The 110,917-nt window shown below is 39.5% G+C and carries 83 protein-coding genes, 4 tRNA genes and 1 pseudogene; 39 read left to right on the top strand and 49 right to left on the bottom strand.

The window, feature by feature from the left end; translation table 11 throughout:
• Positions 1 to 420 precede the first annotated feature (420 nt).
• Together V6260_RS13385 and V6260_RS13380 are read right to left on the bottom strand one after the other, a co-directional pair.
• Positions 421 to 1,737 carry a sensor histidine kinase gene (locus tag V6260_RS13385; RefSeq protein WP_341594651.1) on the bottom strand — a complete coding sequence of 439 codons (1,317 nt, stop codon included), beginning with the start codon at positions 1,735 to 1,737 and terminating at the stop codon, positions 421 to 423.
• 2 nt (positions 1,738 to 1,739) lie between these two features.
• Entirely contained in the window at positions 1,740 to 3,158 is a 1,419-nt protein-coding gene (locus V6260_RS13380) for a sigma-54 dependent transcriptional regulator (RefSeq protein WP_341594650.1), read from the bottom strand.
• Between the two features lie 224 nt (positions 3,159 to 3,382).
• Here V6260_RS13380 and V6260_RS13375 point away from each other — a divergent pair, with 224 nt between their 5' ends.
• From V6260_RS13375 to V6260_RS13365, 3 genes are all read left to right on the top strand, one after another.
• Positions 3,383 to 4,636, top strand: a complete 1,254-nt coding sequence (locus V6260_RS13375; protein ID WP_341594649.1) for an efflux RND transporter periplasmic adaptor subunit — start codon at positions 3,383 to 3,385, stop codon at positions 4,634 to 4,636.
• A gap of 11 nt (positions 4,637 to 4,647) precedes the next feature.
• Positions 4,648 to 5,364, top strand: a complete 717-nt coding sequence (locus V6260_RS13370; RefSeq protein WP_341594648.1) for an ABC transporter ATP-binding protein — start codon at positions 4,648 to 4,650, stop codon at positions 5,362 to 5,364.
• A 200-nt stretch (positions 5,365 to 5,564) separates the two neighbouring features.
• Positions 5,565 to 7,961, top strand: a complete 2,397-nt coding sequence (locus tag V6260_RS13365) for an ABC transporter permease (protein WP_341594647.1) — start codon at positions 5,565 to 5,567, stop codon at positions 7,959 to 7,961.
• Positions 7,962 to 8,054: 93 nt separating this feature from the next.
• Here the strand turns inward: V6260_RS13365 and V6260_RS13360 are convergent, their stop codons facing one another.
• On the bottom strand, positions 8,055 to 8,582 hold the full coding sequence (locus V6260_RS13360) for a sugar O-acetyltransferase (RefSeq protein WP_341594646.1): 528 nt from the start codon (positions 8,580 to 8,582) through the stop codon (positions 8,055 to 8,057).
• Positions 8,583 to 8,720: 138 nt separating this feature from the next.
• Here V6260_RS13360 and V6260_RS13355 point away from each other — a divergent pair, with 138 nt between their 5' ends.
• From V6260_RS13355 to V6260_RS13340, 4 genes are all read left to right on the top strand, one after another.
• Entirely contained in the window at positions 8,721 to 9,485 is a 765-nt protein-coding gene (locus tag V6260_RS13355; protein ID WP_341594645.1) for a DeoR/GlpR family DNA-binding transcription regulator, read from the top strand.
• Between the two features lie 38 nt (positions 9,486 to 9,523).
• Positions 9,524 to 11,344 (top strand): glutamine--fructose-6-phosphate transaminase (isomerizing), encoded by a 1,821-nt coding sequence (glmS, locus tag V6260_RS13350; protein ID WP_341594644.1) that lies wholly within the window; start codon positions 9,524 to 9,526, stop codon positions 11,342 to 11,344.
• Between the two features lie 198 nt (positions 11,345 to 11,542).
• On the top strand, positions 11,543 to 12,925 hold the full coding sequence (locus V6260_RS13345; protein ID WP_341594643.1) for a KAP family P-loop NTPase fold protein: 1,383 nt from the start codon (positions 11,543 to 11,545) through the stop codon (positions 12,923 to 12,925).
• 187 nt (positions 12,926 to 13,112) lie between these two features.
• Entirely contained in the window at positions 13,113 to 14,408 is a 1,296-nt protein-coding gene (locus V6260_RS13340) for a DEAD/DEAH box helicase (protein WP_341594642.1), read from the top strand.
• A 100-nt stretch (positions 14,409 to 14,508) separates the two neighbouring features.
• Here V6260_RS13340 and V6260_RS13335 read toward each other — a convergent pair whose 3' ends face one another.
• The 3 genes from V6260_RS13335 to V6260_RS13325 form a co-directional block, all read right to left on the bottom strand.
• Entirely contained in the window at positions 14,509 to 17,727 is a 3,219-nt protein-coding gene (locus V6260_RS13335; protein WP_341594641.1) for a S41 family peptidase, read from the bottom strand.
• A 156-nt stretch (positions 17,728 to 17,883) separates the two neighbouring features.
• On the bottom strand, positions 17,884 to 19,281 hold the full coding sequence (locus V6260_RS13330; protein WP_341594640.1) for a 5-methyltetrahydrofolate--homocysteine methyltransferase: 1,398 nt from the start codon (positions 19,279 to 19,281) through the stop codon (positions 17,884 to 17,886).
• 32 nt (positions 19,282 to 19,313) lie between these two features.
• A complete protein-coding gene (locus V6260_RS13325) occupies positions 19,314 to 21,719 on the bottom strand; it encodes a TonB-dependent receptor (protein WP_341594639.1) in 2,406 nt (801 codons plus the stop codon).
• Positions 21,720 to 21,860: 141 nt separating this feature from the next.
• Here V6260_RS13325 and V6260_RS13320 point away from each other — a divergent pair, with 141 nt between their 5' ends.
• Both V6260_RS13320 and V6260_RS13315 read left to right on the top strand, forming a co-directional pair.
• On the top strand, positions 21,861 to 22,277 hold the full coding sequence (locus tag V6260_RS13320; protein ID WP_138540492.1) for a MerC domain-containing protein: 417 nt from the start codon (positions 21,861 to 21,863) through the stop codon (positions 22,275 to 22,277).
• Positions 22,278 to 22,679: 402 nt separating this feature from the next.
• Positions 22,680 to 23,531: an alpha/beta hydrolase gene (locus V6260_RS13315; RefSeq protein ID WP_341594638.1), complete on the top strand. Its 852-nt coding sequence runs from the start codon at positions 22,680 to 22,682 to the stop codon at positions 23,529 to 23,531.
• A gap of 66 nt (positions 23,532 to 23,597) precedes the next feature.
• Here V6260_RS13315 and V6260_RS13310 read toward each other — a convergent pair whose 3' ends face one another.
• The 5 genes and pseudogenes from V6260_RS13310 to V6260_RS13290 all read right to left on the bottom strand — a co-directional run bounded on the left by V6260_RS13310 (position 23,598) and on the right by V6260_RS13290 (position 26,435).
• On the bottom strand, positions 23,598 to 23,846 hold the full coding sequence (locus tag V6260_RS13310; RefSeq protein WP_002963088.1) for a DUF3297 family protein: 249 nt from the start codon (positions 23,844 to 23,846) through the stop codon (positions 23,598 to 23,600).
• A 440-nt stretch (positions 23,847 to 24,286) separates the two neighbouring features.
• Positions 24,287 to 24,496, bottom strand: a complete 210-nt coding sequence (locus V6260_RS13305) for a cold-shock protein (RefSeq protein ID WP_182672130.1) — start codon at positions 24,494 to 24,496, stop codon at positions 24,287 to 24,289.
• A 185-nt stretch (positions 24,497 to 24,681) separates the two neighbouring features.
• Positions 24,682 to 24,891, bottom strand: a complete 210-nt coding sequence (locus V6260_RS13300) for a cold-shock protein (protein ID WP_024595869.1) — start codon at positions 24,889 to 24,891, stop codon at positions 24,682 to 24,684.
• A 424-nt stretch (positions 24,892 to 25,315) separates the two neighbouring features.
• A pseudogene (locus tag V6260_RS13295) lies at positions 25,316 to 25,432 on the bottom strand (putative sulfate exporter family transporter); the annotation flags it as partial.
• A 253-nt stretch (positions 25,433 to 25,685) separates the two neighbouring features.
• The gene (locus V6260_RS13290) at positions 25,686 to 26,435 is read right to left on the bottom strand and encodes a GntR family transcriptional regulator (RefSeq protein WP_341594637.1); all 750 of its coding nucleotides are present in this window, start codon (positions 26,433 to 26,435) and stop codon (positions 25,686 to 25,688) included.
• Between the two features lie 568 nt (positions 26,436 to 27,003).
• Between V6260_RS13290 and V6260_RS13285 the strand changes: the two genes are divergently transcribed.
• The 4 genes from V6260_RS13285 (at position 27,004) to V6260_RS13270 (ending at position 33,458) form a co-directional block, all read left to right on the top strand.
• Positions 27,004 to 28,593 carry an alkaline phosphatase gene (locus V6260_RS13285; RefSeq protein WP_341594636.1) on the top strand — a complete coding sequence of 530 codons (1,590 nt, stop codon included), beginning with the start codon at positions 27,004 to 27,006 and terminating at the stop codon, positions 28,591 to 28,593.
• Between the two features lie 11 nt (positions 28,594 to 28,604).
• The gene (locus V6260_RS13280) at positions 28,605 to 30,395 is read left to right on the top strand and encodes an alkaline phosphatase (RefSeq protein WP_341594635.1); all 1,791 of its coding nucleotides are present in this window, start codon (positions 28,605 to 28,607) and stop codon (positions 30,393 to 30,395) included.
• A gap of 125 nt (positions 30,396 to 30,520) precedes the next feature.
• A complete protein-coding gene (locus tag V6260_RS13275; RefSeq protein ID WP_341594634.1) occupies positions 30,521 to 31,234 on the top strand; it encodes a hypothetical protein in 714 nt (237 codons plus the stop codon).
• Positions 31,235 to 31,520: 286 nt separating this feature from the next.
• Complete coding sequence (locus tag V6260_RS13270) at positions 31,521 to 33,458, top strand: AAA family ATPase (RefSeq protein ID WP_149605341.1); 1,938 nt, start codon at positions 31,521 to 31,523, stop codon at positions 33,456 to 33,458.
• Between the two features lie 131 nt (positions 33,459 to 33,589).
• On the opposite strand, the gene V6260_RS13265 is transcribed toward V6260_RS13270, so the two are convergent.
• From V6260_RS13265 to V6260_RS13225, 9 genes are all read right to left on the bottom strand, one after another.
• Complete coding sequence (locus V6260_RS13265) at positions 33,590 to 35,479, bottom strand: monovalent cation:proton antiporter-2 (CPA2) family protein (RefSeq protein ID WP_341594633.1); 1,890 nt, start codon at positions 35,477 to 35,479, stop codon at positions 33,590 to 33,592.
• A gap of 92 nt (positions 35,480 to 35,571) precedes the next feature.
• A complete protein-coding gene (locus V6260_RS13260) occupies positions 35,572 to 36,465 on the bottom strand; it encodes a hypothetical protein (RefSeq protein WP_341594632.1) in 894 nt (297 codons plus the stop codon).
• A 204-nt stretch (positions 36,466 to 36,669) separates the two neighbouring features.
• Positions 36,670 to 39,201, bottom strand: a complete 2,532-nt coding sequence (locus V6260_RS13255) for a TonB-dependent receptor (RefSeq protein ID WP_341594631.1) — start codon at positions 39,199 to 39,201, stop codon at positions 36,670 to 36,672.
• A gap of 272 nt (positions 39,202 to 39,473) precedes the next feature.
• Positions 39,474 to 40,319, bottom strand: a complete 846-nt coding sequence (locus V6260_RS13250; protein ID WP_341594630.1) for a DUF4198 domain-containing protein — start codon at positions 40,317 to 40,319, stop codon at positions 39,474 to 39,476.
• Between the two features lie 34 nt (positions 40,320 to 40,353).
• A complete protein-coding gene (locus V6260_RS13245; RefSeq protein WP_341594629.1) occupies positions 40,354 to 40,863 on the bottom strand; it encodes a DUF2271 domain-containing protein in 510 nt (169 codons plus the stop codon).
• Complete coding sequence (locus V6260_RS13240) at positions 40,863 to 41,495, bottom strand: PepSY-associated TM helix domain-containing protein (protein WP_341594628.1); 633 nt, start codon at positions 41,493 to 41,495, stop codon at positions 40,863 to 40,865. The genes V6260_RS13245 and V6260_RS13240 overlap by 1 nt, the downstream gene beginning before the upstream one ends.
• Positions 41,496 to 41,619: 124 nt before the next feature.
• A complete protein-coding gene (locus tag V6260_RS13235) occupies positions 41,620 to 42,018 on the bottom strand; it encodes a YbaN family protein (RefSeq protein WP_341594627.1) in 399 nt (132 codons plus the stop codon).
• Positions 42,019 to 42,146: 128 nt separating this feature from the next.
• Positions 42,147 to 43,463, bottom strand: coding sequence for a porin (locus V6260_RS13230; RefSeq protein ID WP_341594626.1), 1,317 nt, complete (start codon positions 43,461 to 43,463; stop codon positions 42,147 to 42,149).
• A gap of 99 nt (positions 43,464 to 43,562) precedes the next feature.
• Complete coding sequence (locus V6260_RS13225) at positions 43,563 to 44,045, bottom strand: MarR family winged helix-turn-helix transcriptional regulator (RefSeq protein WP_341594625.1); 483 nt, start codon at positions 44,043 to 44,045, stop codon at positions 43,563 to 43,565.
• 427 nt (positions 44,046 to 44,472) lie between these two features.
• Between V6260_RS13225 and V6260_RS13220 the strand changes: the two genes are divergently transcribed.
• From V6260_RS13220 to V6260_RS13210, 3 genes are read left to right on the top strand one after another with little or no spacing between them, the layout of a single operon-like run.
• Positions 44,473 to 45,321 (top strand): D-hexose-6-phosphate mutarotase, encoded by an 849-nt coding sequence (locus tag V6260_RS13220; protein WP_341594624.1) that lies wholly within the window; start codon positions 44,473 to 44,475, stop codon positions 45,319 to 45,321.
• A 28-nt stretch (positions 45,322 to 45,349) separates the two neighbouring features.
• A complete protein-coding gene (locus V6260_RS13215) occupies positions 45,350 to 45,883 on the top strand; it encodes a PH domain-containing protein (RefSeq protein ID WP_341594623.1) in 534 nt (177 codons plus the stop codon).
• Positions 45,876 to 47,423: a PH domain-containing protein gene (locus V6260_RS13210; RefSeq protein WP_341594622.1), complete on the top strand. Its 1,548-nt coding sequence runs from the start codon at positions 45,876 to 45,878 to the stop codon at positions 47,421 to 47,423. The genes V6260_RS13215 and V6260_RS13210 overlap by 8 nt, the downstream gene beginning before the upstream one ends.
• Positions 47,424 to 47,705: 282 nt before the next feature.
• Here V6260_RS13210 and V6260_RS13205 read toward each other — a convergent pair whose 3' ends face one another.
• Complete coding sequence (locus V6260_RS13205; RefSeq protein ID WP_341594621.1) at positions 47,706 to 48,839, bottom strand: PepSY-associated TM helix domain-containing protein; 1,134 nt, start codon at positions 48,837 to 48,839, stop codon at positions 47,706 to 47,708.
• Between the two features lie 289 nt (positions 48,840 to 49,128).
• Here V6260_RS13205 and V6260_RS13200 point away from each other — a divergent pair, with 289 nt between their 5' ends.
• Together V6260_RS13200 and V6260_RS13195 are read left to right on the top strand one after the other, a co-directional pair.
• Entirely contained in the window at positions 49,129 to 49,743 is a 615-nt protein-coding gene (locus V6260_RS13200) for a SemiSWEET family transporter (RefSeq protein ID WP_341594653.1), read from the top strand.
• A 72-nt stretch (positions 49,744 to 49,815) separates the two neighbouring features.
• Complete coding sequence (locus V6260_RS13195) at positions 49,816 to 50,604, top strand: PhzF family phenazine biosynthesis protein (RefSeq protein ID WP_341594620.1); 789 nt, start codon at positions 49,816 to 49,818, stop codon at positions 50,602 to 50,604.
• 7 nt (positions 50,605 to 50,611) lie between these two features.
• On the opposite strand, the gene V6260_RS13190 is transcribed toward V6260_RS13195, so the two are convergent.
• From V6260_RS13190 to V6260_RS13165, 6 genes are all read right to left on the bottom strand, one after another.
• Positions 50,612 to 51,859, bottom strand: a complete 1,248-nt coding sequence (locus tag V6260_RS13190; RefSeq protein WP_341594619.1) for a HAMP domain-containing sensor histidine kinase — start codon at positions 51,857 to 51,859, stop codon at positions 50,612 to 50,614.
• Complete coding sequence (locus V6260_RS13185; RefSeq protein ID WP_341594618.1) at positions 51,852 to 53,201, bottom strand: sigma-54 dependent transcriptional regulator; 1,350 nt, start codon at positions 53,199 to 53,201, stop codon at positions 51,852 to 51,854. Before V6260_RS13185 ends, V6260_RS13190 begins: the two co-directional genes overlap by 8 nt.
• Before the next feature lie 11 nt (positions 53,202 to 53,212).
• Positions 53,213 to 55,717 carry an ABC transporter permease gene (locus tag V6260_RS13180; RefSeq protein WP_341594617.1) on the bottom strand — a complete coding sequence of 835 codons (2,505 nt, stop codon included), beginning with the start codon at positions 55,715 to 55,717 and terminating at the stop codon, positions 53,213 to 53,215.
• Positions 55,714 to 56,406, bottom strand: a complete 693-nt coding sequence (locus V6260_RS13175; protein WP_341594616.1) for an ABC transporter ATP-binding protein — start codon at positions 56,404 to 56,406, stop codon at positions 55,714 to 55,716. Before V6260_RS13175 ends, V6260_RS13180 begins: the two co-directional genes overlap by 4 nt.
• An 11-nt stretch (positions 56,407 to 56,417) precedes the next feature.
• Positions 56,418 to 57,674, bottom strand: a complete 1,257-nt coding sequence (locus V6260_RS13170) for an HlyD family secretion protein (RefSeq protein ID WP_341594615.1) — start codon at positions 57,672 to 57,674, stop codon at positions 56,418 to 56,420.
• 463 nt (positions 57,675 to 58,137) lie between these two features.
• Positions 58,138 to 60,645 (bottom strand): zinc-dependent metalloprotease, encoded by a 2,508-nt coding sequence (locus V6260_RS13165; RefSeq protein WP_341594614.1) that lies wholly within the window; start codon positions 60,643 to 60,645, stop codon positions 58,138 to 58,140.
• A gap of 288 nt (positions 60,646 to 60,933) precedes the next feature.
• Here V6260_RS13165 and V6260_RS13160 point away from each other — a divergent pair, with 288 nt between their 5' ends.
• The 5 genes from V6260_RS13160 to V6260_RS13140 all read left to right on the top strand — a co-directional run bounded on the left by V6260_RS13160 (position 60,934) and on the right by V6260_RS13140 (position 68,655).
• Positions 60,934 to 62,112, top strand: a complete 1,179-nt coding sequence (locus V6260_RS13160) for an efflux RND transporter periplasmic adaptor subunit (RefSeq protein WP_341594613.1) — start codon at positions 60,934 to 60,936, stop codon at positions 62,110 to 62,112.
• Between the two features lie 12 nt (positions 62,113 to 62,124).
• Positions 62,125 to 65,247 carry an efflux RND transporter permease subunit gene (locus tag V6260_RS13155; protein ID WP_341594612.1) on the top strand — a complete coding sequence of 1,041 codons (3,123 nt, stop codon included), beginning with the start codon at positions 62,125 to 62,127 and terminating at the stop codon, positions 65,245 to 65,247.
• A gap of 200 nt (positions 65,248 to 65,447) precedes the next feature.
• A complete protein-coding gene (locus V6260_RS13150) occupies positions 65,448 to 66,017 on the top strand; it encodes a chitin-binding protein (RefSeq protein WP_341594611.1) in 570 nt (189 codons plus the stop codon).
• A gap of 105 nt (positions 66,018 to 66,122) precedes the next feature.
• Positions 66,123 to 68,198 carry a S9 family peptidase gene (locus tag V6260_RS13145; protein WP_341594610.1) on the top strand — a complete coding sequence of 692 codons (2,076 nt, stop codon included), beginning with the start codon at positions 66,123 to 66,125 and terminating at the stop codon, positions 68,196 to 68,198.
• 58 nt (positions 68,199 to 68,256) lie between these two features.
• Positions 68,257 to 68,655, top strand: coding sequence for a hypothetical protein (locus V6260_RS13140; protein ID WP_341594609.1), 399 nt, complete (start codon positions 68,257 to 68,259; stop codon positions 68,653 to 68,655).
• A 22-nt stretch (positions 68,656 to 68,677) separates the two neighbouring features.
• Here the strand turns inward: V6260_RS13140 and V6260_RS13135 are convergent, their stop codons facing one another.
• Positions 68,678 to 69,430 (bottom strand): LytR/AlgR family response regulator transcription factor, encoded by a 753-nt coding sequence (locus tag V6260_RS13135; protein ID WP_341594608.1) that lies wholly within the window; start codon positions 69,428 to 69,430, stop codon positions 68,678 to 68,680.
• Between the two features lie 239 nt (positions 69,431 to 69,669).
• On the opposite strand from V6260_RS13135, the gene V6260_RS13130 reads away from it, so the two are divergent.
• Positions 69,670 to 72,609, top strand: coding sequence for a TonB-dependent receptor domain-containing protein (locus V6260_RS13130; RefSeq protein ID WP_341594607.1), 2,940 nt, complete (start codon positions 69,670 to 69,672; stop codon positions 72,607 to 72,609).
• A 601-nt stretch (positions 72,610 to 73,210) separates the two neighbouring features.
• Here the strand turns inward: V6260_RS13130 and V6260_RS13125 are convergent.
• Positions 73,211 to 73,684 (bottom strand): Dps family protein, encoded by a 474-nt coding sequence (locus V6260_RS13125; RefSeq protein ID WP_211001556.1) that lies wholly within the window; start codon positions 73,682 to 73,684, stop codon positions 73,211 to 73,213.
• Between the two features lie 335 nt (positions 73,685 to 74,019).
• On the opposite strand from V6260_RS13125, the gene V6260_RS13120 reads away from it, so the two are divergent.
• Positions 74,020 to 74,229 carry a hypothetical protein gene (locus V6260_RS13120; protein WP_341594606.1) on the top strand — a complete coding sequence of 70 codons (210 nt, stop codon included), beginning with the start codon at positions 74,020 to 74,022 and terminating at the stop codon, positions 74,227 to 74,229.
• Here V6260_RS13120 and V6260_RS13115 read toward each other — a convergent pair.
• Both V6260_RS13115 and V6260_RS13110 read right to left on the bottom strand, forming a co-directional pair.
• Complete coding sequence (locus V6260_RS13115) at positions 74,226 to 74,831, bottom strand: alpha/beta fold hydrolase (protein ID WP_341594605.1); 606 nt, start codon at positions 74,829 to 74,831, stop codon at positions 74,226 to 74,228. The two genes, V6260_RS13120 and V6260_RS13115, sit on opposite strands and share 4 nt — an antisense overlap.
• A 195-nt stretch (positions 74,832 to 75,026) precedes the next feature.
• Positions 75,027 to 75,563 (bottom strand): YaeQ family protein, encoded by a 537-nt coding sequence (locus tag V6260_RS13110; protein ID WP_341594604.1) that lies wholly within the window; start codon positions 75,561 to 75,563, stop codon positions 75,027 to 75,029.
• A gap of 91 nt (positions 75,564 to 75,654) precedes the next feature.
• Here V6260_RS13110 and ylqF point away from each other — a divergent pair, with 91 nt between their 5' ends.
• On the top strand, positions 75,655 to 76,599 hold the full coding sequence (gene ylqF / locus V6260_RS13105) for a ribosome biogenesis GTPase YlqF (protein ID WP_341594603.1): 945 nt from the start codon (positions 75,655 to 75,657) through the stop codon (positions 76,597 to 76,599).
• A gap of 634 nt (positions 76,600 to 77,233) precedes the next feature.
• On the opposite strand, the gene V6260_RS13100 is transcribed toward ylqF, so the two are convergent.
• Positions 77,234 to 78,346, bottom strand: coding sequence for a DUF547 domain-containing protein (locus V6260_RS13100; protein ID WP_341594602.1), 1,113 nt, complete (start codon positions 78,344 to 78,346; stop codon positions 77,234 to 77,236).
• A gap of 817 nt (positions 78,347 to 79,163) precedes the next feature.
• On the opposite strand from V6260_RS13100, the gene fusA reads away from it, so the two are divergent.
• The gene (gene fusA, locus V6260_RS13095; RefSeq protein WP_341594601.1) at positions 79,164 to 81,248 is read left to right on the top strand and encodes an elongation factor G; all 2,085 of its coding nucleotides are present in this window, start codon (positions 79,164 to 79,166) and stop codon (positions 81,246 to 81,248) included.
• Between the two features lie 223 nt (positions 81,249 to 81,471).
• Here the strand turns inward: fusA and mdoH are convergent, their stop codons facing one another.
• The 13 genes from mdoH to V6260_RS13030 all read right to left on the bottom strand — a co-directional run bounded on the left by mdoH (position 81,472) and on the right by V6260_RS13030 (position 95,078).
• Positions 81,472 to 83,433, bottom strand: coding sequence for a glucans biosynthesis glucosyltransferase MdoH (gene mdoH / locus V6260_RS13090; RefSeq protein ID WP_341594600.1), 1,962 nt, complete (start codon positions 83,431 to 83,433; stop codon positions 81,472 to 81,474).
• On the bottom strand, positions 83,405 to 85,024 hold the full coding sequence (locus V6260_RS13085; protein WP_341594599.1) for a glucan biosynthesis protein G: 1,620 nt from the start codon (positions 85,022 to 85,024) through the stop codon (positions 83,405 to 83,407). Before V6260_RS13085 ends, mdoH begins: the two co-directional genes overlap by 29 nt.
• 305 nt (positions 85,025 to 85,329) lie before the next feature.
• Positions 85,330 to 86,343: a porphobilinogen synthase gene (gene hemB, locus V6260_RS13080; protein WP_341594598.1), complete on the bottom strand. Its 1,014-nt coding sequence runs from the start codon at positions 86,341 to 86,343 to the stop codon at positions 85,330 to 85,332.
• 12 nt (positions 86,344 to 86,355) lie between these two features.
• Positions 86,356 to 88,209, bottom strand: a complete 1,854-nt coding sequence (locus V6260_RS13075; protein WP_341594597.1) for a diguanylate cyclase — start codon at positions 88,207 to 88,209, stop codon at positions 86,356 to 86,358.
• Complete coding sequence (locus V6260_RS13070) at positions 88,209 to 88,994, bottom strand: TatD family hydrolase (protein ID WP_341594596.1); 786 nt, start codon at positions 88,992 to 88,994, stop codon at positions 88,209 to 88,211. The genes V6260_RS13075 and V6260_RS13070 overlap by 1 nt, the downstream gene beginning before the upstream one ends.
• On the bottom strand, positions 88,994 to 89,491 hold the full coding sequence (locus V6260_RS13065; RefSeq protein ID WP_341594595.1) for a hypothetical protein: 498 nt from the start codon (positions 89,489 to 89,491) through the stop codon (positions 88,994 to 88,996). Before V6260_RS13065 ends, V6260_RS13070 begins: the two co-directional genes overlap by 1 nt.
• A gap of 1 nt (position 89,492) precedes the next feature.
• Entirely contained in the window at positions 89,493 to 90,233 is a 741-nt protein-coding gene (gene tatC, locus V6260_RS13060) for a twin-arginine translocase subunit TatC (RefSeq protein WP_341594594.1), read from the bottom strand.
• 48 nt (positions 90,234 to 90,281) lie between these two features.
• Positions 90,282 to 90,614 carry a Sec-independent protein translocase protein TatB gene (gene tatB / locus V6260_RS13055; protein ID WP_024597077.1) on the bottom strand — a complete coding sequence of 111 codons (333 nt, stop codon included), beginning with the start codon at positions 90,612 to 90,614 and terminating at the stop codon, positions 90,282 to 90,284.
• A 5-nt stretch (positions 90,615 to 90,619) separates the two neighbouring features.
• Positions 90,620 to 90,868: a Sec-independent protein translocase subunit TatA gene (tatA, locus tag V6260_RS13050; protein ID WP_341594593.1), complete on the bottom strand. Its 249-nt coding sequence runs from the start codon at positions 90,866 to 90,868 to the stop codon at positions 90,620 to 90,622.
• A gap of 78 nt (positions 90,869 to 90,946) precedes the next feature.
• Positions 90,947 to 92,548 carry a ubiquinone biosynthesis regulatory protein kinase UbiB gene (ubiB, locus tag V6260_RS13045; RefSeq protein WP_341594592.1) on the bottom strand — a complete coding sequence of 534 codons (1,602 nt, stop codon included), beginning with the start codon at positions 92,546 to 92,548 and terminating at the stop codon, positions 90,947 to 90,949.
• A gap of 9 nt (positions 92,549 to 92,557) precedes the next feature.
• Positions 92,558 to 93,241, bottom strand: a complete 684-nt coding sequence (locus V6260_RS13040; RefSeq protein ID WP_341594591.1) for a ubiquinone biosynthesis accessory factor UbiJ — start codon at positions 93,239 to 93,241, stop codon at positions 92,558 to 92,560.
• 11 nt (positions 93,242 to 93,252) lie between these two features.
• Complete coding sequence (ubiE, locus tag V6260_RS13035; RefSeq protein WP_024597074.1) at positions 93,253 to 94,008, bottom strand: bifunctional demethylmenaquinone methyltransferase/2-methoxy-6-polyprenyl-1,4-benzoquinol methylase UbiE; 756 nt, start codon at positions 94,006 to 94,008, stop codon at positions 93,253 to 93,255.
• Positions 94,009 to 94,091: 83 nt separating this feature from the next.
• The gene (locus V6260_RS13030) at positions 94,092 to 95,078 is read right to left on the bottom strand and encodes a GGDEF domain-containing protein (RefSeq protein WP_341594652.1); all 987 of its coding nucleotides are present in this window, start codon (positions 95,076 to 95,078) and stop codon (positions 94,092 to 94,094) included.
• A gap of 352 nt (positions 95,079 to 95,430) precedes the next feature.
• Between V6260_RS13030 and V6260_RS13025 the strand changes: the two genes are divergently transcribed.
• The 4 genes from V6260_RS13025 (at position 95,431) to V6260_RS13010 (ending at position 101,207) form a co-directional block, all read left to right on the top strand.
• The gene (locus V6260_RS13025) at positions 95,431 to 97,209 is read left to right on the top strand and encodes a DUF885 domain-containing protein (protein ID WP_341594590.1); all 1,779 of its coding nucleotides are present in this window, start codon (positions 95,431 to 95,433) and stop codon (positions 97,207 to 97,209) included.
• Positions 97,210 to 97,383: 174 nt separating this feature from the next.
• Positions 97,384 to 98,865: an FMN-binding glutamate synthase family protein gene (locus V6260_RS13020; protein ID WP_341594589.1), complete on the top strand. Its 1,482-nt coding sequence runs from the start codon at positions 97,384 to 97,386 to the stop codon at positions 98,863 to 98,865.
• A gap of 77 nt (positions 98,866 to 98,942) precedes the next feature.
• Complete coding sequence (locus V6260_RS13015; protein ID WP_341594588.1) at positions 98,943 to 99,716, top strand: amidohydrolase; 774 nt, start codon at positions 98,943 to 98,945, stop codon at positions 99,714 to 99,716.
• A 75-nt stretch (positions 99,717 to 99,791) separates the two neighbouring features.
• Positions 99,792 to 101,207 carry a mannose-1-phosphate guanylyltransferase/mannose-6-phosphate isomerase gene (locus tag V6260_RS13010; protein ID WP_341594587.1) on the top strand — a complete coding sequence of 472 codons (1,416 nt, stop codon included), beginning with the start codon at positions 99,792 to 99,794 and terminating at the stop codon, positions 101,205 to 101,207.
• Between the two features lie 30 nt (positions 101,208 to 101,237).
• Here the strand turns inward: V6260_RS13010 and V6260_RS13005 are convergent, their stop codons facing one another.
• The 3 genes from V6260_RS13005 to V6260_RS12995 form a co-directional block, all read right to left on the bottom strand.
• Positions 101,238 to 103,394, bottom strand: coding sequence for a response regulator (locus V6260_RS13005; protein ID WP_341594586.1), 2,157 nt, complete (start codon positions 103,392 to 103,394; stop codon positions 101,238 to 101,240).
• 120 nt (positions 103,395 to 103,514) lie between these two features.
• Entirely contained in the window at positions 103,515 to 104,171 is a 657-nt protein-coding gene (locus V6260_RS13000) for a helix-turn-helix transcriptional regulator (protein WP_341594585.1), read from the bottom strand.
• Positions 104,172 to 104,389: 218 nt separating this feature from the next.
• Entirely contained in the window at positions 104,390 to 104,761 is a 372-nt protein-coding gene (locus V6260_RS12995; RefSeq protein WP_341594584.1) for a histidine triad nucleotide-binding protein, read from the bottom strand.
• 92 nt (positions 104,762 to 104,853) lie between these two features.
• Here V6260_RS12995 and V6260_RS12990 point away from each other — a divergent pair, with 92 nt between their 5' ends.
• Positions 104,854 to 105,453 (top strand): DUF2057 domain-containing protein, encoded by a 600-nt coding sequence (locus V6260_RS12990; RefSeq protein WP_341594583.1) that lies wholly within the window; start codon positions 104,854 to 104,856, stop codon positions 105,451 to 105,453.
• A 49-nt stretch (positions 105,454 to 105,502) separates the two neighbouring features.
• On the opposite strand, the gene V6260_RS12985 is transcribed toward V6260_RS12990, so the two are convergent.
• Positions 105,503 to 107,344 (bottom strand): M1 family metallopeptidase, encoded by a 1,842-nt coding sequence (locus V6260_RS12985; RefSeq protein ID WP_341594582.1) that lies wholly within the window; start codon positions 107,342 to 107,344, stop codon positions 105,503 to 105,505.
• A 143-nt stretch (positions 107,345 to 107,487) separates the two neighbouring features.
• Here V6260_RS12985 and murB point away from each other — a divergent pair, with 143 nt between their 5' ends.
• From murB to V6260_RS12950, 7 genes are all read left to right on the top strand, one after another.
• A complete protein-coding gene (murB, locus tag V6260_RS12980) occupies positions 107,488 to 108,498 on the top strand; it encodes a UDP-N-acetylmuramate dehydrogenase (protein ID WP_341594581.1) in 1,011 nt (336 codons plus the stop codon).
• Positions 108,495 to 109,487 carry a bifunctional biotin--[acetyl-CoA-carboxylase] ligase/biotin operon repressor BirA gene (birA, locus tag V6260_RS12975; protein ID WP_341594580.1) on the top strand — a complete coding sequence of 331 codons (993 nt, stop codon included), beginning with the start codon at positions 108,495 to 108,497 and terminating at the stop codon, positions 109,485 to 109,487. The genes murB and birA overlap by 4 nt, the downstream gene beginning before the upstream one ends.
• Entirely contained in the window at positions 109,484 to 110,203 is a 720-nt protein-coding gene (locus V6260_RS12970) for a type III pantothenate kinase (RefSeq protein ID WP_341594579.1), read from the top strand. Before birA ends, V6260_RS12970 begins: the two co-directional genes overlap by 4 nt.
• 117 nt (positions 110,204 to 110,320) lie before the next feature.
• A tRNA-Thr gene (locus V6260_RS12965) sits at positions 110,321 to 110,396 on the top strand.
• Between the two features lie 40 nt (positions 110,397 to 110,436).
• Positions 110,437 to 110,521: transfer RNA gene (locus V6260_RS12960), tRNA-Tyr, on the top strand.
• Between the two features lie 44 nt (positions 110,522 to 110,565).
• Positions 110,566 to 110,640: transfer RNA gene (locus V6260_RS12955), tRNA-Gly, on the top strand.
• An 11-nt stretch (positions 110,641 to 110,651) separates the two neighbouring features.
• A tRNA-Thr gene (locus tag V6260_RS12950) sits at positions 110,652 to 110,727 on the top strand.
• The last annotated feature ends 190 nt before the right edge of the window (positions 110,728 to 110,917 follow it).

The following is a 110,917-nucleotide window of genomic DNA, read 5'->3' as shown; positions in this document are numbered from 1 at the left end:
GAAAAGTGAAAATAAAAGCTGTAGCCAAGACCCCATACCGAACTCAGTAGTGAAACAAAACAGCTCGAAGGCGAGCCCCGCACAAGGCCGCCCCGACGCAACGATAGTGTAGCATTTGCACTGTGGCTCTCCACCGCAGTGGGAACTACGACATTATTAGCTACGGATTTACTTAATTAAGTGAGCTATTTTAAGGTAAGAAAATCGTGTCGATAACATGACAAAATTTCGTTCTTTAGTTGTTATGACTAATTGCTCCGCATTGTTCTACCTCTTGTATCCTCACGGCCGTAAATCAGAAGTTTTTAACGCACTTAGCTAATCCTTTAAAGTGATTCAGTATCATTCCAGATGGTATAAACAGATAAAAAATGAAAGTATAAATGCGACCTCACACAATCAAAAATGGGCATGGTCAATTTAACCAAACACACACCTAAAGCATGCGCCTTGTGGCTTTTGTATATAAATTAAATCGCCGCCATGGTTTAGCATTATTTGCCTTGATAGGCTCAAACCAATGCCAGAGCCTTGTTGCTTGGTGGTAAAAAATGGCACGAAGATCATATCTATCACATGTTCGCTAATGCCCGGGCCGTTGTCGCTAATTTCTATATAGAGTTGTTGGCTAGTATTTTGCGCCAAGCTGATTTCAATAATTGGTTCAATGGCACTCTTAGCTGCGTATTTTTGACTAGCCTTTAGAACCTCAAGGGCATTTTTTATTAAGTTTACTAATACCTGTTCTATTTGGCTGCCATCGAGCATTACTAACTGCTGACTTTTAATCGACTGTTCAATATGGGTGTGTTGAACGCGTGCTTGTTGTTGATGCAAAGCGACAATGCGCGTTAGCATATCGGCTAAATTTTCGGGTGCTAAATTAGGTTTGGGTAAGCTGCTAACTTGGCGAAAACGGGCTATAAAGTCGCCTAAATGAGCTGTTCTTGATGCTAGTGTGTTTAGCGCAAGTTGTAAGTCTTGTTTATCTTCATTATCGATAAAACACAGTTCTTGTGGCATCAAATTGCTGCAGGTATCAGCCAGTGATGATAGCGGTGTTATTGAGTTAGCAATTTCGTGGGTGAGCACTTTAGTTAAGCGCTTATACGCTTGTTGTTCTTTTAGCTGTAGTTGATTATGAATTGATTGCAAACTGATAACTCGACGTACTTTACCTTGTATTTCGGCAATACTAAGTTGAATTGAGAGGGTATCGTGCTGCTCGCCATTTTGCCAATAAGTGGTGCTGCGGATATTATTACTGGCGTTTAAAATTAATTCACCAATAGCGCCTAGTTCACGTAAATTTTGACAGCTTTTACCAAGTAGCCTACTGACGGCTGGGTTTGATTCGATCACTTTGCCATTGTCATCACATACTAAAACAGCTAAATCAACGTGAATAAGTAACGCTTGTAAAAACTGCGCTTGTTGTTCAGCATTAAAACGGGCTGTTTGCATTTGTGTTTTTACTTGTTCAAATTGCTTAAGCATAGGGTGTTGTTGGCCAAGTCCTAAGGTGCTGTCGCCATTGGCTAAAGCACGGATCACCATTTCAACTTGTTTTTGTTGACGTTTAAAAAGCGCAAAAATATGCGTTATTAACGCCACCACGGCTAAAACTATTAATAATGATGTGGCTGAAAAGCCATGCGTTTGTAATACATAGCTAAGTAGTGCACTGGCACTTATAAGTGCGATAATATTAAATAAAAGTAATAAATTAGCACGCATGATCACAGCCCATACTTTTCAAGGCGGCGATACATCGCACCACGGGTTAAACCAAGCGCTTTGGCTGCATGACTCACATTACCTTGGTGATGTTTAAGTGCTGCGCGAACTGTGCGTTGTTCGAGTATGTCTAAATCAAAAGTGTCGTACTGTAGCGGATTGTTTATATCCTCTGTACTTTGACTCGCAGAATGAGTGCTAAGTGCGGTTGTATTACCCACAACTGAGCTTATATCGAGGGTGTCGTCTTCAGTTAAAATAACGGCGCGTTCGATTGCGTGGGCAAGCTCGCGTACATTGCCCGGCCATGAGTATTGGCAAAGTGAAATCATATCACTTTGAGCAATCGTTAAATTACGCTTATATTTTTTTGAAAAGTACTGAAGGTAGTAATCGGCTAATAATGGAATATCATCACTACGCTCACGTAATGCCGGTAGACGAATTTCAACAGTGTTTATTCGATATAACAAGTCTTGACGAAAACGACCTTCGCTCACAGCTTGATCAAGGTTGTCGTTCGTGGCGCAAATTAGGCGAATATCAATATCCACAGCTTTGCTGCCGCCAACAGGTGTTATTTGCCTATTTTGTAGCGCCGCCAGTAATTTTGCTTGCTGCTCTAGAGGTAAATTACCCAGCTCGTCTAAAAATAAACTACCGCCTTGGGCAAGTTCAAACTTACCAATACGATCGGCTTTTGCATCGGTAAACGCGCCTTTTTTATGGCCAAATAATTCACTTTCAAATAAATTATGCGCTATTGCGCCCATATCTAAACTCATAAAGGTTTGGCTGTGACGCATACTTGCTTGATGAATGGCATGTGCGGCGAGCTCTTTGCCTGTACCACTTTCACCAGTGATCAAAATGTTTGCCTCAGTTTGCGCCGCTTTTTCTATCGTATTGAATACTTGTTGCATTGCTGCGCTTTGCCCTAAAAAATCAAATGATGGCGTATTTAAGGCTTGATTTAACCCTTGCTTTTGACGCGTTAACTTACCCACTTGTTGTTTGTCTTTGGCATGAGAAAAAGCAGCGGCCACTGCGCCCCGTAATTGCTCGTTTTGCCAAGGTTTGGCAATAAAGTCAGATGCTCCCGCTTTAATTGCGTCTACTGCGAGTTGAATATCACCATAGGCCGTCATCAGTAAAACCACAATGTTGGGGTCTTGATCGATAATTTTTTTGAGCCAATAAAAACCTTCTTTGCCGCTTATTGAGTCTTGAGTAAAGTTCATATCAAGCAATATAACGTCAATGGGTTGCTCCATTTTGCGTTGCTCGTTAATGATGCCTTCAATATCAAATGGATTATCTGTGGTTTTAACGCTTTGGTAATGTTGTTTGAGTAATAACCGTGCAGCAATAAGAATATCTGGGTTGTCATCAACAATTAAAAGAGAGCCTGTATGTTTCATGATTTTTATTTTTATAGAGTTTTATTTAGCCTAAAACAAAAAAGGGACAGTGTCCATAAATGGACGTTTATAAAATAAAAAAGTGTTCTATTATCGGACACCTTCGACACTGGGTTACTTTTTTATAATGTTAAGCCATTGAATTTTAATGTTAAAAAATGTTGGCATGCTGATTGTAATAACTATCGGTAATTAGTTAATAAACCTGTATTAAGGTAGCTGGCATGGATAAAAAAATAGAACGCTCATTTACTCAAAAGTATTTAAAAAAATTTACTTTTGCAGCACTTACTTTAGGTGTTGCTGCGGCTGCATACGGTTTTACGCAAAGCAGTGATACAGGTCGTAGCCAAAATATAGAGCGCAGCAGCTTAACCGTTAGCACAGTGAAACAAGGTGCATTTAAAGATGCCTTAAGCCTACGCGGTCAAGTAGTGCCAAAAACCAGTATTTACCTTGATACTATTGCAGGCGGTCAAGTAGAAGAGCGCTTAGTAGAACAAGGTGAATATGTTGAAAAAGGCCAGCCGCTAGTGCGCTTAAGCAACACTAATTTACAACTTGATGTAATGAGCCGTGAAGCGCAAGTAACAGAGCAACTTAATTTTTTACGTAATACGCAAATGGCTATGGAAACCAGCCGATTAAACTTACGCCGCGACTTATTAGAAATCGAGTTAAAAATAACCCACCTAACACGCCGTTTAAAACAAACCAAACCTTTAGTAGAAAGTGGTGTATTGGCGCAAGACCAACTAGCAGAGCTTGAAGAAGACTTACACTATTATCATGCACGTAAAGAGCTTACTCTTGAGCGCCAAAAGCAAGAAAATTCAATTCGTGAGGTACAAGTTACACAACTTTCTGATAGCGCTAATATGCTTGAAAATAATCTTAAATTTGCGCGCCGAAATCTCGATAACTTATTAATTAAAGCGCCGGTATCGGGTTATTTAAGTGAGCTGGATGTTGAAATTGGTGAATCTAAACAAAGTGGTGCACGCTTGGGGCAAATAGATATTCCGAATGAATATAAATTAGTGGCACGCCTTGATGAATTTTACTTAAACCAGGTTCAGCGCGACATGACCGTAATGATTGAGCTTGAAAGCGGCATAGTAAATGCCAAAGTAAACAAAATTGATAGTCGCGTTCAACAGTCGCAATTTCAGATTGAAGTGGACTTACCAAGTAATACCAAAAGTATTAAACGCGGGCAAAGTATTGATGTTGAGTTAATGCTTGGGGATGAAAAAAACAATGCCTTACTACTTAAACGCGGCGCCTTTTTTACAAGCTCCGGCGGTAACTGGGTGTATGTTATTGAACAAGGTAACGATAAAGCACTGCGCCGTGATATTCGCTTAGGCAAAAAGAATCAAAACTATTTTGAAGTGCTCGAAGGGTTAAAAGCAGGAGATCAAGTAATTACCTCCAGCTACAGCAATTTTGATAAAGCACAGCAATTACAATTTTAAGGATAATAATAATGATCAAATTAACTAATTTAAGCCGTGTATTTCGTACTCAAGATGTTGAAACAACAGCGCTAAGCAATATTAACTTAACAGTAAACGAAGGTGACTTTTTAGCGATAATGGGGCCTTCTGGCTGTGGTAAATCAACTTTGCTGTCTATTTTAGGTATGTTGGATTCACCAAGTGCAGGTAGCTTTGATTTTGCTGGAACAGACATCGCAGGCTATAGCGAAAAGCAATTGTCAGAGCTTCGTAAAGCATCAATTGGTTTTGTATTTCAAAGCTTTAATTTGATTGATGAGTTAACAGTATTTGAAAACGTAGAGCTGCCATTGCAGTACCAAAAAATATCAAAAAGTGAGCGAAAAGAGCGCGTTGAAGCTATTTTAAAACGCGTAGGTATTGATCACCGCGGTGAGCATTTACCACAGCAACTATCGGGTGGTCAGCAGCAACGTGTAGCTGTAGCGCGAGCTTTGGTGATTAACCCTAAACTCATTTTAGCCGATGAGCCAACAGGTAATCTCGACTCTAAAAACGGTGATGAAGTGATGGCTATGCTTCGTGAGTTAAACCGCGAAGGCACTACGGTTATTATGGTTACCCACTCAGAGAAAGAAGGTAATTACGCTGATCGCTTAGTGCGCTTACTTGATGGCCAAGTGATGGTTGATAAAGCGAATTTACAGCAACAATCATCAAGTGTTGCGGATGCTGTTGTTGCGTAATGCACGTTTACTATCGTTACTTTTTACAGCATGTTCCAGTGCAATTGATAAGATCTAGTGCAGCAATCTTATTTATTACACTGAGTGTTTTTGCGCTCAAACATGATCTGTCTTATGTATATCTCAATGATATGGTGAGTGATTTTTTGACTTGCCAACTGTTTTTATTCTAACCCTTTGGGGTAAGAAGGAATTTGATAATGTTTAAAAATTATATCATGACCGCAATGCGCTCATTTAAGCAGCAAAAACAACACTTTTTGCTCAATGTACTTGGTTTAAGTATTGGTTTAGCTGCGGCTATTTTAGTGGCTATGTTTGCCTTTAATGAAGCTTCTTATGACAAGCAGCAACCCAATGCTGAACGCGTGTATCGTGTTAATCAGTATTTTACATCCTTGGGGGTTGGCGGGCCGATGACCAACAAAGACCTTATGAATACATTTAAAGACATGGCTGAAATTGAAGACATACTATCATTAGAACCTAGTCCGCCAGGTGCTGAATTTGTTCGTGATGATGTGGGTTATAAATTAGAAAGTATTATATCGGCAAGCAGCAATATAGCTGACTTTGTGAATATTGACTTAGTTGCAGGCGACTTAGTCAAAGTACTTAGCGCACCAAATATGATCGCATTGAGTGAGCAGTATGCAATACGTATTTTTGGCCGCACCGACATCATTGGTGAAACTTTAATACAAGGTAATAAACGTTGGCAGATTGGGGCGGTATTTGCTGATTTACCTGAAAATACGCACTTCTTTTTTCAAGGGTTAATTAAAGAGTTACCAGCCAATACTGAATATCAAAACATGAATAGTGCCTCTTATATTCGAGTAAAGCCAGGTACTGATGTTGAAAAGTTGGCAGAAACTATTGAGCAACGCTACATGAAAATTGCTTACGAAAACCCGAATTTAGCAAAAATGACATTACATCCGCTAACGTCTATTCATTTAACTTCCAATTCTAACTATGAAATGAAAAAGAATGGCTCGCTTTCAACGCTGCGTATTTGTATTGGTTTGAGTGTTTTATTGGTGCTGCTAGCGGCCTTTAATTTTATTAATATGAGTATTGCGCAATCGGCAAAGCGTGCCAAAGAAGTCGGCGTTCGCAAAGCGCTGGGTGCGAGTAAGTTACAAATTGTTTGCCAGTTTTTGGTAGAATCATTACTTATCACCATTATTGCGGCACTAATAGCATGTATGTTGGTTGAATTACTAACGCCGGCTTTTAATCAATTGGTCGATAGACAGTTATCCCTTAATTATGACTCTACGTTAGGTGCTGCAATTGCTGTTGTTGTATTGTTAATCGGCTTGCTTGCCGGTATTTACCCTGCCATGTTTATGTCGGCTTTTAGTGCAAAACGAGTACTCAGTGGTGATATGCAGCGCGGCCGCACAGCCATCGCAGTTAGAAAAGGTTTGTTAGTTGTACAATCAGCGTTATCGGTTGGCCTAATTATTGGCGCTTTATTACTGCAACAGCAGTTGGCTTATTTACAATCACTACCAGTTGGCTACACCAAAGAAAGTAAATTGATTATCAGTGATATATCAGCCGCAGATATATTACACAACAATAATACAGCATTACTAAATCGTATTAACGCGATTGATGGCGTAAACAAAGCAAGCGTTATGGATATTGATGTAACAGGCTCATATAACTCGTCTCGCACATTTACGGCCGACAACGGTCAATTTACCAAACAAAGTTTACCCATTATTGGCGCAGGTAACGACATAGCCAAAACATTGGGCCTAACATTGGTCGCTGGCCGAGATTTTAGTGCAAAAATGGCTGCTGATTGGTTTAAAGAGGTTAGCGAAACTAAAGCAACTGCCTCAGCCATATTAACTGAGTCGCTAGTAAAACAAGCCGGTTATACAACACCAAGTGATGCAATTGGCAGTACGTGGCGTGCCAGTGCAGGCAAAGGCCAAGATTTAATATTAACTGTTGTTGGTGTGGTTAAAAATATTAAAGTGGGTAGTGTTAAAGACGCACAACCTTCTACCATCTTAATTTGTGGCTACACCAGCAGTTGGGCAGGTCGCATTATTGTTGACATGGACGCTTCTAAAATACTGCCAATTAAAGCGAAGCTTTCAGGTATTTTAGAAGACACTCTAGCAATTCGCGACCCACAAATAGATATATTGAGCGAAAACTACCGTGCGCTTTATCGTAATGACGAACGTGCCACTGAGTTTGTGACTTTATTCTCTGGCTTAGCTGTATTTTTAGCGTGTATGGGAACCTTTGGCCTAGCATCATTTTCAGTATTACGTCGTCAAAAAGAAATCGCTGTTCGCAAAGTGCTTGGCGCATCACGCATCAGCATTATGAACTTAATCGCAAAAGAATTTTTGATTTTAGTTGCCGTAAGTGTCGCAATCGCTTTTCCACTAACTTATTGGTTGGTGGGCAATTGGCTAGCTAATTTCAATGAGCGTGTTGATCAAGCGCTGTGGGTTTATTTAATTGCAGCCCTTAGTGTTGCTGCTATTACTTGGCTTACAGTTGCCAGCCTCGCCTTTAAAGCCGCCAGTACAAGGCCTTCGCTTACTTTACGTTATGAGTAACAGCTAGAATAACCTCCCAACCAAGGCCTATTACTTCTTTATAGGCCTTTATCTATTTTTGTCGCCATAAATGACGACCTACAATATATGCAATTAAATATCTTTAATTTTCACCGTAGGATTACCAGCCACAACTGTGTTTGCAGCAATATCTTTAGTGACGACAGATCCTGCGCCGACAACAGCATTATTACCAATTGTTACACCCGCTAAAATAATAACGCCCGCGCCAATCCACACGTTATTACCTACTGTGATGGGTGCCGCAAAGTTTTGTTTATTGAGTCGCTGTGTAGGGTTAACAGCATGGGATACTGCTAACAGTTGAACATTTGGCCCGATTAAACAGTCGCTGCCAATATTGATAGCTGCTTCATTTATAGGCGCGTCTAACACAGTGCAATTAATATTTATAAAAGTACGATCACCAATAGTAATTTGATTACCATAATCACAATGAAACCCTGACTCTATAATTACCCCTTCACCGCATTGTAAAAACAATTCTTTAATACGTTTTAAGTTACCTTTACTCGGGCTTTTATTGAATAGGCGGCAGGTGTCGCCAGTTTGTTTGCGCAGCGCTAAATATTCTTTGTTTAAACTAGTAAATACTTGCATGTGGTTTCTTTTAAAATAAAGCTTATGGCATTCTACCTTTATTATTATTTGATTAAAGCTGCTTTAATTTCCTTCATTCACTTGTCATTTAACTTGTTTCGTTTAAAATCTGATAACTTTCGAAACGAAACTTAATTTATGACTAAACGAAACACACAGCAGCGCCGCCATAATATATTGGCTCAGGTTAATGAGTTAGGTGAAGTGGCTGTTGAAAAGCTTGCTGAGCAGTTTCAAACATCTGAAGTAACCATTCGTAAAGATTTAACCGCGCTTGAAAAAAGTGGCCTGTTACTGCGCCGTTACGGTGGTGCTATTGCGCTGCCTAAAGAAATTGTGAGTGACGAAATAGATTCAAAGCGTAAAGTCGCTATCGCAAAAGCTGCCGCAACGCTTATAAAAGATCATAACCGCATTATTATTGATAGCGGGCGTACTACTGCTGCAATGATCCCTGAGCTTGCAAATAAACGCGGGTTAGTTGTTATGACCAATGCCATTAAAGTCGCCAGTCGTTTATTAGCACTCGAGAACGAGCCAACACTTTTGATGACCGGTGGGACGTGGGATCCACATTCTGAGTCGTTTCAGGGGCAAGTTGCTGAAAACGTATTATGCTCTTATGACTTTGATCAGCTATTTATTGGTGCTGACGGCATAGACGTAAAGCGCGGTACGACTACCTTTAATGAGTTAGTTGGTTTGAGCCAAGTAATGGCAAAAGCCGCTCGTGAAGTAATCGTTATGGTTGAATCAGATAAGATTGGCCGAAAAATACCAAATTTAGAATTACCGTGGAAAATAGTAACCACTTTAATAACCGATACTGGCTTAGCAGATGATAAACGCAAAGCAATTGAGGCGTGTGGTGTAAAACTAATTTGCGCAGAGATTATGGAATAGCTACTTAGTAGCAAGCATTTAAAATTAATGGAGACACTATGTGTGGAATAGTTGGGGCAGTTGCAGAACGTCCAGTAAACAAAATTTTAGTTGAAGGCCTTAAACGTCTTGAATACCGTGGTTATGACTCAGCAGGCGTAGCATTGCTTGATGGCAACGCACTTAATACTGTTAAAGCAGTAGGTAAAGTAGTAAACGTAGAAGCTGCACTTGAAAAAGCAGGCGTTAGCGGTCATACAGGTATTGCACACACACGCTGGGCAACTCACGGTAGTGTTACTGAAGAAAACGCACACCCGCATGTATCAAACAACCAGTTAGCACTTGTGCATAACGGTATAATTGAAAACCACGCAAGCCTGCGCGCATCGCTTAAAGAAGAAGGTTACGAGTTCCTATCTGAAACCGATACCGAAGTAATGGTGCACTTAATTCATAAGCTTCGTAAGCAGCACACTACTTTACTTGCTGCAGTACAGGCAGCTGTTAAGCAATTTGAAGGTGCGTTTGGCACGGTTGTATTTGATAAAGACAACGACAACGAAATTATCGTAGCACGTTCAGGTAGCCCTCTTGTTATTGGTTTAGGCCTTGGTGAAAACTTTATTGCCTCTGATCAGTTAGCACTATTACCAGTTACTCGTAGCTTCATCTTTTTAGAAGAAGGTGATGTAGCGCGTATTACTCGCGACACAGTAGAAATTTTTGATGAAAATGGCAACGCTGTAGAACGTGAAGTGATTGAATCAAACATCACCCAAGATGCCTCAGGTAAAGGCGACTACCGCCACTACATGCTAAAAGAAATTTACGAGCAGCCACTTGCAGTACGTAATACCCTTGAAGGACGTTTAAACGACGACCGCGTAGCAATAGATGCCTTTGGCGACAGCGCTCAGCAAATATTTAAAGACGTAAAACACGTACAAATTATCGCCTGTGGTACGTCATACCATTCAGGTATGGTTGCCCGTTATTGGCTTGAGCAATTTGCAGGCGTTAGCTGTAATGTAGAAATCGCCTCTGAGTTCCGTTACCGTCAGTCGTTTGTTCATGAAAATAGCTTACTTGTGACTATTTCACAATCGGGTGAAACAGCCGATACGCTAGCTGCTTTACGCTTAGCTAAAGAGCAAGGTTACATGGCATCAATGACCATTTGTAACGTACCTGGCTCATCGCTTGTACGCGAATCAGACCTAGCGTTTATGACCAAAGCGGGCGCTGAAATTGGCGTAGCTTCTACTAAAGCGTTTACTACACAATTAGTTGGTTTGTTAATGCTTACTGCGTCTATCGCTCAAGAAAAAGGCCTTGATCAAAGTGCCATTGTAAATGCTATAAAAGTACTTCCAGCTAAGTTAGAAGAAACATTGCTACTAGCTGATGGCATTGCAGACCTTGCAGAAGAGTTTGCCGACAAGCACCACTCACTGTTTTTAGGCCGTGGTTCGCAATACCCAATTGCAATGGAAGGTGCGCTTAAGCTCAAAGAGATTTCGTACATTCACGCAGAAGCCTACGCAGCGGGCGAGCTAAAACACGGCCCATTAGCACTTATTGATGCCGACATGCCAATTATTGTTGTAGCACCAAATAACGAATTGCTAGAAAAGCTTAAATCAAATGTAGAAGAAGTACGCGCACGTGGCGGCATTATTTACGTATTCGCAGATAAAGATTCACACTTTGAGTCAGACGACACAATGCGTGTAATTAACGTAAACCATACTGACGATATTATTGCGCCAATTGTTTATACACTGCCATTACAGTTACTGTCGTACTACGTAGCGGTAATTAAAGGCACTGACGTTGACCAACCACGTAACTTAGCTAAATCGGTTACTGTTGAGTAAAATTAATAGGTTGGTAATTACCTGTTAAAGATAAAAAGGCGCTTAATGCGCCTTTTTTTGTGAATAATTTTAGCCGTGTTTTATTACTGCAAGGCACTTAAATTAAATAACAGTGAAAATAACTTCGTTTGAATACAAAGTTTCGTAATCAATGTCTTCATGGCAATATAGCTATAAACAAAATCAGGAACTCTGAAAATGACACCATGGAATGATGATAAGTTAAATAGAAAAGAAGACGCGGAGTATCTAACTGCCTATTTACTCAATAGGTTTACAATAAAAAAAGAAGAACCTTTTGTTTTAAATATTGATGCAGAGTGGGGGTTTGGTAAAACCTATTTTCTTACAAATTGGCGAAGTGATTTAAAATCAAAAGAGTGCGAAGTCGTTTATTTTAATGCTTGGGAGAAGGACTTTACAGATAACCCTTTGCTTGGTTTTATTTCTGCAATCGATAAAGAGTTAAAACCTTTTTTTAGTAAAAAGGCCAACGCAATCCAAAAAAATAAATGGAATAAATTCAAGCTTGCTGCCGCTCCATTACTTTTATCTTTTATAGCAAAAAAATTGACGGGCTATTCTCTCGCTCAAATAAACGAATTAATTGAGAGTGATGATGAGGAGGATAAAGCTTCTAATATAGATAAAAAAGATACAAATAAATTAGTTGAAGGGTTAACAACTCAAGCAACAAATATTGCGTTAGAACATCAAGAAAGCATAGAAAATAGTATTATTACTTTTAAGGCTAATTTAGGGGAGATCGCGAAAAAGGCTGGTAAGGATACAAAGCCAATTTTCATATTCGTAGATGAGTTAGACAGATGTAGACCTAGTTATGCCATTGAACTACTAGAGACAATTAAACATCTATTTCAAATACCACGCGTTTATTTTGTTGTTGCTACTGCATCCGAGCAATTAAGTCATTCAATAAAGGCTATTTATGGTAATGATTTTGAATCTAAAAAGTACCTAAATAGATTTTTCGATCAAATTTATCATCTACCACCGCCAAATCGCTTGTCTTACTCTGAGTACTTATGGAAAACAGAGCTTGTTAATGATGATAAGTTAATTGCTGTGCATAAAAATGGTAATGCTTATTTGCTGGCTCAAACCGCTATTTTATGTGATGCGGGTTTACGAGATATTGAACAAGCCGTTAAGGTTTTACAAGCTATTCAGCTAACAACTGAAGAAAGGATATATACGTTACCGTTAGTATTTTTAGCTATTCTAAAAATAAGTAAGCCAGAATTATATAAAATTATGATACCAATGTGGAAAGATAAATTTCGAACTAACTCTAGTTCCAGTCAAAATTGGAATATTTTTATTGAAAAAATGAATAATTCAGAATCGAATTTGGACTCAAAGAAAGCTTTTGAAGGTAAAATTATTAGTATTATAAGCAAGTTACTAGGAAAAACTGGAACAAAATCCTCAGAAATTCAAAGAGGTACAGCGGGGCTTGGCGATATGATCCTACATGACTTTAGCTATAACCAAAATCGACAGTTTTCGATATTACATTACCCTGAGTTAGTTGAGCGTGCAGGTCGTTTTATATCTTAAATAAAGGGGGAAACTCCCTTTTCGTATTAATGAGCAAAAATAATCAGAGCTAAAGTATACTTAGAGCTTGTAGCTCGAATCGCGTAGCTGTTACCTATAAAACATTTAAATCACTAATCCCTACTTAATAAGCGCTAAATACGCTAAAATTACAGGCTACTTTTTTAGCAATGAGCCCTTAATATTCATGACCTCAGCAACAAGCCCTAGTACCTTTAACTATCTTGGCCTTATTCCAGAGCTACAAGCTCGTTTAACCGATTTGGAATACAGCCAACCTACGCCAATTCAAGCTAAGGCGATTCCAAGTGTACTGGCTGGTAGCGATTTAATTGCGGGGGCAAATACTGGCTCAGGTAAAACAGCAACCTTTGCTTTGCCTATGCTACAAACGCTATTTTTAGCGCAAGGTGCTAATAAAGCGCCGAGCAAAGGCAACTTTGTCACAGGGCTTATTTTGGTACCTACTCGTGAGCTTGCAACGCAGGTGGCCGATAGCGTTAAATCGTATTCTGCTAACTTTAATGGCGCAATTAAAACGGTAGCAGTATTTGGTGGTGTGTCGGTTAATACACAAATGCAGGCACTGCGTGGTGGCGCCGATATTATTGTAGCAACACCTGGGCGTTTGCTCGATTTAATCTCAAGTAACGCGATTAAGCTCGATAATGTAACTACACTTGTGCTTGACGAAGCCGACCGCATGCTAAGCCTTGGTTTTACCGAAGAACTGGCTAATTTGTTGGCGCTAATGCCTGCTAAAAAGCAAACTATGTTGTTTTCAGCGACCTTCCCAGAGCAAGTCACACAATTAACGCAAGAGCTATTAACTAACCCTGTTGAAATACAAGTTCAAAGCAAAGACGAAAGTACCTTAGTACAGCGCGTATTTACGGTTAATAAAGGCGAAAAAACTACGGTTTTAGCGCATTTAATTAAAGCGCATAAATGGCGCCAAGCACTTATTTTTGTAAACGCTAAAAAAGACTGTGAGCACTTAGCAGGTAAGCTTGAAAAGCGTGGTATTAACGCACAAGTGTTCCACGGTGATAAAGGCCAAAGTGAGCGTACTCGCGTAATTGAAAAATTTAAAGCTGGCGAAATAGAAGTACTTATTGCCACTGATATTGCAGCCCGTGGTTTAGATATTGCCAAACTGCCTGTTGTTATTAACTTTAACTTACCGCGCAGCCCCGCTGATTACATGCACCGTATTGGCCGAAGCGGTCGTGCCGGTGAAGTTGGCTTAGCGTTATCACTGATTGATTATGAAGACTTTCATCACTTTAAAATAATCGAGAAGAAAAACAAACTACGCTTAGAGCGCGAGGAAGTAACCGGTTTTGCGGTAAACCAAGCGAACCTTGATGCGGCCCTTGCGCTTAAAAACGACAAGCCAATGGCAAAGCCAGAAGGCACAGGTAAGAAAAAGAAGAAAAAAGCCGATGTTGAAGATGTGTGGAGTGGCTGGAAAAAAAGATAAGCCTTAATACTATATAAGTCATTAAACTCGAGTTATTAAAAAACCCTGCAAATTTGCAGGGTTTTTTTGTTGGCTCTAGTTTATTTTGTTATGCAACAAATTAAAACTTAGATGGTGCTGGTGGCACTACTAAAGGTTGCTTAGGGTTTGCTTTAAGCTCTTTTAATAACTCTTGTACTGCACGCTCTATTGATGGATCTTGGCCTTTATAAATAAGTTCTGGGCGGTCAACCACTTTAATATCAGGTGCAACGCCTTCGTTTTCTATAATCCAGTTACCTTGGGTATCTAAAATACGGAATGTAGCCGCAATGACTTGCCCGCCATCTACAAGGCTTGGGTTACCAGAAATACCAATTAAGCCACCCCAGGTACGCGTACCAATTAACTTACCTAAACCTGCTTGGCGGAAGTAGTAAGGAATTGCATCACCGCCTGAGCTTGAATAGCCGTTAATTAGCATTGCTTTAGGACCGTCGTGCGAGAACTGTGGTGTTTTAGTCGGCTCGGTACCTCGGCGTTTCCAATAGTTAAGTGGTTTACGCGCAAGCCAGGTGATCATGTGCTCAGGAATAAAGCCACCACCGTTGTATCGGTCATCAATAATCATGGCATCTTTGGTGGTTTGCGGCATGTAGTTTTTAAACATGGCGCGGTTACCTTCATACGCGGTATTTGGCAGGTGTACGTAGCCAATGCGGCCATTTGATAACTTATTAACGTAGGCTGCACGCGAGTTAACCCAATCTAAATAACGTAGGCCTTGCTCACTGGCGACCGGTTTTACAGTTACTTGCCACGCGCCTTTACTGCGCGGTTTGTTGTTTATTACCAGCTCTACTTGCTCGCCTTGGGTGTTTTCAAGGAGTTCGTAAAAGTTAGCAACGTCTTTAACCGAGCGGCCATTTACCGCAATAATGTAATCGCCGTTATGGGCTTTTACGCCAGTGGTCCCCAGTGGTGAGCGAAAATCGTCATGCCAGTTTTCACCTTTGAAGATTTGCTCTATTTTTACGTAACCCGATGGATCGCTTGCAAGCTTAGCACCTAGTAAACCGTGGTTTTTACGCTCGGCTTTTGGCATATCGCCCGATTGCACGTAAATATGGCCCGAGTTAATTTCGCCGGCAATTTCACTCAGTACATAATCAAGGTCGCTACGGTGGCTAATGGCATCAGCCAGAGGTTGGTATTTAGCTAAAATAGCATCCCAATCTTGACCGTGGTGGTTTTCGTCGTAGAACCAGTCACGCAGTGTGCGCCAACCTTCTACGTACATTTGTTGCCACTCAGCTTGCGGGTTAATTTTAAGTGTCATTTTACTTAAATCGAGCTTATTAGCGTTTAGGTCTTGCTTTGGTTTAGGCTCAATTAAGCTGTAACCGCTACTTGTGTGTACAAGCAGATGTTTGCTGTTGCTCGATATAGTGTAATTACTAACGCCTTTAGCGACTGTTTCTAGCTCGCTATCGTGCTCGGTGCCTATAAGTTGTAAACCACCATTGGCAAGCATCAGTACGCCGCCTTTTACTGCGGTTAAACCACGGTAATTGCCCGCTGGTGCATTAAGTGCGGTAACACGCTGCATAAAGTCGCTGCTTTGCAGTGCGTTTTTAACTTTTTTATCGTCTTCTTTTTCGTCGTCATCGTCTTTTACAATCGTGGTTTCGTCACTTTGTAAGGCGATAAGCGGTTTAACGCTGTCGTTTACTGCGGCCGCATAAATACGGGTGGCGCGGTTAAACATGTAGTCAAATTCGTAGCTGCTAAACGCAAGGTTAAAGTCGCGCTCAGAGCTAAAGTAAAGGTATTGACCATCTGGCGAAAAGGTTGGGTTTTGCTCATTACTCATCTCGTCTGTTAGGCGTGTTACCTTTTCTTTTTTAAGGTTGTAGTGCCATAGTGAGGCATAACGGTTTTCGTTATTTTTAACATACACAATGTCTTGGCTGTTAGGCGACCACGTATATTGAGTAATACCGTCTTCGTCGTAAATGCCGGTATCAATTTTATGTTGCTTGCCCGATTTTGCATCTAACCACCACAGAGTGTGGTTTTTATCTGCAAACAACAGCTTAGTGCTATCGGGTGACCAAATAGGCGTAAAACGCCAAATAGTGCCATTACTAGTAAGTTGCTTAATGGCATTATTTTTACTGCGATCTTTTAAGTAAATTTCGTACTCGCCGCTTTCATCGCTCATGTAAGCAATGTAACGCCCATTTGGCGACCAGCTTGCGTCTATTTCGCGGCTTTTTTGAGTGTATGATAAGTTACGTGTAGGCCCTTGTTTAACAGGTACACTAAATAGCTCGCCACGGGCTGTAAATACAGCACGTTTGCCATCGTGAGAAATCGACATAGAATCAATAAAGTCGCTCACATTTTTGCTGTAAGGCATGGCGTATTGGCGTACGCCTGCAATGTTAATGCTCAGCTTTGCGCTTTTTTGTGTTTTTGCGTCAAAGCGATATAAGTAACCGCCGTTTTCATACACAACCGCATTAGGGCCCGCTGATGGCCAAAGTACGTCAAAGTTTTTATAATTAGTGAGCTTTTTAGGCTCACTGCCTTTGCGGTATTGGTAAAGGTTTAATGTGTAATTACGATCAGATACAAAATAAATGTTGTCGCCAACCCAGGTCGGTTGCTGGTCGGTTGCACGGTTAGTAGTAAGTTGCTCTGAGGTGTTATTTTCTAAATCGTAAATCCATACGTCTTGCGCACGGCCGCCACGGGTGCGTTTCCAAGTACGAAACTCACGGTCAATGGGCGTATAAACATACTTGCTACCATCTGGCGAGAGCATACCGCCGCCAGTTTCTGGAATAGCTAAAGGTTGCTCAAGACCACCGTCGGCTGGGACCATATAAGGGCGGCCCATTCTTTTGCCCCACGGTGTACGGTTTGCTCTAAACACCACATTTTTGCCATCGGCTGTCCAATCTAAAACGCGGTAATCAAAGCCACCACGCGGTGGCATTGGGCCAACATCGTTATAGTAGGTAAGTTGCTTAAGACCTGAGCCGTCGCTGTTAATTACATAAATTTGGCGGCTGCCGTTATATTCGGCTGAAAATGCAATGCGTTTACCGTCAGGAGAAAATTTAGGAAAGGTTTCAAAACCAATATGATCGGTTAAACGTTTACTTGCGCCTGTTTGCGTATCAGCAATATAAATATCGCCGCTGTAAACAAAGGTCACGTTTTGGTTATGAATATCCGGAAAGCGCAGTAAGCGTGTGTCTTTAGTTTCATAAGCAGATACACCCGGTGCGATAACCGCAGCCAAGAGTGCTAAGGTTGTTATTTTTTTCATGGGATTACATCCTATATTAAAAGCGGTTACATCATAACAATCAGGTTATAAATAGCGATGCACTTGTGATAAAAGGTCTGTTACAAAATGTGAATAAAAAAGGTTGGCATTAAGCGGCCAACCTTTATGTAAATGCTCTTTATTTAGCGCATAAAATTAATGGTCGTGGTCATCTTCAACCTCAGCAATACCTAACCATGTTAAGCCTGCTGGTGGAAAAGTTAACTCTAGTTCACCTTCAACTTCTAAGTCTTCAAGGTGTACTTGCACAACATGCTGAGCAATAGGGTCAGCAACATAAGCAAACTCACCATTTTGAGCCACCGTCATGCTAAAGCTCATACCTTCAGGCATGGTTGATACATCTTGTTCGGTAATATCAACTTGGCCTGCAAGTTCCCAGTGCATTTCGCCATCATGGTCATGCCCCGTAAGTACATTTAAAAAGCCTAAGCTGTCGAGCACTAAAAAGTGTTCACCACTGGCTGAGAAAGAATAAGATACAGCACTTGCGCCATCGGCTAGTTGCCATTCTACTTCTTCCATTTCGGCATTTTCAGGATGGATACTCAGTAATACTGAGCCACTGCCATCGTGTCCTGCGGCAATACCAAAAATAGTGTCGCTATTTTCGTAGCCATATAAAGTACCAATGCGTTCAGTGCCTACCGCTTCTATATTTGCTACTTTTTGTGCTTCGTATACATCACCTTGCTGGTGAGCTATTAGCACACCATCACCACAACCAAATACAACATAGTCGTGATTTTGTGCTGCACCGTGTAAATCAGGGCACGTAACTTCTAAGGTCTGTTCTAGCTCGTATTCACCATCATGAAAGTGATAAACACCTACTTGATCTGGCAGTACTTTAGCAACCGATGTGTTATCTGCATCGTCGCGACGAATAGTTGATAGCAAATGCTCTCCTCGTGGCTCTGCTACACCGTGCATATTTATATCGTAGCTAATACCAGGGAGTGTTGGCGTTGCGTTAGTGATATCGCTATCAGTTAATACTTCAACCGAAGCTGGCGCACCTGAATCTGCATCGCCATCGTAAAATATGGCTAATTGCCCGTCGTGTGTCATTAAGTGTGTAGGGCGGCTGCCACTTGTTAGCTCGTAGCTACTAAATGCAGGGCCTTGCTCGTAATCATGCAAGTGCTCACCGTGATCTTCGCGCCACATACCGCCGTCTATAAACCCTAGGTAATCTTGAGTTCGGTTTGTAATTACAGCGTAACGAAAGTCAGGCGAAGCCGACAACGTATTTGACTCATCGTTTAATACAAACGTATCAAGCAGTGCGTTATCGTCTAAATCAAAAAAGCTCGCTTCGTTGCTATCCCCAGCCAGTACGGCAAGTCTGCCAAGTGAGCTTATAGTAAAGCCGTCGTCATGGTCGTGATCATCATCATCGTCGTGATCGTGTTCATCTTCTACAACAATAGGATCTTGTTCCACAATGTTGGTTTCTGCATCACCACAAGCTGTAATAAATGTAGTACTAATTGCCAGTGCAATAAGCTTTAATTGATATAGTTTTTTCATGTTTATTTCCTTTAATTATAATTTTTTAACGCTTAAAAATAACCGCGAATACCTAGCGCAAAACTACGTCCTGGACGTGGCGCTATATCTTTTACAAACGAGCTGTGCACGCGTGCCTCTGTATCTGTTAAGTTGGTACCTCGCAGGTACACAGACATATCTTGGTTTAATACTGAAAGGTCATAAGATATGCTTGCATCAACCAATGTGTAACCGTCTGTGGCTGTTTCTTGTGGGGCTGTGCGGTCTTGCTTTTGATAGCGAGTAACGTGAATATGCGCACTTAATTTATCTGTTTGATAGCTTAGCTCGCTGCCAAAACGAAGCGGTGGAGTACGGGGTAAATCGCCGCCGTCTTTAAGGCGTGCACGAACGTAATCTGAGAATAAATCGACTTTAAATTCATCGGTTAATTGCCACGCAATTTGCGCTTCAAACCCGTGTAAAATTACGTCGTCTGTTTTAAATAAATAAACCGGCAGTTCTGATGAATGGTCGTGTTCGTCAGCCCCTTCTTCTTCATCGCCATGGTCGTGGCCACTTTCGGCGAATAAACCGGTGTCTATTTGGTAATAGTAATTATCTACTTGGTTGTAAAAGGCATTTAAAATAAAGCCAACATCACCTTGGGTTTTACGCAGGGTTAAATCGATATTATTGGCTGTTTCCAAATCAATTGCTTGATCAGATAAACCCAAATGGCCGTCTTCATCTAAATCAAATAGTGCACCTACTTCGTAAGTGCCAGTACCAATGTGTGGCCCAAACGATAACAATTCAGAGGCAGAAGGCGCACGTTCAGAGCGCGATACAGAAAGGCCTAAGTTATAGTTAGGTGTAAAATCCCATACTACGCCTGCCGATAAACTGATTGGTGTAAATTCATGCTCTACGTCAAATACGCGCGTAATTTCTGCACTTTCTTCGTGATCATGTTCGTCGGCTTCTTCTGTTTCATCGTGTGCGTGAGCGTCAATATTTGGCAGTAATACGTCGCCTGCTTCAATGGTTACACGCTCTATGCGCCCACCTAACTGCACTAAAAAATCACCAAAGTGTCTTTCTTCCATTAGTGCTACAGCAAAGCTTTCGGTTTCTGATGGAGGCGTAAAGGCCTCTTCACCTTGTGCTTCAATATCGCTTTGTTTGTAATGAAAGCTAATGCCGCCATTCCACTCGTTAAATTGGTTATGTAGTAGGTCTATGCGTAATTCATTTGTTTCGTTTTTAAAAGTAGTGCCTACAGCGCCACCTTCAATTTCAGCGTGTTCGTAGTCGGTGTGGCCAACGCGCAGGTTTACTTTGTTTAACCATTTATTATCTAGGTTGTACTCACCTAATAATTGCACCTTAGTTTGTTCTAAATCAGCAAATACGCTTTCTTCTTCGTCGCTGTGTTCTTCCTCTTCTTCCTCGCCGTGCGTATGGCCTGGAATGCCGTATTGACGATTAAATTGCTCTACTGCTAAGCCAATAAAGCCGTTATCCATTAAAGAGCTAGCGCCAACAGTAAAACCATCAGACTCTTCATTACTGTTTTCAACAGTGTAATCGCCACTATGGCTTTCACCATCGCTATCTATATCGGCAGCTACAGGCACCTCGTAGTCGTCGGCCTCACGCCAAAATGCATCGGCGTAAAAAGCCACCGAGTCTGTGCCTGTGGTGGCATTAAACGAGGCTACTTTTTGGTTATCTACCGAGTTATGTTCTACGTTCCACTCGCCGCGTGTTGTGCTGTCGGTTGGTACACGACTATCTACCACATTTACTACACCACCAATCGCTCCGCTGCCATAAAACAGTGTTGCTGGGCCGCGTAATACTTCAATTTGTTGTGCGGTAGAGGCTTCTGATGCAACAGAGTGATCGGGGCCAACGCGCGACACATCGCTTACATCAAGGCCATTTTGAGTTATGAGTACACGCGGGCCGCTTAAACCACGAATAATTGGTGTGCTGGCTACTTTACCGTGAAAGTTGGTATTAACACCTGGGAGTTTTTCAAGGCTGTCGCCAAGGGTTGCAGCTTGTTGACGTCTTAGTTGTTCGCCAGATAAAACACTAACAGGTGATGCCGATTCCATTGCCGACATATGAATAGGGGTTGCTTCAATATCAATAACTTCAATAGGCGAGCGCTTTAAATTAAAAGTAACCGATTGGTTTTCATCATTCGTTATTGTTATATCGCGATGAAGGTGCGCATAGCCAGGGGCTACAACGTGAAGTTCTTTTAAGCCATTGTTTAGCTCTGCTATGACAAATTTACCGTTTTCGTCGGTGGTGACTTTAAGGTCTGAGCCTTCAACTTCTATGGTTGCATTGGTAACTATTTTACCTTGATTGTTTAAAACAACGCCTTCAATTGTGGATGCCAGCACACTTGCTGGTAATAAAGCTGCGATGAGAACAGCTAATTGTGATCTAGGTTTCATTTGACTACCTTGTTAGATGTTATATTATATCAATTATGCGAGAAATGTTATAATGTATCAATAGTAATTAACTGTTGTTACTAAAATGTCTCCTTAAAGGTAACGCTTTTGAGTAGAGGCACTAATTTAGTAGAGGAAATAATGAAGTCGAGTCAAAGTGTTATGGATCGTATGGCGATTGGGTTATCGTTAATGTGTACAGTACATTGTTTTGCAACCCCGGTTATTTTAGCGCTATTGCCAAGCTTTGCTGTACTGCAAATAGATAGTGAACAATTTCATTTATGGATTCTTGCAGCGGTATTACCCACCAGTTTATTAGCACTGAGCTTAGGCTGTAAAAAGCATAAGCGTAAACGTTATATGGCCTGCGGCGTTATTGGGCTGTCTTTTATGATATGTGCGGTATTGCTAGGCCATGAAATAGCCGAAAAAGCGCTAACCTTAATAGGCTCAGCGTTTATTGCTGTGGCTCATTGGTTTAATTACCAACAATGCCTTAAACAAAATGACGATAATTGCCCGTGTTCAGGCGATGAATCTGATCAGGTAGCTTAGCGGTGTTAGTGCTACAAACAACTAACGTGTAGCACTTTAAATTAATACCCTAGTGTTTAAATTTTTTAATAGCTTAAAGTAATAAGTGGGTTAAAGTAGTCATCCAATATTGGTTTATTATGCTTGGCTTAGGTTAGGGCGTGCTGATCTTTGCGGATTGAAATTTGTTCAATCTAGGGGCGATTAAATCGCGGCGCGAGGTTTGTAACCTAGTGGGCTAAGTAAAAACCGAGTAACAAAGAGTTTATCGCCCCTAGGCAGAACCCGAAGGGCAGCGCATGTTTGGCATTTATGCTGCGTTATCGCCTATTTATGGGGAGTAACCACACTTCATAAGCTCTGCCTTGCCTAAAAACCAAACATGCTGCTGCAAATTCAACCATCAAGGATCAACACGCCCTAATGAATACTGCTTTAAAATCCCTGCTGTTACTTTGCGCTTTAATGTGTTTTAAATTAAGCGCAAATACCCCGTACCAAATCCCTAGAAGCAGCGTTATTGAGCTCACTGAGCCCGTGACCAATCGGGTATACCCTGTTTTTATTCAGCTTCCTAAGTCATATAAAAAGCACCCTGAAAAAATATATCCAGTTATTTATTTAACCGACGCGCCGTATACGTTTCCTATTGTGGCGGGTGCTACACGGTTTCCTATGAATAGCGGTAAAATGCAGGAGGCTATTATTGTGGCCATTAGCTACGAAAAAGGCTCCAAAGGGTCTAATAGCCGAATTAGAGACTACACACCAAACAAGGCTCAAAGCTGGAAAAAACAAACCGGTAACGCTCAAAACCATGCGCTGTTTTTAAAAAATACGGTACTGCCATACATAGAAAATACCTACCGAGCAAGTAGCACACATAAAACCTATATAGGTAACTCTTTAGGCGGGTTATTTGGCGCCACTATTTTATTTACGATGCCCGATTTATTTAACAATTATATTATTGGCAGCCCATCAGTTTGGTTTAATAACAATGCGATTTTAGCGCTTCAAGCACATAAACCTAAAGTGCCTACTAAGGTTTATATATCGGTGGGGGCAAAGGAAACCCCAAGCTTTGGTGAAGGGCAAAATATGGTGGAAGGAGCAAAGCAATTAACGCAAAAAATTAATGAACTTAGCAGTGACAATATTGAATTAAAAAGTGTTGTTATTGAAGGGGCGAGTCATGCAACTGCCTTTCCTACTACAGCAATACAAGGGCTTGATTGGGTGTTGGGTAAAGCTAAACTTAGTACAATTAAATGATTATTAACAAGCACAAAAAAAGCGACTGCCCAATAAGGCGTCGCTTTTTTAGTAAGTCGTATTAGCTTACTTATAAAAGGCTTCAACAGTGCCTTTTCTTGTAAGTAAAAGCGGTTGTCCGCGACGATCAAGCCCTTTTGGAGATGCAAACTTTATCCAACCTTCGCTGATGCAGTATTCTTCAACATCAAAACGCTCTTTGCCGTTGAACGTGATACCAATATCGTGTTCAAAAACTTCTTCCACATGATGTGGGCTGCGTGGATTAATAGAAAGGCGATCTGGTAAAGCAGGTTTTGCGGTAGTGTCGTTCATGGTCATATTCTATATTGAATGAAGTATGCGCTATTGTAGGCAATACAAAGCTTTCGCTCAAGAGAGATAGCCGTAAATGTGTTTAAAAATGTACTAATATCAACCTGCATAAATCTTTGATCAATTTAACGAATTAAATTCCACTATAACGTCGTTAAAAATTTTTTATTTACGACTGCATGGATGCAGGAGGTAGAGCAGTGCAGGGAGCAATTGCCGAGAACAACTAGATACAAAAATTGTTGCCTAGTTCTAGCGTAATTTTCTTAACGTTAAATAGACCCCATATATAAGCAGATTGGTATAATTAATGGGTTGTGTATACAAATGAGACTGCGCTTGGAAAATATTTACAGAAGTGGTTTTGAAGATATTTGACTAAAAAATGGTAAAGGTAAAATATTAATGGGTTATCTCTAACCCACTAAATTGTTTAGCAATTAGATGCTAACGATGTTTTCAGCTTGTGGACCTTTTTGACCTTGAGTAACAGTAAACTGTACACGTTGGCCTTCAGCTAGAGTTTTGAAACCGTCGCCAGAGATTGCGCTGAAATGTGCGAAAACATCAGGACCAGATTCTTGCTCGATAAAACCAAAACCTTTTGCTTCGTTAAACCATTTTACTGAACCAGTAGTTGTATTAGACATAATATGTATCCTAAAAAATTAATATAAGTGTGCCTGAAAAGAGGCGATTGAGCCGGAAAAAATAGTTAACTTGAGGATATCGCGTAGGATTATTACTAAAACAACGGGGTACTTACAAATAAAACAAAACTTCTTTCAAACTAGTATTAAAAATGGGTTATTGCTAACCCATTTAACGAAAGCAATTAGATGCTAACGATGTTTTCAGCTTGTGGACCTTTTTGACCTTGAGTAACAGTAAACTGTACACGTTGGCCTTCAGCTAAAGTTTTGAAACCGTCGCCAGAGATTGCGCTGAAATGTGCGAAAACATCAGGACCAGATTCTTGCTCGATGAAACCAAAACCTTTTGCTTCGTTGAAAAATTTAACTGTACCAGTTGTAGTTGTAGACATAATAGTATCCTAAGGATTAATAAAAGTGCGCCTTAAATTAGGCAATTTAACAGGAAGAAAACGTACATTTAACTGAGGATAACGCGAAGGATTATTACTAATAACAACGTGGTACTTACAAATAAATAGGGTTTTCTATCAACCCGATGCGAGGCAGGATAACAGTAAGTTAAGCCGTATACCAAGCTTTATTGTAAATTTATTTTAGAGTAAGTACTTTATTTGTTTGTTGTTTTTTCAACTAACTAGCTATGGTTAAGATGATGTTTTTTACTTTTAAAGCAAAAGTAAGTTAGTTTAATCAATGCGTTAAGCCTGTTTTTACGCTCAATTTTAGAGTAGGTAAAACACAGCTTTTAGTTGGTTTAAAAATGACCTGATTACCTACTGGATTTTTTAGACATGCCCTAAATAACGTAATTCATTAGCTCCAAATTACAAGTCCAAGTATTAATAACGCAATCCAAAGTGTTTCAGCTACAATTAAAATAATGGGTTTTATACCTACTTCGGTTAGTTTTCCTAAATTAGTTTTCATTCCGTTTGTACCCAATATTATTACTCTAAGTTTAATAAATAGAACCCCTACTGGAAGGGTCCTATTTAATTATTTAAATAGGAATTTATCTCGAAGATGCGCTATGTATTATGTTAATCATGCCGCGTTTACAGCAAAGCTGCTGATGAGTGGATGGAAAGCCAGCAGAAAGCCATCAAGGTAAGGCTTGCTATCTTTAAAAAATATTTAAAGGTTGTGCGCTAAGATTGTTAATTAGTAGTTTAAGTACGTTTAATTAGTCGAGCTCAATTTTATAATGGTAGTGATCGCTACGGCATTTACTTAAGCGGTATTCAATACGCTTACCTTCGATTGATTCGGTAATGCGCGATACTAACAGCAGTGGATCGCCAGCTTTTATAGCAAGCATTTTCGCATCATCTATTGTAGCAAGTACGGCTTTAATACTGTCTTGGGTTTTGTGTACCGTTTGGTTAAATTCACTCTGATAGTAATGATATAGAGTGTGCGGTATATCACTACTTTTATGTATATCAGGAAAGTAGCTTTGCGGTAGGTATATAGTTTCGCTCATGCAAAATTTGTTATTAAGACTACGTCTACGGACAAGCTTAGTAACTTTGTCTTTTTTATTTAGCTGCAAAGCCTTTATAGCCTCAGCGGGCGCTGAACAAAGCTCAACTGATAGCAGTTCGGCCTTTGGTGAGTTGTCACTTTTACCGTCGGCTTGTAACGGAAAAAACCTAAATAGGGCATCTTGCGAGGTATGCTCTGATACAAACGTACCAACGCCTTGGCGACGAGTTACTATTTTATTGTCGGTTAATAAATTAAGCGCTTTACGAACAGTACCTTGGCTTACGTTAAATTCTTCAGCAAGGCGAAATTCGCTTGGTAAAGCTTCGCCGGGTAACCAATGCCGTTTAACAATGAGTTGTTTTATACTATTAGCCACTTGTAAGTAGAGTGGTTGAAAATCCAAGCTTGGGCTACTTAATTTGTGATCAAACATAGAGTTACTCATTGTTATTTACCATTAAATTTAATCCATTTGTAGTTATATCATAGGTGAAGCCTTTTACGCATATTTGCGTTTCTCGACTAAACGTGAGCTACCGCAGTAATTTTTATTGAGGCAAACTGCATATTGTGTTTAAAAATCCTCCTTATTTTAATCTCAGGTAGAGTAAGCATATTACTTGATGGATTGTTTTTTCACTGGATTTTCAGTGTTATAAATATAATTACTCAATTAAATTTATCCGTGGTATCGGTTATAACGCTTACAATAAAGCTGAAATTGACGAATTTAACTGTCCGGCAAAGGTAGAAGTGGTTTCATGTATAGGCGCTGTGCGTTAGATATAGCGTTTTCGGCAGGTTTTAAATAACTCCCTCAATAATCTCCCTTAAAAGCGCAAAGTTTGACACGTTGCGTTTTTCTGTGACTCATTTTTGTAATAGTTTAGTCATTTTACTTTCATCAAAATTACCTTTATCAGTCACATCTGTTTTTTATAGTGCTGCGGTTACTTATTTGAGGTTTACGCTTCAAGCAAAAAATAACCACTACACTATGGGAATAATAAAGGATGAAAATTAAAAAAATTGCTGCGGCAGTTGGCTTAACGCTTATGTTAAGCACAGCAAGCCATGCCAATGTATTACCGCAAAGCCAAACAGATAGTAGCTGGTATACGAATGCCCAAACCACGTTAGCTGCTAAAACGGCTCAAGCACAAAATGAAAACACAACAAAAGCTAAAAACGTCATTTTATTTGTAGGCGATGGCATGGGTATTTCTACTCTTACTGCTGCACGCATTTTAAAAGGGCAGCGTAATAACCAATCTGGCGAAGAAGGTTATTTAAGTTTTGAAGAGTTCCCATACTCTGCACAAGTTAAAACGTATAACGTGGATGCTCAAACTCCCGATTCAGCAGGCACGATGACGGCTATTATTTCGGGTGTAAAAACCGATGTAGGCGTTATTGGTGTAGACGAAGATATTGAACGCGGCGTGTGTTCAACTGTAGCAGGTAACGAGCTAATTACCGCGACTGAATTGGCTGAAATTAAAGGGCTATCTACCGGTATTATCTCTACAGCACGTATTACTCATGCAACCCCTGCTGCAACGTATGCCAAATCGGCTGACCGAGATTGGGAAGATATCTCCGATATGCCAGAAAGTGCGGTAACGGGTGGCTGTGAAGACATTGCATCGCAATTGGTTAATTTTGAAAAAAATCTGGAAACACGCTTCGTAGGCACTGATGTAGACGGCCTTGATTTTGTAATGGGTGGCGGTCGTCGTCACTTTTTACCAAAAGATGCTGCCGCTAATTCAACAGATGCAGTAAGCGCGGTAGAAGGCGACCGTACTGACGAGCGCAACCTAGTGACTGAGTGGCAAACACAATATCCAGACGCCACGTACGTAATGGATCAAACAGGCTTTGATGCAATAGCGGATGATGCCACTAAAGTATTTGGTTTATTTAACGAATCCCACATGCAATACGAAGCAGACCGCGCAAACGATGTAGCGGGCGAGCCTTCACTTTCCGATATGACCACTAAAGCAATAGAAGTGCTTGGTAAAAATGATAATGGATTTTTCTTAACAGTTGAGTCAGGTCGAATTGACCATGCGCATCATGCGGGTAATGCATACAACGCGCTTAACGACACAATTGAGTTTGCTAAAGCCGTGCAAGCTGCTGTAGATAACACCAATCCAGAAGAAACTCTTATTTTAGTTACCGCCGATCACAGCCATGTATTTACTATTGCAGGCTATCCTAAGCGCGGTAATCCAATTTTAGGTCAAGTAGTTGGCGTAGGTGCAACAACACCAAGTTTAGCTGCCGACAACATGCCCTACACCACTGTAGGTTACGCAAATGGTTTAGGTTTTAGAAACCTAGGCAGCGAGACAAATGCTGATGTAAGTTATACAAGTGCTGCTGTTGCAGGGCGTGTTGAGCTAAATGGTGTTGATACAACAACACCTGGTTTTCACCAAGAAGCAACTGTACCAATGAGTTCAGAAACACACGCAGGCGAAGACATATCTTTGCATGCAAAAGGTCCTGGTGCTCAGCTAGCACAAGGCGTAATTGAACAAAACGTTGTATTTCATTTAATTAATCAAGCTCTTGAATTAACTCAGCAATAATGGCGGCTAACATGAAAAAATTAACAGTACTTTCTTTGGCAGTAATGGTCGCGCTAGCAGGTTGCTCAAGTGATGACGATAGAAATGAGAACAATATTCTTGCGATAGATAATGCTATTGCGGTGGGCTCTGAGCAATGTATTAATGGCGGTGTAGAGACTCAAGTAGGCGCAGATACCAATAATAACGACGTGCTAGACAGCGACGAAGTTAACTCAACTAATTTAGTGTGTAATGCACCCGCAACGTCGCTAACAAGCGAGCAGTTAGCCTCGCTCACTAGCAATACGTGGTTTAGTGAAGCACAAACAAAATTAGGTGCTGCACAAACAGCTAGTAGCAACATTGTTACTGAATCAGGCAAAGCTAAAAACGTAATTTTATTTGTTGGCGATGGTATGGGTATTTCTACCATAACCGCAGCACGTATTTTAGCGGGTCAGTTAGAGGGCGAAATGGGTGAAGATCACCAGTTAAGCTTTGAAACTATGCCTTTTTCGGGCTTTGTAAAAACATACAACGTAGATGCGCAAACGCCAGATTCTGCAGGCACTATGACTGCAATGGCATCGGGCGTTAAAACCGACGCAGGCGTTATTGGTATTGATGAAGCGGCTGAACGTGGTAATTGTGCATCAGGCAAAGGGCACGAACTTGTTACCTCGTTAGAGCTTGCTGAAATTGCAGGCAAAGCAACAGGTATTATTTCTACAGCACGTATTACTCACGCAACACCCGCTGCAACGTATGCTAAATCGGCAGAGCGTAACTGGGAAGATATCTCCGATATGCCAGAAAGTGCCGCAACGTGTGAAGACATAGCATCGCAACTGGTTAACTTTGAAGCCAACCTAGAAGCACGCTTTAGTGGTGTTGATGTAGACGGTATTGACGTAGTAATGGGCGGCGGTCGTCGTCACTTTTTACCAAAAGATGCCGCGTTTAATTCAGCCGATGCAGTAAGTGCTGTTGAAGGGGATCGAACAGATAACCGCGACTTAACCGCAGAGTGGAAAACGCAATATCCAAATGGCACGTACATAATGGATCAAACCGGTTTTGATGCAATAAGTGACGACGCCACTAAAGTGTTTGGCTTATTTAACGAATCTCACATGCAGTACGAAGCTGACCGCGCAAACGATGTTGCAGGTGAGCCTTCGCTTTCGCAAATGACCGAAAAAGCAATAAACGTACTTGATAACAACGAGCAAGGTTTTTTCTTAACGGTTGAGTCGGGTCGAATTGACCACGCGCATCATGCGGGTAACGCTTATAACGCGTTAAACGACACCATTGAGCTTGCCAAAGCCGTTAAAGTGGCGATGGAAAACACCAACCCAGAAGAAACATTAATAGTTGTAACCGCCGATCACAGCCATGTATTTACCATTGCCGGTTACCCTAAACGCGGTAACCCAATTTTAGGTAAAGTGGTTGCAGTAGGCGCTACTGAGCCAAGCTTAGCTGCCGACGATATGCCATACACAACGGTTGGTTATACCAATGGTTTAGGCTACAGAGATTTAGGCGATGAAACCAATGCCGATGTCTCTTACTTAGCCGCACCGGTTACAGGGCGTGTAGATTTATCAGACGTTGATACAACTACACCGGGCTTTCACCAAGAGGCACTTGTTCCCCTTGGTTCAGAAACTCACGCAGGTGAAGATGTGGGCGTATACGCAATGGGTCCAGGCGCTCATTTAGTAGCAGGCACAAACGAGCAAAGCTTTTTATTCCATGTAATGGACTTTGCCGCTGATTTAGTTAAAACAGCCGACGAAAAAGTAACGCAATAAGCCGCTAATTTGTATGTTTAAAAACAACTCGTACCCTGTGCGAGTTGTTTTTTTATGTCATAAAAATGCCATTGTAAGTCGTTATTGTATGGCTATTACAGTGACGTTTAAAAAGAGATAATTTAATGAAACTCGCATTATTTTTAATGGCAACGCTTGCCAGTACCAGCACGTTAGCGCAGCAATGTAATATTGATAGCGCACATTTAAAAGCCGACTATAAAATTACTAATACTCATAACCATGAGCAAAGCACACAGTCGCTAACGCTTTGGCGCAATAGCTCGCAAGTAGCGCACCAACGTGAGGTTATTACCGAGCTTTGGCAGCATTTAGCTAACAAACAAATTCGCCCAATTCGTTATTTTAATGCTGAGCAACGCGGTATTGAGTATCAGCCATCTGAGGTGCGTGGCATACAAAATTGGAGTGCTAAAAGTCAGCTGGTGGATAACCACCTAATCGAAAAAATGACGCTTTTAAACACCCAAGGCACAGGCTGCGATGAAGTAAAAAACTATACACTGAGCGAAAATGGCAACGACTTTAACCTCGCCTTTTTTACGCATTCAAAATTAGTTAAAACATTTAGTGTTAGTAATAAAAAAAGCCAAACAACTACATTGCTAAGCCTTAACAATGTAAACACTGATGAGCCATTAATTAGTGCTCAATTTGCCAAGTGGGATCGCTTTCAAACCACAGATTACGCCGACATTGGCGATAACGAAGGCGACCCATTTTTAGCTAAAATGATAAACCTTGGTTTTATTGAGCACGGCGCAACTGGCTTTTATAACCAGCAGGGCGACGCTATTCAAGGCGGGCACCACCATTAGGTTTTTTAGTCGTGTAGCTCATAGTTTGTTTGCTTTTTTGAGGTTGAGTTTACACTTCAGCAGATAGACTACTATGGGCTACAAGCAAACATTCAAAAAATGAATTAATTTAAATCACAGTCATTAAAATAACCCGCCCTATTTATAGTTGGTAATAATTTACACTATTTGATATGAATAGAAGTTCACACTATAGGGACATTTTGTGTAAAGAAGGAAGTGTCCTCTGATAGAGCTGTTATGTAATCTACTGAATTTAACTTCAGTGGCCTAGAGGCAAAATCAAATGTTACTCAAAGAAGTCATTACTATTAATTACAAAAGCGCCCAAAAAACGGCTCTTAAAGTTAAGTCTAATTCTCCAACCATGCTAATTGGAGAGAATGATTGCGGTAAAACCACATCACTGAATTCGATAAGGTTGTTACTAGAGCAGTCTTTTTCTGCATGTATTCCAAACGATAAAACTGAGAAAAACGATCTATCTCATACAGCCTTAACTAAAGACGAAATTAATGCCCACTTTCGCGAACTAGGTCTGCCGGAGCTATTTACACAAGGCGAAAACGCCCAACAACAGTTCATCGTATGTCTTGGTAAGTTTCAAGTTGAAGATTTTGACAAGGATTCTGACGATATATCTAATCACCTAAGATGGATACTCGAATCAGCTAAGCTTAATGATGACCAGTGTAGATACTTTTATAAAGCAAGGGTGATAAACACCACAACAGGCACCTCTGATATATATTATTCTCATGAACACCCTACTCAGGAGAGCTTAGCTAGTATTTACAGCTCCACCCAAGCTCAAATTAATTCAGCGATGACAACTAATAACCCTGAGAGTGAGAACCTTATTAATGATAACGGTGAAGGGCGCCACACAATTTATGAGAAAATGCGCTCAATACTAAATACAGTTCCTAGTACGTATAAGTTTGTTAAGTTTAGCGATGACGCTAAGCAAAAAAAATGGAAGCAAGACTTACAGTCTGCTTTCCCTGAGTATGCTTATTTAAGTTGGGACGAATCACTTGAAGGGATAACTAAGGCTGCAAATGCCATTTTATCTGACTCTATCGAAGTTGAAGTTACGCGAGCCAAGAAGATTTCAGGCATGCTCCGAACTCGAGCGCAAACAAAGATTAATCAAAAGCTTGAAGAATTAGGTATTCATAATGAAGTCCCAAGCATTGAGAGTGTCAGCGCCAGTGTAAACTTCGAGTTAAAGAATCAGCTTACAGATCTGTTTGTAGGTAAAGATAGTTCAGAAGAAAGTGTTCATATTGACAATCAAGGTGAAGGTATAAAGCGACAAATTTGGTTCGCATTGCTTAGATTACAAGCTGTACAAGAAACCGCAACCAATAAAAGGTATGTTTGGTGTTTTGATGAACCTGAAACGCATTTACACCCAAGAGCTCAAAGAGAGTTTATCGACACTCTTCGTTCGTTAACTGAACAGCATTTTCAAATATTAGTCAGTACCCACAGTACGATTTTTGTTAATGCCTCAAAACTAGGGGACATAAATACTTTCAAAATTGAGAATAATTATACCCAAATAGGAGCAATATCAGAGATAAGAGACATCTTTGATATATTAGGTGTAATGAATAGTGATTTTCTATTCTTCAATAAGTTCCTTATTGTGGAGGGCAATACTGAACAAGCCTTAATTCCGTTGCTTTATCATAAATATACAGGTTGTACACTCCGCGAAAACAATATTCAGTTGATAAACTTAAAAGGGTGTACAAACGAAGTTATAGCCAATGAATTGTTAGATAGCTTAATTGATGGTTTTGCTAAACGAGATGACCTCTCGGTATATATCTTTGATGCTGATACAAACAAGCAGCAAGATACACAAACATTTGTAGTAGGTAAGCAAGATCTAGAAGACTCTCTTCCCAGTAGCCTATGGCCACTAATTGTGCGAGAGGTTTATGGTGAAGATATTGAAGTAACAGAGCAAGATATTACAAGCATCATTGATGCTATACCTATGGCACAACAAGGGCAAATCTTACAAGCCAATCAAAAATTCGCACCTAAATTGCGGGATCTTATTCGTCAAAGGCTAAATGCAATAGGCTGTGCAGATAGAATTGACGAGTGGCCAAACAAAAGTTTTGATTGGGGTAGAATCATTGGTAATCATCTTGATGTACCTGAAATTCCAGAGCCAATTAAAAGCGCATTTGATGCTCTTGGTTAGATTGTTCATAAAAGTATTTATGGATGACTCTCAATTCATCGTATTTATTTAATATGAAGCTGATGAAAGATAACTAATAAGCCCACTAAGCTACTGGAAAAAAGTCTATTAGGTTTGGTAACTACCTTATTTTACTCCAAATGAGCATCATCAGGCTTTTTAGGCTTACTCGCTACTTCTGTTAAGCCGTCTTCGCAGTCGCCGCTGTCGCAGGTATTTAAATCACTTTGTGCCTGCTTATCTTGTTGCAGAACTTGTTTTAAATCTTCCATACGTTGGCGCACGGCTACGCCATAGCTGGCGTCGTCGCCCCACAGCTCGGCAAGTTGCACAACGGCAGCGCGGTCGTGGTCTCTAAATAGTTTTCCGGCGCGCTCGGCATCTTGTTTATTGTTACCTAATAGCTCAAGTGCCTCTACTGCAAGGTTAATGGCTGAGTCGACAGTTTCGCGGTTAAAGGCATCAACTTTTAAATTGAGCATTTGATACGCATGACGACGGTCAATTGCGCGAGCAACAATTTTTAACTGCGGGTAGTTTTTATGGGCGAGCTTAATTATTTGTATGGTTTTATCTGGGTCGTCTATTGCTACTATCAGCATTTGTGCGGTGTGCGCGCCTGCGGCTTCAAGGAGTTCTTGGCGTGCGGCATCACCATAAAATACGGTGTTACCAAAGCGCCGTAGTAATTCTATTTGGCTTGGGCTGTGATCAAGTACGGTAATGTCGTAGCCTTGTGCGTGCAGTAAACGCCCCATAATTTGCCCAAAACGACCGTAGCCCGCAATAATTACGTGTTTTGCTGTGCTAATTTGCTCAGGCTTATCAAACTCAGGCAGAGCACTGCTGCTGCGTTTTTGTATTTGCTCGTACACCATTAATAGCAGCGGGGCAATGAGCATTGAAACAGCTACCACCAAGGTCACTAACCCTGTTTGCTCTGGCGTTAAAATGCTTAATGTGGTGGTTACGCTTAGCAGTACAAAGGCAAATTCGCCGCCTTGCGCCAGCGCTAAGGCAAACAGTAAACGCTGCTTTTTACTAATATTAAAGGTAATGGCAAGGGCAAATAAAATACAGGCTTTTATAACAATTAGTAGGGCAACGAGCGCGATCACAGTAGTAAATTCATCAGCTAATAACTCAAAGTTTATTGATGCGCCCACAGTGATAAAAAACAATCCTAATAATAGGCCTTTAAAGGGCTCTATATCGGCTTCTAATTCGTGTTTAAATTCACTCTCGGCAAGTACAACGCCTGCTAAAAAAGTACCTAATGCTGGTGATAAGCCAATACTTTGCATAACGAGGGCAATGGCAATAACTAAAAATAGTGCAAAAATAGTAAATATTTCACGCATGTGCGTTTGGGCAATGTATCTAAATAACGGTGCCGATATATATTTACCGCCGGCAATAATAGCGGCAATAACCGCAACCGATACACATACTTGTTGCCATACCGGCCAGCTTGCAATAATGGAGTCGCTAATCTCTTTTGAGCTACTTTGCGGTGTAAAAGCCAGTAGTGGTAGTAGCGCTAAAATAGGAATAATGGCGATGTCTTGAAACAGCAATACAGAAAACGCATTTTGCCCAGCTTCTTGCTTTAGCCAGCCTTTTTCTTCAAGGCTTTGCAGCACAATAGCGGTAGAGGAGAGCGCCAGCATTAAACCAATGGCGAGTGCGGTTTGCCAATGCATGGCAAAAGACCAATAACAAAATGCAAAAATAGCTGCGGCGGTTAGTACCACTTGTAAGCCGCCAAGCCCTAATATTGAATGGCGAAGCTTCCATAAGCGCGAGGGTTGCAGCTCTAGGCCAACCAAAAACAGCATCATTACTACGCCAAACTCAGCGAAGTGCATTACATCAGTTTGATCGCCCACAATGCCTAAGGCATAAGGGCCAATTAATATGCCCGCAATTAAATAACCAAGTACCGAGCCAAGCCCAACACGCTTGGCAATAGGTACAGCCACTATGGCCGCCGCTAAGTAAATTAAAGCTATTTCTAACACGCGTATGTCCTAAGACCCTAATAACATCAAGGCTTTTAGCATGGCTTAGTCGCTTTTAAAATACAATGGGTCATGTGGCTGAAAATGCTAAATTAATCAGCTACTTTTACGGGGCCGTTAATGTTATCAATGCTTACGTCGCCTGAGCCAGATTCGGTAATGGTAAGCCCTTTAGCGTGGTTAACACGAATATTGCCCGAGCCATCTTCAATGGTGACGCTTGATTGCACGTGCTCGATAACTAAATCGCCAGAGTTGTCGTCTACATCAACTGCACCATTAATATTATTAATAGCAACGCTGCCTGAGCCGTCTTCAACATTTAACGTGCCGCGCACATTGCTCACGTGCATATCACCCGAACCATCATCAACAATCGCATTACCGTTTACGTTATTAATATTTACGCTGCCAGAGCCGTCGGTAAGTTCTAAGTTGCCCGTGATGTTTTCAAGGGTTATATCGCCTGAGCCATCTTCAATTGTAAGGTTTTTAGCACTATTGATAGATAAGCTGCCAGAGCCATCTTCTATATCTATATTATTTTGCATGGCGCTTATAATAATGTCGCCAGAGCCATCATCAATATCTAGGTTTAAGTTGCTTGGCACGGTTACGACTACATCTATATGTGGAGATTGGCCGCTGTAAAAGCTAAGACCAATGCGGCTTTTATTTTGGGCAACAAGCTTTGCCTGTTTACCGTCTTGCTCGAGCGTTAGCTCGTATTCGTCGTCAATATCGGCGGTAAAAATTGTGGCATCTACACTTATGCTGGTGGCATTGGGCGAGCCTTTTATTTCAAGAGAGCCTGCACCGCTTAATACATTTAAGTATTCTAGATTACTGCTTGGCAATGATAACTGCTGAGTTTGTTTTACTGAGGCAACACTTGGCGATATATGAAATACACAGCCGCTTAATAATAAAATGCCGCCAATAAGTGACAGTGGTTTTGTAATGTTAGATACAGTTGATGAGCTCATGTTTAGTCCTTTGGTATTTATTATTTATATTTGTATAACCAATGTAGAGCAAAAACGAGACCAACTATAAGTTGTTGTTTTTATTAAAGTGATGGGTGTGTTTAAAAGGTAGGTTTACTAATAAGTGGTTAAAAACACTAAAAGTTAATTAAAAAGGATGCGCATGGCATCCTTTTTAAGTATTCGCTTTAATTAATAAGCTAATTAAAAGCTGTAAGTAATGTTACCGTATAAGAAACGCCCGTCTAATCCATAAGGCGCATACGGTGTGTACGGGAATATTTGGCCAAAGTCAGAGTAACCAATGTTATCCACGGTTGCTTGTGGGTACTGATCGAATAAGTTGTTTGCACCAACGGCGAATTTCCAATATTCGTCTGGACGGTATGCCACTTCTAGGTCGGTGATCCACTTAGGGTCTAGGTATTCATCGCGGTCGGCTGTGGTAGAAATATCTGCTACTTCACCGTAGCGCGTTGCACGAAGGGTTGTTTGCCATTCGTTAAAGTTCCACACTGCTGATAGATTCCATTTACTATCTGGCGTGCCTTCTTCAAAGCGGCCTACTTCACGGCGTGCAAATACAACGTAGTCGTCACCTAGTGAGTTTAGCTCGCTTGGGTTGTCGTTTACGTGCGTTACTTCGGTATCGTTAAAGTTTGCCGCTACGTTTAGGCGTAAATCACCTAAGTTGTCTAAATCTAAGTTATAAGTGGCAACTATATCGACTCCTTGCGTGCGTGAGTCGATTGCGTTAGTAAAGTAACGTACGCTTTCTGTATTTAGCTCACCAGCGTTTTGCAGTATTTCTACTACGGCATCGCCTTCTAGATTTTCAGACAAAACAATACGGTCATCAATATCAATGCGGTACGCATCTACTGTTAAGCTAAAGCTGCCTTGGGTGTAAATAAAGCCCGCAGTAACGTTTACTGACTCTTCTGCATCTAACGGCTGAGCACCGAGTGCTTGCGCTGCTGCTGAATCGGTTGGGAATAAACCAACTTCAAATGGTTGGTTGTTTTCAAGTACAGTTGATATTTGGCGGTAAGAGCTTTGCGCAAGTGATGGCGCACGGAAACCTGTGCTAATTGCACCGCGCAGCGATAGGTTTTCAGTAATGCTGTAACGCGAGGCAAGTTTAGAGGTAAACGTGTCACCAAAGTCGCTGTAATCTTCGTAGCGACCTGCTAAAACAAGGTTCCAGTTTTCTGTTAAGTAAGTATCAAACTCTACAAATAAAGCTACATTATGACGGCTTTCGTCAGTGGCACTTTCTGGTCCAAAACCAGCAAGTACTTGCGCACCACCGGCTGCAATTGGGTTACCGTCGCTATCAAGTGCAGTAATATAAGACGCTTCTTCGCCTTGCTCTATTTTGTAGCTTTCATGGCGGTACTCTGTACCTACAGTGAAAAATACGTCGTCAGGTAAACCTAAATCGAGTGTGGTATTGGCTGTTGCGTTTACTAAAAACTGATCGTAAACCAATGCACCGTTGTCAAATTCAGTTGGGCTGTCGGCACCTAGTGATGTATTTATACTATTTACAACGCCGAGACCAAAGTCGTTACGGCCGTAGTTGGTACTTACATCCCATGTCCACTCGCCGGTTTCGCCTTTTAAACCCAGTGCAAGTGAGTAGTCTTGTACGTCTGTTTCAATTTGAGGTAAAAAGCCATCTGGATATACTTCTAAAACATTACGCTCGTCTGTTGCGCGGCGGTAAAAACCACCTGAATTACCTTCGCGTTTTGAGTAACTACCAAATGAATAAAGGTTATAACCGTTATCAAAGTCGTAGCCCATGTTATAAAACAGTGCGTAGTCTTCAAGGTCGGCTTTACCGAAGCGGTGGTTGTAACGATCGATAGTAAATTCACGTGGGTCTAGGCTGCCGTCATCAAGTTTGGCGTATTGTGGGCGCGGGTCAAAGCCTGAGCGTTGAGTTGAGTCGTTGTCACGGTATTCAATTGATACGTTTACAAAGCCGTTATCAGATAACGCAAAACCAGAGTTAGCACTAACAGTGCGTGTCGCACCGTCGTTTACTTCACGGTCTGCTCCGGTATTAAAGGCTAAATCGCCGTTTGCATCTGCGTAAGTGCTTTCTAAGTTAGGTACACCAGCCATTTGCGTGTCGTACTCGCCGTAAGTTACGCTTACGCTGCCGCCTTCTGAGGCATCTTTAAGGACAATGTTAATTACGCCTGCTATGGCGTCTGAGCCGTACTGCGCTGCAGCACCGTCACGTAATACTTCTACACGTTTAATGGCTGAGGTTGGGATCATATTTAAATCAACAGCTGTGGAGCCTCGGCCAACAACACCTGCTAAGTTTAATAGCGCACCGGCATGGCGGCGCTTACCGTTTATAAGTACTAATGTGTGATCGGGTGCTAATCCACGTAAAACAGCTGGTTTTGCATGGTCAGTACCATCACCCATAGTGGCACTTGGGTAGTTAAAGCTAGGTACCTGGTTTGCTAGTATTTGGCTTATTTCTAACTGACCCGTACTTTGCATATCACCACTGGTAATAATATCTACGGGTACTGAGCTTTCGGCAATACTGCGTAAGCTACGGCGAGTACCGGTAACCGAAATTACTTCGATATTCTTTTCTGCTTGATTATCTTGCTCTGCGGCAATTGCCATAGAGTAAGGTGTGCTAAGTGCAGTGGTAACGGCCAAGCTAAGTGCTAGTTTATTTGCAGATAAACGCTTAAAAGTCATTAATTGTTCCCCAAGAACGGCTAGTAATTCGAAAAGGAGCGCATCATATAGAAGCGACTACCCTAGTGCAAAGATAAAAACTATCTAAGATATTCTAAGTTGTTAACACATAAGGTCACTGTTTACGCGCGATATAGGTGTTTGGATCGTTGTAATTGCAATCTTGTGTCGAATGGTTGCGAATTCAAGGGAATTGTGATGAAAAGTTAGGGATAAGTAAAAAGGCCAAGCAAAAGCTTGGCCTTTCAATTTTTTAAATTTAGTAATTTAAATTATTCAGGGGCAACTTCAAGCGTTGTAAATAATGCATAACGTCCTGCATCTACGCCTTCTTCATTAACATCAACATCTGATGATGTTTCAATTAAGTATAAGCCAGGCTCTTGCCATGTTGTTGTGAAAAAGCCGTCTTTGTCGGTGGTTACTTTTACTTCGCCACGCTCATTACGGTAGCGTGTGTCGCCTTTTAAAATACTGACTTCAATACCAGAGCCCGCAGGTTTACCGTCTTGTAAAAGCTGAAATTTAGCGCTCTCACCTACAAATAAGTCATTTGGATGCGTAGGGCCGCTTAACTCTAGCCCTTTACCAAGTAGTGCTGGTTTTGATGTGCCGTTACGACTAACAAAGGTATCGACAGTTGAAATCATCTTGGTTGTTTTAATCTGAGTTGCATCGCTTGGTAGTTTTGCTTCTGACTTTTTACCAAATACACGTTTGCGTTTGCCTTGTGCATCTTTATAAAAGGTCATGTAGCGAGGCGTTTGTGTCATTGCAATATGGTAAGTGCCTTCTTCACTAAGGCTGATTGCTGCTGAGCTTTTACGCTTTAGGTAATAAGCACGAATGGTGTCGCTTACTGGTTCGCCATTTGGTGCAAGCGCCATTAATAAATTGTCGTCGTATTCAGCGCCTTTTTCTTTTGGTTTAAAGGCTTTATCGGGTGCAAATGTTTCGTTAGAAATACTTGCGTCAATCATTACGTAATGTGCTTTTTCGCCTGACAGTGATGTATGCGAAGGTAATAACCAGCGACCATGTGCACTTGCTGAAGTTGACACTAAAGCAGATAAGCTCAATGCGCCGATTAATGCAGTTTTTAATAAATTAATTTTCATTGTATTTCCTTAAATTCAAATAATTAAGTAGCAGCTACTTAGTGCTTACAGTGACGAAGCTTTGTGAAAACTCTTTTTTACCATCAATTGTTAGTTTGCCCGATTTAGTTAAATCAAGCTCAACACGGGTGTAATCCCTGCCACCTTCTTCGCGTACAACTTCAATATTTAGTAAGTATTTGCCTGGTTTTACTGGGTTACCGTCTAAATCATTACCTTGCCAATTAATGGTATAAGTACCAGCACGCTTAGTGGCGCCACTTATGCCGTCAAAGTTAATGTCGGTTTTACCTGCTTTACGCCACCATTGGCGTAAGTCTTTAAACCATTCTGCTTTTTGCACCCATAGCGCAAGCGTTGTTACGTGTTTACGCTCTGGGGTTTCTAGCCATATTGCTACGTACGGACGATGATACGGTTGTACGTCAAGGTCGGCTTGGGTAAATTCAATCTCTAGCTGAGGCGTTTGTGCCTGAGCCGTTGTTTGAAATAAAGCGGTAACTATTAATAACGCTGCGCTTATTACAGTACTTACTTTTAACATTAAGACACTCCTTTAATTTGTGGCACCCAACATAAATAAATAACCAACGGCGTTGCAATGCCGAGAACTGTTATCCATACGCCGAGAAGTCGTTTTTTTCTATTTTGAAATAAAATAATCATGCCAGTGATGGCAAAAATAATCATTAATACTGCTGATATATCAATAACCCAGCTCCACACAGTGCCAGTATGGCGGCCTTTATGTAGGTCGCCCATTACACTTAAAACGCCACCGGTTTGGTAATCTAGGTTTAGCTCGCCAGTTGTAAAATCAAGCTCTACATAAGCAAAACCAGCTGGAAGCGGGTAGTCGAGCATGACAAGAGCATCGTCTTTTTCCCACTCAATACTTTTTACTTTGATGAGTGAGTACTGTTTGGCCAAAAAAGCTTCTATTTCGGGATAAAGCGTTGGCAATGTATCTAATTGGGTGCTTGCTTTAGTCACGAGTGGCGCAGGAATAGAGGCAGTCACTTGGCCATTATTTTTATCGTTTTTAAGCCAGTCGACATGGTTAAGCACAATGCCACTTACGCAAAACAAAATGAGTAAAAAGAACAAAGCTGTAGAGATGTAAATGTGTAGTGTGCGACTAGTGCTATACAAAGTACGCTTGTTTATAAACGCCATAAAAACAGTAATTAAGTTAATTTAACAATATGATAATGATTTGCATTAACTATTACAAACTTACTTACTTAACTTTACGTTAAAAATTTATAAACACAGCTTATACGGCAAATTTAAACGGTAATTAATGAGCTTTAGGCGGGTGAGAGGGTCTTAAAATTAGATAGATCATGACTGATACTTCTATTGCGGCGACTAAATACACAACCCAAATAGGGGCGGCTGAGTAGAGTAAAAATATAAATCCAATTAACATGCCAATGGCGGCGTAGCATTTGGCTTTAACAGGCACGACTTTATACGCTTGCCATTGCTTGAGAGTTACACCGTAACGAGGGTGGTTTAACAGCCATTGTTCAAGCGCGGGTGATGAGCGCGTAAAACACGTAAGGGCTAAAATAAAAAAAATGGTGGTAGGCATAACCGGTAACACAATGCCAATAATACCCAATGCTACAAGTATTAAGCCAAGTGCTTTAAACCATAAGTTTTTATAACAAATAAACACTGCTTTTATATTCACTTAGGCTCTTTTTAGTAATGGCTGATACTTTGGATTGTAGGCCAAATAGCTATTAATTCGAAGCTTAAAATTAATAAAAAAGGGCAAACTAAGTTTGCCCTTTTTAAAAGATAAATGCGGTTAACAGTTTAGAAGTAATAACCTAAGTTAATATTAAAGCGACGCTCAGTATCGCCATCACCTATCATTGTTCCGCCAATAAATGGCTGATTACGTGCTTGAACATAATCAAAGTAGGTGAAAAAGGCACCAGCCGATACACTCACACCTGTTATATTCATCCAGGTATTGGCACTGTTGTCTGATTTGTCGTATATGGTACTGTAGTCGTTATAAAATTGCAGCGCATTTACAGGCCCCCATTCTACAGAGTAGTTATAGGCAACGTTAAGGCTAGACATAGTTGCCTCGCTTGAAATCGTATCGTAATAGGCATAGGCCGCAACCGAAATGCGATCACTTTGATCGTCTAAGTCGTAGTTGTACTCGCCGTGTTGAAATTGAATATTCCAGTTATTAATTTGACTATCAAGGTGTACAGCCCATGCACTATAGCTGCCTGCTCGGTCTACACCGTCGTGTAAGCCACCGCTGAGTAGTGAAATACCTAAATCTGTTGTTATGTTTTTACTATGCTCAATTTGATATGTTGCACGCCCAGCAAAGGTATTGTACTCACCAAGTTCATTAGCAGGTTCTGCATATGTTCCTTCGTTTACGCTGCGACTACCTACAATATCATAAGAATAACGATGGCTTTTATCTGATGCCGATCCGTCAACACCACCTAGCTCGTCATTTTTAAAGAAACCTAAGTCTAACTTCCAGTTGTCTTTAAGCTTACGTTTAACGACAACACCTAAATCAAAATCATCTTCAAGGCCAATATAGTAATTGCTGCTAAAAAAGTAGTTGTGAGAATTATAAGGACCGTTGCCAAATGGCACTTGTGTAATGCCTGCTTGTGCTTCCCAGTCATTTGTAAACTCATAACCTAAATAGGCATATTTAATGACGGTCATATAATCAAAAAATCGAATTTCACCATTTAGCGAAATATCATTAATTTTTCCAGATACATTTAAACGAAAAATATCGAAATCAAAATCACCATCACGGTCTTTATTGTCTTCATCGTACGAGGCTACGCTGTAGTTAGCGCGAATAGCACCACCGAATTTAATGCCATCGTCTTCTTTTTCAGGCTCAACTGCTGCCACAACGCGTGTGTCGGCTTTTTTACTTATTTCAGCGACTTGTTGCTCGTGTTGTTTATTGATTTTCTGTTGTTTTGACTTTTCTTCAGCTAACTGATTTTCAAGCAACTGCATTTGCTGCTTTAGTTGCTTTAGTTGGTTTTGAAGCGTGTCGAGATCTGCTGCATAAGAGGTGCTTGTAACACCACTTAGAGCTAGTGCTAGTGTTAATTTTGAGAGTTTAGTCATAATAGCCGCTCTGATTGTGATTAAAAAATAAAAAATTCAAGGCGTCAGAAAACGCCTTACGTTTAGAGTAAGAACTAAATTATTGTCGTTTTTTATTATTTATTCTTTAGGAGCTTGAGTAAGCGCACCAACTTCTAAAAGGGGCGATGCATCTAATTTATCTGCATCCATCATTGCGGCTACACGCTGCATTGATGAGAGTAAAAGGCTCTGTTCCCATTCAGCAAGTGCAGAAAACTTTTCAATAAAGTGCTCTTGTAATGGCTGAGGTGCTTTATCAAGTAACTCTTTTCCTTTATCGGTGAGGTATAAGCTCACTCGGCGTTTATCCATTTGACTGCGTACGCGTGTTACTAAGTTTCTGCTTTCTATTCTGTCGAGAATATTGGTGACCGTTGCAGGGCTTAAATTTACGTTTTGAGCAATACGGCTCGCCGTAATACCATCGGTTTGGGAGACTTCTTGCATTATAAGCAATTGCGGCCCAGTTAAACCTGAAGTTTTATTTAGCTGCTTAGAATGTAAGTCAATCGCGCGGATCACTTTACGTAAAGAAACCAATAACTCGTCATATTTTTGCATTTGCTTATCTCGTCGATGGGGCGGTAGTTTGCCGTAATCGCGAAATGTTACACATCAAATAAATTGAATTCAAATAATATATTTTACTTTAGCCCGCTTTTATTGGTTTTTAATAGTTAGAGCAGTAACTAATGTAAAATTATATTGTTTAAATACTGGTAAATTTTCTTAGCATCTTGTGTGCATTAAGTTGCGCACAGTACGTATGTTGTGAATAATTGGCAAGTCTTATTGTATAGACTTTAGTATTATTCATTTACAGCTGTTAGTACAAAGTAATTGTTTGTGAGTTTACTGTATGAATATTAATCGGCAATGAACAAATTCAGCAATCAATATTTAATATCAATAGCGTATACTTTAAGCATGCATTATTGTTTAGGTGTAAACATTAAAAATCTTTAGTATCAGTATTATAGGGGAAGGTATGAAATTATCGCCATCAGTTAGCATTGAGCAAAGCGAATCCGGACTTGAGTTTATTAAAATAGCTAGTGCAAAGTGCGATGCAAAAATATTTTTGCGAGGTGGGCAAATTACCGAGTTTATCCCTAAAAATAGCAAGCCACTTATTTGGGTTTCACGAGACGAAACCTATCAAGAAGAGGTGAGTATTCGAGGTGGTATTCCTATTTGTTGGCCGTGGTTTGGTACACACGCTAATGATGGGTGGCCTGCCCACGGTTTTGCCCGCACAAGCGTATGGCAAGCCGATGAAGTACACGAATCTGATGAGCAAATTACAGTTAGTCTAAAGCTACCCATGAAACTTGTTAATACAACGTATTGGCCGCATCAGTCAGCATTAAAAGTTGAGTTTGTGTTAAGCGATAAATTACAGGTTCGCTTAACGACCACTAACTTAGGTAGTGTGCCATTTAGCTTTACTCAAGCACTACATAGTTATTTTCCTACGTCAGATATTACAAATACTCATGTTGATGGTTTGCAAGGCGCGCAATATGTTGAGTTTAGTGAGGGGCCATTTGTACAAAATGACACTATAAGCTTTGAGCGCGAAACCGACATGGTTTATACACAAGCAAATACAGTGCAAGCCATTAATACACCAGAGGGTGTTATTAATGTGAGCCGCGAAAATTCAAGTTCATGTGTACTTTGGAATCCATGGATAGAAAAATCAAAACGCTTATCTAACTTTGCTGACGATGAGTATAAAACAATGGTGTGTTTAGAGGCCGCGAATGTACTGACAGATAAAGTAACGCTTGAGCCAAAACAAAGCCACACCTTAATAACCACAATTAGTTGGTAAGTAATTAAAGCAGTAATAAGGATAAATAGTGTTTAACAATCAACAAATAATGGATTTACCAAAGCATAGTGATATTAGCTTTAAGCCATTGGCAGATAAGGCATTATTGCATACACAGTTTAGCTCGCTTCTGTTTTATATACCGCTAATTGGAGCGCTTATTGCTGTTTGTTATTTTAATGAAGCCTTTGCTAATAATGCACAAACGTATTTGCTAATTGGTATGCCTATTTTGGTAGCCGTATCTATATTTTACAACATGATAAGTGTGAGGTTGCGAGGTTTTGCTGTGCGAGATCATGACATTGCTTTTAAAAAAGGCGTTATTTGGCAACAAGTGACGGTATTACCTTTAGCACGTGTACAGCATATGGAAATACACCAAGGGCCAATAGAGCGAAAACTTAGTCTTGCGAGCATTAAGTTATTTAGCGCTGGCGGTGTAAGTGCCGATTTACAAATTAGTGGGCTAACCCATGATGACTGTAAAAATATGCGCCAATTTGTACAAAACTACCGTCAAGACGACGCAACAACTCAGGCAACTCTAGTCGATGAGTAATACAACTATCGAAGATAAAGCCAGTCCTGTTTACTGGCAAAAAGTATCGCCCTGGGCACTTTTATATTTTGTTGTGCACTTTAGTGTGCGCTTTGTAAAAGATGGCCTTTTAAACTTACTGCCCATGCTTGTCGTATTTGTTACTCAAGTAGAAAATAAGTTGTTTTGGGCGCAGGTTGCAGGCGGTATTGCACTAACTTTGCTACTTGTTTACTCATTTTTATATTATTTAAATTTTAAGTTTAGTATTAGTAGCGACAACGAAATATTGCTTAACAAGGGTGTATTTAAAAAAGAGCGACTTACGCTTAAATTTGGCCGTGTGCAAAACGTTAATATTGCCGAGCCGTTTTATTTTACCCCTGTAAACTTAGTTAATTGTATTTTTGATGCAGCTGGCAGTGTGTCACAAGAAGTTGTTTTACCTGGCGTCACTAAAGATTACGCACAGCAAATGCGTAAACAAATATTTGATTTTAAAGCGCAGCAACAGCAAGAAATACAAAATACTGAACAAAGCGAAACAGACACTCTCGAAAACAGCCTAAGCATTAGCAATAAAGAAATAGCCAAATTTGGTTTGATGTCGAATATGGCCATTTTTGCAATTGCTGCTTTGGCCCCTTTTATAAACCTAATTGTTAATTTTTTAGAGAAGCAAATTATTGCGAAAGTAGAAGGCTTTTACCAACAGGAGCTTGGTATGCTGTCCAGCGCTGCTGCTTTTGCGATGATCACCTTAATTGTTTTGCTAGTTTTGGTAGCTGTGATGCTATCGGTGACTATGTCGCTTATTCGTTTTTATAACTTTGAGCTTTATTTTAAAGGTCAAAAGTTTAAACGTATTGCTGGCTTGTTAGAGCGCCATCAGCTTTCAATGAGCATGGATAAAGTGCAATCTATTGTTATAAAGCAAAACTTAATGGGACGATTACTAAAGCGATTTACCGTTGAGTGCTTGCAAGCAAGTAGCGGCGGAATAGCAGCCGGTGTTGCAGCTAAAAAAAATAAACAAACCTTGGTATTACCTGTATTAAATAGCGAACAAGTTGATAGTGTATGCCAATGGATTTACCCGTGGTTTAATAGTAAAAAACTCGCTTTTAAGTGCGCAGAGCGAGCGCTTTTGTATAAAAATTTAGGCTTTTATTCGCTGCTACCGAGTGTATTAGTGTTTGGCTTTTGTTTTATTGCTGATATTAATACTTTAATAAGCCTTGGTGTTTTGGTGGTGTTTTCTGGCTTGGTAACTTTATCGTATCAGCGTTATGGTTATTACATGCATGAGGATAATGGCCGATTTTACATGGTTGTACGCAAAGGTATGATTGGCGTTCATTACCGTGTTTTTGAGCTTTATAAAGCGCAAAGTGCGCGCAGTATTAGTACGTATTTAATGCGCCGTACGGGGCTAAAGAGCGTATATATACAACTGGCATCAGGCTTTGCATTTATGCCTTATATAAAGCAGCAAGACGCTGACTTTATTATTGATTTTACAATTAAGCAGATTGAGTCAGATGCTCGCAGCTGGATGTAATAACTCCTCATTAAAAATAACGCTACCAGAAGTTGAAGATGCCATAGTAAAGAAAAATAGTAGACTGAGTAAACTTTACAAAATAAAACATCAGCAAAATCAAATGGCTTAGTATATGCAAACTGGTTTACGTTAGGCGGATTAAGCTCCAAAGAAAATATGTGAGCTTGGTAAGTTTTTATTGTTTACTTCAAAAGTATTAAATTAATGATGATTTAAGCTAAGTTATTTCTCCATTTGTAAGGATGGTAACTTAGCCTAAAACCCTGAGCTACTATATAATCAATTGCTTACTGTGTGGCGTTTACTTGAGCGATTTTTTTGTGACTGTTTTTTACGTTTACGACGGGTAAACCATAAATAAAAACCAGTGCCACCAAGCCACACAGGGCTTAGACCTATAACACACCATAGAATTTTACTAATTAAACCTGCAAAGTAACCAAAGTGGAGCTTTCTAAAGCTATCAATAGCTTGCCAACCAACACTCGCTCCACGTATATCCCAGTTAGCTATATGCTCACCAGTAACCTTGTTGTAAGTTACTGTATTAGCGTATTCACTTGCAAGCGGGTTACTGGTATTGACCTCACCAAACACGGTGATATTTTGCTCTGGTTCAAGCGGCATAAGTAAATACGTACCATTAAATGTAGGTATTTGTTTTTTACTGTCATCGAGTACATGCTGAAAAGAAACCTCTTCGCTGTACAAGTTTTTGGTTAGCGTAAAATGTTCTTCTTCAGCGTGCTCTATTACTTCGTGGTACCACACCGCACCATTAAAGTAGCCACCTGTTATGGCTAAAACAATAATAATGGGTGAGCCGATCACGCCTGTCATTTTATGAATGTCGCTAAGTACTATTTGCAGTGTTGCACGCCAGCGTACGCTAAATAAACGCTGCCAAAATTTACGATAAATAATTAGGCCAGTAATACCTAATACCAAAAAAAATACGGCAAAAAAGAAACCTAAAACGGTACCCGTTTGCCCCGGTAGGCTTTTTAAATCGTTAAGTAAAAATGTGTAATGTAAGTCTAAAAACCAATCTGTAAAATAGTGGCTAGTACCTACCGGCTCTGAAAGAATATTTCCGGTGTATTGATCTAAATGAAATTTATACCAATCTTCTGTACCGCGCTTTATTAAATAAACCCGATCAGCGGTATCATCGTTAAATATTTCCCAACTACCTACTACATACTCAGGGTAAGCATGCTCTGTTTTAGCAATTAATTTGTCTATAGGCATGCGCTCTGGTTGTGCTTTTACAACAAAATGGCTGTTTGGCATAAGTAAGCCATCTATTTCACTTTTAAAAACTAATACGCTCCCTGTAATACTAATAACAATCAACGGAATGATGGCTATAAGAGCGATCCAACTGTGAATTTTAAAAAGAGTTTTTCTCATAGATAGTTTTATATATAGCAGCTAATGACTTGCGCATGATAACAACTATCATTTCTGTTTAATAGTTTGCGGCGAGGTTTTCTATTTAAGAGGTAAACCGTGAACTTAATTCTACGGTTTTTGTATACCTAGCTTTCCAGTACCTAAAATAAAAATTTCTTATTTAGTTGAGTTAAATTTATACGGCTCTACAATGCCGCGATCAGAGTAAAAGCCTTTTAAAACAGATGTTTATTAAATGTTTTTATTTCTATTTTTAATTAACATTTATGTAACGAGTGAGGTTGCTTTGGCGCATTATTTGCCTATATTGTCTTCTTTTATTTTGGTTTTTAGTTTTTTACCATTACTAAACAAAATTCGCAAAAACCGTAGTGTCTCAGGTTTGTCACTATTAATGATGACATTTGGATTAGCACAAAGCCTTTATTTTATAACTTACAATATGTACTTTGAGCGCTATTATATTGCGTTACCATTTATCGTAACTGGTGCGTTAAGCGGGCTTATTTTGTATTTTTTTTCACGTTACAACGCAGCTAAACGAGAACGCGTACAGCTGATTACTATGCTAGGTTTTTCGTTACTACCTTTTTCACTGCTTTTAAATTCAAGCCTCGATACTGCAACAGTATTAAGCGCTTTAACGTATGTTGGTCTTGTGATGAGTTCGGTACGTGTTATGCCGCAAACTTATAAAACATTGCGTACAGGCAATGTGAGTAATTTAAGCGCGCGCTACTTTAGCTTGCAGTTTATTGCTGGTATTTGCGGCTTAGTTGTTGAGCTTACAACCGCGGCTCCAAGCACCGCGCACTTACTTATGTTTATTATGTTATTGCTTACCAATGCTGTGCAATTTGGTTGTATGCAATATTATAGAATGCGACCTGCAATGGCTTAAAGCTAAAATAAAAGTGCTAATTGAGTTTAGGTGTGGCAGTTTTAAGCTATTAATCATTACAAAGTTTAAACAATGCAATTAACTATTCATCAAATTGATGCGTTTTCGAATGAGTTATTTAAAGGTAACTATGCGGCAGTGATCCCATTGAAATCGTGGCTAAGTGACGATTTAATGCTAAAAATTGGTGCTGAGAATAACGTATCTGAAACTGCTTTTACCTGCCTGCAAGACGATGGGAGTTTTGTTATTCGTTGGTTTTCGCCGTTAATGGAAATCGACTTTTGTGGTCACGCCACGCTTGCTGCTGCCTATGTTTTATGTGAAGAGCATAACATATCGCAAATTCGCTTTATTGCTGATGCGGTGGGCGAGCTAATCGTTAATAAAAACGCTGATGGCAGCTTTGCAATGACCTTTCCAAAACAAGCACCGGTTGGAGTGCAAAATGTGCCGCAGCAATTGCTTGATGGCCTATCTATACAACCGAGTAAAGTGCTTAAAAATCGCCAAGCTTACTTTGCTATTTATGAAAATGCCGATCAAATACTTCAATTAAAAACTAACTCAGAGCTTTTAAAAACGCTTTACCCACTTGATTTAGTGGCCACGGCCCCAAGTGCGGAATATGATTTTATATCTCGTTATTTTTGGCCTGCAAGTGGTGGCGACGAAGATTATGTAACGGGTTCTATTCATACCGGTCTTGCACCTTACTGGGCGCAGCAATTAGGTAAAAAGTCACTCAGTGCGTATCAAGCTTCAAGCCGCGGCGGAAATATACACTGTGATGTAGGCGAACATACAGTCACCTTAACAGGGCGAGCTGTACGCTATATGCAAGGCACGATTTATTTGTAGCAAAGCGCTATTTTAAAGTGCTGCCTTGCGGAAGCTTAATGGTGATTTGTGCGCCATGTTCGGTATTCGCTAACTGTAGCTGGCCGTTGTGTTTTTGCACAATATCATTACATAGCGCTAGGCCAAGTCCATGACCGGTTTTTTTAGTGGTGTATAAAGGCTGGATTGCGTGCTCTAGATTAGCAAAGCCTGGGCCGTTGTCGGTTAGTTGCAGTATTTGTATATCGGCTTGATGAAAACAACGCAAGGTAATACATGCAGGACTGTGAGTGGCCTCAAATGTATTTTTAAATACATTAATCAACAGTTGCTCAAAGAGTAGTTGGTCAGCAAAGCATTGTGACTCGCCAGCAAAGTTAAGTTGAATGTTTTGCTCGGTTGCATTGAGAGTCGCTAAGGTTTTTAAGTCAAAGTATTGTGGTTTTGCTACGGGCAAGCGGCTTAATTCTGAGTAAGCTTTTATAAACTGCAGGAGTGACTCACTGCGTGATTTTACTCGCGTTAATACTTGCCTTGTTTGTTTTTCATTTAGTGTTTCTGCACTTAGTAGTGTATCTGTCATAGATGCCATGGGGGTGAGTGAGTTATTTAACTCATGCGATAAAATACGAATTAAATCAGCTTGAGATTGACGTTTTGCATCTTGTAGTTGGTGGCCAATATAACTGGCGGTAATAAGTGTTTGTTTTGCATCACTGAGCGCAATGCGTTGTACTTGCCAATCTTGATTTAATTTAGCATGACTGCATTGCTTATTTTTAACTGTAAAACCGCATTCAGCCATAGTCATACCGCGTAGTAGCGGTATTTTAAGTTGCTGGTACATAGGGTGATTGAAGAAAATGAGCTGCTCTTGCTCGTTAAATAAGGCTATTGGGTGGGGCCAATGTTGAAAGAGCCCGTCGATCAAATGCGTTGATTGTGGCGCTGGCTTATTAAATAGCATTTCAATTTGTGCGCCGAGAGTCGTCCATGGCGAACTTGGATCCTTGTAACCTAAACTAAGGTTACTTTGCCCTTGCTGTTTTGCATCAATGTAGGCTTGCAACTGGGCAACAGGTGAAAAATAAGCGTTGAATAGCCTATAAATACACATAATAAGCAGGTAACTAAGACAAATAGCCAGTGTGGTAGTTAGCAGTACGTCTTGACTTAATTGGTAAATCCAGCCTGTACTTGGTACGATAATAGCGCAAAAAAGAGCAGTGAACGTGCTAATTACCTTGGCTTTATGGCTCACGTTAAAGTTACTCATCAAACCCCTCTAATTGGTATTTTTCCATCCGTCGGTACAGTGCATTGCGTGAAATACCTAAGCTTTTTGCCGCCGCAGTTATCTGTTGATTATGTTGTCGCAAGACTTCAGTGATTCTTTGTTTTTCAAGCTCTTCTAGTGTGAGTTGTGGGATGGATTGACTTGGGCTTGTTTGGTTATCCAGCATTATATGGGCTAGCTCGATGGCGTTCCCCGTGCAAATTAACATTGCGCGTTCTATGACGTGGCTTAGCTCACGAATATTACCTGGCCAGCTATGGTTGCATAACAGCTCTTGTACGCTTTGGGATAATGTGCAAGCTGACTTGTTATATTTATCAGCAAACTGATTAATAAAATGTGTGGCGAGTGGCAATATATCGTCTTTTCGTTCACGCAGAGCTGGGAGCCTGATCACAAAGGTGTTTAAGCGATAATATAAATCTTGGCGAAACTGCCCGTTAGTGATTGCGCTGGCTAAGTCTTGATTGGTTGCTGCAATTAAGCGTACATTAGCGAGTTCACTTGCATTTGCACCAAGCGGTGTAAACTCACCCGTTTCGAGTACTTGTAATAATTTAGGCTGTAAATGAAAGGGTAATGTGCCTATTTCATCCATAAATAAAGTGCCATTTTTGGCACGGCTGAACGCGCCTGTTCGGTCTTGCTTAGCGTCGGTAAACGCGCCTTTATGATGACCGAATAGCTCGCTTTCAAATAAAGATTCTGCAATAGCCCCCATATTTAGGCTCACAAGCGGTGCTTCATTATGCGCACTTAATTGGTGGATACGTTTCGCTAGTTGTGATTTACCGGTGCCGTTTTCACCTAAAATTAATAAATTTGCATCGGTTGGTGCAAGCTGCTTTATCAGGGTGTCGAGCGATTGCATCGCATTGGAGCATGCTATCCAATCATTTTGCGTAGGCTGCGTTGCAATAGGCTTAATGTGATTAGCTATTTGACTCAGTAATTTTTCTTTTCGCCATGGTTTTTCAATAAAGTTTTTAGCACCACGTTGTAACCCAGTAACTGCCAGTTCAATGTTTGCCCATGCAGTCATTAACATGACAGGAATACCCAATGGGGTGATTTGCTCTAATAGTGCAAGTCCTTCCTTACCAGAGGTGGTATCGCGGGTGAAGTTCATGTCCAGTAACACCAACGCAGGCGTTAACCGACAGAGCAATTGCATGCATTGCGTTGGTCCATCAGCTTCAACCACACGATAACCTGCTTGTTCTAAAAGTAGTGATAGGGCAAAGCGAATGTCATCGTCGTCATCAACAACTAAAATAGTAGGTTGGCTCATACTGGTTGTAATGGCAGCATTAACTGCCATCTCCTTAAAGTTTACTGCTCTCTAAGCGCGCGCATAGGGTCAGCATTAATAATACGCCATACTACCAAAACAATGGCAATAAAGACGATAGCAATCAATAAACTAGTGAATATTGTTAGTGCTTGCCAAGAAAATGCTGGTAACATAGGAATTGCTTTTTGTAGCGCTAAATAAAGGCCGCAGGCGAGGGTAATAGCAATAGCTAGCGCACTGAGAAGTAAGCCATTAAAGCTTTTTAATGTTCGCTTCATTAGGTTAATACGACTTGCGCCGGTTGCCATGCGTATTGCAAGTTCAAAGCGCTTTAACTCTGTAAAGCTCATTGCCATACCATTACTACCTATGGCGGCAAGTAGCAAAGTTAATAGAGATAACGCACTGATAAAATAAAACTGTACGCGCTGCGATATGGTTTGTTCTGCCCAACGTTCATCGAGTGTGCGTGCTCCTACTTCAATTACTTGTGGATGCGCATGTTGAATCGCTTGTATAATGGCGTGTTTATCAAAGCTTTGCCCTGCTGGTAGCTGCATTGCAATTTTGATCGCCAAATTAGCGTTATCATGCGAATCTGTGTAAAACATACTCGGATAGCCCTGATCTTTAGCCATTATGGTATAATTGTCTGCGATTACGCCAATAACTTGTTTATTAGATACTTCTTTACCTATTACCGATTCAATTGTGCCATCTGTGGACAATTGCTTTGCAAAGGTTTCGTTGATCAATGCAACAGGCTCTAAATTTTGATACTGCGTTTGACTCATATTTTGCCCTGCTAATAAATTGAGCTTATAGGTCTGTAAATAATCAGGTGCAATATTAATCGTCATATAGGTAAAGCGCTCTTGCGTTTGCTCATCCTCAGTCATACTGATTGTGGTGCTAAAACTAAATGGTTCGCCTTGGCTTTGTAGCAGGCTGATATTAGGCTGCACTTGCAAAATAGCATGCTCAAGTTGGTTTTTTATTTCGAGCACTCCCTGATAGCGTTGCTTGGTTTTTTGCTCTGCGGCTTCAGGATCTTGTGCTGCTTGCGCTAATTTTTCCTGCATTTCTGCGTTGTCTAAAGTCGATTCTTCGTTACTTTTTAGGCGTACAGTGGCTATTAACGTATTACCAGGCTCAAAACCTAAGTTGATATTTAGCTTATCGTAGGCGGTATTTGCTAGCATAGCGGTGCCCGTTAAAATAACTGCTGCTGAACTTAATTGTGCAATAAATAACACTTGGCTAAGGCGGGTCACTTTACCTGCATTGACACCTTTATTACCGTTATTAAGGTTACTAATTAATTGTGTTTGATCAAACTGACGGGTTGATAAAAACGCAAAAAATAAATTGATCATCAGCACAATTGCAATCGCAACAGCAATGGTTATCGCATCAATTTGCACGAGTTCGAGCATCGCGATATTACCACCACTAATGATAGGTAATAGCCTAATAAGCCAAGCTGCACCTAACAACCCTAATACTGCGGCAAGTAAAAAAGTGCTCAGGTTTTCTAAAAAGCTCATTACTAATAATTTGTTACGTGATGCGCCCATACATAACTGTGTGGCAAATTCTTGTTCGCGTTGTTGGTAATGGGCAATAAATAGATTTAGTAAGTTGAGGCTTGACATAACGAGCAAAATGATGACAGTAGTTAATAAAAACAACAGCATGGTTTGCTGATCTTCCATCAAATTATCGCGATATAAGGTTGCTGAACTTTCAGGGTTCATGCTCTCAAACATTTGCTTCATAGGGCCAAGTTGTTCGCTTTGGTTAAGGTAATACTGTTGCCAAAAGCTCTCCATGTCATCGGCCGTAAATGCACGTTCTGTTTGGCGAAATAGGGGTTGTAGACTGCCATCAATGGTCATTTGTGTTGGCATTGCAGTTTTTTCGGCTAAATCATAATAGCGCCAAACCTGTTGGGCATATTTTTCATCGTTGTCTGAATTAAACGATGAGAAGTCGCTAACCACCCCGCGAATTTGCAAAGCTTGGTCGTCTATTTGTAATGTTTGGCCAATTGCGTTTACACTTTTTTGAAATGCGCTTTGCCATAAACTTTCAGAGATCCACACCGCATTTTGAGTATTTACTTTGCTTGGTTGCCCTCCTAATAACAGACTTCCTGTGACCATAGATATAAAATTATTACTGGCATCAAAAAGGGACACTGGATAACTCGTTTCATGCACCTTGACTGTACTTTTACCCGCTTGATATGCAGCAAACTGACCATAGCTTTTGTATTGCTCAGCTAATAGAGCAAGACGCTTGGTGGTAAACATTGAAACACGCATGTCTTTTGAAACCGACATAGTGCGATTAATCGTATACAGGCTATCTTCGTCTTTTATATCAGGTAAAGGTTTAAAAATAAGATGGCTACTCATGGCGACAACAGCCAGCACCGCAGCCAATGTTAAGCTTAATGTAAGTAAAATTGGCAGTGATAAACGTGGCAATGTAAAGAGTCGTAAAACACCGTGGCGTAATGCGCGAAGATAAAAACTCATACTATAGCCTCCTGATGTTCAACTAATATTTTGCCATCAAATAAGCGAATTTGACGCTGCGCCATCTGACTGTAGCGTTCGTCATGCGTCACCATAACAACGGTGGCGCCTTGTTTGTTTAAATCAAGCAATAGTTGCATAACGGCATCGCCATTTTGGCTATCTAAATTACCTGTCGGTTCATCTACGAGCAGTAAATCAGGGTTGCCAACTAATGCGCGAGCAATCGCAACGCGTTGCTGTTGTCCACCAGAGAGTTGGTTTGGTTTATGGTCTAATCGTGCGCTCATGTTTACTGCAGCTAGCTGTTTTTCAACAGCGATTTTTATTTCTTTACTGGATACGCCACGATGCTCAAGGGGCAATGCGACGTTTTCAAATACAGTTAGGCTATCAATTAAGTTAAAGGACTGAAATACATAGCCAATGTGCTTGTTGCGTACGCTAGAACGTTGATCAACTTTAAGGCTATGGGTATCAATATTAGCTAATTGATAATGACCATCCGTTGGAGTGTCTAATAGGCCTAAAATACTGAGTAAGGTCGATTTACCGCAACCCGATGCGCCTGAAATAGCGATGAATTCACCTTTATTTATAGTTAAAGATACATCTTGTAGGGCATGCGTTTTCACTTGGCCTTTGCTGTACACTTTATTGATATTATTAATTGTTACTAGTGTGGTCATGGGGTTTTTCCTTAAAGGTTAGTTGTATCTAGGGCCAAGTGGCTGTAAGTATGCCATTGGCTTAAATCATTTGTGATAATTTTTTCACCAGCAGTAGCGCCAGAAGTGATGAGTAAGTTCGTGCCTGATAGTTCACCAAAGGTTATTTGCTGTTGTTGTAATTGTGCTTGGTTGGGAATTTGTTTGTATAGTAGTTGTGCGCCAAGTGGTTTTAAGCCGGGTTGCTGGCTCACATACAATGCATTTTCTTTGCGCTCAACAAATACCAATGCATTGACTGGTTGCGCAGGGCGTAAGTTTGCAGGTAGAGGCTCGATTAGGTGCACTTCTGCGACGATAAAGCCGTTTTCAACTACCGACGCCAATTGTTTAATATGACCTTTTAGCTTGCCTGTTGGGTGTTTTAACTCAACTGCCGCGCCAAGTTGTATACGCTCAGCAATACGTTGGGGGATATTTAGTTTTGCCATCAACTGTGTTTTTGAGCCGATGCGCGCCATTGTTTGCCCTTGGTTTACTCGCTCTCCAAGTTCAATATTTAAACGCTGTAGCGTGCCTGTTATTCCTGCTGTGATAGTTAATGCTGCCACTTTATTGTTGACTAAAGCGACTTGTTTTTGTTGTTGAGTTAACAAAATATTTTGTTGCTCAAGTTCTAGTTTGTGCATTTCTTTTTGCTTTTCAAAACGATATTTTGCAAACTCTAGACGCTTTTTGAGCTGGTTGTATTTAAGAATAGCGCGCTCTAAATCGATTTTTGCAGCAATGCCCTGGTCTGATAGACGCTGGTTAACATCTACATCTAGTTTCGCGCCTTGTATCTGACTATCAATATCAGCGAGTTCGGCTTGAAAAGTGAGTTGTTCATTTTGTTTTTGAAACTTAAATGCTGCAAATTTAGAGTTCATCCGTTCAAGTTTTGCTTGTGATTCAAACAGTTGCTGCTGCAAATCAGGATTAACTAACTTTGCGATAACAGTACTTGCTTTTACATCAGCCCCTGCCCGTAAATAAATTTCACCCACTTGGCCTGCTGCTGGCGCGCTGATCAGGCGTTCATAGCGTGATGCATATTGACCATACACTGGCGTCATAATATCAATATCACCTTGTTGCACAGTAACTGTATTGAGCGTGCTGGCACTGAGCTTGGGTATGGTGGGTTTTATTGTGAAATAACCGATACATATGACAACTAAAAGAGTTGCAATAGTCAGCATCATTTTTAATTTGTGCGGTTTTGTTTTTTGGTCAATATTAATATTCATTATCTACTCATCATTTTGATTGATGTAGTTGTTAATGAAAGTTTGATGCCAAATTTAAATTCTATTATATTTCAATGTATTGCTTGCTTTTATAGTGCTTTAAAATAAATAGATGTTCGATATCGAACACGTCGGTGTTCGGCTTTGAATAATGGTTGTGGATCTAAGTTTAGTAAATAACCAGAACTCAGGTTAAATTGATTTGAGGTCAGTGATTAGAGCTTCGGTGAAATAGAGTTAAAACTGATAGCATATTTTGCGATAAAGTTATCGCCTATACACTTTTCCTAAGAGGGGTAAAACAAACGCTGAGCAAAACTTATAACTCTTAACTGCATCCATCTCGGAAACAAAGACTAAATAGCCCTTGGATTTATTTACAATAAATACCAGTAACATGCCTTTTATGAAAAAGGCCGTACTTTTATTAATTAGGTTAAATATTAAAAGTACGGCTTAATTTTTATGCTTCTAGCGCTTTTGCAATTAAGCGATCAATATATTTTTTATGCGCTTTGGTTGCTGTATCTGCACCCCAAGCAACGCTGGTATCGGCTATTTGAGTTAGCTGATATAGCGCTGCTGTTTTAGCTAAGTTATCGTACTTACTTGCTTTACCAAGGCCTGCAATCGCGATTAGCTGGTTAACATACTCAATTTGTAAGTTGTGGCTAATAGAGTTGGCGTCTTTGCTTTTCACAAAAATGCTGGCAGTTAAATCTTGCATAAACTGAGTTAGGCTATATTCATTACCGTATAGAGCGGTGTCAGAAATACGCAGTAACACAGCAGGGTGTAATAACTGTGCAAGTACAGACTTTTGCATCCCTAAAATCATTTGGTGTGCTTTAGGGTCTTCATTTTTACCAAAGTGATTAAAGCCACGACGTTGCAGTTGTAAATAACTATAAAGAGGCTGCATGCTTTGTAGTACATCTGGTGCAAATACAAATTTGGCTAGTATGTCCATTGCTTGTGTTTGACGCTCAAGCGATACCGGTGTAAATGGTTTATCTGCGCTTGTATCACCCACTACAGCGCGCTCAACGTATACGCCACCAATCTGGCGAGAAACCACACCTGCCTGAGCTCGGTACTGACCAAATAAGCTATTAGCAGAGGTAACAAGCTGTTGGTAAGACTCACCTTTAACCGTTGCTTTATCTTTTAGCTCAGTAAATAGCTTATTAATTAGCGCCATACGATCTGCGCCATAGGCAGCAGGGTTTGATGATAGATCACCAATCATTACACGTGGATCGATATGGCGACCTGGTGCGCGCATGTCGTCGGCATCGTTACCAAAGGCAAGGGCGTGTTCACTTGAACGAGCAAGTATTTTTTCAAGTCGAGCTTGTTCTGCTGCTTCATCTGCAAGCGCTACGCTGTAGCCATAGTTAATTGCCCAATCGTCATAAGGACCTGGTTTTGTTTGAAAAATATCACCTTGCTGCATACCAATTGGGGCAATGTTAGCCGGTGCATAATCCATAACAGAACCGGTGACTATGCCTTGGGTTTTGCTTTTATCGTGTACTTCTTTTTCATCCCACAAAATGGATGATTTCATATTATGGTTAAGGCCTAAGGTATGGCCAACTTCGTGAAGTACCAGTTGCGTTAAACCTTGGCGAAGCATTTCTTTATCTTCAATTTTGTCGCCGCTAGCAAGGCCTTTGGCAAGCATTAGGTTTTGTTGAATTTCATGCCCTAATGAGCAATTTAATTCGCCTGTATTTGTTGTTTCACCGTGGCTCATTGTTCCTTGAGTGAAAAGTGTGTCGTAAATCCAGCGATTTTTCATAAATACAAACTCAAGCATAATGTCTGAGCCCAGTATTTCGCCTGTTAATGGGTTAGCAAGTGCTGGTCCGTATCCGCCAAATGGAGGCTTAGGCGATGAGGTCCAGCGCAGTACGTTGTAATTAATATCGCCCGCATCCCAATCTGCATCATCTGGTTGTACTTTTACTTCTAAAGCATTTTTAAAGCCTGCTTTTTCAAAAGAGGTATTCCATGTTAAAACGGCGTCACGAATAGTATCGCGCCATTCAATAGGTGTGGTGTTTTCTATCCACCAAGTAATTGGTTTTACTGGCTCTGAAAGTGCTGCACTTGGGTCTTTCTTTTGTAGATCCCAACGTTTTATAACATCTTCATAAGGTGCCCAATCGGTAGATGTCATTTGGTCAAATTGATTTGTGAAATAACCAATACGGGCGTCGTCCATGCGCGGATGGTAATCGTTTTTAGGTAGAGCAACAAACGAGTGCTGCACTTTTACCGATACGCTGCGTGGATCGCTTACTGCATTTGAGCCACGTACCGTTGGGCTTGGGTTAGTAAATACGTAATCAACAACCACGTCTAAGTTATTAGGATATGGACGCTGTTTAATAATGCGTGATTTTTTAGCGTCTAGTTTACCTACTTTAAAGCGTTTTTTAGCGTTTTTATCTGCTGGATTTGGCGTAGGTGACACTTTATGAAGTGCTTCGCTTAAAAATAACTTATTTACGTTGAATGCTATTTTACTGTCTTCTTCTTTTTCTATTTTAATGCTTGCAAGTACCGCTTCACTAATATTGGCATCACTCGCTTTTGAAATAGCACTGTTTTCGTCAAATTTGTAGCGAGGTGTTTTACTAATAATATCAATACGGTCAAAGTATTTTCTAAATTCAATTAACTTAGTTTCGCGGTACGAACCTCGATAATGGCCTGCATCTGTAACGCCATCGACAGTGTGCGCAAAATACACAAACGGCGTATTGAGTTGAGATTCGTTAATCACCATTAAATGGTCACCGGTTTTTTCATCTTGATAAAGGCTAAATATACCGGCGAATTCGGTTTGTCCTTTGATCATTTCACTAAGTGTTTTTGACTTTTTTTCGTCTTTTTTATCGGCTGCAAATGCATGGCTACCAAACGCTAAGCTAAGCGCAAGAGTGATGGTCGTTAATTTCATTTTGAGGCTTTTAATATTTGTTAATTTAATTGGACTGTACGTAAATTAATTTGATTTAGCATGTCTTCGCGATGAAATTTAAGTGTTTGACGATAACGCACTGATATTAATGAATAAAACTTTGTAACAAAATATAACGAATGAGATGGGCTGTATGTGAAGCTGTATTCTATAGCCCTAAATAGTAGTGGCTTATATGTATTTGCAACAGTTGCTTACAAATGTCACCTTAATGTTTCATATAGCTCTGGTATTATGGCGTTAATAGAATTTTGGGGATAATAGGATATGCAAACAAATTTACTTAGATGGATTTTTCCATTTGTAGCACTAGCCACCGGTGTTGTTGGTTTTATTGGAATAAATGCCATAGCACAAGAGCCAGAAAAAAAAGAAGTACTTGATACTCGTCCAACAGTACAAGTTGAGCCTGTTACTGCAAATGACCACCAAGTTATTATAAATAGTTACGGTGAAGTGAAGCCACTGGAAAATACACAGCTTTCGGCACAGGTGTCAGGAGAAGTGTTAAGTTGGCATTCTAATTTTGTAGCCGGTGGTGTGGTTGCTCGCGGGGAAACGCTATTTACTATTGAAAAAGATAACTATGAAGCGGCAGTACTTGTTGCTGAAGCAGAAGTTGCTCGTGCACAAGCAGCTCTTATAGAAGAGCAAGCCCAAGCTCAAGTGGCTGAAGATGAGGCAAAGCGCTTTCCAAGTAAAGCGCGCACAGATTTGTTTTTACGTAAGCCTCAAGTGCTCAGTGCACAGGCATCTGTTAAGTCGGCGCAAGCTGCACTAAAACGTGCGCAACGTGATTTAGACAACTGTGATGTAAAAGCTCCTTACGATGCACTCATTATTAGCCGTAATGTAGGTGTTGGTCAGTTCGTTACTATGGGCTCACAGGTAGCTGAACTAAATAATATTGAAACCGCTGAAGTGATTATTCCTATCGCAGGATTCGATAGCGTTTTTTTACCAGAGCGTATTAAAGGTATTACAGCAACGATCATCCAAAAAGGCCTAAACAGCTTTACCCGTGAAGGTGTGATTGATCGTGACTTGGGAATTATTGATAACGCTACGCGTATGAGTAGTTTAGTTGTGCGTGTTGAAGATCCGTATGGTCTTAAAAATAAACTGCCTGCCATTAAATTTGGTAGTTACGTACAAGTTAATTTTGCAGGGGCTACGCTTAATAATATTTACCGTTTACCGCAAGCTTTAGTAAATAACCAAATCGTGTGGGTAGTAAACGAGAATGAAGAGCTGGAGCCACGTAAAGTAACAGTTATTCGTGAAGAGGGTGAATATTTTTATATTAGCAGCGGCCTAAATGCCGATGACAAACTAGTTATTACTTTACCTGAATACCCGCAAAAAGGGATGCAGGTTAAAATTGCCGGTGTAGCTGTAGCACCTGAAAGCTCAGAGTTGAGCACCTCAAACACGCAACAGCTGTAAGGTGTAATAATTATGAGCGAATTAATACAAAAAAAACAAACAGGACTCATTGCCTACTTTGCTAATAACTCCGTTGCTGCAAACTTAATGATGGTGTTTATCATCATCATGGGGTTAATAAGTTACTTTACTATTCAGCGTCAAATGTTTCCTAATGTAGAGATTAACTACATTAATATTGAGGCTAACTACCCAGGTGCCTCACCACAAGAAATTGAAGAAAGTATCCTTATAAAAGTCGAAGAGTCACTTAAAGATATAACTGAAATCAAAAAAGGCGTATATCGCGCCTTTAGAAATGGCGGTACCGCAAGCCTTGAGATAAACACCGATGCAGAACTTACTGATGTGCTTGATAAGGTAAAGCTGCGTGTTGATGGTATTGCGACTTTTCCGGCAGGTATGGAACCGGTCACCATAAGCCAAGTTGAGTTTAGGCAAGATGTAATAGGTATGACACTTGTTGCTGATTTACCGCTTACCGAGCTTAAGCCCATTGCTAACCAAATAGAGGATGAGTTACTACAATTATCTAACGTGTCGTTAGTTGTAAACGATGTGCCGCTTGATGAGATTGCTATTGAAATTGAGCCCGATACGTTGCGTCAATATAACCTAACCCTAAGTGACGTAATGAATGCAGTACGTCGATACTCAGCTAACTTTTCGGCAGGGCAACTAAAAACAGATTCAGGTGTTATTTCTGTTCGCGTCGAAAATCAGTTTTACTCGGGTGAAGAGTTTAGGCAAATTCCAGTGAAGATTGGTGCTAATGGCGCTAAAGTATTATTACAAGATATTGCCATTATTAAAGACCAATTTACTGAAGGTGAGCGCTACTTCAAATTCAATGGTGAAAATGCCGTTTATATGTCGGTTAAAGCAACGCAGGAGCAAAATATAATCCCTGTGGCCGATTCGGTTAAGGCATTTATTGATCAAAAAAATAAGCAGTTACCATCAGGTATCAGGTTAGAGCCATTAATGGACATGACATATTACCTAAATGCACGCCTTGATATGATGAAGGCTAACTTGTTTCAAGGTGCAATTTTAGTGGCAATTATGCTGTCGTTATTTTTACGCTTTAAATTAGCACTTTGGGTAATGATTGGCTTACCAGTATGTTTTTTAGGCGCTATGATGATGATGCCGCTATTTGGCATCAGTATTAATATTATTTCATTATTCGCTTTTATAATGGTGCTTGGCATAGTAGTGGACGATGCTATTGTTATAGGTGAATCCGCCTATACCGAGGTTGAAAAAAGCGGCGGTGGGGTTGAAAATGTTGTGCGCGGTGCAAACCGAGTCGCAACTCCAGCTACTTTTGGTGTATTAACAACTATTGCTGTATTTGCGCCGTTTACCCTTTCAAGTGGTCCCGAGAGTGCTTTCTTTTATGGCATAGCCGTAGTAGTTATGCTGTGCTTAGTGTTTAGTTTGATTGAATCAAAGCTGATACTGCCAGCTCACATTGCTCATACGCACTTTGCGCCGATTCAAAAAGGTGGTTGGCGAGATCGATTTAACACGCGTTTTTTTGGCTTCGTAAATGGTCCATATAAACGTTTTATTACTAGGTGTGTTAACTGGCGCTGGACTGTTTTATTTGCTTTTATTGCAATGTTTATAATAAGTATTTCACTTATTACCTCAAACAAAGTGCGCACTGTACCTACCCCTAAAGTGCCGCACGACTTTCCGCAAATACAAGTTGAAATGAACGACAACGTTTCTGATTTACAAACCATTGCAGCTATTCGTGAAATAGAAGCTATGGTACTTAGAGTCGATGAAGAAACTGAACGTGAATTTGGCCAAAAAATTATTCGTGATGTATTGGTATTTAACCAAGGTAGAACTGAGTCGCAGTTGCTGGCTCCATTAGTTGATGAAGACTTACGGCCATATAATGCATTTGAGCTTTCCCGCCGGTGGCGTGAGGCTATGCCAACTATAGCAGGCATCAAGTCGTTAACTATTCAAGACGATGTTGGCGGCGGTGGTAGTAATGGCGGCGGTGAGTTTGGCTATTTACTTTATGGTTCAGACATAGATACTTTAAATGAAGCAGGCCGTCGTTTTATTCAACTACTTCAACAGCAAAAAGGACTATTTGATATTAGCTCAACGATAGATCCTGCGAGCAAAGAGGTACAAATGAGTCTTAAGCCAGTGGCTTACGACTTAGGCCTAGACTTGGCAGATATTGCAAATCAAGTGGGCGCTAGTTTTTATGGTGGCGAAGCACAGCGCGTAATCCGAAATGGTGAAGAAGTACGTGTAATGGTACGTTACCCTAAACTTACTCGCGAAGCATTTTCATCGCTTAAACACACTGTAGTGACCACCCCACAAGGGCGAGAAGTACTTCTTGGTGATGTAGTAGAGCTAACTGAAACACCTGGTATTAGCTATATACGCCGTGAAGGCGGTTATCGTACTGTGTATGTTTATGGCAATATTGATGAAGAGCAAATTGAGCCAGGTGAAGTGGTTAAGCAGGTAAAAGAAAACTTATTGCCACAGCTAATAGAAGAATTCCCAAGTGTTAAATCAGAACTTGGTGGCGCAATAGAAGAGCAGCAAGCTCAAGCTAATGAGCAAATAATGTTTTTTATTGGCGGTATGATTTTAGTTTATATATTGCTAGCTGTACCACTTAAAAGTTATTCGCAACCGCTTATTGTAATGTCAGTTATTCCGTTTAGTTTAACGGGGGCTATTTGGGGTCATTACTGGTTTGATTTAGATATGAGCTTAATGTCGGGGTTTGGCTTAATTGCCGCAGCAGGTGTTGTTATAAATGATTCACTTGTAATGACTGATTATGTAAACCAAGTACGCCGTGAAGGTGTTAGCGTTAAAAATGCAGTAATAGAAGCCGGCTGTGCTCGTTTTAGAGCAATACTATTAACGTCGATAACAACCTTTGCCGGAGTATTACCTATTATGTTTGAAACAAGTTTGCAGGCTAAGTTTGTAATACCTATGGCGGTTGCACTTGGCTTTGCAGTTATGTTTGCAACATTGATAACGCTTATATTAGTACCTTGTTTGTACATTATTTTAGGCGATATTGGTGCGCTGTTTAAGCGCCCATTTAAAAAAGGAGTTGTTACCTCTTCTTGAGGTAATAACTTATAATTTTACGGGGAGTCTATATAAGGGCCTAGTATTAAATGATTAACTTCAGTTTTATAAAAGGTACTTTTGTTTGATTTTCGTGCAGTTGATAACTATAATGTAAGGAGTAATTTACTACTTGATAGTTATGTATTCATACATAACTATGTGGATGCAATTTGTGACCTTAAGGTGCTGCTGTGTTTATGCATATGTCACTGGCCTGTGGAAAGTGGTCAGCAATTGGTTGCTTAAATCACCACACCCAATTGTTTATTGGTGATGTGGTGAGTGTAATTTTTTACGATATGCAAGGAGCGCTCGTTGATTTATCGTTTGATTATAAGATCACCTCGATCGAGCAAGGTGAGCCTCATGCTTGGCCGCGTTTAATTGCTGAGTATATAAATGTACATGTGCCTCTAGTTAGTGCAGGTCGAATGACTGAACAAGGCCTACTTATTGCTTATCGAAATAATAAAATTTTTGCTTTAGAAACGAGTGGTATTTGCAAAGCTACGATTGATTTCCATTGCATTGCAAAATATAACGACAGCAAGGACTTGAAAAGTCAGAAATATGATTTCGTATATCCAGAAAATATTGATGCTTACTGTGCAGGTGTAAAAGTATTACAGCCAAAAACAGGGTTAATTTACCAATGCCGACCTTGGCCATTTAACGAGTTTTGTCGCGTAAACGATGATGACAATCAGATTTTTGAACCCGGTATTGGTCAGAGTTGGGCTATGGCCTGGCAAAAAGTATCAGATTAGATACTAGCTCTTAAGCGTTTACCGTTTTAGCCCATTCAACTATTGGATGGGCTTTTTATTTTTATGATAAACTGCAAATCATATTATTTTTAAATTGGTTTTGTTGTGCCTCGTCCTGACTACTCTTTAAGTTTATTACCTAATTTCCCGATTGCTAAACAGCAAGCCCACACTTTAAGTACTCATAATAAAAAACGGACCGATAATTACTATTGGATGCGCGATGACGACCGCCAAGATGAACAAGTACTGGCTCATTTACATGCTGAAAATACGTATTGCGATGAACAATTAGCTGCAATGAAGCCACTTCAAGACATACTTTTTGAGGAGTTAAAAGCGCGTATTGTAAAAGATGACAATTCGGTACCCGTTAAAGACGGAAAGTATTGGTATCATTCAGAAGTACGTGGTGATGATGAATACTCACGTCATTATAGAAGTACGAGCATACAGGCCGATAATAAAGAGCTTTTGCTTGATGTTAACGTATTAGCTGAAGGATTTGAGTTTTTTGAGCTAGGCGAAGTCGCGCTAAGTCCATGCGAGCAGCTTATGGCTTACTCCGAGGATACTGAGGGTCGTCGTATTTACAGTGTTCGTTTTAAAAGCTTAGCGACCGGTGAAATGCTACCTGATGTACTTGAAAATACGGAAGGGCAAGTAGTTTGGGCTAACGACAATAAAACCGTTTTTTATGTAAAAAAAGATTTAAAAACGCTACTAGGATACCAAGTATTTAGACATGAGCTTGGCAGCGAGCAAAGCCAAGACGTAATGGTTTATGAAGAGCATGACAGCAGCTTTTTTATGGGACTTGGTAAAAGCCGCGATGAAAACTTAATTATTATTGATTTAGCATCGACAGAGACCAACGATACATGGGTGCTTGATGCTAATAAGCCTACTGGCGAATTTAAAGCATTAATGCCGCGTGAAGATGGCCACGAATTTGACGTAGATAAGCTAGGTGACACATTTTATATTGTGACTAACTGGCAAGCTAAAAACTTTAGATTAATGACAGCAACAAACGAAACGATTGCCGATAAAACACAATGGATTGAGCATACAGCTCACAGAGAAAATGTCCTGCTTGAAGGTGTAGAGTTATTTAATGACTTTTTAGTATTAAGTGAACGCGAGCAAGGGCAAGCTCGATTTGTAGTAGTTAATAAACAAGGGGTTCGTATGGCCCTTGAGTTTGCCGATCCTTGTTATTATGCAGCGATAGCAATGAACCCAGAGCCAGGCACTCGCACTGCGCGTATTTATTACTCAAGTTTAACAACACCAGGCTCTTTATATGATGTTGATTTAGCTACAGGTGTAAAAACACTACTTAAACAGCAAAAAGTACTAGGTAGTTTTAATGCCGATGACTATCAGTCGGAGCGGTTAATGGTAACTGCTCGCGACGGAGTTAAAGTGCCTGTATCAGTTGTTTATCGAAAAGACAGTTTCAAAAAGGATGGCTCAAATCCTTTATTTCAATATGGCTATGGCGCCTATGGCTATACGATAGATCCTAGCTTTTCTAGCTCATCGCTAAGCTTGCTCGATCGTGGCTTTGTTTATGTTATCGCGCATGTTCGAGGCTCTGAAATGCTAGGGCGTCAATGGTATGAGCAAGGTAAAAAAGAGCATAAACAAAATAGTTTTAGTGACTTTATTGATGTAACAAAGGCGCTTGTTGATCAAGGTTATTGTAATAGCAACAAAGTGTTTGCCTCAGGTGGCAGTGCTGGTGGCTTATTAATGGGCGCAGTTGTAAACCAAGCGCCAGAGTTATATTGCGGTGTAGGTTGTCATGTGCCATTTTTAGACGTATTAACCACAATGCTTGATGAGAGTATTCCGCTAACAACAAATGAATATGATGAATGGGGTAATCCAAATGAACCTCAATTTTATGATGTAATTGAAGCTTACTCGCCGTATGACAATATAAGCGCACAAAGCTATCCAAATATACTTGTTACTACAGGTCTTCATGACTCACAAGTACAGTATTGGGAGCCTATGAAGTGGGTTGCAAAAATGCGTGAGTTGAAAACAGATAATAATATATTAGTGTTTAAAACTGATATGGATGCAGGGCATGGTGGCGCGTCGGGTCGTTTTAAAAGTTTAGAAGAAAAAGCTCTCGAAATGGCCTTTTTTATTGCGCTACTAAGTTAGCTGCAAATTAAAAAAATTGTATTATTCTATATATAAGTTGATATATCTAAGGTTATTTATGTTTGGTGCGCATGGCGAATTTCAGATTTTTTCACAGCCCCCTCATATGTATTTAAAGTTAAAGGGGAGCTTCAATAATGAAGGTATAACATTATTAACTAAGGGGGTTATTCAAGAGTTGAGTATGTATCCTAAAAACACAATCAGGTATGTAGTTGTGAATTTAAAAGAGTTTGAGCTGTTAACTTTGGATGGTCTTGATTCGTTAGAAGTTTATTTTGCGGGCGTAAAAGAACGTGGCTATCAACGAGTTGACTATATAAATATTAATGTCATAGCTAAAAGCATATTTGAAAAAGTATGGAAAAATAGTGATGTAGAAGTCAATTTTTATAAAGATACCGAAAGCTATTTATTCGTGCACCCAAATGACAGCTACATAAAACAGAACGGGTAATTAATATGAGTATTATAAACCGCTACTGAATAGGGCTTATAATACTCTCTAAACACCCTTTATAGCGCCTTGAAAGGTTCAAACACATATCGTTTTTTAGCCTTACTCTATAATCGCCGCTGTCGGTAGGCATCAGTTCGCATATAGCTTTTTTTCTTACCAGCGTTGAGCGATGAATGCGAACAAACCCTTCTGGTTCTAGTTGCTGTTCAATATTCTTCATGGTTTCGCGATGTAGTACCGGCGTATTACCTTGGGTAAAATGCAGCTCCACATAGTTACCCGCGCCATTTATCCAAATAATATCTTTTATATCAATTAGTCTTACCTTACCTACATCTTTAACCACAATATGTGATGATGGTTTTTCAGCTTGTGTGCTTTGCTGGTACTGCCGTTCGGCCGCACTTGCAATCGGACAAAGGTGAATTAGCTTATCAAAGCATTTATCAATACGTGATGCAGTTGAATCTAATATTAAAAAATCTACAGCCCCAACTTCAAATGCAAAGCTTGCAAAATGTCCTGATTCAGCAATTATGACTAATTTAAGTTTTTTTGCGAGCTCAGTTAAATGCACTATTTGCATAGGGTCAGCTAGGTTGGTTAATTCGTAAAACAGTACGTTGTATTGATCTGTGTCTATTTGATCTAATCTATTTGTTTGAAGAAAAGATTGAGATTCAAAGTGCCGGTGATCTTGCACACGCTTTGTTAAAAATGTTGCAAACTTAGTGTTACTAACAAAAGTTAATGCATGAAAAGAAGCGATCATTATTTTATATCTCTTGCTGTATATAATAATAAAGACCGTGCTTAGCGGAAAAACTGTTATGAAAAATACAATATATTTATAAAATAATTGTGACGTACTACTTTATCCCACCAAAATGGCCGCTCATACCAAAGTTTGCGCCTCATAAAGAATACTCGTAGAGTGTTTAAATAAATCCCCTTACTGTAATCCGCGAAGTAACTATTTAGTTACAAAAATAACAATTTCAGGGGAATTATATGACATTAACTAACAAAGGTAGCGCGCGATTATTCAAAAAATCGTCGTTAACAATTGCACTAGGTAGCGCAATACTTGCAGGGTTCTCGTTTCAGGGCTTCGCGGCTGAAAATGACGAAATTGAAAAGGTTGAACGTATTCAAGTAACCGGTTCTCGAATTAGCAAGGCAAAGCTTTCTCAACCAGCGCCTATTGTTACAATTACAGCGGAAGATATTGCCAAAGGCGGTACTCCAGATCTAGGTAGTATTTTAGCTGAATTACCATCAATAGGTGCAACAGATACCTTAGTTGGTAATAACGATAGTAATGCAGCAGCAGGCGTTAGTTCTGCTGACTTAAGACGTTTAGGTGCCGCAAGAACACTAGTTTTAGTAAATGGTAAGCGTCATGTTGCAGGTGCTCCAGGTTCGTCGCAAGTAGATTTAAATACGATACCCTCAGCTTTAATAGAAAGAGTGGAAATTATTACGGGTGGTGCATCTGCTATCTATGGTTCTGATGCGGTATCTGGTGTAGTTAATGTTATTTTGAAAGATAATTTTGACGGTTTACAGTTTAATGCGTCTGTAGGTAACTCTACAGAGGGGGTTGGTACTGAAAATCATAGTTTCAGTGTTGTTGCAGGTACTGATATTGCAGGTGGTAAAGGTAACATTACTTTCTATGCAGGCCAAGATAGAGTACGCCAGGTTTTGGCAAATGACTTACGCCAAACAAATGCTTACGGTACTGTAGATAATCCATTAAATACTGGGGAAAATGATGGTATCCCTGATCGTCTTACGGTCCCGAATGTGCTTTCGGAAAGAATAAGTGAGAATGGTGTAATTAACCCATTTGGCGCTGATGGAAGTATCTACACCTTTAACAATAGTGGCGTAGCAGAGTTAATGCCTGCACGTGAAGCGAGTGGAAGTTTTGCTTTTGGTAACTTCCCTGATGGATGTGAGTTTTGTGCTAATACACAAGATTATGAAAACGTATTACCTGAGCTTGAAAAGTTAACACTTGGTTCGACATTAAATTATAACCTTACTGATAATCATACATTCTATAGCGACTTTAAGTTTGTTCGCTCTGAAATTGAACAACAATTTCAACCTTCATTTCAATTTGGTGATATTTCGATTAATGTTGCAGATAATCCATATTTAGATAGTAATCTTCGCCAACAATTACTTAGCGAAGGTACGACTAGCGTTGCGATGTCTAAGTTTTTTGGTGAACTCGGAAATCGTAGTGCTGACAATGAGCGAGAATTATTTCGCGTTGTTACAGGGTTTAAAGGCTTTTTTACTCTAAGTGAAACAGATTTTGACTATGACTTTTACTATGTTTACGGTCAAACAGATAATCGACGTAAAACACTTAACGATTTAATTCCAGATAATTTAGTCGCGGCACTTGATGCTGTTATTGATCCTGCTACAGGTGAAGCTGCATGTCGTAGTCAGGTACCTAGCTTACAAGGTGAAGGCTATAGCGATCCAGCTAGTGTAAATGGTGATGCTTGTACGCCATATAATGCTTTTGGCTTTGATCAAGCATCAGCGGCTGCCAAAGATTATGTATCAGCAGATGTAACACGTACAGATACGATCACCCAAGAATTTATTGGTGGTAGTGTAACATTTGATACAGGTGAATTTTTTGAGCTTCAAGGTGGTGCAATTGGTTTAGCCACAGGTTTTGAATACAGAGAAGAGACTTCAGAAAGTATTACTGATGAATTCACAAAAGCAGGGTTTTTATCAAATGCGGCCACACCTGATGCATATGGTGAATTTGATGTTACTGAAGCATTTATTGAAGTAAATTTACCTTTATTAGCAGATGTTTCTTTTGCAAAAGAGTTAAGTATTGACGCTGCATACAGAACGGCTGATTATTCTCACGCTGGTACAGCTGACGCATGGAAAGTTGGCTTACTATATCGTCCAGTAGATGATGTTCGTATACGTGGTACATATGGACAAGCTGTTCGTGCACCAAACATTACCGAAGCTTTCGATCCAGTATCACCTGGTTTTGATAATATTGCAGATCCTTGTGATGCAGATCGTATAGATAACAACCCAAATAGAACAGCTAACTGTGCGGCATTAAATATAGGTGCAGGCTTTCAAGCTAACGATAATGTAAGTATTGATGTTCTTAGCGGTGGTAATCCTGAACTAGAGTCAGAAACATCAACATCGCTAACCGCTGGTGTTGTATGGACTCCGAGCTTTTTTGAAAACTTTTCATTAACTGTTGATTACTATGATATTGAAATAGAAGATGCAATTTCTTTCATTTCTGCACAAAGTGTTATTGATAACTGTGTTGATGCTGCGGGTGGTCCTGATGCGGCGTTTTGTTCGCAAGTTGATCGTGATTCAGCTAGCAACGATATAACTTTAGTTCGTTCAGGTTATTTAAATGCAGCCTCAATAACAACAAGAGGTATAGAAGCTGATTTTGATTACGATATGAACTTAACTGATTACTCACTAGAAGGTGATTTGAAGTTCAATTTATTTGTGAATCATCTTCTTGAGCTTGATGTGTTCGAATTTCAAAGTCGCCCAGATACAGTAAATGTTGAAGACGGTGAGGTTGGTGATCCAGAATGGCAAGCACGTTTCTCTGCTGTGTATAAATACAACGATCTAACGCTTAATTGGACTACTCGCTATACTGACCGTTCTGCGCGCTTTGATTTATCACCAGATGGAGATATCGAAGAGGATTTACAGCCTGGTTACGTTGGCTCTATAGTCACGCATGATATTTCAGCAAGTTACAATGTACTTGATAATGCGCGTGTAGATTTTGGCCTTCGCAATGTAACTGATAAGTTACCTCCAGCATATATTTCTGCTAGTGGTGGTAATGAAGCTATTTATGATGCGATAGGTCGACGCTTTTTTGCTAACTTTAGTATTAACTTTTAATTTTAGTAAATATAGCTCATTAAAATCATTAGCTTGATTTTCGTTATGCTAGGGGCGATTAACTCGCCCCTTATTTATACTGGTTGTTGCTAAAATGACTACATTAGAATCAGACGATTAATTCCCCCCATCCCATCTAAACCACTGTATTTAATAACTCTGCTCTAGGCTACAACCTAATATTCAACAGCGAGGTTAAAGCTAATTTTTAATACAAATATAGAAAGAAAATATGTAGTAAGTTAGTAATTATTACGGAACCTTTTGTTCAGCATAAATAAGTTTTTGTTGGATAAAATATGTGTTGATAATATTTTTACCCGCAAAGCGACTAGGTGGGAAAAGACTATTCTTAAATAAGAGTATTACTAAGATTCTGTTGCGTTTATTTAAGGGTATTATTGCGCTAGGTATGATGAAGTTACTATGCTATTCATAACTGTATATAAGCACTATACCCGCTTAAACCAAAAACAACGCCACTGGTAACAGGGGCGTTGCTTGGTATTGGGAGCCAGCTAATATAGTAACCGAATCGATTAATTATTTAACGATTTATCCCTATTTGTAGCCCTCTTCATTGAGGGCTTTTTCTACTCGCTTAATCTAAGTAAGCTTTTAACATCCAAACCAGTTTTTCTTGCTCTGAGATGTAATCGCTCATTAGTGAGGCTGTGCCTTCATCTTCTGCGTCGCTAGCTTGGTTTAAAATATCGCGCTGCATGTGGATTAATGTGCTGTAACCAGCTAAAAGGTTTTCTACAGCTGTTACACCGTCACTGATACCTTTAGCTTCTTTAATTTTACTTACCTCAAGGTAATCAGAAAACGCGTGTAGTGGGGCGCCATCTAACGTTAAAATACGTTCTGCAACTTCATCTACCTTCAAAAGTAGTAAGTTATAAATTTCTTCAAACTTAACATGTAGTTCAAAAAAGTTACGGCCTTTAATATTCCAGTGAAAACCACGCGCATTCATGTACTGGATTTGGTAGCTGCTTAATAGCGTATTGAGTGATTTTACAATGTCATCACTTTTAGCACTGTTTAGACCTATTGCGTTTACATGTGACATAACTTGCTCCTTGAATAACCGTTGATTTGTGAACTTGTGATAAGTATTACTAATTTTTATAAATTAGTAAAATCGTTTAAATTTATCTATCTAATAGCTTTTATCTATTAGTTATTTTTGATATGTGTATTCACTTTAGACTATTAATAGAAGTGGGACTGATTAATAAAAATACTACCCCTCAAAAGTAAATAAAACTCAAAAGTATATAAATCATGATCTAAAACAAGCTTTATTCAAGGTAATAACTTAGCTATTTTTTTATTGATTTAGGTCAAAAATTATCCATCCTAACGGCGCATAATAATGCTGTCTAAATAATTAGGAGAGATAACATGCATGCAAAAACAGCTAAACAAAATAAAGCAGAGTTAATCGTAGTAGGAATTGCAGTCATCACATTTGTACTTGGGTTAGTAGCGCACTTAGCAGGTGCAAGCTTTGCGAACTCAGATTTATTTGGCTACATTGCGGCGCCGATTCCACTTATATTAGGAGTGATTTTTTTAATTAGTTATAAAATAGCAGCCAATGCTGAGGATTAATCTTTCTCGTTTAAGCACTTTAAAATGTAATCGAGTACTTGGCGCGAGTAAATCATACTGGTATGGCTTAAATGAAACACTTTGTGCTCGGCCATACCTTTAAGTTTGGTTTCATCTAGTAATACGGTACCATCTGATTTGCTGCCTTTGACTATTAAGGGCATAAGCCCAATAGGTAAATCGCCTGCGATACTGTAAAGCTTAGCTTTAAAAGGCCAATTACCATTTTTAGTAAGCAAAAATTCAACACTATTTTTTAAAAATGATTCAAACCCTTTTTGCTTCATTTTTTGCGCTATATGGCTGCCTTTATGTGGAGTACCCAGTGTAATTACCTTCGTAATATTCTGGCTAGCAGGAGAATTTGCCTCTAGGTAAGCTCGTGCAATAAGCCCTCCCATAGAGTGACATACAAGCGCTGCAGGCTCGTTAGAAATACACTCATCAATCTGTGTAAATATAGTGTCGCGATGAGGATCGAGCGTGTTATAGGTAATATTTAATACCGTCATCCCCGACTCTTCAAGTCGTGAGCAAAGTGGGCGCATAACAAAGCCAGACATATACAAGCCATGTAAAACAATAACGTGTTTAACTTTCATATGCTCCCTAATACCAATTTTATTAAAAACATGATCATTCTAGCGTATTAAATAACCCGCTACCTGCGTTAAAAATTATTTATATAGAACAACTATATGTCATAATTTTCGCCTTGTTATCGACTTATTTCCTTGTCGCTATAATAGATAACTAATTTAATGCAATTGGTATAACCTATCTATAACCTATCTTAGTTACATCAATTGCTGTGGTTTTATTTCAATGTTTGTTGTATCGGTATTTACCCATACTTCACCATCTTGAATGGTAATAGCGAGCTTAATTCCACGATCAACCAAAGCAGCAAGTGCTTGTGTTGCTGCGTAATCAAGGCTAAAAATACTTAGATTTTTAAATTCATACAATTTAGGTTGGTGTTTTTGCCACCAAATTGCTTGATTGTTTTCACCATAAGCATATAGCACCACTTTTTTAGATTTATTACAGGCTTTTTTAAGTCTTTTTTCATCTGGTAAGCCAAGTTCAATCCATAGTTCTATTTCTTCACTATAGTTTACATGCCAAAGTTCAGGCTCATCATCAGCACTTAACCCTTTGGTAAATTCTAAACCATCACAGCTATTAAGCGCAAAAGCGAGTAATCGAATCATCAACCGTTGGTCGGTTTCTGATGGGTGTTGAGCCAAGGTTAAATTAAAATCTTGATAAACGTGGCGGTCCATATCGCTAAGCGATAACTGCACTTTCATAATGGTGGATTTAAGAGCCATAACAACTAATCTGAAAAAATTTGCGTCAGTATAGCGCAATTAAATGAATTGCCAGTTAAAATAGCGGTTAATTATACGTTAGGAGTTAAAAATGGCTATCCAGTGGTTCCCTGGGCACATGAATAAAGCCCGCAATGAAATTAAAGAAATAATGCCACAAATGGATGTGATCATTGAAGTGCTTGATGCGCGCATTCCCTACAGTAGTGAAAATCCGATGGTGGCAACCTTGCGTGAAGGTAAGCCGGTCATCAAAATTTTGAACAAAGCTGATTTAGCTGATCCTAAAATGACTCAAATTTGGAAAGATTATTTTGAGCAAGAAAACGCAGTTAAAGCGATTTCTTTTGGACATGATAAAGCAGCTGAAGTACATCGTATTAATGAGCTTTGTAAAAAGCTAGTGCCGCATAAAGTGGGTGCAGATAAGCAAATTAAAGCCATGATCATGGGTATTCCTAACGTGGGTAAATCTACGTTAATTAATGTATTGGCTGGGCGTATAGTTGCAAAAACAGGTAATGAGCCTGCTGTTACTAAAGCGCAACAACGCATTAAGCTTGAAGACGGTATTATGCTTTACGATACGCCAGGTATGTTGTGGCCAAAAGTAGAGAATGAAAACTCAGGTTATCGCTTAGGCGCTACCGGTGCCATTCGTGATACGGCACTTGAGTATGAAGAGGTCGCAAGTTACACCGCTGAGTACTTATTGCGTGCATACCCTGAGCTTTTAAAAGCGCGTTATAAAATAGACGAATTACCACAAAGTGATTGGGAATTTGTTGAGATGGCCGGTAAAAAACGTGGCTGTATTCGTGGCGGTAATCAAATAGACACATACAAAATGTCTGAAATACTAATCAACGAATTACGCGACGGTATCATTGGCCGTATTACTATGGAAACTCCGCAAATGCGTGAGGAAGAAGAAGTAATGGTTGCTGGTTTGCGCGCGGCAGCAGAAGCGAAAAAGCAAGCCAAAGAAGAAGAAAAAAAACAACGCCGAGCACGTGCACGAAAAAACCGTCGTTAATTTTTAAAGCTTAGGTTAAAGTCTTACGCATTAAATTACAGACATAAAAAAAGCCCGTAAGGGCTTTTTTAGTTTCATATCTACCGTCACCGATATGAGCAATGTAGCAAGTAATATAGTAGGGCGGTTACTCGTTATCAACATCAAGGGGCGTTGCGGTTCATAACAAGTAACCATAGCTGTTAACGTGCGCCACACGTTGTTTCAGGGTCGAGAAACAAATTAATTCATTCCTTAACAAGTGGTATGCAATCCGTCTTGTTGATATTGATTATCAGTTAGATCTAGCTATCTGTCAATACCTAAATGCAAATAATTCCTATTATCCCTTTGTTTGTTTTGTAAGCTAATGTTAAGTATGAAAAAGAATAATAATCTAAGCTGTTTGACCAACTAGTAGAGCTTTAATTCGATATATCTAATAGTAATTTTTATTTATTAGAGTCAATTGATTAATGCAGGAGAGAGGTTTTCTTTTTTATTTTAAACTTAGAGACTTAAGGCTGTATCTTCGGAAAGGTTTAGCGAGCTTTAATGTGAACCCTATAATGTTTGGACATAAAAAACCCCAGTAATTGATATGTCCAACTATTGGGGTCGCTTCATTTAATGCGCACTTTTAATTGGGGTTCTGCTATTGGTTATTAGCATAATAAACGTTTTCACCACTTACACTTGTTTTTAACAAATCATTTTTTCTTTGTAACTCTCTAAGAATAACTATTCGTTTAGCTGGAATATTGAGATTGTTTAAGCGAGGAAAGCTATGCTGAGGAATTTGCAATGCTTTGTCCCAATTGCTAATAATAATATCGTAAGAGTCTCGGAGTTTAGGACCTGTTACATCAGTAATATCATAGTTATCGATGGTAAAAATAGCCGTTTTTTTATTTTTTAACTTATTGAGCAAATCGTTATCTGCATACAAACTCAGGTGAGCAAGTAAATCATTATTGAAGTCATTAAAATATGCTTTTTTATCTTTATACATGGTCGATACATTAAGAAGCTTACTGCTGTAATTAGTTCCTCTATTTGAATTAATAAATTCTTGAGCGTTATCAATTAGCGAAGGCATTAAGTTATTAGCTGTATATGCCAGAGTTCTAATATTTGGTGAACCGATATAACCTTTGTATAAGCCATACATTACAAGAGGGTTATTTTTATTTAATGGCATTAATATTTTGTATTCGATGTCATCTAAACTCAGTGCTTGACCATTATATGTAAATTGCTTTTTATAAAAGAAGCTACTTTTATCAGCCACGTCATAAGATAAACTGTTCGTGTTTTTTGGATAGCGCTGAGCTAATTCGTTTATTACTGTTACATTATGTAGATTCAGCCAAAATGCAGTTTGTTCTTCATTACTTAATTTACTAAGTTGGTTATTTTGTAAATAACTAAGAAGGTTACTTTTTATAGCTGCAATTGACCTTGTCAATTCTGGATGATCAATAAATTGCTCATAATAAAAGCGGTTTGCTTCTGCATCAGTTGCTCGGTTACTTCCTAAATTAGGACCTTGCTCATTTTCATCATAGGAAATGTACGATCTATCTGAACGAGCTAATTCAAGAACAGAGGCTTCTAAAATAGTATTGTATTGAGAGTAGTCAACTGCAAAATTAGCAGTTGCTTGATTCTTACTGTTTAAAAAATTTGTTGTATTATCGTTTTCAGCAAAACACGGGGCTGACAGCAGCGTACTTAGTATTAAAGATTTAGCTATTAACTTGATCATATTATTTCCCTCGATGATTATATCCAATATTATTTACAATTGTTTTTTTTGTGAGCAAATCAATAGTATGTATTGAATTAAATTTAGTCAAGATATGGCATTTTATTAGCCATTTTTCTTAGATTAATTTGCTTTAAAAGTACTTTATCTTGGTTATCAAAGCCCCTTACAATAAGTAAAAAAATCACTGCAGTCAGTTTTCACTTATTGTGAAAGCTTATTGTTATTTGAGTATTCAGTACTAAGATTTTTTCTATTTAGGGATGTTTAATCGCTGCACGAGGTTTGTAATCAGGTAGGCTCAGTAGGTCCTTCCCTAAACGTACAAACAATCTTTAGTGCTTTTAAAAATGCTTTTTATCCGTCACTTACAAGTTATGATTGCACTGCATATGCGTTGTTTAGCCAGAATCACACATAACTGAAGATACAACTTTATTGTATGTTTTCTATTCCATTGAGTTTGAGTAAAAATTAAGACTAAGTTGGTGACATTAAGGGCGGGCTAGGTAAATGCTATTTTACTTACGGGGTTTTAAATAATTACGTTTTTATTAGGCTAGGTACTACTGTAGGTATATTAACTTTTGTTTTAATCTTTATAAAAGTAATGGCTAAAGTCTAAGAACTATAAAATAAAAATTAAGTTATTTAATGAGTTATATAATATTTCAGAGTGTTCATACTGAGTTTACTTGACCCTTTTAAAAAAATTATTGAATTGATTGCATTTTAAGCGACTTGTATGGTGATGTTCGCTTTAAGTAATGCTATACTCCCGCCGAATAATTTATCGACTTTATTAAGAGTAAAATTAATGGCAGATTTATCGAAGTACAGAAACATTGGTATTTTCGCGCACGTTGATGCGGGTAAAACCACAACTACTGAGCGTATCCTAAAGCTTACAGGTACTATCCACAAAACTGGTGAGGTTCATGATGGTGAATCTACTACAGATTTCATGGATCAAGAAGCTGAGCGCGGTATTACTATCCAGTCTGCGGCAGTAAGCTGTTTCTGGAAAGATCACCGTTTTAACGTTATCGATACTCCTGGACACGTTGACTTCACAGTAGAAGTTTACCGTTCATTAAAAGTATTAGATGGCGGTGTTGGTGTATTCTGTGGTTCTGGTGGTGTTGAGCCACAATCAGAAACTAACTGGCGTTACGCTAACGAATCAGAAGTTGCACGTATTATTTTCGTAAACAAATTAGACCGTATGGGTGCTGATTTTTACCGTGTAACTGAGCAAGTACGTAAAGTACTTGGTGCTACTCCACTAATCATGACTTTACCAATTGGTATTGAAGATGATTTCGTTGGTGTTGTAGACGTGCTAACTAAAAAAGCATACATCTGGGATGAAACTGGTCTTCCAGAAAACTACGAAATCACAGACGTTCCTGCAGACATGGTAGAAAAAACTGAAGAATACCATGAGATGCTTATTGAAACTGCTGTAGAGCAAGACGATGACCTAATGGAAGCGTACATGGAAGGTGAAGTACCTTCTTTAGAAGATATCAAGCGTTGTATCCGTAAAGGTACTCGTGACCTTGCTTTCTTCCCTACATTCTGTGGTTCTGCATTCAAAAACAAAGGTATGCAACTAGTACTTGACGCTGTTGTTGATTACTTACCATCTCCTACAGAAGTTGATCCTCAACCTCTTATGGATGAAGAAGGTAACGAAACAGGCAACCACGCAATCGTATCTGCAGATGAATCTTTCAAAGCGCTTGCATTCAAAATCATGGATGACCGTTTTGGTGCATTAACATTCGTACGTATTTACTCTGGTAAACTTAACAAGGGTGACACCATCCTTAACTCGTTTACAGGTAAAACTGAGCGTGTTGGCCGTATGGTTGAGATGCAAGCTGATGAGCGTAAAGAATTAACTAGCGCACAAGCTGGTGACATCATTGCAATCGTAGGTATGAAAAACGTGCAAACTGGTCACACTCTGTGTGATCCAAAAGATAAAGTAACACTAGAGCCAATGGTATTCCCAACTCCAGTAATCTCGATTGCTGTACAGCCTAAAGATAAAGGCGGTAATGAGAAAATGGGTGTTGCTATCGGTAAAATGGTTGCAGAAGATCCATCTTTCCAAGTTGAGACTGATGAAGATTCAGGCGAGACTATCCTTAAAGGTATGGGTGAGCTTCACTTAGATATCAAAGTTGATATCCTTAAGCGTACTTACGGTGTAGACCTTATCGTTGGTCAACCACAGGTTGCTTACCGTGAAACTATCACTCGTGAAATCGAAGATAGCTACACGCATAAGAAACAATCTGGTGGTTCTGGTCAGTTCGGTAAAATCGACTACCGCATCAAGCCAGGCGAAGTTGCTTCAGGCTTCACGTTTAAATCATCAGTTGTTGGTGGTAACGTACCTAAAGAATTCTGGCCTGCAGTTGAGAAAGGCTTTAAGTCAATGATGGGCGAAGGTGTTCTAGCTGGCTTCCCAGTACTAGACGTTGAAGTAGAACTTTTTGACGGTGGCTTCCACGCAGTGGATTCATCAGCAATCGCGTTCGAAATCGCTGCTAAAGGTGCTTTCCGTCAATCGATCCCTAAAGCGGGCGCACAACTTCTTGAGCCAATCATGAAAGTTGACGTGTTCACTCCAGAAGATCACGTTGGTGATGTAATCGGTGACCTTAACCGTCGTCGTGGTATGTTAAGCGACCAAGAAGCTGGTTTAACTGGCGTTCGCATTAAAGCTGACGTTCCGTTATCAGAAATGTTCGGTTACATCGGGTCACTACGTACAATGACATCAGGCCGTGGTCAGTTCTCTATGGAGTTCTCACACTACGCAGCATGTCCACAAAACGTAGCTGATACTGTAATCGCTGCAGAAAAAGAGAAAAAAGCTGCTAAGTAATTAGCGCTTTAATTCTTTAAAAAAACCCGCACATGTTGCGGGTTTTTTATTGCCTATAACTTATAGAGTTAAAGTAAAGACACAGTAAATCATTGCTACATATTTTATTAGAGCGTTCTCTAATTAAAAAAACGGTTATTTCGATGTGGCTAAATTTTAGGTAATAAAAAGGAGCAATTCATTGCTCCTTTTTTGTTCGTTACTGATGACTATTGATTTAGCGCTAATTGAACTTTTTAATTGTTTTAGCTTTTAGCGCTTTCATCTTTAGCTTGCGAGGCTTACTAAAGCTTTGAATAGGCATCGTGACCATGTGCTCTTGAGGAAGAACAGGTGTGGTTTGTGGGTATAAACCTTCCTCTGGTACAGAAATCTCCTTTAAGTGTGTTTTAAGTGCCTCTAGAGTTGTGTCGTTATCGACTTCACTAGGACAAATAAATATTCCCATTTTTCTTAATTGTACACCTAGTTTAATGCTGCTCGTGTAGCGAATAATTGGAGCCCCTAAAATCAAACCAAGTAAAATAGGGGATAACCACCAAAAGAATACTGGGGTAAAGTAATATGCAACGCTGCCCCAAGCTATGGCTACCAAGGTTGAAAATAATGTGTAACCAAACGCTTCTTTCCACGGAACCATTCGCCCTTCGCGAGGTTGCGCATCCCATTTTACTTTCTTACCTAAAAATACACATAGTACAAAATAAGCATGAAAGACCATCATTAATGGCGCAACAATAATTGCAAATACGGTCTCGATAATTGAACCCAGTATAAGTTTAATTGAGCCTCCAAAGCGTTTGTTTCTATGGATCAGAGTAACAATTACGCCCATCAGTTTAGGCATTAACAAAATAACAATGGTTAAGTAAAGTAACGAATCAATCAGGTCTGTTTTAGCTATTTGCCAAGTTGGGAATAACTGATAAACACGGTTAAAGTAAACATCACTGTTTAGAGCACGAGTAACAGCATCTATAGTGCTAAGTGCAAGCATTGAAAGCCAGATTAATGACGAGATATACGCTGTTGCACCCAATAAAAAGTGCAGTTTGCTCATGGGTTTTAATTTTGATGAAGATAATAAGCCTAAGTGCTGGATATTACCTTGCACCCAGCGTCTGTCGCGTACAGCGTAATCTAGAATATTACTTGGTACTTCTTCATAACTACCTTCAATTTCAGATAGTAGTAGTACATCCCAACCAGCACTATGAAGTAACGATGCTTCAACAAAGTCGTGACTTAAAATTTCACCGCCAAAAGGTGCGTTACCTTTTAGTGTTGGCAAGCCACAACAGGTTATAAATGCTTCAACTCTAATAATTGCATTATGACCCCAGTAGTTTGCTTTATCAGTTTGCCAAAAAGCTGAGCCAGTAGCGAGCATTGGGCTATACAGCACTGATGCAAACTGTAAAAAACGACCAAAAAAGGTATCTTGACGCACTGGAATAGGGATTGTTTGAATTAAGCCAGCTTGTGGGTTATTGAGCATGCTAGTTGTTAGTTCTAACATACATTTACCCGTCATTACGCTATCGGCATCAAGTACAATCATGTGATTGTACTGGCTACCCCAACGTTCGCAGAAGTCGGTAAGGTTACCTACTTTACGGTGTTTGTTTTCTTCACGGCGACGATAAAATACGTGTTTTGCAGTATCACCAAGACGTTCACATAATGCATGCCAAGCACTTAACTCATTTTTAGCTATTTCTGGGTCTTGTGTGTCACTTAATAGATAAAAATCAAAATTATCAAGTTGACCAGTTTCTTTTAACGATTGTAAGCTCACTTCAAAGCCTGCAATAACTCGGTGAGTATCCTCGTTATAAATAGGCATAACTACAGCCGTTTTTTGCTTAGCAAGGGCTGCATTATCAAACTCAATAGGTTTAATACGGTTTAATGTGAGTGGGTCGATACGAAATAATTGCAGCACAAAACCAATTGTACCACTGCAAAAAGCCGTTACTATCCATGCAAAGGTAATAGAGAATAAAACCAAAAGGGCGTATTCAAGCAAAGTCATGCCATTTGAGCTCAAAATCTCAAACATAATAGATATGCCGTACCCCGATGTGCCTAAGGCAGCAATGGCAAACAACCATACTCTTAGTGTTTTGAATGGCATGGGTGTGCCTTTTCCTTTATTACTTGATGTCATTTGGGTACCAAACATAACTCCATACCTCGCTAATTTCTTTGTCACGTAACTTTAACGATAAACGCATATCAACGGGTTGATCGTCCTGTGGTGCAATTTTAAAGGCTACACGCCATCCTCGTGAATCCGGAAGTTTTTGTACATTCATGTCGGTTACTTCGCCTGTTGTAAGTTGAATGTCGGCATCTAGTTTTAACTGTTCAGACAGATGATTTATTTCTGATCCAGTAAAATCAACAGTAAATTGGCGATGGCTTTTTGGTGGTGGGTTGTCCTCACCAGGTAAAGCGGCGCGACCAATTCTTGTACGTAGTACACGCGCTTTCTCGTGCTGATTTAAAACTGAATTAAAGGTCGTCATTTTGTAGCTTAATTTTAATGAATCTCCGGCCTTCATTGGTTTTTCTGGTACCCAGTAGCTTACGATATTGTCGTTAGTTTCTGTATCAGTCGGTATTTCTACAAGCTCTACACGACCATTTCCCCACTCACCTTGTGGTTCAATCCATAGACTTGGGCGGTCGTGGTAATGTGCTTCTGTATCTAGATAGTTATTAAAGTCTCGGTCACGCTGTGCTAAACCAAAACCTTTTGGGTTATTGTACGAAAATGAAGTAACGCTGAGTTGTGATGGGTTGTTAAGAGGACGCCATACCCATTTATTATCAGCAGACTGAGTCAATAAACCATCCGAGTCATGAACTTCAGGGCGATAGTCATCAAAAAATTTGGTGCTGTTTTCGCCGTGATAAAACATACTCGTTAATGGCGCTACACCTAACTTTTTAATATCTTTACGGGCAAAAATTTGCATATCAACATTAACTAGCATATTAGTTGTAGGGTCAATACTAAATTTGTATGCACCAGAGACCGACGGGCTATCTAGTAGTGCAAAAATGGTGATTTGTGTTTGTTCTGCCTTTGGTTTAACTAACCAAAATTCTTTAAACATTGGAAATTCTTCACCCGAATTTTCAGCTGTATCAATGGCAAGGCCTCTTGCTGATAAGCCATAAACCTGTTGAGGGCCAACGACTCTAAAGTACGATGCTCCCTGAAATACCATTACTTCGTCTTTATACTCGTTAGTATTTAATGGGTAATGTAAGCGGAATCCAGCATGGCCTAGTTGAGTACCCGCAACACTTTTAGTTATTTCTTCTTGTAGTGGTGCAGCAGTACCATCGTATTGGTAAAAATCAGTGCTGAAAGGTAATCGGCTACGTTTAGAGTCGCTATCAACAGTATTTATAGTTACAGGTGTTTTATATAAAAAACCAGGGTGGAATAATTGCAGTTCGTACAGACCTTCATTTTTCCATACCGCTTTTTCTTTTTTAAATCGAATTGAACGGTAATCTTGATAATCAATATTGTTTAGTGCATCAAGCTCAATGTTTTTAGGTGCCACATATTCTTCGCTTGCTAACTTTTTAGCACGAGCGCTGATTACATCAAATAAGCTACTTTGTGGGATTGCTACATCAACAGTTGCAGCAACCGCTTGGTTGCTATTGACCCAAGTCGAAAAAATAATAAGTAGACCCAGTAGTGGTGCTGACTTTTTTTGCCATTTTGGCAGGTTTTGGGTTGGTTGTTTCATTCTAATTCCTTTATAAAAACACGACTTATTTTTACGTTTAGGGTAAATATTGGTTTGTAAGTATGTTACTTGCAGCAAGGTTTTAGTTCGCTTTAAAACTTATATTTTTCAATGAGTAAAAAACTTCTTAAATAACTAGCTTAAGTTATGTTTTGTGAAAATTACTCAAATATATATAGTTGTTACTGATTAATTACTAGAAGATTTACATACAACGTAGATATTACGTGAGGTTTAATGAAGCCTATCTGAATTACATTTGTATAAAAATAAAAAAAAGCCGCTAAAGCGGCTCTTTGGAGTAATTAGTCGCGGTTATTTAAGTAAGATGCCGCTTGTTTAGCAAAGTAGGTCAATATTCCATCAGCCCCTGCACGCTTAAATGCAAGTAAAGATTCCATTATGGTGGCCTCTTCGCTTAACCAGCCGTTATCAATAGCTGCTTTGTGCATAGCGTATTCGCCACTGACTTGGTAGGCAAAAGTAGGTACACCAAACTCATCTTTTACACGACGAACTATATCTAAATAAGGCATTCCAGGTTTTACCATAACCATGTCAGCCCCTTCTTGTAAGTCAAGGGCAACTTCGCGTATTGCTTCATCTGAATTAGCAGGGTCCATTTGGTAGGTTTTTTTATCTGCCCCTTTCAAATTTCCGGCCGAACCAATTGCATCTCTAAATGGACCATAATAGCTAGATGCGTACTTAGCTGAGTAAGCCATTATTCGAGTGTGAATAAATCCTTCAGCCTCAAGGGCCTCACGAATTGCAGCAATACGTCCGTCCATCATGTCTGATGGCGCTATTACATCAGCCCCAGCTTCAGCGTGAGAGATAGCTTGTTTAACGAGTATTTCAGTGGTGACGTCGTTTATCACATATCCAGAATCATCAATAATGCCGTCTTGTCCGTGTGTAGTAAATGGATCAAGTGCACCATCGGTAATTACTCCTAGTTCAGGAACAGCTTCCTTTAAAGCGCGAACAGTACGTTGTACTAAGCCATCTTCGTTATAAGCTTCTTCAGCAAATAATGACTTTTTATCTGCTGGGGTTACTGGAAAAATCGCCACAGCAGGTACACCTAATTCAACGAGTTCTTTTGCTTCAATTAGCAATAAGTCTATTGAGAGTCGCTCAATACCAGGCATTGACTCAATTGCTTCACGGCGATTCTTACCTTCAAGCACAAAAACAGGATAAATCAGATCATTTACTGTTAATTGGTTTTCGGCCATTAAACGACGTGAAAAGCTATCACGGCGCATTCTGCGCATGCGAGTGTATGGAAAAAGATCTAACCCTGATTGGGCCATATTAATATGCTCCTACTGTGGTAATGGGAAATTAATTACTTGATTGCGGCCATGTTGTTTCGCGTAATAAAGAGCTTTGTCGGCGCATTCAGTAAAAATTTGAGGGTTGTTTATGTCATCGGCGATGTATGTGTACACACCGGCGCTAATCGTAAATTTAATTTCGTTATTTGCAACCGTTACAGCACTTTTTTCTATTGCTGCTCGTATTTGCTCAGCAATATCTTGAGCGCCATCATTCTGTGTATTAGGTAATAGCACTACAAATTCTTCACCACCATAGCGAGCCACTTCATCAAGGGGGCGCTTTAAATAACTTTTTATGGTACCTGAAACAGCTCTAATTACTTGATCGCCAATTATGTGTCCATATGTATCATTAATACTTTTAAAGTGATCTATATCGAGCATTATAATACTAAGTGGGGTTTGCTCTCGTCGAGAACGGCGTAGCTCCATCACAAGCTTCTTATCAAAAAACCTCCGGTTTTTTGCACCTGTTAAAGCGTCTTCAGTATTTAGCTGTTCAAGCTCCCTGTTTTTCTCTTCTAACTCTCTCAAAGTAACTTGTAACTCAAAAGTACGTTCATCCACTTGTGACTCTAGTTCTTGGCGTGTTTTTTCCTGTAACTCTAAACGTTCTTTAAGTAGTGCATCTTGGGCCGAGTTTTTAGCAATTAAGGTTTGTTGGGCTATGACTTCTTCATCACGTTGTAAAATAAATAGCTTCATTACGCTGTAGCATAGACAAAAAATACTACCAAAAAAGCATATAAATACAAATGCGACGGTGCTTGTGCTAAAGGTGTATAACCCCATAGCTACAATTATAAAATAAAGCATTACCACCAAAAAGAAAATCAGTGCTATTAGTAAGGCCTTGTTGGGCTTAGATGGGGAAAGACGTATACATAATAACGTAGTTACTATGTAAAAGGTTAAAACAACTGGGGTGATGCTTAAGTAAGATATAGCCACTATATTCTTCGGAAATAGCCAAGCGAATAAAAGTGAGATACCTAATATACTAACGACTACCCTTTGAATTTTTAATAAAGAAGAGTCTTTAGGGTGACAAATTTGTTTTTGTAAAGGGGAAAACATTAAAGCAGTAAACATGAGTAATATAGGAATCATAAATTGCTGTAATGCAGGAGTATTTGGATGTATGTACCTAAGTCCATATCCACAAAGGTAGGCGAGTGAAAAACCCAGTATGAAGGTTATCGCGCTGGCGTGAGCAAAATAAATTTTGCGAGAAAAACCATATAAAACTAAGCAACTCATAGCTAAAGAAAATACAAATCCAATTAACAAACCGTATGTTAGATTAAGCTTACCTTTATAAGCTAAATAAGTTTCGGGTAGCCATAACGTAAGAGGGACTCGTAATCCTACGCTGTTTTTTACCTTAATAAAGATAGTTGTTTCACTATTTGCAGGAGTAGTTAGTTTAACTAATAAAGATTCACTTTTAATTTCGCGCTCATCAATGGTGTAAGCGTCACCAATTTGATTGTGAGAAAGTAATTGCGAATTGTGTAATTGATATACTTGTACATCATTTAGCAATGGGTTGTTAATAGAAAGCAGTTGTTCGGTATTGTGGTTAAGTGTATTTTTAATTTTAAAAAATAGCCATACAGGCCGCTGCTCCAGACCTAGGTTAAGTGGCTTGTTAGTTATTTTTTGCCAATTTTCATAATTGCTTTGGGTTGCGTTTGATATTGAAGTTGGCTTAAAAGAATAATGCAGGCTGTCAATGTCTTGAGACTCAAAATCGTGCTTTATGATTACTGTATTTGCGAAAGAGCAAAAAGTGCAAAGGAGTATTAATAGGCTCAAAAATGCCTTTGCGCATACCATTAACAGCTCTCTAAATCAAAAATACAGTTAAAGTTTTGTGTTGTGCGATGAGCAATTACTTCTTCATCCATTTGATAGAGTTGTGCGACTGTTTTACAAATATAAGGCAATAATGATGGTTCATTTTTACGTGATTTAGGCTTTGGTGAAACTGTGCGTGGAATTAAAAATGGGGCGTCAGTTTCTATTAATAATCGATTTAGAGGAATACTCGGTACCAGTTTTTGTAGTTCGCTTCCACGTCTTTCATCACACACCCAACCCGTTATACCAATATACAAACCTAAATCTAAATATTGCTTTAGAGCTGCTGAGTTGCCCGTGAAGCAGTGAAGCACACCGCGAACATTAAACTCTTTTAAAATACTCAGCATGTCGTCACTTGCATCACGTTCATGTAAGTAAACAGGTAAATCTAATTTTTCAGCAAGCGCTAACTGGCGTCTAAAAACATTACGTTGTACATCGCGAGGCGAGAAATCACGATTATAGTCGAGCCCACATTCACCAATAGCAATAACTTGCTCATTATTTGCAAGGGCGGTTAGTTGTGCTTCGAGTTCACTAGTCGCTGATTTTGCATCATGTGGGTGGACACCTGCCGTAGAATATTGAAGATGCTTTATCGCAAGTTCAAGTGATTGCTGACTACTCGTAATATCACAACCTATAATAAGTATGCTTGTAACACCCGCTTCGCTTGCCCGGGTAATTACATCATGATGCTGCTCATCAAATTGATGATTAGTTAAGTTAACTCCAGCATCAACTAGCGTATGTGACATTATTTTGTACGTTTAACGCGAATAGAGCGGTTTTTACCGTCTTTTTTTAATAAAAAAGAGCTAAATGCTCCACGGCTGATTACGATAGCCTCATTTTCTTTTAAGCGCATGCTGTCAGAGCCAATTTGACGCCATTGTTGGCCGTTATCTAGCGAGATAATTAACTCACCATAAGCGGCTTCTTTAACTGATGTAACTACAGCTTTAATCTCAGTCTCTTTTTCTACTTGTGCTTCTTTTTTGTGTTCTAGACCAAAGTCGTCAACTTTCTCTTTTACTTGTATCGGTGCAGCAGCTGTTGTCGGAGGAGTCAGTTTTTTTGTTACTGATGGTTTAAGCAGAGATTTACCTGCAACTGTGTTGTCGTAACAGAGTAGGCGGTTAAAATCATTTTCAATGAAGCTACATGCTTGTAATGCTTGAGTGTTAAACTCTGTTTGCGCAGCAAAAGTCGGTGCGCTTAATAAAACCAATAGTGAGAGTAGTTGTTTTTTCATTTTATTCCTCAGATTCTTTTTGTGGTTTAGCGGTATAAAACCTTGCTAAAATTAGACCTAGTTCAAACAGAAGAAGCATCGGAAATGCTAGCAATGTTTGTGATAATACATCAGGCGGTGTTAAAAACATCGCGACTACAAAAACACCCACGACGATATAAGGGCGTTTTTCCTTTAAGCTTTTTGTTGTTGTTGCGCCACTCCAACATAGCAGCATAATTGCTACTGGAATTTCAAATGCGACGCCAAATGCAAAAAACAATTTTAATACAAACCCTAGATAGCTACTTATGTCAGGTGCAAGGGTCATCATTTCGGGACCGGTACTTGTAAAAAAGCCTAAAATAATTGGCAGTACTACAAAATAACAAAAGCCTATGCCGCTATAAAACAATATTATACTTGAGGCGAGAATAGGCATGAGCATTTTCTTTTCATGCTGGTATAAACCTGGAGCTATAAACCCCCAAACCTGGTGTAATATCCATGGAATCGATGCAAATAAAGCAACAAATAAAGTAAGCTTGAAGGGTGCAAAAAACGGTGCTGTCACGTCAGTTGCAATCATAGTAGCAGTACTTGGCAAATGCGAGACTAACGGTTGTGCAACAAAAGCATAAATATCATTCGCAAAATAGACTATGGCAATAAAAATAACAAAAATGCTTAGTAGTGCTTTTATTAGCCGATCACGCAACTCAATTAAATGAGCTACAAACCCTGATTTTACTTCCTCAGCCATTGTTTTTTATACCATGTAAAAAGTTGACCACAAAGTGAGAGATAGATTTCACTTTTTCTCATCAAGTTGTTGGTTATTTGATGTATCAGATTGTTGTTTTTTGTAGCTGTGAGTAACTGATTCAGCCGCTTTTTGTAGCTCTGTTAGTGAGCTTTGTAACTCAGGGCTTAAATCTTTTAATTCTTGTTGTTCTGCTTTTTTAAGGTTTTCGTGCAGCTCATGAATACGAAGTTCTTCACTTACTTCGGCTTTTACTGAGTTGGCAAGTGATTTAGCGGTTTTAACCCATTTACTCACTGTTCTAATCGCAACAGGTAAACGCTCAGGGCCGAGCACCACTAAACCAACAATAAAAATAACAACAAGTTCCCACATACCCATACTAATTAAACCTTATTGTTATCTTTGTTTTTTTCAGTATCGGTTAAGTTGTCAGCAGTGTTTTTTTCTGATTGTTGAATTTGCTCGGATTTCTCTTTCTCGCTCATTTGATCATCCGACATTGCTTTTTTGAAGCCCTTTACAGCCCCTCCAATATCACCACCCATACCGCGTAGTTTTTTTGTGCCAAAAAGTAAAACTATGATCGCTAAAACAATTAATAATTGCCAAATACTAATACCACTAAACCCCATGGTTTTCTCCAATATAAAACGGTTAAATGTTTATTTTAAATACTAATTATACGCTCACTAGCGCAAATAGCACCCAGTTTATGCGCTGCGCCATGCCGCTATAAAGCTAATAGCCGATAAGCTTATTGCAATACTTGCAGCTATTAAATCGTGCTGTAAATAACAAAGTGTTGCCATAATTATTGTAGCACTACCAAATAGACTCAATATTAAAGGTTTATGGGATACCTTTTGTTCTTGAGGTTGAATGTGTGGCGCACGCTTTAAATTTTGATAAATTAGATCTGGTAATTCAGGCATTTTTTCAGCCCAAAATGGCAAGTTAGCATACATTTGTTTCAGTACTGATAGCGGTCCAACTTGTTGCTTTACCCAGTCTTCTAAAAAAGGTTTTGCTGTTTTCCATAAGTCGAGTTGCGGGTAAAGCTGACGTCCTAATCCTTCAACGTATAATAAAGTTTTTTGTAGTAGTACTAATTGTGGCTGTACCTGCATGTTAAAACGACGTGCAGTATTAAATAGGTTTACGAGTACGTGCCCAAATGAAATTTCAGCCAAAGGTTTATTAAATATAGGTTCGCAAACGGTGCGAATCGCAAATTCAAATTCTTCAATGCTAGTATCTGGTGGTACCCAGCCAGAATCAACGTGTAGCTGTGCGACTTGGCGATAATCACGATTAAAAAAGGCGATAAAATTTTCAGCTAAATAGCGCTTATCTTCTTTGTTTAATGTACCAACAATACCGCAATCAATACCGATATACATTGGATTTTCAGGGTGCTCTCGAGAGACGAAAATATTGCCAGGGTGCATGTCTGCATGAAAAAAACTATCTCTGAACACCTGCGTAAAAAACACTTCTACTCCGCGCTCAGCAAGTAATTTCATATTAGTGTTTTGCGACATAAGTGCATCGGTATCAGAGACGGGTATGCCGTAAATACGCTCCATTACCAGCACATTACTACGGCTGTAATCACTGTAAACTGTAGGAATATACAATGAATCAGAGCCCTCAAAATTGCGCTTAAGCTGAATGCCATTGGCACCTTCGCGCATTAGGTCGAGCTCGTCTAGGAGTGTTTTTTTATATTCTTTAACTACTTCAACGGGGCGTAGGCGTTTTGATTCGTTATGTACTTTTGCAATTGCCTTTGCGAGCTTTTCCATCAATGCTAAATCGGCATTGATCTGCTCGTAGATATTGGGTCTAATAACTTTAATTACTACATCTTGCTCAATGCTTTGTTCATCAATAAGCTTTGCTGTATGCACTTGCGCTATAGATGCTGAGGCCAGTGGAGTTTGTGAAAACTCACTAAACAATTCACTTATATCGTTAATTTCGAGCGCTTTTTCTATTATTTTTTGTGCAAGTTCGCCTTCAAATGGTTGAACTTGATCTTGTAAAAACGCAAGTTCTAAAGCGATATCATGCGGGAGTAAATCACGACGAGTAGAGAGCATTTGACCAAATTTTATCCAAACAGGACCCAGCTCTTGCAATGCTAAACGTAAACGTAGCCCCGCAGGTTTTTCTTTGTGCTGATTACGCAGCCAAAATAAACTGCCACGGGCTATTTTACCAAACCAAGGCACTTTATGCTTTGGAATTAGCTCGTCTAGTCCATAGCTAAGTAACGTTTTGGTAATGTTATACAAACGTGCAGTCGACACAAAAAATCCTTAGCGGGTGTTTGAAGGTAAATAAGAGTTTAAAAGGGCATTAATGCGTTGCTCAACGGCAGCGACTTGTCCTTTGAGTTCTCTATTTTTTTGTTTAAATTGCTCAAGTTCTAATGGATGAATAGTAATTGCGAGCTCATCTTGGCATAAACTTGTAAGCATAGTACTTATTTTAGTATTGGTTTTTCTGCTCTTTTGCTTTAGTTCTTTTAAGTGCAGGTATAACTGCTGAGCGGGGGCATCGCCAATGTATTTAGAAAGTTGTTCAGGCCAATCAATATCAATACTTGAAAATGCATTGCTATAAGTTTGCGCAATATTTAAATCGCCTTGTAAGTCGAGCTTATTTTGGCGAATTAATTGGGTAAGCATAGCAGGGTTTTTGAGCGCTAAAAGCGTGTCTATATCTGCGCTGATCATACAATCTGCGTTTTCGTTACTTTGGGCACTGTATAAGTGTAATTGATTAGCACTATAAACGAGTTGGATGCTTTGTTGCCAGTTTCTTATTTCAACCACTAAGCGCTTATATTTAACGGCGCTTAGCTTTTGAGATAATTGTGGGTCAAGGCTAAGCGCTTGATTTAGTACACGCTCAATAAGCGAAAGTACAAAATTAGGTAACATAAAAAACTCAGATGACATTGCACCACTATTGCTTTTTGTTATTCTTTCAAGCGCCATAACTGCTAGCCTTAATATTTAAAACCACGATGCAGTGCAACAATTCCGCCTGTGAGGTTTTGGTATGTTGTTTGTTCAAAGCCCGCATCTTCCATCATCGCTTTTAATGTGTCTTGATCTGGATGCATACGAATAGACTCAGCTAAATACTTGTACGATTCACTGTCGTTAGCAACTAGCTTACCCATTGTTGGCAATAAATTAAATGAGTAAAAGTCGTAAGCTTTACTAAGTACATCATGCTCTGGTTTTGAAAACTCTAAAACAAGTAACCGGCCACCAGGCTTTAAAATACGGTACATAGAGCGCAGAGCTTTGTCTTTATCGGTAACGTTACGTAAGCCAAAGGCAATAGTGATCACATCAAAGCTATTATCTGGAAATGGTAGCATTTCTGCATTCATTTGTACGTAGTCAATATTGCCGACTAAGCCAAGGTTGTGTAGTTTTTCACGACCAACCTTAAGCATAGATGAATTTATATCGCCCAAAACAACTTGACCGGTCTCGCCAACTAGTTGACTAAATTTTGCCGTTAAGTCGCCAGTGCCGCCGGCTAAATCGAGTACATGATGGCCTTTACGAACACCTGAGCTAGCAATAGTTTGACGTTTCCACAAACGATGCACACCAAAAGACATTAAATCATTCATTACATCGTATTTTGCAGCTACTGAGTGAAATACATCAGCAACCATAGAAGCTTTGTCGCCCTCGGCTACTGTTTTATAACCAAAATGCGTGGTCTTTTGTTCGGTTTCGTTCATGATTAATCTCTATCGTGACAATAGAGGTTAGTGTACTTTATTGTACGCAGTAGGTGCAATTTGAATATGATTTATCAGGTAATTTATTGCCCTGCAGTGTAGCTACTTTGCCCTAATGACCGCGCTTTAAAAGCCGCATGAGACGCTTTTTTAGCTAGCTGATTAAAATCATCTTCTTGTAGATGTTGAGCAATTCCTAGAGATAAGCCAATACTAGGTAACTTAATCCCTGTTTTTGAACTAACAAAGCGAAGTTTTTCGACTCCATTTCGGACTTTTTCAGCAATAACATTGGCTGTTTCTGGGTCTATATCGGCGAGTAAAACAGTAAATTGATCTTTAGCTGTGCGGCCAGGCAAGCCACTTTGAAAAACATATTTTTGCACTTGTTTAGCTACTTTATTCAAAATAACTTCACCAATAATATCACCGTAATTTTCAGTAAAGTGATCAAGATTATCTATTTGAATCGCAATAGCGCAAATAGACTTTTTTTGATTAGTCCATACTTGGGTTTGTTGCGTTAAATAATGGCGCTTATAAAGCCCTGTTTGGCTATCTATAATATGTTGTTTACGAAGTTGATTTAGCTGCTTTTTTGTTTTTTCGTGTAGTTGTTTGGTTTTACTTAGTTCTTTTTTAAATTGCTTATGTTGGTTTAATAATTCAACAGTTTGTTGGTTTAGCATTGTAAGTGCTTGGCGACTTTGCTCTATATTGTTTTCATCAAGCATGTGTACGCAATCATTGACTTGATCAACAAAGCAGATTATTTGTTTTTCGGTTGTTTGGGCGTTGTGTGAAAGTGAGTTTATAACGCCATCAACATTTTTAATCATACTGACTTGTGTTGTATGACCTGTGTTTATAAACTCAGAATATAGTTGTTCAACTAAAATGTGGTCAATAAGGTTATTAGCTGCAATAGCGTGATCTATTGCATTATTTAAATTAATGTTTGTTTGGCTAATATAAGTATAAACGACCTGAAAATTAAGAGGGGTAGGTGGTAAAGTATAGCGCTCTAAAAACATACATACTTTAGTCATCTTTTCTTGAGCAATAGCCATGGAATCATGGAACATCATTTTAAATACCAACTAAAAATACACAATCAGTGCAAATTTGAAATATCTCATTCCATGAGGCGGTTAAGTGTCCGAGCTTATTATTGTTTTTTTACTACAGTAATCTTTATGAAAGCTATTTAAAAGCAAAAATGAGAATTTGGGAACTTAAATTTTACTTTGTCAGCTAAATAGCTGGTTTTCTAATCAATTAAGCTGATTTTACTTCCATTTAGTACATATACTGACTGCATAACTATTTTATATTTTTAGAGCTTGCTTGTCTCATTTACTTGCTATTTATATATCCTTAGATAGTTTTACAAAATCTATTGCATCATCAAGTTAAATTATAATGAGTCATTTTTTATCAAAAACGCTTCGCCAAACTCTTTTTGGCATAACTTTTTTATGTTCGTTAAGTGCATGTCAAATAACAACACCTAATGCGAATGAGCAGTTTACTCAAGTGGCACAATCTATTGTTCAATATAGAGAAAGTATAAACCCTTATATAAATTCAAAAGGGGGCGATGGTTATTTACTCGCCAATTTATCGCCAGAATTTTTAGCACAGCAGTATAAAAGTAATACTCAATTATTAGCAGACTTGGATTCCGTAGACGCAACTAAGCTTAGTGATGAAAATCAAATTAACTTAAGTATTATTCGTGCTCAGGTACAAAATAGCGTAGACGAGTATGTGTTTAATGCTCATTACATGCCGCTTACATCTGAGTATGGCTTCCACTCCAGTTTGTCGTATATCGTTAACAGTTCTCAATATAAGAAAGAGCAAGATTTAGAGACATATCTTGCGCGTTTAGCACAATTTCCCCGCTTTTTTGAACAAAATATATATTGGATGAAAAAAGGGCTCGAAACAGGTCTCACCCAACCAAAAGCCGTTTTAGAAGGATACGAAGACTCTATAAGCACTTATATTGTTGATGATGTAACTCAATCAGAATTTTATAAACCATTTTTAACTAACACTGCCAGTTTAAGTGAGAGTGACTTTTATACACTTCAACAGAGAGCTAAAGTTGTTTTAAAAAATAAAGTAATACCAGCATATAAAGGCTACTTAACGTTTTTTACTGAGCAATACCAACCGGGCGCCCGCATAAGTATTGGTATTTCAGAAACCCCTAATGGCAAAGCTTTTTATAAAAACCGTGCTAAGCATTACACTACTACCGACATGACACCTAAAGAGATCCACGAGCTAGGCTTAAAAGAAGTTGCTCGCATTCGAGGTGAAATGGAAGCTGTAATAAAAGAAGTTGGTTTTAAAGGCTCATTTGCTGAGTTTATTCATTTTTTACGTACCGACCCACAATTTTACGCCACAACACCAGAGCAACTTTTAAAAGAAGCATCTTATATTGCTAAAAAAATGGATGCACAGCTGCCTAAGTTATTTCATACCTTACCGCGTAAACCTTATGGCGTGGCACCAGTACCCGCAAGTATTGCCCCTAAATACACAACAGGTCGGTATTCTGGCTCTAATAGAGATGATGAAGCTGGATACTACTGGGTAAATACTTACGCTTTAGATAAGCGCCCTTTGTATGTTTTAGAGGCATTAACGTTGCACGAAGCAGTGCCAGGCCATCATTTACAGATATCACTTAATGCAGAGCTTGAAAATTTGCCGAGCTATCGTCGTGATGCTTACCTTTCTGCATTTGGCGAAGGTTGGGGACTTTACTCTGAATATTTAGGTTTAGAAGCAGGCTTTTATCAAGACCCATATAGCCGTTTTGGTCGCTTAACTTATGAAATGTGGCGAGCAGCACGTTTGGTTGTTGATACAGGGATGCACATGTATGGCTGGAGCCGCGAGCGAGCTATGAACTTTATGAGCGAGAACACCGCGCTTTCGCTGCATAATGTGAAAACAGAAACTGACCGTTATATATCTTGGCCAGCCCAGGCACTGTCATACAAAATTGGTGAGTTAACTATTAAACGTTTACGTGTTGAAGCAGAGCAAGCACTTGGACCAAATTTTGATGTTCGCGAATTTCACCATCAGGTTCTTCGCCATGGTTCAGTGCCCTTGTCAGTATTAGAAACACAGGTACGCTTATATATAAAAAAAGAGTTAACTAAGCTGCAAAATTAGCTTTGTAGGGCTATAAACCTTGAACAAACAAAGGTGTTGTGTCATTTTGACCGCAACACCTTTTTTATACCACAGACCTAGTAATGTAGCTTATTTTAGCGACCCTAATCGTCAAAATATTCACATACTACGCAATAGGTATTATTTAAAAATATAGCCATCAAGGGGCCTTAGATGAGCAATTTCATTATGTTTAGTATTGACGTGTTTGCGAGTATTTTTATTATCGCACTTGGGTTAATTATTCTTACCGTTATTATTTTTTACTTTCGCGATATAACACAAACAAAACATGCTATTAGGCGTAACTACCCAGTAATTGGTCGTTTTCGATATTTTTTTGAACGCCAAGGTGAATTTTTCAGACAATACTTTTTTGCCCTCGATCGAGAAGAAATGCCATTTAACCGTGCTGAGCGCAGCTGGGTTTACCGCGCAGCAAAAGATGTAGATCGCACCGCTGCATTTGGTTCAACACAAAGCTTAGAGGTAACGGGTACGGTTATGTTTATGAACTGTGCTTTTCCTACTTTAGATGAAGAAGCACTCGACCCGAGTAATGTTACTTTAGGTCCATACTGTAAAACACCTTACACCACTAATTCGTTATTTAATGTGTCGGGTATGAGCTTTGGTGCGCTTTCAAAGCCTGCTGTGCGCGCTTTATCAAAAGGTGCTAAATTAGCGGGTTGCTGGATGAACACAGGCGAAGGGGGTTTAAGCCCTTACCACCTTGAAGGTGGCGCTGATCTGGTATTTCAAATTGGTACAGCTAAATATGGTGCCCGAGACGAGCATGGAAACTTAAGCACCGAAAAACTTAAAAAAATAGCAGCTCATGAACAAGTCAAAATGTTCGAGCTAAAAATGAGCCAAGGTGCAAAACCAGGCAAAGGCGGTATGTTACCAGGGCGCAAAGTGAACGCTGAAATAGCTAAAATTAGAGGTATTCCAGAAGGGCTAGATTCGATTAGCCCAAATGGACATCCTGAAATTAAAAAGCCAGCCGATATTCTCGATATGATAGCGACTGTACGTAATGCCACAGGAAAACCAACAGGCTTTAAAGCAGTTATTGGTGATTACACGTGGTTAGAAACGTTATTTGCAGAAATAAATCATCGTGGCATCGAGTCGGCACCTGATTTTATAACAATTGATAGTGCTGATGGTGGTACGGGGGCTGCACCGCAGCCGCTTATGGATTCAGTGGGTTTACCTCTTCGTGAAAGCTTACCGCTTGTAGTTAATATGCTTGAAAAGCACGGTCTTCGGGAGCGCGTGAAAATTATTGCATCGGGTAAATTAATCGTTCCTTCAAAGGTTGCTTGGGCATTGGCGCTCGGTGCTGATTTTGTGGTATCGGCTCGTGGTCATATGTTTGCACTGGGCTGCATTCAAGCAATGCAATGTAATAAAGATACTTGTCCTACAGGTATTACCACGCATAACAAACATTTACAAAAAGGTCTTAATGTAGCTGATAAGGCGCAGCGTGTTGCTAACTATAATAAATACATTCATTACGGAGCCGGTTTAATTGCTCACTCATGCGGTGTAACAAGTGCACGTGAGTTGGCTCGTAAGCATGTGCGTATAGTACAAGAAAGTGGGCTTTCGGAACCGCTTGATAAAATTTACGAGAACTATAAGTAAAGTGTATACCACATAAATGTTTGAGGCCATTTACGCTGTGCTACTCCTTAAACTTTAATTGAGGCTAAATAAATATTATGTTTACTTTAACACTTACTTTAGTACAAAGTGCGCTGTACTGGCTTGATAAAGACGCCAACTTAGCTATGTTTGATGAGAAGTTAGCAGGTATAACAACTCAACCTAACTTAATTTTATTACCCGAAACCTTTGCTACAGGCTTCACTATTAACCTTGATTGCGCAGAACCTGAAAATGGCATAGTCTTAAGTTGGTTAAAAACACAAGCACATAAACACAATGCAGTTGTTGCAGGTTCTGTATTGGTTGCACAAGGTGACAAAAAAGCGAATCGGTTTTATTGGGTGGCTCCAAACGGCGAGGTCAATTATTACGATAAGCGCCATTTATTTCGTTTAGGCAGTGAGGGCGATTACGTTGTTGCAGGGCAAGAGCGTAAAGTTTTTGAAATCAACGGTTTTAAACTATTACCACAAGTATGTTACGACCTGCGCTTTCCGGTATTTCAACGTAATAATAACGACTACGATGTAATGATAAACATAGCAAATTGGCCTGCTGTACGCCGCCAAATTTGGGATACATTACTTATGGCGCGTGCAATGGAAAACCTGTGTTACGTAGTAGGCGTTAATCGTGTTGGTAAGGACGGAAATGGAGTGGCGCACAATGGCGGCACAGCGGTATACGACTTTAAAGGCGATGCATTAACTAAAGCGCAAGATGATATCGAGCAACTAGTTACCATCACGCTTAAAAAAGCGCCACTGGATGAGTTTAAAGCAGCGTTTCCTGCCTATTTAGATGCAGACTCTTTTACATTAATATAAACACGTTAATTTAGTGCAGAGCCAATAAAGTGTTAAAATAGTCGCTGATATTTTTGTTGGCGGCTAATATACATTATGAACACTTTAATCACTCCTGTAATTTTAGCCGGTGGCATAGGCTCTCGCTTGTGGCCGCTTTCTCGTCATGCAATGCCTAAACAATTTTTACCGCTACTAAATGAAAACACGTCATTGTTGCAAAGTGCATTAGCGCGAGTTTCTAATGACTTGTTCGGTAATGCTATTTTAGTGTGTAACGAACAGCACCGATTTATTGCCGCCGAGCAGGCTGAAAGCTCAACTCCTAGTGCATTATTGCTCGAACCCACAGGTAAAAATACCGCGCCTGCCATCGCATTAGCCGCCCACTATGCACTGCAAAATGGGGTTCCTGGTCCGCTATTAGTGATGCCTGCCGATCATCATATTGAAAACTTTGATGTATTAATGGCTAAGCTTTCTGAAGCTGTAAAACTTGCTGAGCAAGGAAAACTAGTTACATTTTCGATTACTCCTACAGAGCCCCATACTGGATATGGTTACATAAAACAGGGCGGAGCTATTGCTGGAACGGGTTGTTACAATGTTGCTCAATTTAAAGAAAAGCCTGACTTAGATACAGCGAACCGTTATTTAGCTCAAGGTGGTTATAGCTGGAATAGTGGCATGTTTTTATTTACCCCAGCAGCCTATTTAAAAGAGCTTGAGCGGTTTGCACCAAAAATAGCCAAAAGTGTCGCTGCAGCCGCACAATTTACTAAAGATTTAGGGTTTACCCGCCCAAGTAACAGTGCGCTTGAGCACTGCCCAAGCGATTCAATTGATTACGCTATTTTAGAGCGAAGCGATAACGTAGTTGTTATGCCTGTTGATTTAAAATGGAGTGATGTAGGCAGTTTTTCATCCCTTGATGCGCTTACAAAAAAAGATGAAAACGGTAATAGTTTAAATGCTAATTATATGGCTCAAAAAAGCGCTAATAACTTGGTTATTAATGAGGCCGAACACACTATTGCCACGCTTGGAGTAAGTAACTTAGCAATTATTCATACCCACGATGCCACGTTAATCGCAAATCAAAATGAGCTAGATTATCTACCTTTGTTGCTTAAAAAAATTGCTACAACACAGGTCGATAAACTTAACCATCATCAAGTGGTTTTTCGCCCATGGGGGAGTTATCGTACTTTGGTTGAAAATGCTGGCTTTAAAGTTAAAAAAATTACTGTTAACAGCGGCGCTAAGCTTTCGACGCAGCGCCATCAGTATCGCGCTGAACATTGGGTTGTGGTTTCGGGTACTGCAAATGTGTGTATTGATGAGCAAGTGCATACGCTAACTCATGACCAATCGTGTTATATCGCCGCAAAGCAAATTCATAGCTTGGCTAATAATCAAAAAGAGCCATTAATTGTAATTGAAGTGCAAACCGGTGCTGTACTTGATGAAAGCGATATAGAGCGATTCGATGATAAATATGGAAGAGGCTAATCATTAGCTATTTTTAAAGTTAATTCTCTATTACTCTAATTGCCCACGTACAAACTTTAAATATTGCTCTAAGCTTCGTTGCCACAGCTCTAACGCTTCATCAAGCATATCGTTGTGTGGCTTTTTGTCGAGTAAACGACGCTCTATTTTTTTAAGCTCAATACCATAGCGATTAAAGCCCAGTTGCAGCGCGGTACTTGCTTGGCGATGTAATAGCTTAATACATTGCTCTGGTTGTTGGTCAATAAGCTTTTGGCAGCGAATTAGCTTATTACGCGCCGAAAGCACAAACTCATTATAAATAGATGAAACTTCATCTTCACTAAATGAGCTGGTTAGGGTTTCTACAGCGGTTTCGTCATACAAGGTATCAATAAGCTCTACTGCAATACTCGCAGTTTGATTTGATTGAGAATCACTAAGGGCTTGGCGAAGCTTTTCGTGCTTTATCGGTTTGCCAACTATGTCTTTTATACCCAATGATAAATACTCTTTTACTTCATCAGGACTAAGGCTAGCTGTAAAGGCAAGTACTGGGGTTCGTTGGTTTTTATGATCTATACGCTTTAAGCGTTTAAGTACTTCTTGTCCAGTTAAATCCGGCAGGTTCATATCAAGTAAAATAACATCAAAGTGATAGGCTTGCATAAGCTCTATGGCGCTTTTCCCATCTGTTGCCAACTTAACTTTATGCTCGTCATCGGCCATAAATTCAATAGCAATTTTTTGGTTTAAATCTAAATCTTCAACCAATAATACATTAAGTCCAGTTAAGTAATCTTTAGTTTGATGGCGTTGCTGAACGAGGCTTAACTCACCTATTGTGAAGGTTACAGAAAAGGCAAATACACTGCCGTAACCAAGTTGGCTTTCAATTTCTAAGCGGCTACGTAGTTTTTCTAGTAGGCGACTGGTGATGGCTAAACCAAGGCCCGTACCGCCTTTTTCTTTGCCTGCACTACTTTGTACATAAGGTTCTGTTAAGTAGGCTATCTCGTCACTTTCTATACCGGGTCCTGAATCTTTTACACTAATTTTTATCGTGTGCTCAAGCTGTTTTTCTACAACTAATTCAACTTGGATTTTTACACTACCGTGGTCTGTAAATTTAATAGCATTACCTACTAAATTAATAATTATTTGTCTCAGCTTTTGTTGGTCGCAGTAATAACATGCCTGATCAGGTATATCACAGATAAGCTCAAATTTTAGCTGCTTTTGCTCAGCTAGTGGGCTGAGTAGTAAGCATAGATTATTGAGCCAAGTTTTAAACTCAATATCCTCTTCGTATAGGGCTTCATCACTTTGATCTAGGCTTGCGTAATCAAGCACTTTATCTACTAGCAAATTGAGCGATTCAGTCGAATTTATAATTGCTTCGCAATAAGCTTTGTTTCTAGCATCGCTTGTTTGATTCATCACTAGTTGTGCACTGCCCAAAATACCGTTAAGTGGTGTACGGATCTCATGGCTAATAGTGGATAAAAACAAACCTCGAATTTCTAAATCTTTCTGTGCTTTATCTGCCAACTGATTTAGATTTTGCTCTCTTCGTTCATTACATAATAAAGCCATACCTGCGGCATAAAACATAGGAGCAATTATCCCATTTAGAAATAGTAATAAACTAAACCAGCCACTTTCTAATAAATTTTGTTGGTCTAAGTTGTTTATAAAAAGTGAGCGACCAATAAAGCTAAATACGACCAGCGTTAAAATAGTTATGTAAACAATACTTCCATTTGGATAGAGTTTACGAGCATATTTAATAAATATATAAAGTAGAAATACGGCTTCTGCTATATGCTGCAAATCGGAAGCAAGCACTCGTTCTGTTAACGAAGGGGTAATAAATGAGTAGTAAAGCAACATCATCATACTGAAAAGGGTAAATGAGCAAAGTAATTTGAAGCTTAAGCCGTGGTAATTTAAAAATTGACTCAATGATAAACAATGAATAACGGATGCTGAAAACATCATAAGGCTAGCTATACTGATAATAATAAGGTCATGATTTTTTACTACGGCAGTGAATCCAATTGCTGCTCCAAGTAATAAAACAGGGTAAAAAATATAAAGCAGTGTGCCGGGGGTATTTTTATTTGTTCGCCAAGTTAAAAAGTTAAGAAAGGTCATTACGACCATAATTGCGATGCTGGTAAAAAAGAGAGTAAAAGAGTCGAGCATTAATATTCCAGCAAGGTAATTTTAAACTAGGATCATTAAAAGTATACACGTAAATAAGTACGTTACACATACAAAAACAGACACATGAGTGTCTGTTTTTATTTTCAAGGCGAGCTTTAATTAACGAATTTCATCAGGAATATTCTGTTGTGCCCATGATAGAAGCTCAATACGATTACGGCATTTAGTTTTTCTAAATGCACTGTATAAATGTGTTTTGACTGTGTGTGGGCTAATACTCAAGTCTTCTGCGATCTCTTTATTTTTAGAACCTTTACTCATTAAAGAGATTATTGCTTTTTCTCGTTTAGTCAACTTAACTGGTTCAATATCACCTTCGGTTAATTTATGTAGTGCATCTTTATTAAACTGAAGCATGCGATTTAATGCGTTACACATTATATCTCGGCGATACCAAAGTTGGTCCTCCATCAGTAAACGGATACCCTTCATTAATACATCGGCGTTATCAGTAGTATAAAACACCCCTCGAATACCACTAAGAAGCGCACGATTAGCAAGCTCTGGGTTTTCGTCTAGATTAAATAATATAATATCGCATTTAGTACGCAGGTTTACTAATTGCTCTTTTAGCTTCCCCCATGCATCTTTACTTGATGTTTCAATGAATAGAAGTCGAGTTCCTTCAGGTACATCTAAAATATTTGTACCTGTGGTTACGTCAAGGCCTTGCGTTTTTAACAAAGGTTCTAAAACGTTAATACCAATAGTGTTAATTGGCTCTTGATCTAATAACAGAAAGGCAGAACTACTCATGTTTTTATACTCTTTTATAAAGCTGACTGATTAAGTTTATCACGACTTCCAGACCTTTTGTATTAGGAAATCATTGCTGTACTCAAAAACAAGTACGATTTTACGATTATTTAAACATAGTTTGTTGCAAATAAGTAATGGTTTTTGTTGTTCGCCTTTCGAAAAGTTATAACATTTGTAATTGAATAGTTTGAGGTTACATTTTGTTAAAAATATTTTTAAATTGATTCTTTTCTAGTCTCTTGATAAGGAGGCCATCCCATCTCTTTTCCACCAAGCATATGCAAATGTATATGATAAACTGTTTGCCCACCATGTGCGTTACAATTCATAACCACGCGATAGCCATCATCGCTAAAGTTATATTGTTTAGCTAATTTAGCAGCAACAACGTATAGGTTACCTACTAAATGTGAATTCTCAGAATTTATATTATTTATAGTAGCAATTGCTTTTTTTGGGATAATTAACACATGAAATGGCGCTTGTGGGTTTATATCTTTAAATGCGAGCGTATTTTCATCTTCATAAACAATATCGGCCGGAATTTCACGATTAATTATTTTGGTGAAAATTGTTTCTTGGTTCATAGTGTATTCCTAATTAAGTGTTACGAAATTTAGGCTCACTAATGACAAACTTTCAAAGCAGTGTCAAACTGAAATCAAATAAAGGAGTTAATATGCTTAAACCAGTCTTAATAGGTAGTGCTGTTGCATTACTACTTAGTTATTCGGCTAGTGCTGAAAATATCCACTTTCCAGAAGAAATAGTACCATTGCAAGTGGGCGATAAAATGCTAGAAAGCTCTTTGTTTAGTCGTATTGATGATGTAGATCTTGACCCTGGAACTTACCAGCTTAAGCTTAAATACACCGATTTATATGAAGATGATTACGACACGCATGAAGTTGTGGAGTCGGAACCATTTTGGGTAAGTGTAACTGTTGAAGCAGGTAAAGATTATACCTTAGTGTTTAATCGTGCTAATAACGCAGTGGCGGCAAAAGTATTTGCAGAAGCCCCACAAGTGAGTTTAAAAGCCAAAAGTAGCGCTGTTGCTAAGCCTTTAAGTGTTATTTCTAACACGCAGTTAGCAAGCAGTAAACCGGTAATGCAAAATACAATGCCTGCAGGATCTTTTCGTCCTAGTCAGCCAATAAAGCCGATAGCACCAATTACAGGTAAGGGCATGCCAAGTGCGTCGCAAATGCTTGATTTTTGGTGGCAACAAGCCACGACTTCAGAGCGTAAAGCTTTTTTAGAAAAAGTGACAAAGTAGCAAAACAAAAGGGCCAAATTTGGCCCTTTTAGTTTCTAGTTAACGCTATTTATTCAAATAATGCGTCAATAGTACCTTGTGCAAGAGGGTGATACCCAGGGCGTGCTTTTAAGTACACGCTTTGTGCCCACTCTTTTTTACCGTTAGCGATAAGAGATTTATATAACGGCACAATTAACTTACGACGGCCAATACCTGATAAGTGCTTATCAAGTGCAGGGTAAATTGGTTGATAACCATTTCCTACTGCTAGCATAAACCAAGCAAATGCACGTTCAGCATTAGTTGACTGTGTTAGGTTAAATTCTGAGTCAAGCTCTACCATGTGCTCTTGGCTTAAATCACGTGGTAAGTTATTTAAAAAGTGTAGCCACTCATGCACAGACCAATCAGCTGTTGGCAATTGAGCTGCAGTTGTGTCGCCTTTTAGCCATGCTGCTGTAGCAGTATCTACCTTATCAAACGCATCAGAAGTAGGGTTTGGCGCATCATTTGGTAAGCCAGGTTCAAAAATCCATTCGTTTACTTTATCCATGCTTACAACACCAGGATACTTTTCAATTAAATTAGCTTTTAAGTAAGTAACAAATTGCGCGGTAGTAAGTGATTTAAACGAAAACTCTTTAAAGTACGCTTTTACAAACGGGTCAAACTTATCGCGACCATATTTGTTTTCTAGGTAAATTAAAAATAATTGACCTTTAGTGTAAGGCACTGAACTGAATGCATCGTCTGGGTCGCGGCCGTTAAGTTTTAAATTAAGGCGTGTGTCTGGTGCATCAATTGTTTTAAGTTGTGTGCGTAAAGACGCTGAATCAAGTGCTTGCTCCATAACCGCACGGTCACGGCCAAATACTTCTTCCATAATGCGGTTTTCAACGTACGAGGTAAAACCTTCGTTTAACCATAAATCTTCCCACGTTGCGTTAGTTACTAAGTTACCTGACCAAGAATGAGCAAGCTCGTGAGCAATAAGGTTAACTAAGCTTTTATCACCGGCAACAACAGTTGGGGTAATAAATGATAAGCGTGGGTTTTCCATGCCACCAAACGGAAAACTTGGCGGTAGCATGAGTAAATCGTAGCGACCCCATGCATATTCGCCGTACATAGCGTTTGTTTTGTCTATCATGGCTTGGGTGTCGTCAAATTCAGCAACCGAGGCATCTAAAATAGTTGGCTCAGCAAATATGCCCGTTTGGTGTGACATTGCTTTAAATTCTAAGTTACCTGCGCCAATAGCAATTAGGTAAGGTGAAATTGCTTGCGGCATATCAAAAATGTAGTCGCCATCTTTATAAAGCGCATCTTTGTTATCGGCACTCATTACAGCGCGTATATCTTTTGGTGTATGAATTCGTGCAGAGTAAGTTACACGCATTGCAGGTGTATCTTGCACTGGGATCCAACTACGTGCATGAATTGCTTGCGATTGGCTATACATAAATGGGTGCGTTTTACTTGCCGTTTGCTCTGGTGTTAACCATTGTAAACCTGATGCTTCTGGGCGACTGTTGTAGTAAATACGGGCTTTGGCTGCTTGATCTTTAAATTTAATCGTTAATTTAGAGCCTTTTACGTCGTCACGCTTAGCAAGTGTGTATTCTGCTTTATGCCAGCTGCCGTCGTCGTCTTGATACATTACTTCATCAATGTCTAAGTCGCGGGTATCAAGTACGAGAGTTCTACTTTTGATGTTGTTCCACTGAAGAGTATGCTCAACAAAACCTTCTAACTGCTTGTCGGCAAAATCGACATCTAAATCAAGGTTTAAGTGAGTAGTAACAACATCATCAAGGTTAGCATACGAGTTTTGGTCAATCGCACTAGCCATCGCTTGCGAACATATACCTGCCATAGCGAGGCTTAAAAAAAGAGGTTTGATTTTCATAATTACCCTGAATACAAATAAAAAAGTATTGGTTTTATATCACGATTGACACGATGGGTTGAGTGATTTTTACAATCTAGTGTCACATTTGCGACGATGAGGTAAACTATTGCGATTAGTTACCGGTATTTTTAGAGAGCTTTGTGGCGCATTCATTACACTCCTTACATACATTCGCATTAAACAGTCAATGCCAAAATTTTGTTGAAATTACTCAGCTTGAGCAACTTAAAACGCAAAGTTTTAGAGCACCATTTTGTTTGCTAGGCGAGGGCAGTAATACCGTATTTTTGAATGATTACACAGGCACAGTAATAAAAATGGCTACTAAGGGCATTAAAGTTACTGAACGTGAAGATGACTTTTTAACTAGTGTTGCAGCAGGCGAAAATTGGCACGCATTAGTAAGTTACTTGCTTGATAAAAACATTCCTGGGCTTGAAAACCTAGCACTTATACCAGGTACAGTGGGGGCATCACCTGTACAAAATATTGGTGCTTACGGTGTTGAAATTGCAAAATTTGTAGAGTCCGTAGAGTACTTCGATATAAGTACTAAAACTATGTGCTCGTTAAATAACGAGCAATGTGAATTTGCTTACAGAGATTCAATATTTAAACATGCTCTTAAAAATAAAGCGGTGATCACGCAAGTACATTTAGCGCTCCCAAAAAAATGGCAACCAGTATTAAGTTATGGTCCTTTGCAGCTGTTAGATGTTATTACCCCGCAAGCAGTATTCGATCAGGTTATAAAAACACGTAATAGTAAATTACCTAACCCGTATACATTGGCTAATGCTGGGAGTTTTTTTAAAAACCCTATTATTACTAATCAGCATTTAGCTGAGCTATTAATGCAATTTACGGATTTACCCCATTATGAATATGGGCAAAGCCACCATAAAGTAGCGGCTGGTTGGCTAATTGATCAAGTAGGTTTAAAAGGGTACAGAGTTGCAGGTATTGAAGTGCATAAGCAGCAGGCCTTGGTATTAGTTAATCATGGAAATAGTGAGGGAAGTGACCTAATCACGATGATTGAACATATTCAGCAAGCGGTAAATGCCCGTTATAACATTATGCTAGAGCATGAAGTGCGTTTAATGGATGCACACAGCGAATGCCATATTAAAGTGGAGCCCATACAATGAAAGCGCCTGATGGAAACAAGCTCGCTATTTTAAATGCACTCAACCAAGGTGGTTTTGTATCTGGTCAAGCGTTAGGTGAAGAGCTAGGGATTAGCCGTGCGGCAGTAAGTAAGCATATAAAAACGCTACAAGAAATGGGACTGGACATTTTTAAAGTAACCGGCAAAGGCTATTGCTTAAATAGCCATGTAGGGCTTTTAAATCAAAATAACATTCAAACGTATTACAAAGCGTTAGGTGCGAGCACGGCAGATGTTGAAGTACACCCTATTATCGATTCGACCAATAGCGAGCTTATGCGCCGCATACAAAGTAAAGCGGAGCTTGAATCGGGCAAGGTCATCGTGGCTGAAATGCAGCAAGCAGGGCGTGGGAGACGTGGCCGTGTTTGGCAATCGCCATTCGGTGCCAATTTGTATTACAGTTATTTTTGGCGTTTAGATGACGGATTACAAGCCGCGATGGGTGTATCAATCGCAGTAGGTCTTGCCGTATATGATGCAATTAAAGCACTTTATCAAATTAACGTAGAGCTTAAGTGGCCAAACGATATATATATAAATAAGCAAAAGCTTGCAGGCGTACTAGTTGAGCTAGATGGGCAGCCACAAGGGCCTTGTCAGTTAGTTATTGGTATAGGCATAAACCTACAGATGCCAGAAAGCTTTAGCCAACATATAGATCAGGCATGGACAGATTTAAATCAGCACACTCAACAGCTAGATAAAAATGAGCTGGTGGCTTCACTAACGTATTATTTAGAAAAGCGTTTATTACAGTACAGCCAAAGTGGTTTACAAGAAATGTACGAACAATGGAATGCGTTAAATGCGTTTGCAGGCGAGCAGGTAGAGCTCAACACAGGTCACAGAAGTTGGCGTGGTATCTGTGAAGGCATAGACCCACAAGGTGGCATTCGTATTCGCCAAGACGGCGAGGTAAAAAGTTACTACGGCGGAGAAATTTCGCTAAGAAAGGCACAACAATGAGATTACTCATCGACGTAGGTAATACGTCATTAAAAGCGGTGCTTTGGCAAAACCAGCAAGCACAACCAGCAAATATAAACAATTTACCCTGGCAGCACATAACTGAAGTTGTGTATGCGTGCGTAGGCAAAAGCGAATTAATGGCAGAGGTATTGGCGCAGGCAAGCACACATGACGTGCCTAGTTTTGAAGCAAGCGTAACAAAACAATTAGGCAAGCTTAGCTGTGCATACGATCAATTTGGCAATTTAGGTATAGATAGATGGCTTGCGCTTATAGCAGGCTTTAGACTTTACCCAGATACGCCATGCGTTATTGTTGATGCAGGTACCGCTACCACTATTGATGTGCTTGCTAATAATGGTGATCACTTAGGCGGGTGGATTTTACCGGGCCTTGATTTGATGACCACCTCTTTAACGCAAAATACTCAACGCGTATTTGATGATGGCACTACACCATTTGAAGATAAGCTAGGAAAAAACACTCCTAATGGATTAAAAAATGGCGCTTTAGTAGCAACAATTGGAGCAATAGAGCGAGCAAAGCATCATTTGGCACAGAATAATTGCACCCAAATGCCTAAAATAATCTTTGCTGGTGGCTATGGCGCGTTATTACAGCAACAATTTACGGGTAGTATTTTTGATTCACTACTTGTAATGAAAGGCTTAAATTATTGGCGCGACCTGAGTAAACATGGCCAAAAAGTATAAAAAACCACTGTTTTGCATGAATTGTGAGCATTTGAGGTAAAAAATTACATTTTTTTTAATTTTATTGTTGCATCCCAATAAACCTTACTCTAATATCTCGCCCCGTACTAAAGCAGTGCCGACTTAGCTCAGCTGGTAGAGCAACTGACTTGTAATCAGTAGGTCAACCGTTCGACTCGGTTAGTCGGCACCACTTTCCTTTTACCGGAAGTGAATTAGTAGAGAATTATCGTGGAGGGGTTCCCGAGCGGCCAAAGGGATCAGACTGTAAATCTGACGGCTCAGCCTTCGCTGGTTCGAATCCAGCTCCCTCCACCACTTTATTCTTGACGGTTAGAGGTAGTTTAAGAACAGATTTTTATGCGGGCATCGTATAATGGCTATTACCTCAGCCTTCCAAGCTGATGATGCGGGTTCGATTCCCGCTGCCCGCTCCAGTTCTTGTGTTGCTGATATAGCTCAGTTGGTAGAGCGCACCCTTGGTAAGGGTGAGGTCGGCAGTTCAAATCTGCCTATCAGCACCAGTCCTAAGAATCTCCTTGATTACTTCCTTTATCTGTCAGAAAATACTATTTGAAATTTGAAAAAATTAATTTAATCTACCTTCGGTGGATTATTTTCATATGTAATCTAGATACACAAAACTGATAGGTTCCGTCATGGCAAAAGAAAAGTTTGAACGCGTAAAACCGCACGTAAACGTTGGTACAATCG

The organism is Pseudoalteromonas aliena (assembly GCF_038155085.1).
Taxonomy (GTDB): Bacteria; Pseudomonadota; Gammaproteobacteria; order Enterobacterales; family Alteromonadaceae; genus Pseudoalteromonas; species Pseudoalteromonas aliena_A.
This window is presented reverse-complemented; position numbering and strand designations above follow the sequence as displayed.

Excerpts from the sequence above, each read along its gene's own strand:
- V6260_RS13385 (WP_341594651.1), bottom strand. The coding sequence starts at position 1,737 with ATGCGTGCTAATTTATTACTTTTATTTAATATTATCGCACTTATAAGT.
- V6260_RS13380 (WP_341594650.1), bottom strand. The coding sequence starts at position 3,158 with ATGAAACATACAGGCTCTCTTTTAATTGTTGATGACAACCCAGATATT.
- V6260_RS13375 (WP_341594649.1), top strand. The coding sequence starts at position 3,383 with ATGGATAAAAAAATAGAACGCTCATTTACTCAAAAGTATTTAAAAAAA.
- V6260_RS13370 (WP_341594648.1), top strand. The coding sequence starts at position 4,648 with ATGATCAAATTAACTAATTTAAGCCGTGTATTTCGTACTCAAGATGTT.
- V6260_RS13365 (WP_341594647.1), top strand. The coding sequence starts at position 5,565 with ATGTTTAAAAATTATATCATGACCGCAATGCGCTCATTTAAGCAGCAA.
- V6260_RS13360 (WP_341594646.1), bottom strand. The coding sequence starts at position 8,582 with ATGCAAGTATTTACTAGTTTAAACAAAGAATATTTAGCGCTGCGCAAA.
- V6260_RS13355 (WP_341594645.1), top strand. The coding sequence starts at position 8,721 with ATGACTAAACGAAACACACAGCAGCGCCGCCATAATATATTGGCTCAG.
- glmS (WP_341594644.1), top strand. The coding sequence starts at position 9,524 with ATGTGTGGAATAGTTGGGGCAGTTGCAGAACGTCCAGTAAACAAAATT.
- V6260_RS13345 (WP_341594643.1), top strand. The coding sequence starts at position 11,543 with ATGACACCATGGAATGATGATAAGTTAAATAGAAAAGAAGACGCGGAG.
- V6260_RS13340 (WP_341594642.1), top strand. The coding sequence starts at position 13,113 with ATGACCTCAGCAACAAGCCCTAGTACCTTTAACTATCTTGGCCTTATT.
- V6260_RS13335 (WP_341594641.1), bottom strand. The coding sequence starts at position 17,727 with ATGAAAAAAATAACAACCTTAGCACTCTTGGCTGCGGTTATCGCACCG.
- V6260_RS13330 (WP_341594640.1), bottom strand. The coding sequence starts at position 19,281 with ATGAAAAAACTATATCAATTAAAGCTTATTGCACTGGCAATTAGTACT.
- V6260_RS13325 (WP_341594639.1), bottom strand. The coding sequence starts at position 21,719 with ATGAAACCTAGATCACAATTAGCTGTTCTCATCGCAGCTTTATTACCA.
- V6260_RS13320 (WP_138540492.1), top strand. The coding sequence starts at position 21,861 with ATGAAGTCGAGTCAAAGTGTTATGGATCGTATGGCGATTGGGTTATCG.
- V6260_RS13315 (WP_341594638.1), top strand. The coding sequence starts at position 22,680 with ATGAATACTGCTTTAAAATCCCTGCTGTTACTTTGCGCTTTAATGTGT.
- V6260_RS13310 (WP_002963088.1), bottom strand. The coding sequence starts at position 23,846 with ATGAACGACACTACCGCAAAACCTGCTTTACCAGATCGCCTTTCTATT.
- V6260_RS13305 (WP_182672130.1), bottom strand. The coding sequence starts at position 24,496 with ATGTCTAATACAACTACTGGTTCAGTAAAATGGTTTAACGAAGCAAAA.
- V6260_RS13300 (WP_024595869.1), bottom strand. The coding sequence starts at position 24,891 with ATGTCTACAACTACAACTGGTACAGTTAAATTTTTCAACGAAGCAAAA.
- V6260_RS13290 (WP_341594637.1), bottom strand. The coding sequence starts at position 26,435 with ATGAGTAACTCTATGTTTGATCACAAATTAAGTAGCCCAAGCTTGGAT.
- V6260_RS13285 (WP_341594636.1), top strand. The coding sequence starts at position 27,004 with ATGAAAATTAAAAAAATTGCTGCGGCAGTTGGCTTAACGCTTATGTTA.
- V6260_RS13280 (WP_341594635.1), top strand. The coding sequence starts at position 28,605 with ATGAAAAAATTAACAGTACTTTCTTTGGCAGTAATGGTCGCGCTAGCA.
- V6260_RS13275 (WP_341594634.1), top strand. The coding sequence starts at position 30,521 with ATGAAACTCGCATTATTTTTAATGGCAACGCTTGCCAGTACCAGCACG.
- V6260_RS13270 (WP_149605341.1), top strand. The coding sequence starts at position 31,521 with ATGTTACTCAAAGAAGTCATTACTATTAATTACAAAAGCGCCCAAAAA.
- V6260_RS13260 (WP_341594632.1), bottom strand. The coding sequence starts at position 36,465 with ATGAGCTCATCAACTGTATCTAACATTACAAAACCACTGTCACTTATT.
- V6260_RS13255 (WP_341594631.1), bottom strand. The coding sequence starts at position 39,201 with ATGACTTTTAAGCGTTTATCTGCAAATAAACTAGCACTTAGCTTGGCC.
- V6260_RS13250 (WP_341594630.1), bottom strand. The coding sequence starts at position 40,319 with ATGAAAATTAATTTATTAAAAACTGCATTAATCGGCGCATTGAGCTTA.
- V6260_RS13245 (WP_341594629.1), bottom strand. The coding sequence starts at position 40,863 with ATGTTAAAAGTAAGTACTGTAATAAGCGCAGCGTTATTAATAGTTACC.
- V6260_RS13240 (WP_341594628.1), bottom strand. The coding sequence starts at position 41,495 with ATGGCGTTTATAAACAAGCGTACTTTGTATAGCACTAGTCGCACACTA.
- V6260_RS13230 (WP_341594626.1), bottom strand. The coding sequence starts at position 43,463 with ATGACTAAACTCTCAAAATTAACACTAGCACTAGCTCTAAGTGGTGTT.
- V6260_RS13225 (WP_341594625.1), bottom strand. The coding sequence starts at position 44,045 with ATGCAAAAATATGACGAGTTATTGGTTTCTTTACGTAAAGTGATCCGC.
- V6260_RS13220 (WP_341594624.1), top strand. The coding sequence starts at position 44,473 with ATGAAATTATCGCCATCAGTTAGCATTGAGCAAAGCGAATCCGGACTT.
- V6260_RS13210 (WP_341594622.1), top strand. The coding sequence starts at position 45,876 with ATGAGTAATACAACTATCGAAGATAAAGCCAGTCCTGTTTACTGGCAA.
- V6260_RS13205 (WP_341594621.1), bottom strand. The coding sequence starts at position 48,839 with ATGAGAAAAACTCTTTTTAAAATTCACAGTTGGATCGCTCTTATAGCC.
- V6260_RS13195 (WP_341594620.1), top strand. The coding sequence starts at position 49,816 with ATGCAATTAACTATTCATCAAATTGATGCGTTTTCGAATGAGTTATTT.
- V6260_RS13190 (WP_341594619.1), bottom strand. The coding sequence starts at position 51,859 with ATGAGTAACTTTAACGTGAGCCATAAAGCCAAGGTAATTAGCACGTTC.
- V6260_RS13185 (WP_341594618.1), bottom strand. The coding sequence starts at position 53,201 with ATGGCAGTTAATGCTGCCATTACAACCAGTATGAGCCAACCTACTATT.
- V6260_RS13180 (WP_341594617.1), bottom strand. The coding sequence starts at position 55,717 with ATGAGTTTTTATCTTCGCGCATTACGCCACGGTGTTTTACGACTCTTT.
- V6260_RS13175 (WP_341594616.1), bottom strand. The coding sequence starts at position 56,406 with ATGACCACACTAGTAACAATTAATAATATCAATAAAGTGTACAGCAAA.
- V6260_RS13170 (WP_341594615.1), bottom strand. The coding sequence starts at position 57,674 with ATGAATATTAATATTGACCAAAAAACAAAACCGCACAAATTAAAAATG.
- V6260_RS13165 (WP_341594614.1), bottom strand. The coding sequence starts at position 60,645 with ATGAAATTAACGACCATCACTCTTGCGCTTAGCTTAGCGTTTGGTAGC.
- V6260_RS13160 (WP_341594613.1), top strand. The coding sequence starts at position 60,934 with ATGCAAACAAATTTACTTAGATGGATTTTTCCATTTGTAGCACTAGCC.
- V6260_RS13155 (WP_341594612.1), top strand. The coding sequence starts at position 62,125 with ATGAGCGAATTAATACAAAAAAAACAAACAGGACTCATTGCCTACTTT.
- V6260_RS13150 (WP_341594611.1), top strand. The coding sequence starts at position 65,448 with ATGCATATGTCACTGGCCTGTGGAAAGTGGTCAGCAATTGGTTGCTTA.
- V6260_RS13140 (WP_341594609.1), top strand. The coding sequence starts at position 68,257 with ATGTTTGGTGCGCATGGCGAATTTCAGATTTTTTCACAGCCCCCTCAT.
- V6260_RS13135 (WP_341594608.1), bottom strand. The coding sequence starts at position 69,430 with ATGATCGCTTCTTTTCATGCATTAACTTTTGTTAGTAACACTAAGTTT.
- V6260_RS13130 (WP_341594607.1), top strand. The coding sequence starts at position 69,670 with ATGACATTAACTAACAAAGGTAGCGCGCGATTATTCAAAAAATCGTCG.
- V6260_RS13125 (WP_211001556.1), bottom strand. The coding sequence starts at position 73,684 with ATGTCACATGTAAACGCAATAGGTCTAAACAGTGCTAAAAGTGATGAC.
- V6260_RS13120 (WP_341594606.1), top strand. The coding sequence starts at position 74,020 with ATGCATGCAAAAACAGCTAAACAAAATAAAGCAGAGTTAATCGTAGTA.
- V6260_RS13115 (WP_341594605.1), bottom strand. The coding sequence starts at position 74,831 with ATGAAAGTTAAACACGTTATTGTTTTACATGGCTTGTATATGTCTGGC.
- V6260_RS13110 (WP_341594604.1), bottom strand. The coding sequence starts at position 75,563 with ATGGCTCTTAAATCCACCATTATGAAAGTGCAGTTATCGCTTAGCGAT.
- ylqF (WP_341594603.1), top strand. The coding sequence starts at position 75,655 with ATGGCTATCCAGTGGTTCCCTGGGCACATGAATAAAGCCCGCAATGAA.
- V6260_RS13100 (WP_341594602.1), bottom strand. The coding sequence starts at position 78,346 with ATGATCAAGTTAATAGCTAAATCTTTAATACTAAGTACGCTGCTGTCA.
- fusA (WP_341594601.1), top strand. The coding sequence starts at position 79,164 with ATGGCAGATTTATCGAAGTACAGAAACATTGGTATTTTCGCGCACGTT.
- mdoH (WP_341594600.1), bottom strand. The coding sequence starts at position 83,433 with ATGTTTGGTACCCAAATGACATCAAGTAATAAAGGAAAAGGCACACCC.
- V6260_RS13085 (WP_341594599.1), bottom strand. The coding sequence starts at position 85,024 with ATGAAACAACCAACCCAAAACCTGCCAAAATGGCAAAAAAAGTCAGCA.
- hemB (WP_341594598.1), bottom strand. The coding sequence starts at position 86,343 with ATGGCCCAATCAGGGTTAGATCTTTTTCCATACACTCGCATGCGCAGA.
- V6260_RS13075 (WP_341594597.1), bottom strand. The coding sequence starts at position 88,209 with ATGGTATGCGCAAAGGCATTTTTGAGCCTATTAATACTCCTTTGCACT.
- V6260_RS13070 (WP_341594596.1), bottom strand. The coding sequence starts at position 88,994 with ATGTCACATACGCTAGTTGATGCTGGAGTTAACTTAACTAATCATCAA.
- V6260_RS13065 (WP_341594595.1), bottom strand. The coding sequence starts at position 89,491 with ATGAAAAAACAACTACTCTCACTATTGGTTTTATTAAGCGCACCGACT.
- tatC (WP_341594594.1), bottom strand. The coding sequence starts at position 90,233 with ATGGCTGAGGAAGTAAAATCAGGGTTTGTAGCTCATTTAATTGAGTTG.
- tatB (WP_024597077.1), bottom strand. The coding sequence starts at position 90,614 with ATGGGTATGTGGGAACTTGTTGTTATTTTTATTGTTGGTTTAGTGGTG.
- tatA (WP_341594593.1), bottom strand. The coding sequence starts at position 90,868 with ATGGGGTTTAGTGGTATTAGTATTTGGCAATTATTAATTGTTTTAGCG.
- V6260_RS13040 (WP_341594591.1), bottom strand. The coding sequence starts at position 93,241 with ATGGCGCTTGAAAGAATAACAAAAAGCAATAGTGGTGCAATGTCATCT.
- ubiE (WP_024597074.1), bottom strand. The coding sequence starts at position 94,008 with ATGAACGAAACCGAACAAAAGACCACGCATTTTGGTTATAAAACAGTA.
- V6260_RS13030 (WP_341594652.1), bottom strand. The coding sequence starts at position 95,078 with ATGGCTATTGCTCAAGAAAAGATGACTAAAGTATGTATGTTTTTAGAG.
- V6260_RS13025 (WP_341594590.1), top strand. The coding sequence starts at position 95,431 with ATGAGTCATTTTTTATCAAAAACGCTTCGCCAAACTCTTTTTGGCATA.
- V6260_RS13020 (WP_341594589.1), top strand. The coding sequence starts at position 97,384 with ATGAGCAATTTCATTATGTTTAGTATTGACGTGTTTGCGAGTATTTTT.
- V6260_RS13015 (WP_341594588.1), top strand. The coding sequence starts at position 98,943 with ATGTTTACTTTAACACTTACTTTAGTACAAAGTGCGCTGTACTGGCTT.
- V6260_RS13010 (WP_341594587.1), top strand. The coding sequence starts at position 99,792 with ATGAACACTTTAATCACTCCTGTAATTTTAGCCGGTGGCATAGGCTCT.
- V6260_RS13005 (WP_341594586.1), bottom strand. The coding sequence starts at position 103,394 with ATGCTCGACTCTTTTACTCTCTTTTTTACCAGCATCGCAATTATGGTC.
- V6260_RS13000 (WP_341594585.1), bottom strand. The coding sequence starts at position 104,171 with ATGAGTAGTTCTGCCTTTCTGTTATTAGATCAAGAGCCAATTAACACT.
- V6260_RS12995 (WP_341594584.1), bottom strand. The coding sequence starts at position 104,761 with ATGAACCAAGAAACAATTTTCACCAAAATAATTAATCGTGAAATTCCG.
- V6260_RS12990 (WP_341594583.1), top strand. The coding sequence starts at position 104,854 with ATGCTTAAACCAGTCTTAATAGGTAGTGCTGTTGCATTACTACTTAGT.
- V6260_RS12985 (WP_341594582.1), bottom strand. The coding sequence starts at position 107,344 with ATGAAAATCAAACCTCTTTTTTTAAGCCTCGCTATGGCAGGTATATGT.
- birA (WP_341594580.1), top strand. The coding sequence starts at position 108,495 with ATGAAAGCGCCTGATGGAAACAAGCTCGCTATTTTAAATGCACTCAAC.
- V6260_RS12970 (WP_341594579.1), top strand. The coding sequence starts at position 109,484 with ATGAGATTACTCATCGACGTAGGTAATACGTCATTAAAAGCGGTGCTT.